Annotated in this window: 113 protein-coding genes, 1 tRNA gene and 1 pseudogene (2 of these 115 cut by a window edge); 76 read left to right on the plus strand and 39 right to left on the minus strand. The window is 67.9% G+C overall.

Features of this window, described 5'->3' with window-relative positions; all coding sequences use genetic code 11:
- Positions 1-832, plus strand: partial view of a RelA/SpoT family protein gene (locus tag DNK52_RS12390; protein ID WP_110241617.1) — the final stretch only. 1,400 nt of this gene lie to the left of the window's left edge; the window shows 832 of its 2,232 coding nt (coding positions 1,401-2,232); its start codon lies off the left edge, out of view; its stop codon occupies positions 830-832.
- A gap of 126 nt (positions 833-958) precedes the next feature.
- Here DNK52_RS12390 and DNK52_RS12395 read toward each other — a convergent pair whose 3' ends face one another.
- Positions 959-2,197, minus strand: a complete 1,239-nt coding sequence (locus DNK52_RS12395) for a DUF349 domain-containing protein (protein ID WP_110241331.1) — start codon at positions 2,195-2,197, stop codon at positions 959-961.
- A gap of 99 nt (positions 2,198-2,296) precedes the next feature.
- Between DNK52_RS12395 and DNK52_RS12400 the strand changes: the two genes are divergently transcribed.
- The 17 genes from DNK52_RS12400 (at position 2,297) to nusB (ending at position 18,707) form a co-directional block, all read left to right on the plus strand.
- Positions 2,297-3,019, plus strand: coding sequence for an MBL fold metallo-hydrolase (locus DNK52_RS12400; protein WP_110241618.1), 723 nt, complete (start codon positions 2,297-2,299; stop codon positions 3,017-3,019).
- Positions 3,020-4,375, plus strand: a complete 1,356-nt coding sequence (gene hisS / locus DNK52_RS12405) for a histidine--tRNA ligase (protein ID WP_110241332.1) — start codon at positions 3,020-3,022, stop codon at positions 4,373-4,375. It abuts the gene before it with no gap.
- Positions 4,372-6,165: an aspartate--tRNA ligase gene (aspS, locus tag DNK52_RS12410; RefSeq protein WP_110241333.1), complete on the plus strand. Its 1,794-nt coding sequence runs from the start codon at positions 4,372-4,374 to the stop codon at positions 6,163-6,165. The genes hisS and aspS overlap by 4 nt, the downstream gene beginning before the upstream one ends.
- An 18-nt stretch (positions 6,166-6,183) precedes the next feature.
- Positions 6,184-7,557: a replication-associated recombination protein A gene (locus DNK52_RS12415; RefSeq protein WP_239455612.1), complete on the plus strand. Its 1,374-nt coding sequence runs from the start codon at positions 6,184-6,186 to the stop codon at positions 7,555-7,557.
- Between the two features lie 10 nt (positions 7,558-7,567).
- Complete coding sequence (locus tag DNK52_RS12420; RefSeq protein ID WP_162598761.1) at positions 7,568-8,080, plus strand: hypothetical protein; 513 nt, start codon at positions 7,568-7,570, stop codon at positions 8,078-8,080.
- Positions 8,077-8,394 carry a DUF6167 family protein gene (locus DNK52_RS12425; RefSeq protein WP_110241335.1) on the plus strand — a complete coding sequence of 106 codons (318 nt, stop codon included), beginning with the start codon at positions 8,077-8,079 and terminating at the stop codon, positions 8,392-8,394. Before DNK52_RS12420 ends, DNK52_RS12425 begins: the two co-directional genes overlap by 4 nt.
- Complete coding sequence (alaS, locus tag DNK52_RS12430; RefSeq protein ID WP_110241336.1) at positions 8,394-11,111, plus strand: alanine--tRNA ligase; 2,718 nt, start codon at positions 8,394-8,396, stop codon at positions 11,109-11,111. The genes DNK52_RS12425 and alaS overlap by 1 nt, the downstream gene beginning before the upstream one ends.
- Positions 11,112-11,573 (plus strand): Holliday junction resolvase RuvX, encoded by a 462-nt coding sequence (gene ruvX, locus DNK52_RS12435; protein ID WP_110241337.1) that lies wholly within the window; start codon positions 11,112-11,114, stop codon positions 11,571-11,573.
- The gene (gene mltG / locus DNK52_RS12440; protein ID WP_110241338.1) at positions 11,566-12,723 is read left to right on the plus strand and encodes an endolytic transglycosylase MltG; all 1,158 of its coding nucleotides are present in this window, start codon (positions 11,566-11,568) and stop codon (positions 12,721-12,723) included. Before ruvX ends, mltG begins: the two co-directional genes overlap by 8 nt.
- 4 nt (positions 12,724-12,727) lie before the next feature.
- Positions 12,728-13,573: a shikimate dehydrogenase gene (locus DNK52_RS12445; protein WP_338036729.1), complete on the plus strand. Its 846-nt coding sequence runs from the start codon at positions 12,728-12,730 to the stop codon at positions 13,571-13,573.
- Positions 13,570-14,337, plus strand: a complete 768-nt coding sequence (locus DNK52_RS12450) for a prepilin peptidase (protein WP_110241339.1) — start codon at positions 13,570-13,572, stop codon at positions 14,335-14,337. The genes DNK52_RS12445 and DNK52_RS12450 overlap by 4 nt, the downstream gene beginning before the upstream one ends.
- 46 nt (positions 14,338-14,383) lie before the next feature.
- Entirely contained in the window at positions 14,384-15,562 is a 1,179-nt protein-coding gene (gene aroC, locus DNK52_RS12455; RefSeq protein WP_204163522.1) for a chorismate synthase, read from the plus strand.
- The gene (locus tag DNK52_RS12460) at positions 15,559-16,062 is read left to right on the plus strand and encodes a shikimate kinase (protein WP_110241341.1); all 504 of its coding nucleotides are present in this window, start codon (positions 15,559-15,561) and stop codon (positions 16,060-16,062) included. Before aroC ends, DNK52_RS12460 begins: the two co-directional genes overlap by 4 nt.
- Positions 16,059-17,174 carry a 3-dehydroquinate synthase gene (aroB, locus tag DNK52_RS12465; RefSeq protein WP_110241342.1) on the plus strand — a complete coding sequence of 372 codons (1,116 nt, stop codon included), beginning with the start codon at positions 16,059-16,061 and terminating at the stop codon, positions 17,172-17,174. The genes DNK52_RS12460 and aroB overlap by 4 nt, the downstream gene beginning before the upstream one ends.
- Positions 17,171-17,617: a type II 3-dehydroquinate dehydratase gene (locus tag DNK52_RS12470; protein WP_110241343.1), complete on the plus strand. Its 447-nt coding sequence runs from the start codon at positions 17,171-17,173 to the stop codon at positions 17,615-17,617. Before aroB ends, DNK52_RS12470 begins: the two co-directional genes overlap by 4 nt.
- 92 nt (positions 17,618-17,709) lie before the next feature.
- Positions 17,710-18,273 (plus strand): elongation factor P, encoded by a 564-nt coding sequence (efp, locus tag DNK52_RS12475; RefSeq protein WP_110241344.1) that lies wholly within the window; start codon positions 17,710-17,712, stop codon positions 18,271-18,273.
- A gap of 26 nt (positions 18,274-18,299) precedes the next feature.
- Positions 18,300-18,707: a transcription antitermination factor NusB gene (gene nusB / locus DNK52_RS12480; protein ID WP_110241345.1), complete on the plus strand. Its 408-nt coding sequence runs from the start codon at positions 18,300-18,302 to the stop codon at positions 18,705-18,707.
- Positions 18,708-18,777: 70 nt separating this feature from the next.
- Here nusB and DNK52_RS12485 read toward each other — a convergent pair whose 3' ends face one another.
- Positions 18,778-19,479: a TetR/AcrR family transcriptional regulator gene (locus tag DNK52_RS12485; RefSeq protein ID WP_110241346.1), complete on the minus strand. Its 702-nt coding sequence runs from the start codon at positions 19,477-19,479 to the stop codon at positions 18,778-18,780.
- A gap of 71 nt (positions 19,480-19,550) precedes the next feature.
- Between DNK52_RS12485 and DNK52_RS12490 the strand changes: the two genes are divergently transcribed.
- Positions 19,551-20,480, plus strand: a complete 930-nt coding sequence (locus tag DNK52_RS12490) for a DNA-3-methyladenine glycosylase family protein (RefSeq protein ID WP_110241347.1) — start codon at positions 19,551-19,553, stop codon at positions 20,478-20,480.
- A 14-nt stretch (positions 20,481-20,494) separates the two neighbouring features.
- Here DNK52_RS12490 and DNK52_RS12495 read toward each other — a convergent pair whose 3' ends face one another.
- The 6 genes from DNK52_RS12495 to DNK52_RS12520 form a co-directional block, all read right to left on the minus strand.
- On the minus strand, positions 20,495-21,754 hold the full coding sequence (locus DNK52_RS12495; RefSeq protein WP_239455551.1) for a phospholipase D-like domain-containing protein: 1,260 nt from the start codon (positions 21,752-21,754) through the stop codon (positions 20,495-20,497).
- Between the two features lie 80 nt (positions 21,755-21,834).
- Positions 21,835-22,218, minus strand: a complete 384-nt coding sequence (locus DNK52_RS12500) for a DUF742 domain-containing protein (protein ID WP_110241348.1) — start codon at positions 22,216-22,218, stop codon at positions 21,835-21,837.
- A 141-nt stretch (positions 22,219-22,359) separates the two neighbouring features.
- Positions 22,360-22,947, minus strand: a complete 588-nt coding sequence (locus DNK52_RS12505) for a GTP-binding protein (protein ID WP_110241349.1) — start codon at positions 22,945-22,947, stop codon at positions 22,360-22,362.
- Complete coding sequence (locus tag DNK52_RS12510; RefSeq protein WP_110241350.1) at positions 22,928-23,299, minus strand: DUF742 domain-containing protein; 372 nt, start codon at positions 23,297-23,299, stop codon at positions 22,928-22,930. Before DNK52_RS12510 ends, DNK52_RS12505 begins: the two co-directional genes overlap by 20 nt.
- 11 nt (positions 23,300-23,310) lie before the next feature.
- A complete protein-coding gene (locus DNK52_RS12515) occupies positions 23,311-23,730 on the minus strand; it encodes a roadblock/LC7 domain-containing protein (protein ID WP_110241351.1) in 420 nt (139 codons plus the stop codon).
- Positions 23,727-26,990 carry an ATP-binding protein gene (locus DNK52_RS12520; protein ID WP_110241352.1) on the minus strand — a complete coding sequence of 1,088 codons (3,264 nt, stop codon included), beginning with the start codon at positions 26,988-26,990 and terminating at the stop codon, positions 23,727-23,729. Before DNK52_RS12520 ends, DNK52_RS12515 begins: the two co-directional genes overlap by 4 nt.
- Before the next feature lie 221 nt (positions 26,991-27,211).
- On the opposite strand from DNK52_RS12520, the gene uvrB reads away from it, so the two are divergent.
- From uvrB to DNK52_RS12550, 6 genes are all read left to right on the plus strand, one after another.
- Positions 27,212-29,341, plus strand: coding sequence for an excinuclease ABC subunit UvrB (gene uvrB / locus DNK52_RS12525; RefSeq protein ID WP_110241353.1), 2,130 nt, complete (start codon positions 27,212-27,214; stop codon positions 29,339-29,341).
- Positions 29,338-29,778, plus strand: a complete 441-nt coding sequence (locus tag DNK52_RS12530; protein WP_110241354.1) for a VOC family protein — start codon at positions 29,338-29,340, stop codon at positions 29,776-29,778. The genes uvrB and DNK52_RS12530 overlap by 4 nt, the downstream gene beginning before the upstream one ends.
- 113 nt (positions 29,779-29,891) lie before the next feature.
- Positions 29,892-30,881 carry an NAD(P)/FAD-dependent oxidoreductase gene (locus tag DNK52_RS12535; protein ID WP_110241355.1) on the plus strand — a complete coding sequence of 330 codons (990 nt, stop codon included), beginning with the start codon at positions 29,892-29,894 and terminating at the stop codon, positions 30,879-30,881.
- A gap of 143 nt (positions 30,882-31,024) precedes the next feature.
- On the plus strand, positions 31,025-32,275 hold the full coding sequence (locus DNK52_RS12540) for a glycosyltransferase family 4 protein (protein ID WP_110241356.1): 1,251 nt from the start codon (positions 31,025-31,027) through the stop codon (positions 32,273-32,275).
- 1 nt (position 32,276) lies between these two features.
- Complete coding sequence (locus DNK52_RS12545) at positions 32,277-32,999, plus strand: class I SAM-dependent methyltransferase (RefSeq protein WP_110241357.1); 723 nt, start codon at positions 32,277-32,279, stop codon at positions 32,997-32,999.
- Entirely contained in the window at positions 32,999-34,102 is a 1,104-nt protein-coding gene (locus tag DNK52_RS12550; RefSeq protein ID WP_110241358.1) for a prenyltransferase/squalene oxidase repeat-containing protein, read from the plus strand. Before DNK52_RS12545 ends, DNK52_RS12550 begins: the two co-directional genes overlap by 1 nt.
- Here DNK52_RS12550 and DNK52_RS12555 read toward each other — a convergent pair.
- The 4 genes and pseudogenes from DNK52_RS12555 to trxA form a co-directional block, all read right to left on the minus strand.
- Positions 34,067-34,735, minus strand: coding sequence for a class I SAM-dependent methyltransferase (locus DNK52_RS12555; RefSeq protein WP_110241359.1), 669 nt, complete (start codon positions 34,733-34,735; stop codon positions 34,067-34,069). The two genes, DNK52_RS12550 and DNK52_RS12555, sit on opposite strands and share 36 nt — an antisense overlap.
- Entirely contained in the window at positions 34,732-35,985 is a 1,254-nt protein-coding gene (locus DNK52_RS12560; protein ID WP_110241360.1) for an alpha/beta hydrolase, read from the minus strand. The genes DNK52_RS12555 and DNK52_RS12560 overlap by 4 nt, the downstream gene beginning before the upstream one ends.
- A gap of 25 nt (positions 35,986-36,010) precedes the next feature.
- A complete protein-coding gene (locus DNK52_RS16170) occupies positions 36,011-36,295 on the minus strand; it encodes a rhodanese-like domain-containing protein (RefSeq protein WP_204163546.1) in 285 nt (94 codons plus the stop codon).
- 12 nt (positions 36,296-36,307) lie between these two features.
- Positions 36,308-36,667 (minus strand): annotated as a pseudogene (gene trxA / locus DNK52_RS16175) (thioredoxin); the annotation flags it as partial.
- Positions 36,668-36,991: 324 nt separating this feature from the next.
- On the opposite strand from trxA, the gene DNK52_RS12570 reads away from it, so the two are divergent.
- The gene (locus tag DNK52_RS12570; protein ID WP_110241362.1) at positions 36,992-37,804 is read left to right on the plus strand and encodes a hypothetical protein; all 813 of its coding nucleotides are present in this window, start codon (positions 36,992-36,994) and stop codon (positions 37,802-37,804) included.
- A 32-nt stretch (positions 37,805-37,836) separates the two neighbouring features.
- Here DNK52_RS12570 and DNK52_RS12575 read toward each other — a convergent pair whose 3' ends face one another.
- A complete protein-coding gene (locus tag DNK52_RS12575; RefSeq protein ID WP_110241363.1) occupies positions 37,837-38,511 on the minus strand; it encodes an MBL fold metallo-hydrolase in 675 nt (224 codons plus the stop codon).
- Between the two features lie 126 nt (positions 38,512-38,637).
- On the opposite strand from DNK52_RS12575, the gene uvrA reads away from it, so the two are divergent.
- From uvrA to DNK52_RS12635, 12 genes are all read left to right on the plus strand, one after another.
- The gene (uvrA, locus tag DNK52_RS12580; protein ID WP_110241364.1) at positions 38,638-41,538 is read left to right on the plus strand and encodes an excinuclease ABC subunit UvrA; all 2,901 of its coding nucleotides are present in this window, start codon (positions 38,638-38,640) and stop codon (positions 41,536-41,538) included.
- Positions 41,539-41,547: 9 nt separating this feature from the next.
- The gene (locus tag DNK52_RS12585; RefSeq protein ID WP_110241365.1) at positions 41,548-41,958 is read left to right on the plus strand and encodes a Rieske (2Fe-2S) protein; all 411 of its coding nucleotides are present in this window, start codon (positions 41,548-41,550) and stop codon (positions 41,956-41,958) included.
- A 72-nt stretch (positions 41,959-42,030) separates the two neighbouring features.
- Positions 42,031-42,447 carry a QcrA and Rieske domain-containing protein gene (locus DNK52_RS12590; RefSeq protein WP_110241366.1) on the plus strand — a complete coding sequence of 139 codons (417 nt, stop codon included), beginning with the start codon at positions 42,031-42,033 and terminating at the stop codon, positions 42,445-42,447.
- A 44-nt stretch (positions 42,448-42,491) separates the two neighbouring features.
- Positions 42,492-44,459 carry an excinuclease ABC subunit UvrC gene (uvrC, locus tag DNK52_RS12595; protein WP_110241367.1) on the plus strand — a complete coding sequence of 656 codons (1,968 nt, stop codon included), beginning with the start codon at positions 42,492-42,494 and terminating at the stop codon, positions 44,457-44,459.
- Positions 44,459-45,325: an RNase adapter RapZ gene (gene rapZ / locus DNK52_RS12600; protein WP_110241368.1), complete on the plus strand. Its 867-nt coding sequence runs from the start codon at positions 44,459-44,461 to the stop codon at positions 45,323-45,325. The genes uvrC and rapZ overlap by 1 nt, the downstream gene beginning before the upstream one ends.
- Position 45,326: 1 nt before the next feature.
- Complete coding sequence (locus DNK52_RS12605; protein WP_239455559.1) at positions 45,327-46,289, plus strand: gluconeogenesis factor YvcK family protein; 963 nt, start codon at positions 45,327-45,329, stop codon at positions 46,287-46,289.
- Positions 46,290-46,351: 62 nt separating this feature from the next.
- Positions 46,352-47,338: a DNA-binding protein WhiA gene (whiA, locus tag DNK52_RS12610; protein WP_110241369.1), complete on the plus strand. Its 987-nt coding sequence runs from the start codon at positions 46,352-46,354 to the stop codon at positions 47,336-47,338.
- Positions 47,339-47,450: 112 nt separating this feature from the next.
- Positions 47,451-48,446 carry a type I glyceraldehyde-3-phosphate dehydrogenase gene (gap, locus tag DNK52_RS12615; protein ID WP_110241370.1) on the plus strand — a complete coding sequence of 332 codons (996 nt, stop codon included), beginning with the start codon at positions 47,451-47,453 and terminating at the stop codon, positions 48,444-48,446.
- Between the two features lie 22 nt (positions 48,447-48,468).
- Entirely contained in the window at positions 48,469-49,668 is a 1,200-nt protein-coding gene (locus DNK52_RS12620; RefSeq protein WP_110241371.1) for a phosphoglycerate kinase, read from the plus strand.
- 41 nt (positions 49,669-49,709) lie between these two features.
- Positions 49,710-50,501, plus strand: coding sequence for a triose-phosphate isomerase (tpiA, locus tag DNK52_RS12625; RefSeq protein ID WP_110241372.1), 792 nt, complete (start codon positions 49,710-49,712; stop codon positions 50,499-50,501).
- 30 nt (positions 50,502-50,531) lie between these two features.
- Positions 50,532-50,765 (plus strand): preprotein translocase subunit SecG, encoded by a 234-nt coding sequence (secG, locus tag DNK52_RS12630; RefSeq protein ID WP_110241373.1) that lies wholly within the window; start codon positions 50,532-50,534, stop codon positions 50,763-50,765.
- Between the two features lie 36 nt (positions 50,766-50,801).
- Complete coding sequence (locus DNK52_RS12635) at positions 50,802-51,161, plus strand: RNA polymerase-binding protein RbpA (RefSeq protein WP_110241374.1); 360 nt, start codon at positions 50,802-50,804, stop codon at positions 51,159-51,161.
- Between the two features lie 14 nt (positions 51,162-51,175).
- Here DNK52_RS12635 and pgl read toward each other — a convergent pair whose 3' ends face one another.
- Genes pgl through tkt form a run of 6 tightly spaced genes read right to left on the minus strand, consistent with a single transcriptional unit; the run spans position 51,176 to position 59,307 of the window.
- Positions 51,176-51,925, minus strand: a complete 750-nt coding sequence (gene pgl / locus DNK52_RS12640; RefSeq protein ID WP_110241375.1) for a 6-phosphogluconolactonase — start codon at positions 51,923-51,925, stop codon at positions 51,176-51,178.
- A gap of 14 nt (positions 51,926-51,939) precedes the next feature.
- Positions 51,940-52,851: a glucose-6-phosphate dehydrogenase assembly protein OpcA gene (locus DNK52_RS12645; RefSeq protein WP_110241623.1), complete on the minus strand. Its 912-nt coding sequence runs from the start codon at positions 52,849-52,851 to the stop codon at positions 51,940-51,942.
- On the minus strand, positions 52,848-54,389 hold the full coding sequence (gene zwf, locus DNK52_RS12650) for a glucose-6-phosphate dehydrogenase (RefSeq protein ID WP_476703538.1): 1,542 nt from the start codon (positions 54,387-54,389) through the stop codon (positions 52,848-52,850). Before zwf ends, DNK52_RS12645 begins: the two co-directional genes overlap by 4 nt.
- On the minus strand, positions 54,386-56,023 hold the full coding sequence (locus DNK52_RS12655; RefSeq protein WP_204163523.1) for a glucose-6-phosphate isomerase: 1,638 nt from the start codon (positions 56,021-56,023) through the stop codon (positions 54,386-54,388). The genes zwf and DNK52_RS12655 overlap by 4 nt, the downstream gene beginning before the upstream one ends.
- Positions 56,020-57,126 (minus strand): transaldolase, encoded by a 1,107-nt coding sequence (tal, locus tag DNK52_RS12660; protein ID WP_110241376.1) that lies wholly within the window; start codon positions 57,124-57,126, stop codon positions 56,020-56,022. Before tal ends, DNK52_RS12655 begins: the two co-directional genes overlap by 4 nt.
- Before the next feature lie 60 nt (positions 57,127-57,186).
- Positions 57,187-59,307: a transketolase gene (gene tkt, locus DNK52_RS12665; protein ID WP_239455560.1), complete on the minus strand. Its 2,121-nt coding sequence runs from the start codon at positions 59,305-59,307 to the stop codon at positions 57,187-57,189.
- Between the two features lie 106 nt (positions 59,308-59,413).
- On the opposite strand from tkt, the gene DNK52_RS12670 reads away from it, so the two are divergent.
- On the plus strand, positions 59,414-60,376 hold the full coding sequence (locus DNK52_RS12670; protein ID WP_239455562.1) for a heme o synthase: 963 nt from the start codon (positions 59,414-59,416) through the stop codon (positions 60,374-60,376).
- A gap of 117 nt (positions 60,377-60,493) precedes the next feature.
- Here the strand turns inward: DNK52_RS12670 and DNK52_RS16360 are convergent, their stop codons facing one another.
- The 4 genes from DNK52_RS16360 to DNK52_RS12690 form a co-directional block, all read right to left on the minus strand.
- On the minus strand, positions 60,494-61,639 hold the full coding sequence (locus DNK52_RS16360; RefSeq protein ID WP_110241379.1) for a L,D-transpeptidase family protein: 1,146 nt from the start codon (positions 61,637-61,639) through the stop codon (positions 60,494-60,496).
- 137 nt (positions 61,640-61,776) lie between these two features.
- Positions 61,777-62,733 (minus strand): COX15/CtaA family protein, encoded by a 957-nt coding sequence (locus DNK52_RS12680; protein ID WP_110241626.1) that lies wholly within the window; start codon positions 62,731-62,733, stop codon positions 61,777-61,779.
- Positions 62,734-62,738: 5 nt separating this feature from the next.
- The gene (locus DNK52_RS12685) at positions 62,739-63,506 is read right to left on the minus strand and encodes an ABC transporter permease (protein ID WP_110241380.1); all 768 of its coding nucleotides are present in this window, start codon (positions 63,504-63,506) and stop codon (positions 62,739-62,741) included.
- Complete coding sequence (locus DNK52_RS12690; protein ID WP_204163549.1) at positions 63,503-64,396, minus strand: ABC transporter ATP-binding protein; 894 nt, start codon at positions 64,394-64,396, stop codon at positions 63,503-63,505. Before DNK52_RS12690 ends, DNK52_RS12685 begins: the two co-directional genes overlap by 4 nt.
- 170 nt (positions 64,397-64,566) lie before the next feature.
- Between DNK52_RS12690 and DNK52_RS12695 the strand changes: the two genes are divergently transcribed.
- From DNK52_RS12695 to DNK52_RS12740, 10 genes are read left to right on the plus strand one after another with little or no spacing between them, the layout of a single operon-like run.
- Positions 64,567-65,244 (plus strand): helix-turn-helix transcriptional regulator, encoded by a 678-nt coding sequence (locus DNK52_RS12695; RefSeq protein WP_110241382.1) that lies wholly within the window; start codon positions 64,567-64,569, stop codon positions 65,242-65,244.
- A gap of 3 nt (positions 65,245-65,247) precedes the next feature.
- Entirely contained in the window at positions 65,248-66,666 is a 1,419-nt protein-coding gene (gene sufB / locus DNK52_RS12700; protein ID WP_110241383.1) for a Fe-S cluster assembly protein SufB, read from the plus strand.
- A 48-nt stretch (positions 66,667-66,714) separates the two neighbouring features.
- Positions 66,715-67,908 carry a Fe-S cluster assembly protein SufD gene (sufD, locus tag DNK52_RS12705; protein WP_110241384.1) on the plus strand — a complete coding sequence of 398 codons (1,194 nt, stop codon included), beginning with the start codon at positions 66,715-66,717 and terminating at the stop codon, positions 67,906-67,908.
- Positions 67,908-68,243: a non-heme iron oxygenase ferredoxin subunit gene (locus DNK52_RS12710; RefSeq protein WP_110241385.1), complete on the plus strand. Its 336-nt coding sequence runs from the start codon at positions 67,908-67,910 to the stop codon at positions 68,241-68,243. Before sufD ends, DNK52_RS12710 begins: the two co-directional genes overlap by 1 nt.
- A gap of 32 nt (positions 68,244-68,275) precedes the next feature.
- Positions 68,276-69,034: a Fe-S cluster assembly ATPase SufC gene (gene sufC / locus DNK52_RS12715; RefSeq protein WP_110241386.1), complete on the plus strand. Its 759-nt coding sequence runs from the start codon at positions 68,276-68,278 to the stop codon at positions 69,032-69,034.
- 2 nt (positions 69,035-69,036) lie between these two features.
- Positions 69,037-70,296, plus strand: a complete 1,260-nt coding sequence (locus DNK52_RS12720) for a cysteine desulfurase (RefSeq protein WP_110241387.1) — start codon at positions 69,037-69,039, stop codon at positions 70,294-70,296.
- Positions 70,297-70,299: 3 nt separating this feature from the next.
- Positions 70,300-70,761: a Fe-S cluster assembly sulfur transfer protein SufU gene (sufU, locus tag DNK52_RS12725; protein WP_110241388.1), complete on the plus strand. Its 462-nt coding sequence runs from the start codon at positions 70,300-70,302 to the stop codon at positions 70,759-70,761.
- Positions 70,758-71,192 carry an iron-sulfur cluster assembly protein gene (locus DNK52_RS12730; RefSeq protein ID WP_110241389.1) on the plus strand — a complete coding sequence of 145 codons (435 nt, stop codon included), beginning with the start codon at positions 70,758-70,760 and terminating at the stop codon, positions 71,190-71,192. The genes sufU and DNK52_RS12730 overlap by 4 nt, the downstream gene beginning before the upstream one ends.
- A 48-nt stretch (positions 71,193-71,240) precedes the next feature.
- Positions 71,241-71,798, plus strand: coding sequence for an NYN domain-containing protein (locus DNK52_RS12735; RefSeq protein WP_110241390.1), 558 nt, complete (start codon positions 71,241-71,243; stop codon positions 71,796-71,798).
- A 35-nt stretch (positions 71,799-71,833) separates the two neighbouring features.
- Positions 71,834-72,442, plus strand: coding sequence for an acVLRF1 family peptidyl-tRNA hydrolase (locus DNK52_RS12740; RefSeq protein ID WP_110241391.1), 609 nt, complete (start codon positions 71,834-71,836; stop codon positions 72,440-72,442).
- A 27-nt stretch (positions 72,443-72,469) separates the two neighbouring features.
- Here DNK52_RS12740 and DNK52_RS12745 read toward each other — a convergent pair whose 3' ends face one another.
- Positions 72,470-73,117, minus strand: coding sequence for a GNAT family N-acetyltransferase (locus tag DNK52_RS12745; RefSeq protein ID WP_110241392.1), 648 nt, complete (start codon positions 73,115-73,117; stop codon positions 72,470-72,472).
- A 110-nt stretch (positions 73,118-73,227) separates the two neighbouring features.
- Here DNK52_RS12745 and DNK52_RS12750 point away from each other — a divergent pair, with 110 nt between their 5' ends.
- Entirely contained in the window at positions 73,228-74,130 is a 903-nt protein-coding gene (locus tag DNK52_RS12750) for a phosphotransferase (RefSeq protein ID WP_110241393.1), read from the plus strand.
- 6 nt (positions 74,131-74,136) lie between these two features.
- Here DNK52_RS12750 and ypfJ read toward each other — a convergent pair whose 3' ends face one another.
- Positions 74,137-75,093 (minus strand): KPN_02809 family neutral zinc metallopeptidase, encoded by a 957-nt coding sequence (ypfJ, locus tag DNK52_RS12755; RefSeq protein WP_110241394.1) that lies wholly within the window; start codon positions 75,091-75,093, stop codon positions 74,137-74,139.
- A gap of 69 nt (positions 75,094-75,162) precedes the next feature.
- On the opposite strand from ypfJ, the gene DNK52_RS12760 reads away from it, so the two are divergent.
- From DNK52_RS12760 to DNK52_RS12775, 4 genes are read left to right on the plus strand one after another with little or no spacing between them, the layout of a single operon-like run.
- Entirely contained in the window at positions 75,163-76,761 is a 1,599-nt protein-coding gene (locus DNK52_RS12760; protein WP_110241395.1) for an ABC-F family ATP-binding cassette domain-containing protein, read from the plus strand.
- Positions 76,762-76,813: 52 nt separating this feature from the next.
- Positions 76,814-77,605: an enoyl-CoA hydratase/isomerase family protein gene (locus tag DNK52_RS12765; protein ID WP_110241396.1), complete on the plus strand. Its 792-nt coding sequence runs from the start codon at positions 76,814-76,816 to the stop codon at positions 77,603-77,605.
- Between the two features lie 19 nt (positions 77,606-77,624).
- On the plus strand, positions 77,625-79,499 hold the full coding sequence (locus DNK52_RS12770) for an ABC transporter ATP-binding protein (RefSeq protein WP_239455617.1): 1,875 nt from the start codon (positions 77,625-77,627) through the stop codon (positions 79,497-79,499).
- Between the two features lie 27 nt (positions 79,500-79,526).
- Positions 79,527-80,285 (plus strand): SDR family oxidoreductase, encoded by a 759-nt coding sequence (locus DNK52_RS12775; protein WP_110241397.1) that lies wholly within the window; start codon positions 79,527-79,529, stop codon positions 80,283-80,285.
- Here the strand turns inward: DNK52_RS12775 and DNK52_RS12780 are convergent.
- Complete coding sequence (locus DNK52_RS12780; protein ID WP_110241398.1) at positions 80,229-81,029, minus strand: SURF1 family cytochrome oxidase biogenesis protein; 801 nt, start codon at positions 81,027-81,029, stop codon at positions 80,229-80,231. The genes DNK52_RS12775 and DNK52_RS12780 overlap by 57 nt on opposite strands.
- 54 nt (positions 81,030-81,083) lie before the next feature.
- Between DNK52_RS12780 and moaA the strand changes: the two genes are divergently transcribed.
- Positions 81,084-82,076: a GTP 3',8-cyclase MoaA gene (gene moaA, locus DNK52_RS12785; RefSeq protein WP_110241399.1), complete on the plus strand. Its 993-nt coding sequence runs from the start codon at positions 81,084-81,086 to the stop codon at positions 82,074-82,076.
- Between the two features lie 16 nt (positions 82,077-82,092).
- Here moaA and DNK52_RS12790 read toward each other — a convergent pair whose 3' ends face one another.
- Both DNK52_RS12790 and DNK52_RS12795 read right to left on the minus strand, forming a co-directional pair.
- The gene (locus tag DNK52_RS12790; RefSeq protein WP_110241400.1) at positions 82,093-82,305 is read right to left on the minus strand and encodes an acetone carboxylase; all 213 of its coding nucleotides are present in this window, start codon (positions 82,303-82,305) and stop codon (positions 82,093-82,095) included.
- Positions 82,302-82,646: a DUF3099 domain-containing protein gene (locus DNK52_RS12795; RefSeq protein WP_110241401.1), complete on the minus strand. Its 345-nt coding sequence runs from the start codon at positions 82,644-82,646 to the stop codon at positions 82,302-82,304. The genes DNK52_RS12790 and DNK52_RS12795 overlap by 4 nt, the downstream gene beginning before the upstream one ends.
- A gap of 109 nt (positions 82,647-82,755) precedes the next feature.
- Between DNK52_RS12795 and fabG the strand changes: the two genes are divergently transcribed.
- From fabG to DNK52_RS12810, 3 genes are read left to right on the plus strand one after another with little or no spacing between them, the layout of a single operon-like run.
- A complete protein-coding gene (gene fabG, locus DNK52_RS12800) occupies positions 82,756-83,481 on the plus strand; it encodes a 3-oxoacyl-ACP reductase FabG (RefSeq protein WP_110241402.1) in 726 nt (241 codons plus the stop codon).
- A gap of 11 nt (positions 83,482-83,492) precedes the next feature.
- Positions 83,493-84,263, plus strand: a complete 771-nt coding sequence (gene fabI / locus DNK52_RS12805; protein WP_110241403.1) for an enoyl-ACP reductase FabI — start codon at positions 83,493-83,495, stop codon at positions 84,261-84,263.
- Between the two features lie 37 nt (positions 84,264-84,300).
- Positions 84,301-84,816, plus strand: a complete 516-nt coding sequence (locus tag DNK52_RS12810; RefSeq protein ID WP_162598762.1) for a SixA phosphatase family protein — start codon at positions 84,301-84,303, stop codon at positions 84,814-84,816.
- Between the two features lie 2 nt (positions 84,817-84,818).
- On the opposite strand, the gene serB is transcribed toward DNK52_RS12810, so the two are convergent.
- Positions 84,819-86,030 (minus strand): phosphoserine phosphatase SerB, encoded by a 1,212-nt coding sequence (serB, locus tag DNK52_RS12815; RefSeq protein WP_110241405.1) that lies wholly within the window; start codon positions 86,028-86,030, stop codon positions 84,819-84,821.
- 46 nt (positions 86,031-86,076) lie between these two features.
- Positions 86,077-86,829, minus strand: coding sequence for a hypothetical protein (locus tag DNK52_RS12820; RefSeq protein WP_110241406.1), 753 nt, complete (start codon positions 86,827-86,829; stop codon positions 86,077-86,079).
- A gap of 47 nt (positions 86,830-86,876) precedes the next feature.
- Between DNK52_RS12820 and DNK52_RS12825 the strand changes: the two genes are divergently transcribed.
- The 4 genes from DNK52_RS12825 to DNK52_RS12840 are packed head-to-tail and all read left to right on the plus strand — an operon-like array spanning position 86,877 to position 90,109.
- Entirely contained in the window at positions 86,877-87,680 is an 804-nt protein-coding gene (locus DNK52_RS12825; RefSeq protein WP_110241407.1) for an ABC transporter ATP-binding protein, read from the plus strand.
- 54 nt (positions 87,681-87,734) lie between these two features.
- Positions 87,735-88,196 (plus strand): NfeD family protein, encoded by a 462-nt coding sequence (locus DNK52_RS12830; protein WP_110241408.1) that lies wholly within the window; start codon positions 87,735-87,737, stop codon positions 88,194-88,196.
- A 33-nt stretch (positions 88,197-88,229) separates the two neighbouring features.
- On the plus strand, positions 88,230-89,348 hold the full coding sequence (locus DNK52_RS12835) for an SPFH domain-containing protein (RefSeq protein ID WP_110241409.1): 1,119 nt from the start codon (positions 88,230-88,232) through the stop codon (positions 89,346-89,348).
- Complete coding sequence (locus DNK52_RS12840) at positions 89,345-90,109, plus strand: sulfite exporter TauE/SafE family protein (RefSeq protein ID WP_110241410.1); 765 nt, start codon at positions 89,345-89,347, stop codon at positions 90,107-90,109. Before DNK52_RS12835 ends, DNK52_RS12840 begins: the two co-directional genes overlap by 4 nt.
- Positions 90,110-90,111: 2 nt before the next feature.
- Here the strand turns inward: DNK52_RS12840 and DNK52_RS12845 are convergent, their stop codons facing one another.
- Complete coding sequence (locus tag DNK52_RS12845) at positions 90,112-91,092, minus strand: alpha/beta hydrolase (RefSeq protein ID WP_110241411.1); 981 nt, start codon at positions 91,090-91,092, stop codon at positions 90,112-90,114.
- 99 nt (positions 91,093-91,191) lie between these two features.
- On the opposite strand from DNK52_RS12845, the gene DNK52_RS12850 reads away from it, so the two are divergent.
- Together DNK52_RS12850 and DNK52_RS12855 are read left to right on the plus strand one after the other, a co-directional pair.
- Positions 91,192-91,641 carry a Fur family transcriptional regulator gene (locus DNK52_RS12850; protein WP_110241412.1) on the plus strand — a complete coding sequence of 150 codons (450 nt, stop codon included), beginning with the start codon at positions 91,192-91,194 and terminating at the stop codon, positions 91,639-91,641.
- Positions 91,638-93,152 (plus strand): catalase, encoded by a 1,515-nt coding sequence (locus DNK52_RS12855; protein ID WP_110241413.1) that lies wholly within the window; start codon positions 91,638-91,640, stop codon positions 93,150-93,152. The genes DNK52_RS12850 and DNK52_RS12855 overlap by 4 nt, the downstream gene beginning before the upstream one ends.
- Positions 93,153-93,177: 25 nt before the next feature.
- Here DNK52_RS12855 and DNK52_RS12860 read toward each other — a convergent pair whose 3' ends face one another.
- Positions 93,178-93,543 (minus strand): ankyrin repeat domain-containing protein, encoded by a 366-nt coding sequence (locus DNK52_RS12860; protein ID WP_110241414.1) that lies wholly within the window; start codon positions 93,541-93,543, stop codon positions 93,178-93,180.
- 124 nt (positions 93,544-93,667) lie between these two features.
- On the opposite strand from DNK52_RS12860, the gene DNK52_RS12865 reads away from it, so the two are divergent.
- From DNK52_RS12865 to DNK52_RS12880, 4 genes are read left to right on the plus strand one after another with little or no spacing between them, the layout of a single operon-like run.
- On the plus strand, positions 93,668-94,819 hold the full coding sequence (locus DNK52_RS12865) for an LLM class flavin-dependent oxidoreductase (protein WP_110241415.1): 1,152 nt from the start codon (positions 93,668-93,670) through the stop codon (positions 94,817-94,819).
- The gene (locus DNK52_RS12870; protein ID WP_110241416.1) at positions 94,816-95,442 is read left to right on the plus strand and encodes an FMN reductase; all 627 of its coding nucleotides are present in this window, start codon (positions 94,816-94,818) and stop codon (positions 95,440-95,442) included. Before DNK52_RS12865 ends, DNK52_RS12870 begins: the two co-directional genes overlap by 4 nt.
- Positions 95,443-95,501: 59 nt before the next feature.
- A complete protein-coding gene (gene cobA / locus DNK52_RS12875; RefSeq protein WP_110241417.1) occupies positions 95,502-96,728 on the plus strand; it encodes a uroporphyrinogen-III C-methyltransferase in 1,227 nt (408 codons plus the stop codon).
- Positions 96,729-96,731: 3 nt separating this feature from the next.
- The gene (locus DNK52_RS12880; RefSeq protein ID WP_110241418.1) at positions 96,732-97,535 is read left to right on the plus strand and encodes a TrmH family RNA methyltransferase; all 804 of its coding nucleotides are present in this window, start codon (positions 96,732-96,734) and stop codon (positions 97,533-97,535) included.
- Between the two features lie 43 nt (positions 97,536-97,578).
- Here DNK52_RS12880 and def read toward each other — a convergent pair whose 3' ends face one another.
- Positions 97,579-98,163 (minus strand): peptide deformylase, encoded by a 585-nt coding sequence (def, locus tag DNK52_RS12885; protein WP_110241419.1) that lies wholly within the window; start codon positions 98,161-98,163, stop codon positions 97,579-97,581.
- A 111-nt stretch (positions 98,164-98,274) separates the two neighbouring features.
- Between def and DNK52_RS12890 the strand changes: the two genes are divergently transcribed.
- Together DNK52_RS12890 and DNK52_RS12895 are read left to right on the plus strand one after the other, a co-directional pair.
- The gene (locus tag DNK52_RS12890) at positions 98,275-99,627 is read left to right on the plus strand and encodes an acyl-CoA dehydrogenase family protein (RefSeq protein ID WP_204163524.1); all 1,353 of its coding nucleotides are present in this window, start codon (positions 98,275-98,277) and stop codon (positions 99,625-99,627) included.
- 12 nt (positions 99,628-99,639) lie between these two features.
- Positions 99,640-100,869, plus strand: coding sequence for an acyl-CoA dehydrogenase family protein (locus tag DNK52_RS12895; RefSeq protein ID WP_110241420.1), 1,230 nt, complete (start codon positions 99,640-99,642; stop codon positions 100,867-100,869).
- Between the two features lie 32 nt (positions 100,870-100,901).
- On the opposite strand, the gene DNK52_RS12900 is transcribed toward DNK52_RS12895, so the two are convergent.
- A complete protein-coding gene (locus DNK52_RS12900) occupies positions 100,902-102,041 on the minus strand; it encodes a galactokinase (RefSeq protein WP_204163525.1) in 1,140 nt (379 codons plus the stop codon).
- A 63-nt stretch (positions 102,042-102,104) separates the two neighbouring features.
- Between DNK52_RS12900 and DNK52_RS12905 the strand changes: the two genes are divergently transcribed.
- Positions 102,105-102,674: a nucleosidase gene (locus DNK52_RS12905; RefSeq protein WP_239455564.1), complete on the plus strand. Its 570-nt coding sequence runs from the start codon at positions 102,105-102,107 to the stop codon at positions 102,672-102,674.
- A gap of 36 nt (positions 102,675-102,710) precedes the next feature.
- Here DNK52_RS12905 and DNK52_RS12910 read toward each other — a convergent pair whose 3' ends face one another.
- Positions 102,711-103,286, minus strand: coding sequence for a LysR family substrate-binding domain-containing protein (locus DNK52_RS12910; RefSeq protein WP_110241422.1), 576 nt, complete (start codon positions 103,284-103,286; stop codon positions 102,711-102,713).
- Positions 103,287-103,382: 96 nt separating this feature from the next.
- On the opposite strand from DNK52_RS12910, the gene DNK52_RS12915 reads away from it, so the two are divergent.
- The gene (locus DNK52_RS12915; RefSeq protein WP_110241630.1) at positions 103,383-105,047 is read left to right on the plus strand and encodes a GMC oxidoreductase; all 1,665 of its coding nucleotides are present in this window, start codon (positions 103,383-103,385) and stop codon (positions 105,045-105,047) included.
- Positions 105,044-105,502, plus strand: a complete 459-nt coding sequence (locus tag DNK52_RS12920) for a hypothetical protein (protein WP_110241423.1) — start codon at positions 105,044-105,046, stop codon at positions 105,500-105,502. Before DNK52_RS12915 ends, DNK52_RS12920 begins: the two co-directional genes overlap by 4 nt.
- A 13-nt stretch (positions 105,503-105,515) precedes the next feature.
- Here DNK52_RS12920 and DNK52_RS12925 read toward each other — a convergent pair whose 3' ends face one another.
- Together DNK52_RS12925 and DNK52_RS12930 are read right to left on the minus strand one after the other, a co-directional pair.
- Entirely contained in the window at positions 105,516-106,334 is an 819-nt protein-coding gene (locus tag DNK52_RS12925) for a hypothetical protein (protein ID WP_162598763.1), read from the minus strand.
- A 1,191-nt stretch (positions 106,335-107,525) separates the two neighbouring features.
- A tRNA-Leu gene (locus DNK52_RS12930) sits at positions 107,526-107,611 on the minus strand.
- 96 nt (positions 107,612-107,707) lie between these two features.
- Between DNK52_RS12930 and DNK52_RS12935 the strand changes: the two genes are divergently transcribed.
- Entirely contained in the window at positions 107,708-109,036 is a 1,329-nt protein-coding gene (locus DNK52_RS12935; protein WP_110241425.1) for a M20/M25/M40 family metallo-hydrolase, read from the plus strand.
- A gap of 4 nt (positions 109,037-109,040) precedes the next feature.
- Here the strand turns inward: DNK52_RS12935 and DNK52_RS12940 are convergent, their stop codons facing one another.
- Positions 109,041-109,988, minus strand: coding sequence for an aldo/keto reductase (locus DNK52_RS12940; RefSeq protein ID WP_110241426.1), 948 nt, complete (start codon positions 109,986-109,988; stop codon positions 109,041-109,043).
- A 102-nt stretch (positions 109,989-110,090) separates the two neighbouring features.
- Between DNK52_RS12940 and DNK52_RS12945 the strand changes: the two genes are divergently transcribed.
- Positions 110,091-110,918: an undecaprenyl-diphosphate phosphatase gene (locus DNK52_RS12945; protein WP_110241427.1), complete on the plus strand. Its 828-nt coding sequence runs from the start codon at positions 110,091-110,093 to the stop codon at positions 110,916-110,918.
- A 3-nt stretch (positions 110,919-110,921) separates the two neighbouring features.
- Here DNK52_RS12945 and DNK52_RS12950 read toward each other — a convergent pair whose 3' ends face one another.
- Positions 110,922-111,842: a magnesium and cobalt transport protein CorA gene (locus DNK52_RS12950; protein WP_162598764.1), complete on the minus strand. Its 921-nt coding sequence runs from the start codon at positions 111,840-111,842 to the stop codon at positions 110,922-110,924.
- Positions 111,843-111,876: 34 nt separating this feature from the next.
- On the opposite strand from DNK52_RS12950, the gene DNK52_RS12955 reads away from it, so the two are divergent.
- Positions 111,877-112,532: the 5' portion of a histidine phosphatase family protein gene (locus DNK52_RS12955; protein WP_110241429.1), read on the plus strand. Its footprint extends 55 nt past the window's final position; the window shows 656 of its 711 coding nt (coding positions 1-656); the start codon lies at positions 111,877-111,879; its stop codon lies off the right edge, out of view.

Here is a 112,532-nt window from a genome sequence, read left to right on the forward strand (position 1 = left end):
CGCCACCGCAGCCCCGTCGCGTGACTGGCTCAACTTCGTCAAGTCGCAGCGGGCCCGCTCCAAGATCCGGCAGTGGTTCACCAAGGAACGCCGCGAGGAGGCCATCGAGCGGGGCCGCGACGAGATCGCCAAGATGATGCGGAAGGAGGGCCTTCCCCTCAAGCGACTGCTCTCCCACGAGTCCCTGACCCAGGCGGCCGAGCACTTCAAGATCGCCGACGTGACCGCGTTGTACGCCGCTGTGGGGGAGCACAACCTCTCCGCGCAGGCCGTGGTCAAGCGGGTCCTGGAGATCCACGGCGGCTCCGACGGTGCCGCCGAGGACATGGCCGAAGCCGTCACGATCACCGGTCGACGCACGCGGCAGAAGCATGCCGGACCAGCCGAGAGCGGCGTCATCGTCCAGGGCAGCAGCGACCTGTGGGTCAAGTTGGCCAAGTGTTGTACGCCGGTGCCCCCGGACACCATCCTCGGGTTCGTCACCAAGGGCGGTGGGGTCTCGGTGCACCGCAAGGACTGCACGAACGCCGCCAGCCTGGAGTCCCAGCAGGAGCGACTCGTCGAGGTCGAGTGGGCGCCGACCCCGCAGAACACGTTCCTGGTCAACATCCAGGTCGAGGCGCTGGACCGGGCCCGTCTCCTCTCCGACATCACCATGGCTCTGGCGGACACTCAGGTGAACATCCTCAGCGCGACGCTGCAAACCACCCGCGACCGGGTCGCCAAGAGCCGGTTCTCGTTCGAGATGGCCGACGCCACGCACCTCGACAACGTGCTCAAGGGCGTACGCAGCGTCCCCGGTGTCTTCGACGCCTACAGGGTCACCCAGTAGTCACCCAGTAGTCCGGGTGGTCGCTGAGTGATTGCTGGGTGGTCGCTGGATCGGGACGAGCCCCGCCACGCACGCCGCCCACCGGCCGTGAGGCGCGATGGGCGGTGAGGGCGGACGTACGTCGGTTCAGCCGGAGAACTCCTGGGCGGCCTTGCGTGCCATGTCGAGGAAGGCCTGACGCGACTCCAGGTTCTCCTCGAGCTGCTTGACCTTCTTCTCGTTGCCCTTGTTGCGGGCCTCGTCCAGCTCGGCCCGGATCTCGTCGATCGCGGACTGCAACTTGCCGATCATGTCGTCGGCCCGGGCGGACTTCTCCGGGTCCGTACGACGCCACTGGTCGTCCTCGACACCGCGGATGGCCTGCTCGACCTTGCGCATGCGTCCCTCAAGATCGCGGATCCGGTCGCGCGGGACCTTGCCGGCCTCGTCCCAACGGTCTGCGAGGGCCCGGAAGGCGGTCTTCGCGGCGTCGAGGTCGGTGACCGGCAGGAGCGCCTCGGCCTCGGCCAGGATCGCCTCCTTGACCTCGGCGTTGCCCTCGAACTCAGCGTCGAGGGCGGCGTTGGCTGCGTCGCGGTTGCCGAAGAAGGTGTCCTGCGCTCCTCGGAAGCGCTTCCAGAGCTTGTCCTCCACGTCACGCGGCGCGGGGCCTGCGGCCTTCCAGTCGCGCATCAGGTCGCGGAACCGACCTGACGTACGCCCCCAGTCGGTGTCGTCGGCCAACGACTCGGCCTCCGTCGTGAGCCGCTCCTTGATCACGCGCGCGGCGTCACGCTTCTCGTGCTCCTCGGAGAAGTGGGCCTTGCGCTGACGGGTGTAGGCCGTGCGTGCGCTGGAGAAGCGACGCCAGAGCGCGTCGTCGGTGGCCTTGTCGAGACGCGGCAGGGCCTTCCAAGCCTCGAGCAGGTCACGCAGTCGATTGGCGCCGTCGCGCCAGTTGGAGCTCTGGGACAGTTTCTCGGCCTCGGTGACGATATGCTCCTTGGCCGCCTTGGACTCGGCGTTGCGCTCGGCACGCTCAGCCTTGCGGGCTTCGCGCTGCAACGCGATCACGGGCCCCAGGGCGTCCAGCTTCGCCACCAGCGAGTCGAGGTCACCCACCGCGTTGGCCGTGGAGACCTGCTGGCGCACGGTCTTCACCGCAGCCGCCGCCTCCTCGGGGGTGACCTTGTTCGCGTTCACCCGGGTGCAGAGGAGCTGCACCTCGAACTCGAGGGCCTTGAACCGTTCGGTGAAGAAGGCCAGCGCTTCCTCGGCGGTGCCTGCGGGGTACGACCCCACGGCCCTCTCCCCGGTTGCGGTCTTCACGAAAACGGTGCCGTCCTCGGCCACGTGGCCCCACTCGGACTGCTTATCAGCGCTCATGGTCGCCCATGCTAGTCACTCCGGGTGCATGTCTCGGTAGGCTGACTGTCAGCCAAACACATGCAGCTGCCATCCGCCGCCCGATCGAAGGTCGTTCTCGTGCTCATCGCCGGCTTCCCCGCAGGCCCCTGGGGAACCAATTGCTACGTCGTGTCCACCGGACCCGGCAACGAATGCGTTGTCATCGATCCGGGCAAGGACTCCGCCTCCGGTGTCGACCAGGTGGTCCGCGAACACCGGCTCAAGCCGGTCGCCGTCCTGGTGACCCACGGACACATCGACCACATGTGGTGTGTGGCGCCGGTGGCCGGCTCCTACGACGCCACGGCGTGGATCCACCCCAGCGACCGGCACCTGCTCACCGACCCGATGGCCGGCATGTCGCGCGAGTCGACCCAGATGTTGCTCGGCGGCAACTACGAGTGGGCAGAGCCCGACGACGTACGCGAGCTCTCCGACTCGCAGACGCTCGAGATCGCCGGCATCGACTTCGCGGTCGACCACACCCCCGGCCACACCGAGGGATCGGTCACCTTCCGTTCCCCGTACGGCGCGCTCGCCGGCCAGCCCGAGATCTCCGAGGTGATGTTCTCCGGTGACCTGCTCTTCGCCGGGTCGATCGGGCGCACCGACCTTCCGGGTGGCGACCACGCCAAGATGCTCCAGAGCCTCAGCCAGAAGGTCCTCCCACTCGCGGACGACATCGTCGTGCTCCCCGGACACGGCGAGCAGACGTCGATCGGTCGCGAGCGCGCCACGAACCCCTTCTTGGCGGACCTGGTCGACCAGGGCACTGCCGGACGCGTCACCCGAGGACTCTGAATGAGCAAGCCACGCCCGCTGAGCGGGTTCCCCGAATTCCTGCCTGCCCAGCGCAGCGTCGAGGTCGAGGTCGTGCAGACCTTGGCCCGTACGTTCGAGCTGCACGGCTTCTCGGGCATCGAGACCAGGGCAGTTGAGCCGATGGACCAGTTGCTGCGCAAGGGGGACACCTCCAAGGAGGTCTACGTCCTCAAGCGGCTCCAGGACGTGGAGGCGGGCGCCGACGCCGGCATGGGGCTGCACTTCGACCTCACCGTGCCGTTCGCCCGGTACGTCCTGGAGAACGCCGGCAAGTTGGAGTTCCCCTTCCGCCGCTACCAGATCCAGAAGGTGTGGCGCGGCGAACGTCCCCAGGAGGGGCGCTTCCGGGAGTTCACCCAGGCCGACATCGACATCGTCGGCCGTGACGTCCTGCCCTTCCACCACGACGTCGAGGTCACCCGGGTGATGCTCGAGGCGCTGTCGAAGCTGACCTTCCTGCCGGGTTTCCGGCTGCAGGTCAACAACCGCAAGCTGCTGCAGGGCTTCTACGCCGGGCTCGGGGTCACGGACGTCGACGAGGCCATGCGCCTGGTCGACAAGCTCGACAAGCTCCCCGCCGAGAAGGTGCGCGAACTCCTGCTCGACCAGGCCGGGCTGACCGAGGACCAGGCCGACAAGGTGCTGGGCCTGGCCGCCATCTGCACCGGCGACGACTCCTTTGTCGGGCAGGTCCGGGCCCTCGGCGTCGAGCACCCGCTGCTCGACGAAGGGCTGGGAGAGCTCGCCGACCTGGTGCGCGCCTGCCAGGACCTGGTGACCGAAAGCGTACGCATCGAGGCGGACCTCAAGATCGCTCGCGGCCTCGACTACTACACCGGCACGGTCTTCGAGACCCGCCTGGACGGCTTCGAGTCCCTGGGCTCCATCTGCTCGGGCGGTCGCTACGACGCCCTGGCCAGCGACGGGAAGTCCACGTACCCCGGCGTCGGCATCTCGCTCGGCGTCAGCAGGGTGCTCGTCCCGCTGCTCAACAAGGGCGTGCTCGACGCCGATCGCCAGGTGCCCAGCGCGGTGCTCGTGGCGTTGACCGACGAGGAGTCCCGGTCCTCGGCCACCGCCGTTGCCACCGCCCTGCGTGCCAACGGCATCCCGTGCGAGGTGGCCGCCACCGCGGCCAAGTTCGGCAAGCAGATCCGCTACGCCGAGCGTCGCGGGATCCCGTACGTCTGGTTCACCCAGGACGACGGCACCCACCAGGTCAAGGACATTCGTTCCGGAGAGCAGGTCACCGCAGATCCGGCGACCTGGATCCCACCCACCGAGGACCTGCGACCGCAGGTCATCTCGCACACCGCATCTGAGGAGACCCAGTGATCCGCACTCATGACGCCGGCGCCCTGCGCACCGAGCACGTCGGCCAGACCGTCATCCTTGCCGGTTGGGTGGCGCGTCGTCGGGACCACGGTGGCGTCGCCTTCCTGGACCTCCGCGAGTCGAGTGGCGTCGTGCAGGTCGTCGTGCGCGACGAGGAGGTCGCGCACAGCCTGCGCAACGAGTTCTGCCTCAAGATCACCGGCGAGGTGGTCGCGCGCACGTCGGACAACGTGAACCCGAACCTCGCCACCGGCGAGGTGGAGGTCGTGGCGAGTGAGATCGAGGTGCTGAACACCTCGGCGCCGCTGCCGTTCCCGATCGACGACGCCGCCGCGTCCAAGGGTGGCGAGGTCGGGGAGGAGACCCGACTCAAGTACCGCTACCTCGACCTGCGTCGCTCCGAGCCGCAGCGCCTGCTGCGTCTGCGCTCCAAGGTGAACAAGGCGATGCGCGACGTGCTGGACCGCCATGACTTCGTCGAGGTCGAGACCCCGACCCTGACCCGATCCACGCCTGAAGGTGCCCGGGACTTCCTGGTCCCGGCCCGTCTGCACCCCGGCAGCTGGTACGCCCTGCCGCAGAGCCCCCAGCTCTTCAAGCAGCTCCTCATGGTCGGCGGCATGGAGCGCTACTACCAGATCGCGCGCTGCTACCGGGACGAGGACTTCCGCGCCGACCGCCAGCCTGAATTCACCCAGCTCGACATCGAGATGTCCTTCATCGACCAGGACGACGTGATCGCCCTGATGGAGGAGTTGCTGGTCGAGGTGTGGGCCCAGGCCGGCCACCAGATCCAGACGCCGATCCCGCGCATCACCTACGCCGACGCGATGGCTCGTTTCGGCTCCGACAAGCCCGACCTGCGGATGGGCCAGGAGCTCGTCGACTGCACCGAGTACTTCGCCGACACCACCTTCCGGGTCTTCCAGGCGCCGTACGTCGGTGCCGTGGTGATGCCGGGTGGGGCCAGCCAGCCGCGCCGTCAGTTCGACGCCTGGCAGGAGTGGGCCAAGCAGCGCGGCGCGAAGGGCCTCGCCTACGTGACGGTCTCTCCCGAGGGCGAGCTCGGTGGTCCGGTCGCGAAGAACCTCTCCGACGCGGAGAAGGAGGGGTTGGCTGCCCACACCGGCGCCAACCCGGGCGACTGCATCTTCTTCTCCTCAGGCACGCCGAAGGCGAGCCGTGCCCTGCTGGGTGCCGCTCGTCTGGAGATCGGTCGTCGCGGCGGCCTGATCGACGAGTCGACCTTCGCCTTCACCTGGGTCGTCGACGCACCCCTCTTCGAGCCGGCCGACGACGCCGTGGCCTCGGGTGACGTGGCCGTCGGCGCCGGCGCGTGGACCGCGGTGCACCACGCCTTCACCAGCCCCAAGCCGGAGTTCCTCGACGACCTGGAGGCGAACCCCGGCGCGGCGCTGGCCTACGCGTACGACATCGTTTGCAACGGTTCCGAGCTCGGTGGCGGTTCGATCCGGATCCACCGCGAGGACGTCCAGAAGCGGGTCTTCGACATCATGGGCATCTCGCCCGCCGAGGCCGACGAGAAGTTCGGCTTCCTGCTCGAGGCGTTCAAGTTCGGCGCCCCGCCGCACGGCGGCATCGCGCTCGGCCTCGACCGCGTGGTGGCGATCCTGGGCGGTGCCGACTCGATCCGCGACGTCATCGCCTTCCCGAAGTCGGGTGGCGGCTTCGACCCGCTGACCTCGGCACCGGCCGCGATCACCGAGCAGCAGCGCAAGGAAGCCGGAGTCGATGCCGTGCCGACCGAGGCAGTCGACGTCGACGCCTAGGCTGCTCGAGTGAGCGACGTGGAAGGCCTCTTCGGCAACACACCGCAGCCGAGCGCGGGCTCGTTGGGGGTCAACACCCACTCCTCGGCACCCCTGGCGGTGCGGATGCGGCCGCGTACGTTGGACGAGCTGGTCGGTCAGCAGCAGCTGCGTGCGGGCGGGTCACCGCTGCGTCGACTCGTCGAGGGTGACCAGTCGATGTCCTTGCTGCTGTGGGGCCCGCCCGGCACCGGCAAGACGACGATCGCCGCCATCGTCAGCCAGCAGACCGACCGGCGTTTCGTCGAGGTGTCCGCAGTCTCGGCAGGGGTCAAGGAAGTCCGGGCCGCGATCGACTCCGCGCGTTCGGAGCTGGCTCGCGGTGGCAAGGAGACGGTGCTCTTCGTCGACGAGGTGCACCGCTTCAGCAAGGCGCAGCAGGATGCTCTGTTGCCTGGGGTGGAGAACCGCTGGGTCACCCTGGTGGCCGCCACCACCGAGAATCCCTTCTTCTCGGTGATCTCCCCGCTGCTCTCGCGCAGCCTCCTGCTCAAGTTGGAGTCACTCACCGACGCCGACGTGGACGACGTCATCGGCGGGGCCCTGGTCGACGAGCGTGGCTACGCCGGCGGTGCCCACCTCGAGACAGATGCCCGCGAGCACCTCGTACGCCTGGCTGGCGGCGACGCACGTCGTGCCCTCACCTACCTCGAGGCCGCCGTCGGTGCCGCGACGTCGGTGGGGGAGCGCGACGACGACGGACGGGTGGTGGTCACCCTCGAGCTCGCCGAGACCGCGGTCGACCAGGCAGCCGTGCGCTACGACCGTCAGGGGGACCAGCACTACGACGTGACCAGCGCGTTCATCAAGTCCATCCGTGGCTCCGACGTGGACGCGGCCCTGCACTACTTCGCCCGCATGGTCGAGGCCGGGGAGGATCCTCGCTTCATCGCCCGCCGACTGGTCGTCCTGGCGAGTGAGGACATCGGCCTGGCGGATCCCACGGCGCTGACCACCGCGGTGGCGGCTGCCCAGGCGGTCCAACTGATCGGGATGCCCGAGGCGCGGCTCAACCTGGCGCAGGCAGTGGTGGCGCTCGCTGTGGCTCCCAAGTCCAACGCCGTGTACATGGGCTACGAGGCCGCTGCCAAGGACGTGCGCGCCGGCAAGATCGGCACGGTGCCGCCTCACCTGCGTGACGCCCACTACGGAGGCGCCAAGAAGTTGGGCCACGGGGAGAAGTACCGCTACCCCCACGACGAGCCCCATGGTCTCTCCACCCAGCAGTACGCCCCCGACGTGGTCGGTGACGCCGCCTACTACGAGCCGACCAGTCGGGGCGCCGAGAACGCCGTCAGGGAGCGGTGGGAGCGGATTCGGAGCATCGTACGAGGGTCACGGAGCGGCAGGTAAGGTTCCGGCTGTGGATGACTGGAGCAGGGTGACGAGCGCTGACGCGACCGCGTCGGTGGCGGTGGCCGGCGTCCTCGTCCTCATGCTGGTACTCGTCTGGGTGCTGGTCGGCCAACGGCGTACGCGGCGTGAGCTGGCCCGATCACGCGAGATGCACGACGAGTTGTTGGCCCGCCTCGCGCTCCTCGAACGTCCTGCGATCACCCAGGCCCCCGCCAGCACCGTGGAGTTCGTGATCACCGACGTCGGTGAGACGCCTGATGCCGGGGAGACGGGCGCCCGACGCGCAACCCCTGCCACCAGGATCGAGGGCCGACTCTTCGCTGACATCGTCGCCCGCGAGACGGTGGTCAAGGCGGCGTCGTGGTCCCACGGACTCAGGCACGCCCTCTCCGCCGAGAACCGCAACCGACTCCGCTTCGAGATGACCCGTGAGACCAAGCGCTCCACCCGGCAGCGGAAGGCGGACGTGAAGGAAGCCCTGCGGCAGTACTACGCCCGGGAGCGAGGTGACGTCGCATGAGCCGTGGACTCTGGTTCGTCGCGGGCGCCGGCGCCGGTGTCTACGCGATGTCGAAGGCGCGACGTCTGACCGACTCGGTCACCACCGAGGGCCTGCGCGCCCGGTGGCACGGTCTGACGCACGCCGCCCGGCTGCTGGGCGAGGACGTCCGGTCGGCGCAGGCCACACGCGAGGTTGAGCTCCGCGAGTCGTTCGGTCTCGCCGCACTCTCCGACACCCCTCAGCTCCAGGGCCCTCAGGCCCCCCAGGCGCCCCAGGCGCAGCCCGGACCGACCCTGGTCCCCCCGCTCGAAGACAGGAAGAACGACCACTGATGGACACCGCCGAAATCCGCCGCCGCTTCATCGCGCACTTCGAGGCTGGTGGTCAGTGGGGTGCTCACACGCCCGTTCCTTCCGCGCCGTTGCTGCTCGACGACCCCAATCTCCTGTTCGTCAACGCCGGCATGGTGCCCTTCAAGCCCTTCTTCCTCGGCCAGGAGTCACCCGCCTACCCCCGAGCCACGAGCGTGCAGAAGTGCGTACGGACCCCGGACATCGAGGACGTCGGCAAGACGACGCGGCACGGCACGTTCTTCGAGATGTGCGGCAACTTCTCCTTCGGTGACTACTTCAAGGAGGGTGCCATCGACCTGGCCTGGTCGCTGCTGACCAAGTCGGTCGACGAGGGCGGTTTCGGGCTCGACGAGAGCCGCCTCTACCCGTCAGTGCTGGCGGGCGACGACGAGGCGGCCGAGCTCTGGATGAAGGTCACCGGTCTGCCCCGCGAGCGCATCATCGGGTTGGGCCGCAAGGAGAACTACTGGTCCATGGGCGTGCCCGGCCCCGGCGGACCCTGCTCGGAGATCCTCTACGACCGTGGACAGGACCACGGCCCGGACTTCGACCCGGCGACGCTCGGCCCGGACATGCCGTTCGAGCTCGAGGACCGGCTCCTGGAGATCTGGAACCTGGTCTTCATGCAGGACGAGCTCAGCGCGGTGCGGTCCAAGGAGGACTTCGACGTCGCCGGTTCGCTGCCCAAGCGCAACATCGACACCGGCATGGGCCTGGAGCGGGTGGCGTTCCTGCTGCAGGGCAAGCAGAACATGTACGAGATCGACGTGATGTACCCCGTGATCGAGCGGGCCGAGCAGCTCACCGGTCGCCGCTACGGCGCCGACCCGACCGACGACGTACGTTTCCGGGTCGTGGCCGACCACGTCCGCTCCTCGATGATGCTGATCGGCGACGGCGTCACACCCGGCAACGAGTCACGCGGGTACGTCCTGCGTCGCCTCCTGCGCCGGGCCGTCCGGTCGATGCGGCTGCTCGGTTTCGAGGACCGGGCGCTGCCCGAGCTGATGCCGATCAGCCGCGACAAGATGGGGGAGACCTACGACTACCTCCACTCCGACTGGGAGCGGATCTCCCGCGTCGCCTACGCGGAGGAGGACGCGTTCCGCAAGACGCTGCAGTCCGGTACCCAGATCTTCGACACTGCCGCGGCAGAGGTGAAGTCCTCGGGCCAGCGCAGACTGAGCGGGGAGCAGGCCTTCGCCCTGCACGACACCTACGGTTTCCCGATCGACCTCACGCTCGAGATGGCGGCTGAGCAGGGGCTCGAGGTGGACGAGGGCGGCTTCCGCGGGTTGATGACCGAGCAGCGTCAGCGTGCCAAGGACGACGCCCGGGCCAAGAAGGGTCAGCACGCCGACGTGTCGGTCTACCGGGCGATCCTCGACGCCAACGGGCCCACCGAATGGCTGGCGTACGAGACCCTCGAGACCGAGTCCCGGCCCCTCGGGCTGCTGCGTGAGGGTGTCCAGGTCCCCGTGCTCTCCGCTGGTGAGATCGGTGAGCTGGTGCTCGACCGCACACCGTTCTACGCGGAGTCCGGCGGGCAGGCGGCTGACGCCGGACGCATCGTCTTCGACGGTGGCGCCCTGGAGGTCCTGGATGTCCAGCGGCCGGTGCGAGGCCTCGTCTCCCACCAGGTGCGGGTGCTCGAGGGGGAGTTGCCCGCCGACCTCTCGACCCTGCATGCCCGGGTCGACCCGGAGTGGCGGATCGGTGCCCGGCAGGCGCACTCCGGCACCCACGTGATCCACGCCGCCCTGCGCGAGGTGCTCGGTCCCACCGCGCTCCAGGCAGGTTCCTACAACCGTCCCGGCTACCTGCGACTCGACTTCGGCTGGAGCGCGGCCCTGCACCCCGACCAGGTCAAGGAGATCGAGGCGGTCTCCAACCAGGCACTGCGCGCCGACCTGGCCGTGAGTGCCCAGTACATGACGTTGCCGCAGGCCAAGGAGTGGGGCGCGATCGCGCTCTTCGGGGAGACCTACGACGACTCCCAGGTCCGGGTGGTGGAGATCGGCGGTCCTTGGTCGCGTGAGCTGTGTGGCGGCACGCACGTCGACCACTCCTCGCAGATCGGCACTCTCGTCGTGACCGGAGAGGCCTCGGTCGGGTCCGGCAACCGTCGCATCGAAGCGTTCAGTGGCGTGGAGGGGTTCAACTACCTCGCCCGCGAGCGCGATGTGGTCGCCGAGCTGACCGGGATGCTCAAGGCCCGTCCCGACGACGTCGTGGGGCGTGTCCAGGACATGCTCGAGAGGCTGAAGGCGACCGAGAAGGAGCTCGAGAAGATCCGCCTGGCGCAACTCCTCGCCAACGCAGGTCAGTTGGCCCTCGCTGCGACCGACGTGTCCGGGGTGGCCGTGGTCGCACAACGTCTCGACGGCGCGGGCGGCGGGGACGTGCGTACTCTCGTCACCGACGTCCGGGCCCGACTCGACCCGGAACGACCCGGAGTGGTGGTGCTGCTCGGGGTCAGTGGTGGCAAGGTCAGCGTCGTCGCGGCGGCCAACGAGGCGGCCCGGGCAGCGGGTCTCTCGGCCAACGACCTGGTGCGCGCCACGGCGCCGCACATCGACGGCAAGGGCGGCGGCAAGCCCGACATGGCCCAGGGCGGCGGCACCGCCCCCCAAGGGGTCGACGCAGCCGTTGCGGCCGTGCTGGCCGACGTCGCCCGCGCGCGGGCCGGTGCCTGAGTGCGGAGCGGGGTGCGGGTAGGGATCGATCCGGGTGACGCCCGGATCGGTGTGGCTCGCAGCGATCCGACGGGTCTGCTCGCAACCCCGCTGGAGACCGTTCCCAGCGGGCGCGGCGACGTGCGAAGGATTGCCCGTCTGGTGCTCGAGCACGAGGCGGTGGAAGTGATCGTGGGTCTTCCCCGCTCACTCAAGGGGTCGGAGGGGCCGGCGGCAGCGAAGGTGCGCGACTTCGCCACCCGGTTGGCCCGGCGTGTCGCTCCGGTGCCCGTACGTCTGTGTGACGAAAGGTTGACGACGGTCAGCGCGGAGTCCATGCTTCGCGATCAAGGGCGAAATGGCGCGAAGCGCCGCGCCGTCGTGGACATGGTGGCGGCGACTGTCATCCTCCAGAACGCGTTGGACACCGAGCGGAACAGGGGTTCTGCTCCCGGAGAGCTCATCGAGGTTGAAGATGTCTGAGGACAGAGCCACCAGCACTGCAGAGCATCCGCCGGAGGGTGGCGCTCGACGGGCCCGCAAGAAGAGAGGGCCGCTCGGGGTGTTCGTCATCGTCGTCGTGGTGGCGCTCATCTGTGGGGGCCTGTACCTGGGCGTCTCCAAGGGAGTGGACTGGCTGGGCGACCAGTTCGGTGCACCCGACGACTTCAGCGGTCCCGGCACCGGCGAGGTCCTGGTGGAGGTCGAGTCCGGGGACACGTCCGCCGCGATCGGGCGCACGCTGAAGGAGGCCGGCGTGGTGGCTTCGGTCCAGGCCTTCATCGACGTCGCCAGTGCCGACTCGCGCTCGTCCGCGATCCAGGTCGGGTACTACAACATGCGCTCCGAGATGGCGGCTGCAGATGCCCTGGAACTGCTCGTGGAGCCCGCCAACCGGGTGACCAACACCATCACGGTCCCCGAAGGGCTACGGGTGGTCGACATCGTGGAGATCCTTGCCGACAAGACCGACTTCAGCGGTGCCGAGTACGAGAAGGCGCTCAAGAATCCCAAGGCGCTGGGTCTGCCCGACTACGCCGAGGGCAACCCGGAGGGCTACCTCTTCCCCGCGACCTATGAGATCGGGCCGAAGGACTCGGCTGCCGACATCCTGGCCAAGATGGTCAGCAGGTGGCGGCAGGCCGCGGACGACGCAGGGCTGGAGGAGCGAGCTTCGGCCCTGGGGCGATCTCCCGCCGAGCTGATGACCATCGCTTCGTTGATCGAGGCGGAAGGCCGCGGTGACGACATGCCCAAGATCTCCCGGGTGATCTACAACCGACTCGACGGTCCGGGCTCCAAGGGCGGGACGAACGGTTTGTTGCAGATCGACGCGTCGGTCAACTACGCGTTGGGCCGCAAGGGCGTCATCGCGGTCACCACAGCCGAGATCGACTCGGTCGCGGACTCCCCGTACAACCTCTACAAGGTCACAGGTCTGCCGCCGACGCCCATCGAGGCTCCCGGGGCCGACGCCATCGCTGCGGCGGGTGCGCCCGCCGACGGTCCTTGGTACTACTACGTGACCGTGGACCTGGCGACGGGCGAGACCAAGTTCGCCGAGACGTACGACGAGTTCCTGCAGTACAAGGCTGAGTACAAGGCCTACTGCGAGACCTCGGACGCGTGCTGACCCGGTGACGAGCGTGGTGAGCGGGAGTCGGTGCGGGGTGCTGGGGGACCCGATCGAACACTCCCTGTCGCCGGTTCTGCACCGCGCCGGATACCGCGCTGTCGGTCTCGACTGGTCCTATGACGCCCACCGCGTGACCTCCGGTGGGCTGCCGGACTTCCTGGCAGAGCGGGACGAGGCTCTGCGCGGTCTGTCACTGACCATGCCGCTGAAGCGCGAGGCGCTGGGGCTCGTCGATCGGGTCAGCTCCACGGCACGAGCGGCGGGCGCGGTCAACACCGTGCTGTTCGAACCGGACGGATCGATCTCCGGGGACAACACCGACCTGCCTGGTGCCGTGGCGGCTATCCGGGAGCGCTGGAGCGGACCCCTCCGCAGTGCGACGATCCTGGGCGGCGGAGCAACCGCCACCTCGGTCGGGCTGGCGCTCTGTGACATGGGCGTCACCGAGATCCGCGTCCTGGTGCGTACGCCTGAGCGTGCGACAGAGACCGTTGAGTCGTTGCAGGCGCACCCATCTGCGCCGCACGTGCAGGTCGGCCTCCTGGGTGAACCGGAGGGCGAGGTGGGGGACATCGTGGTCTCCACCATCCCCGCTGACGCCCAGACGTCGGCCCTGGTCGAGGCAGTGGCCTCAGCGCCCTGCCTCTTCGACGTGATCTACGATCCGTGGCCCACCCCGCTGGCCTCCGCGGCCAGCGGGACAGTGGTCTCGGGTCTCGACCTGCTGGTCCATCAGGCAGCCCTCCAGTTCACCCTCTTCACCGGACTGGGCGCGCCTCTGGAGCAGATGCGGGCCGCGGGGGAGCAGGCGTTGGCCGAGCGCCACCGGCCCGGAGCCACCGCATGATCAGCGCGTCGCTGGCCGCCGGGCTCCTCGCAGGTGCTGGCAGCCTGCTGGTGCCGGCGTTGATCCGAGCCGTCCCAGAGCCGGAGCCGGTGCCGCTGGCGGTGCCCGCGAGCGCCTCCGAGGACGCTGGACCTGCGGTTGCCGAAGACGCCCAGCCGGCCGAACCCGCCGAGCCCGCTGAACCGAAGATCCCGTACGCGCAGATCGGCGCAGCACGAGGCCTCGGGCTGCGTGCTGTGATCGTCGGTGCCCTTGCTGGTGCCCTCCTCGGCTGGCACCTGGGATGGGACCCTGCGCTGGTCTTCCTGCTGCCGCTGGTGCCGGTGCTGGTGGCGCTCTCGATCATCGACTGGCGGACCCAGTTGCTGCCCACCTGGGTCATCGCCCGGACGTACTTGGTGCTCGTGCCCGTGGTCGTCGCGGTCGCGGCCGTCTCGGGCGAGTGGGGGGACCTGGCCCGCGCGGGTTGGGGATGGCTGATCACCGGCGTCCTCTACTTCCTGCTGTGGTTCATCAACTCCTCAGGCCTCGGTTACGGCGACGTGCGGCTGTCAGGGATCATCGGCCTCGCCCTGGGGTATCTGGGATGGGGTGAGCTGTTCGCCGGCCTCTACTCGGCGTTCGTCCTCGGCGGCGTGCTCGGCGCGATCCTGGCGCTCGCCAAGATCGTCGACCGCAAGGGAGTGCCGTTCGGTCCCTTCATGGTCGCCGGCGCCCTCGTCGGGGTTCTGCTCGGGCCGTGGACCGCTTCCAATCTCGGATGAGGCAGAGGCTGCGCAGTCGCTGAGGGCCTCATGGGAGACTGTGCGCATGCTGCGTTGGCTCACTGCGGGCGAATCCCACGGCCCCTCTCTTGTCGCGATCCTCGAAGGGCTTCCGGCCCATGTCCTGGTGACCACGGACGACATCTCCGACTCCCTCGCCCGACGGCGTCTCGGCTACGGCCGCGGCGCGCGGATGAAGTTCGAGCAGGACGTCGTACGGATCATCGGGGGAGTGCGCCACGGTGAGACCCAGGGCGGTCCGGTGGCCATCGAGGTGGGCAACAGCGAGTGGCCCAAGTGGGAGAAGGTCATGTCGGCTGACCCCGTCGACCGGGCCGAGCTCGATGCGATGGCGCGCAACGCCCCGCTGACTCGCCCCCGCCCGGGGCACGCCGACCTGGTGGGCATGCAGAAGTACGACTTCGACGAGGCGCGTCCGATCCTTGAGCGGGCCTCAGCTCGTGAGACCGCAGCCCGCGTCGCCCTCGGTCGCGTCGCCTCCAACTTCCTGGAGCAGGCCGTCGGTGCCCGCATCGTCTCCCACGTCGTCGAGCTGGGCGGTGTCCCTGCGCCTGCCGGCTCGGTGCCGTCCGCGGACGACGTCGAGCGTCTGGACGCCGACCCGGTCCGCTGCCTCGACCCGGAGGCCTCGGCGGCCATGGTGGCCGTGATCGACCAGGCCCACAAGGACGGTGACACCCTGGGTGGCGTCGTCGAGGTCGTGGTGCACGACCTGCCACCGGGCCTGGGCTCCCACGTCCACTGGGACCGTCGCCTCGACGCGCGTCTGGCCGGTGCCCTGATGGGGATCCAGGCGATCAAGGGTGTCGAGGTCGGCGACGGCTTCGACCTCGCTGCCACCCCCGGCTCGCTGGCACACGACGAGATCGTCTCCACCCCTGACGGCCTGCGCCGTACGTCCGGTCGTGCCGGCGGCACCGAGGGCGGCATGTCGACGGGCGAGGCCCTGCGGGTCCGTGCGGCGATGAAGCCGATCGCCACCGTGCCGCGTGCGCTGCGCACGGTCGACGTCGCCACCGGCGAGGCCACGGTGGCCCACCACCAGCGCTCTGATGTCTGTGCCGTGCCAGCAGCCGGCATCGTGGCGGAGGCGATGGTCGCCCTGGTGCTTGCCGAGGCCGTCGTGGAGAAGTTCGGTGGAGACTCGGTCGGGGAGACCCGTCGCAACTTCGAGAGCTACATCGACACGCTGAAGTTCAAGTGAGCGGTCCGCGGGTTGTCCTGGTCGGCCCGATGGGGGCCGGCAAGTCGACCGTCGCGCGGGCCCTGGCACGAGAGTGGGGTGTCGCGGTGCGCGACACCGACGACGACATCGAGGCTGCCGAAGGGCGCCCCATCTCGGAGATCTTCGTGGATGACGGCGAGTCCCACTTCCGTGAGCTCGAGGTTGCCGCCGTTGCTTCGGCACTGGACTCCCACGACGGCGTGCTCTCCCTCGGCGGAGGCGCCGTTCTGGACGAACGCACCCGCGAGGCCCTGGGTGGTCACCCGGTGGTCTTTCTGCAGGTGGGGCTCTCCGAGGCAGTGAAGCGGGTCGGGCTCGGGGTCGGACGTCCGCTCCTGCTCGGCAACGTACGGAGCCGGATCAGGGCGCTGCTCGACGAGCGCACACCGGTCTACGAGTCGGTGGCGCAGTACACAGTCCAGACGGACAACCGCACGCCTCAACAGGTGGCTGAAGAGATCATGGAGGCACTCGGATGACCGGGATCGTCGGACACAGCGAGACCGTGCTCCACGTCAGCGGGGCCTCGCCCTACGACGTGGTCATCGGACACGGGCTCACCTCCCGGCTGGCCACTGTGCTGGGGCCGGACGTGCAGCGCGTCGCCCTGCTCTACGCCGGCGGGATCGGTGAGCTCGCGCAGCCGGTCGCCGACGCCCTCTCCGAGCACTACGACGTGCTGGCTCTGGGGTTACCGGACGGGGAGCAGGCCAAGACGGCCTCGGTGGCGAACGACTGCTGGGAGGCCCTCGGGGCCGCCGGTTTCACTCGCTCCGACGCGGTCGTGACGTTCGGTGGTGGCGCGACGACCGATCTCGGTGGCTTTGTGGCCGCCTCGTGGCTGCGCGGCGTACGGGTGGTCCACGTCCCCACCACGGTTCTCGCCATGGTCGATGCCGCCGTGGGTGGCAAGACCGGCATCAACACCGGCGCGGGAAAGAACCTGGTGGGTGCCTTCCACGAGCCCGCCGGTGTGCTCTGCGACCTGGGCCTGCTGGCGAGCCTGCCAGCCGCCGAGCTGTCGGCCGGTCTCGGCGAGGTCGTCAAGTGCGGCTTCATCGCTGACCCCGTCATCCTCGACATCGTGGAGCAGCACCCCCTCGCCGCGCTCACCCACGACTCCGACCTGCTGCGGGAACTCATCCAGCGCGCCATCCAGGTCAAGATCGACGTCGTCGTCGACGACCTCAAGGAGACGGGCGGGGTCGACGGCCACCCGGGCCGTGAGGTGCTGAACTACGGCCACACCATGGCCCACGCCGTGGAGCGCTTCACCGACTACCAACTCCGACACGGTGAGGCCGTGGCGATCGGCAGCGTCTTCGTCGCCGAGTTGGCCCGTCTCTCCGGCCGCATCGACGAGGCCCTGGTCGAGCGCCATGCAGCCGCCTTCGCCAAGGTGGGCCTGCCGGTCGGCTTCGCCGGGGCACCCTACGAGGACCTGCGCGCGGCGATGGCCGTCGACAAGAAGAGCCGCGGATCCCAGTTGCGGTTCCTGGTGCTGGAAGGCCTCGCTGTCCCGCGGATCCTGGCAGGGCCCGATGAGGAGCACCTGCGGGCGGCCTACGAGTGCATGGTGGCTCGGGCATGAGCGCCCCGCGCAGGGTCTGGGTGCTGAACGGACCGAACCTGGGCCGTTTGGGTCGTCGGCAGCCCGAGATCTACGGCAGCACCACCCACGCCGAGCTCGCGCACCAGTGCGTGACCTGGGGCAGCACGTACGGCCTCGACGTCGAGGTGCGGCAGACCAACCACGAGGGCACCCTCATCGACTGGCTCAACGAGGCGGCCGACGAGCGGATTGCGATCGTGCTCAATGCCGGCGCGTGGACGCACTACTCGCTCGCCCTGTACGACGCCTGCGCCCAGCTCGAGGCGCCCTTGGTCGAGGTGCACATCTCCGATCCCAAGCAGCGTCCGGAGGTCTTCCGCCACACCTCGTACGTCGAGCCGCACGCGGTCGCGACAGTGGCTGGGCTGGGCGTGGCGGGGTATCGCCGCGCGCTCGAACTGCTCCGCGAGCACCTGGACTGACGACTCGGTGGCGTCGATGACGCTGCTGCACCTCGAGCCGATAGAATCGGGGCAGTCCCTGACCCACGACGACGTAAGGCTGACACACGCGCATGGCATCGACCAACGACCTCAAGAACGGCATGGTTCTCAACCTGGAGGGCCAGCTCTGGGCCGTCGTGGAGTTCCAGCACGTGAAGCCGGGCAAGGGCCCCGCCTTCGTCCGCACCAAGCTGAAGAACGTCGAGTCCGGCAAGTCCGTCGACAAGACCTTCAACGCCGGCCTCAAGATCGAGACCGCCAACGTGGACAAGCGGACCATGCAGTACCTCTACAACGACGGCTCGTCCTACGTCTTCATGGACAACTCGACCTACGACCAAATCGAGATCACCCCTGAGATCGTCGGGGACGCCAAGAACTTTCTCCTGGAGAACCAGGAAGCCATCGTGGCGACGAACGAGGGCCGCGTCCTCTTCGTGGAGCTGCCGGCCTCGGTGGAGTTGCTGATCGCCGAGACGGAGCCGGGCCTGCAGGGCGACCGCTCCACCGGTGGCACCAAGCCCGCCACGCTCGAGACCGGTCACGTCATCCAGGTGCCCCTCTTCATCACCTCGGGTGAGAAGGTCAAGGTCGACACACGCGACTCCGGCTACCTCGGCCGGGTCAAGGGCTGAGCGAGAGACTGAGGACGGGTCCCCCCATGTCAGCCCGGAGCAAGGCGCGCAAACGCGCGCTCGACATCCTCTTCGCGACCGAGATGCGCTCGCAGAACCCCGTCGATGCCCTCGAGGACGCCATCGCTGCTGGTGACGGACCCACGAACGAGTACACCGCGGAGATCGTGCGGGGTGTCCACGACCACCGGCGTCGCATCGACGAGATCCTGGGCGACTACGCCCAGGGCTGGTCGCTGGGGCGCATGCCCGCAGTGGACCGCAACGTCTTGAGGATCGGTCTCTTCGAGATGCTCTTCTGTGAGGACGTGCCGGACGCCGTTGCCGTGAGCGAGGCGCTGGCGCTCGTCCAGGAACTCTCGACGGACGAGTCACCCACCTTCGTCAACGGTGTGCTCGGTGCCGTCCTCAAGCACAAGGACGACCTCGTCTGATCGAAGCTCACCGTGGCGCGAACTGCCCTCCCGGATGCGTCCGGGAGGGCAGTTCTGTGTCCGGGTGGACTCAGGCGACGGTGTACGTCGCGAGAGCGACAGCGGAGAGCACGAGGTAGTCCTTGGCCTGGTCGTGGTCGATCAGGTTGATCTCGGGGTTGCCCGGTGATGCCTCGTGGACCAACAGGCCCACACGTGCCAGTTGCAACGTGCCGAGCGCGGTCGCGTAGAGCAGGTTGGCCAGCGTCGGGGGTGAGTCGATACGGAACTCGCCGGTGGCATTGCCCGCGGAGAGCACCTGGGTGAGGAGTCCGAGACAGCCGGCCATCGATCGGCCGAGTCGCAGCGCTGCGTCCTCGCTGACCTCGTCGAGCAGTTCCGATCCTGTTCGGCGCATGAGGCTCTGGGCGCAGTCGACGAAGGCGGGGTACTGGATCCCGTACTCCGCGAAGGACCTGACGATGGCGCTCAACCGATTGGTGGGCGTGGCCGACGGATCGTCCTGCGCCGCCAGCACGCCACGCAACTCGTCCAGGTAGCCCACCAGGGTGAGCGCGAACAGTTCTTCCTTGCCGCTGAAGTGTCGGTAGACGATGGCCCGGTTGATGCCCACGGCACGAGCAATGTCCTCGATCTGGGCGTCGCCGACCCCACGCTCGTCGAAGAGCGTGCGTGTGGCCACCAGGATCTCCTGGGTGCGCTCCCGGCGCCGCGTCGCCGCCGGCTTGCGCGGAGCTCGAGGCTGCTCGTCGGGAGGGCTGGGCTGGTCCATGAGGGCAGTGTAGATCGTTGTGCAACTCTGTGTGACACGGGTGTCCGCCGACCGGGAGGTACCGTCGAGCCATGCCGGACTCCTCTCTCGACCTCGTCTGGCAACCGGCCTGGCCCGCTCCGGTGAGAACGATGCTGGCCCAGCACAGGCGCGGCCAGGGGGACCCGACCTGGGCGCTCGACGGGGAGACGGTGTGGCGGGCAGTGCGTACGCCGGAGGGCCCGGCGACCCTGCGAGTGGCGCCCTTGGATCCCGAGGGGGAAGTCCGCGCGGCCGCCTGGGGTCCCGGCGCCCGGTGGGCTCTCGACTCGGTGCCCGGGTTGCTCGGTGGCCTCGACGACCTGAGCGGCTTCGAACCGACGGGGGAGGCCCTGCTCGCTGCCGTACGCCGCCTTCCGCACTGGAGGCTGGGACGCAGCGGGGTGCTCTGGGAGGCCCTGGCCCCCTCGATCCTGGAGCAGAAGGTCACCTCCCAGGAGGCCTTCGGTGGGTTCCGGCGCATGGTTCAACGCTTTGGTGACCAAGCGCCCGGCCCGGGTGCAGAGCTCGGTCTGCGATTGCAGCCCTCGCCGGCGCGGGTCAGACGCATCGCTTCCTGGGAGTGGCTGCAGTGCGGGGTCGACGGTGCACGCTCCGCCACCATGGTGCGCGCCGCGACCGTCGCCGAGTCCCTGCAGCGAAGGCTGGAGGTCGACCCGGCGGAGTTGGATGCCGCGCTCCGCTCAGTCCCCGGGATCGGGGTCTGGACGAGCGCGGAGGTGCGGTCGCGAGCGGCCGGTGACGCCGATGCGGTGTCGTTCGGCGACTACCACCTGGCCTCCCAGGTGGGGTGGGCCGTGGCCCGTACCGACTTCACGGACGCGCAACTCGCTGAGCACCTCGAGCCGTGGCGGCCGCACCGCGGCCGGGTGGCCACCCTGCTGCGGATCGCTGGACCCCATCGCCCCCGGCACGGCCCCCGGATGGCCCCGCGCACCCACCTCCCCGTACGGGGACGTTGACACCAGGCCGTACTTCAGAGCAGACGCCCGAGAGGGCCGAGCACGAGTTCGGTGAACTTGCGGTGCAGGTCGCGGGCTTCCCACTCGTCACGAGTCAACTCGAGGCAATTGGTCAGGTCGACCTCGTAGATCTCCTCCATGGCGGCTGCCATGGCCTCGTCGATGATCTCGACGTTGATCTCGTAGTTGCCGGTGAGGCTGAGGCGGTCGATGTTGGCTGTCCCGATGGTGGTCCAGTTGCCGTCGATCGTCGAGGTCTTCGCGTGGACCATGGCGCCCTGGTAGCGGAAGATCCGGATCCCCGCGGCGAGGAACTGGGAGTAGTAGCCCCGGGAGATCCAGTCGGTCACGATGTGGTTCGACTTGTGGGGGAGCAGGATCCGTACGTCGACCCCGCGCTGCGCTGCGAGCACCAGGACGTCGACGAAGTCCTGGTCCGGGATGAAGTAGGCGTGCGTCATCCACACGTTCTTCGAGGCCCGGTTGATCGCCTCCATGTACATGGAGCGGATGGGGAACATCATCAGTCGCGGGTTATTGCGCGACAGTCGGATGTGCGCCTCCCACGTCGACGGCGCCTCGAGGAGCAGCGGTGGCAGGCTGGGCCGGAGACGGTTGCGACGGTGCAGGTTCCAGAAGTCGGCAAAGGTTCGCTTGAGGTCCCAGACCGCGGGGCCGGTCACGGAGATGTGCGTGTCACGCCAGTCGGTCGAGTACTCGGAACCGATGTTGTACCCGCCGACGAACGCCACCGTGTCGTCGACCACCAGGATCTTGCGGTGATTGCGGCCGTAGTGGCGGAAGTCCCAGAACTTCCACCCAGCGTTGTAGACGGGGAAGCGCATGACCGTCATCGAGGCCGGGAAGCGCTTGAACCGTCGCGACACGACGAGGTTCGCGAAGGCGTCGTAGATGCAGTAGACCTCGACACCACGCTCTGCAGCTGCCGCGAGGGCACGCTTGAAGGCCTCACCGACCTCGTCGCCCTTCCAGATGTAGGTCTCGAAGAAGATCTGGTGCTGGGCCGAGTCGATGGCTGCCAGCATGGCGTCGTACAGGTCCTGGCCATAGGTGTAGATGGTGAGGTCACGCTCCTCCACCGTGACCTTGCGCGGGGGAGTGCGGGGGAATGGTTTGGCCTTCTTCCCCCTACGGCGGTAGTTGTCGACCAGGGTCAGGCCGACGGCGACGGCGAAGGGGGTGACCACCAACGCGATCAGCAGGCGGCGCACCACGCGCAGGACTGTGCTCTCGGGATCCGGGGCGCTGCTCACCACGACACCTTATCCGCCGGGTGCGTCGCACCACGGCTCGGGAGCGACCCGGGCGTGCCCGACGGCAGGACCACCGGCGCTCAGCTGACGAGCAGACCCTGGAGGGTGCGCTGCAGCAGGTCGCGACGCTCGTCGATGCTGGAGTTGCGGGTGAGGGTCCGCTGCACCGTCACGTGACCTTCGGCCACGAGGTCGGCGAGCAGAACTCGCGCGACGCCGAGGGGCAGGTGGAGCGCCGCGGCAACTTCGGCGACCGACTTGCGGTCGCAGACCTCCAGCACCTGCGCTGCGGGACCCGTCGGCTCGGCACGGTGCCCCGAGGGGATGGACACGAGCAGGGTGGCCTCGAAGGGCAACTCGACCCGAGGGACCGTGCGACCTCGGGTGATGGTGAACCCACGCACCGCGGAGGGCGCGCTGGAGTCGCCGACGTGCTTGCCCGAAAGGTGTGCCTCGCGTTCCATACCGCAAAATTTACCCGGGAGTAGAGAAACGCGCCAGCGAATACGAATATATCTGCCCGAGACGCTGCCCAGTGGGCCGCAACCGACAGCGAGCGCCCCCACCTGGGTGGGAAGCGACCGCTGCCGGAGGTGCAGAGACGGTCAGCCGACCGGCACCTGGCTGGCCAACTGCTCGAGCGAGTACTCCGTGATCCGGATCAGTGCGGTCTTCGCAGACTCCCGGTCGCGCGCATCGATGCGAATCATGGGCACGTGACTCGGCAGTGCGAGGGCTTCGCGCACGGCATCGAGCTCGAACTGCGGTCCGTTGTCGAACTGGTTCAGCGCGACGATGAACGGCAGGCCCTTCTCCTCGAAGTAGTCGAGCGGGGAGAAGGCCTCGTCGAGGCGGTTCGTGTCCACCATGACGATGGCTCCGATGGCGCCAAGGCACAGGTCGTCCCACATGAACCAGAACCGCTTCTGGCCGGGCGTGCCGAACAGGTAGAGGATGAGGTCCTCGCCGAGCGTGATGCGGCCGAAGTCCATGGCCACCGTGGTCGTGTGCTTCGTGGGCACCTGGGAGATGTCGTCGATGCCCTCGGACTCGTCGGTGACGAGCGCCTCGGTGCGCAACGGGTCGATCTCGGAGACCGAGCCGACGAGCGTCGTCTTGCCCACACCGAAGCCTCCGGCGATCACGATCTTGGTCGAAGCTGGACCTTGCTTGTTAGAAGGCTCGGAGTCCACGGAGGGTCCTTTCGATCAGGTCGCGACGCTGGTCACTGGAGGTGTTGCTGGAAATGGTGGCCTGCACGGCGACGTGCCCAGCCTCAATCAGATCGGCGAGGAGCACGCGCACCACGCCGATGGGCATGGAGACGAGGGCGGAGACCTCTGCCACGGAACGCAGGTGGCACACGTCGACCACGTGGGCGACAGCGGCGTTGGGCCACGACCGCCCGTGAGCGTGTTCCTCGAGTCGAAGCGTGGCCTCCACGGGGAGGTCAACCTTCGGCTTGGTGCGACCTGCCGTGATCGTGAATGCGCGGACGACGCGTGGAGCGGGGGCGTCGTCCCAGTCGGGATCTTTGGGGCTCATCTGTGATCACCTCACACTGTGGTCTGGGGTACTCGTGCAGTGGCCTGGACGACCTGACCGACGCGCTCCACCAGGAGCGCCATCTCGTAACCGACCTGACCGATGTCAGCCGACTCCTGGGTCAGGACGGCAAGGTTGGAGCCGTCGCCGACGCTCATGAGGAGCAGGTAGCCCAGCTCCATCTCGATGACGGTCTGGAGCACCGGGCCGCCCTCGAAGAGTCGGGAAGCACCCACGGCCAGGGACGCGAGCCCCGAGGAGACGGCAGCGACCTGTTCGGCGCGGTCCGCCGGGAGGCGATCGCTGCACGCCATCAGAAGACCGTCGGCCGAGACCAGCACTGCGTGTGCGGTCCCCGGAACTTCAGCGATGAACTTGCTGACGATCCAGTTGAGTCCGGTGTCCTGTGAGGTTGCATCTGCGTTGGTCATGCCGGACCTTCCTTGTCGTTGTTGAGGGGAGTAGCGGTTGCGGACCTTCCGCGGGAGACTCCGGCTGCGTGTGCGGCCAGGCGCTTCTTGATCGCTTCCGGGTCTCGCGTGGGCGCCTTGGCCGTGGGGGCCACGCTGCCGGGAACGAGGCGACGCCCGGGTTGGCGCATCGGGAGCCCCGTGTTGCTCACCGGAGCCGCGGCATCGGCCGCTGTTGCTTCCCCGGCGGCCTTCCAACCCGCGTCCGCGTGGCTGCCCCAGGAAGCGGGTGCACCCTGGGCGGCGAGCCAGTTGGAAGCACTGCCGTCACCGGAGGCTGCGCGTGCTGCGCGCTTCGGCAAGGGCGTCGACGACTCCTGACTGGCCGGGGCCGGAGCCTTCGTGTCGACCGCAGCGGCGTGGGAGCCGCGGCGTACGGGCTCTGCCGGTGACTGCGGAGTCGGCGGAGTCTCGGGCGCCGAGAAGATGGCCGGAGTCTGCGGAGTCTCCGGTGCCAAGGAGATGGCGGGTGCTGTCACATACGTGACGGGCGCCTCCTCGGCAGCCTCTGCTTCCTCCGAACCGGTGTCAGGTTCGTCCGCTGCGGGCTCGTCCGCCGCAGGGACGGGCTCGTCGTTGACAGCGTCGGCGTCGGCGTCGGCGTCGGGGTCGGCCGCTCGGTCGACGGCCGGCTCCTCGGTCTTGAGGAGGTCGAGTCCGAGGGGGTCGGCCCCGGCTGCCGTGGCGGCTGCGATGCGTTCCTCGACCGAGATCTCGGCCACGGTGGACTCGGGCTCAGGCTCGGGCTCGGGCTCAGCTTCAGCAGCCGGCTCCTCGACCTCAGTCACCTGCGTAGCGGGCTCCGGCAGAGTGGACTCGGAGTCAGCCTCCTCGACGGGAACGGCTGGTGCGTCCGCCAACTCGTCGGAGGTGTCGAGCGGCGCGCTCTCCGGTTCCGGTTGGGCCTCGGCGAGGGCGTCGCGTCGGGAGAAGATCCCCAACGGCTTGAGCTCCGTCTTGGGCGCCGCCGGCGTCTCGTCGACCTCTGCCTCGTCAGCCACCGGTCGTTCGAACATGCTGACCGGCTCGGCGGGCGCGAAGAGGCTTCCTCCGGTGGGCTGGACCGCTGCTTCACGGCCGGGCACGGTGGCCCCGGGACGCCGTTGCGGGAGCCCGGTGACGGGAGCACTGGGAGCGTTGCCCTGGGCGGACTTGACGTCCTCGACAGGCGAAGGCTTGGCTTCGGCTGCCAGAGCAGCCGCGTCGAGAGGTGCCGTCAACGGGTCGTGGTCCACCGGAGCAGGACTCACCGGCTCGGGGTCGGCAGCGGCCGCCGGGATGACTGGAGCCGCGAACGACTCCTCCTGCGCAGGAACGGCAGGGGCCGGGGTCGGGGTGGCGGCAGCCGGCGCCATCGTGCCAGCGCCGCCGACGAGCAGTCGGTCCGACAACGTCACCGTGGCGGTCACGCCGCCGCGGCTGTTGCGGGTGAGCTCCACGTCGATCTGGTGACGCTGGGCCAGACGGCTGACCACGAAGAGACCCATGCGTCGTGCTGCGTCGGGGGTGATACCGACGTCGGAGCGCAGCATGCGGTTCAGCTGGCTCATGACGTCGTCGGGCATGCCCAGACCGCCGTCGGCGATGGCGATGATGGTCTGCCCCGGGGCCCCGGTGGTGCTGACGTGCACGGTCTCGGTGGGCGGCGAGAAGGAGAGGGCGTTGTCCATGAGCTCGGTGAGCAGGTGGACCACGTCGTTGGCTGCGGCGCCGACGATCTTGTCCGTCGAGGCACCGCGCATCTCGATGCGCTGGTACTCCTGGACGCCAGCGGTGGCTGCCTGGAGGGTGTCGTTGACGGTCAGGGCCTGGCCTTCGCGCTGACGCACGGGCGCATCGGACAGGATCACGAGGCTCTCGGCCGTACGACGCATGCGTGCGGCGAGGTGGTCGAGTCGGAAGAGGCTCTCGAGGCGACGCGGGTCCTGCTCGTCGCGCTCCAGCTCCTCGATCAGGCCGAGCTGCTGGTTGATCAGCGAGGTGTTGCGTCGCGACAGGGTCACGAACATCTCGCCCACCTGGCCACGCAGCTTGGCCTCACCGGACGCCAGGTTGACGGCCGTCTGGTGCAGCTCGTCCACGGCTCGCGCCAGCTGGCCCATCTCCTCGTTCGTGTGGACGTCGAGGGGCTCGATCTCACCGGGGTCCCCACCACCGCGGATGGTGGCCACTGCGCGGGGCAGCTTGTCGCTGGCCACCGCACGTGCACCGTCACGCAGACGCTGCAGGGGACGGAGGATGAGACGTGCGATCAGCCACGCCAGGATCAGTGTCGTGATCAGGACCACGGCCAGGATGACGATGTTGGAGGTGGCCTTGCTCTGGGCGTCCGCGGCGTTCGCCGAGAGGGCCTCGTTCGACTCGCTCACGACGGAGTCGGTGAGTTGTCCGTACAGGTCCAGGGTCTCGGTCGAGGCGAGCTCGCCCCGACCTGACTCGACGGTGTCGAAGCGGCTCGAGTTGCGGGCACGGAGGTCGAGGACCATCGGCTCGTCGTCACGGGCGCGGGCCAACTGGGCGATCGCGGCCTCCTCGACGCCGAGGAACGAGAAGACCTGCGGGCTGTTGGTGATGCGGTTGCCGGAGTAGGCGATCTGCAGCTGCTGCATGGTGAAGGCCAGCCGGCCCTCCATCACATGGGTGAGCTGGGCCAGGGCCGGTTCCTGCGTGGTCTGGCCGTTGATGATCGACTGGTAGAAGTCACTCACGCCGTTGTGCAGCTGGCGCACCTGGGAGAGGGACTGCAGGAGGGTGACGTAGGCACGACCGTCACGCAGCTCGCTGCTGAGAGCCAGGATGCCCTCCAGCTGCGCCTGCTGGTTGGCGGTCAGGTTCTCGTCGTCGAGTGACTTCTCGAGCTCCTCGGCCGAGGTGCGTACGGCTTCGACGGCGGCGAGCCGTGCGGGGGACTCCGCGTCCTTCTCCGTCCGGGCGATGACGGTCGCGTCCTGGGCGGCGTACAGGTACTCGATGGTCGGTTCGAGGACGCGCACCTGGCCGGCAGTCTCCTGCTGGTCCTGCTGGAGTGCGTACTCGTCGACCGACCTGTCCACGGCGAACCAGCTGGCTGCGATCATCGGGAAGGCGAGAGCCAGGGCGATCTTGTTCCGGAGCTTCCACCCGGACGGGCGCCACCAAGCACCGCGTGACTCGTCGTCCTGCGAGCCGAGCACGTGAGTGTTCGGCGAGGACGGCGACTGGTCCTTCTTCTTCGTGGCCATGAGCTCCCCGGCTGGTGTGACTGGTGCGGAGCGTCCGGTGGTCACCGGACGTCGGACCGTGAATGTGGTCCGAGGTCAACTTAAGGACTGGAACGGCGTCGTGTAGGTGGAATGCCAGTACTGGTGGGGCGAAATGTGGCTCGAGTGGCTCGAAACAGCGTCACGCGGCACGGAGACCTCCGTTTCGACGCACTGTCGGACGTACGACGTAGGCTCGCTGCATGCGCCCCGTGACCGACCTCGAACGCCGCGTGGCACCTTTCGCCGTCGTCTCCGACTACTCGCCGTCGGGAGACCAGCCCGCCGCGATCGCTGAGATCTCAAAGCGGATCCGTGGTGGCGAGAAGGACGTCGTCCTGCTGGGCGCCACCGGCACCGGAAAGACCGCCACCGTGGCCTGGGTGGCCGAACAGGTGCAACGACCTCTGCTCGTGCTCCAACCGAACAAGACGTTGGCGGCGCAGTTCGCCAACGAGTTGCGGCAACTCTTCCCGGACAATGCCGTCGAGTACTTCGTCTCGTACTACGACTACTACCAACCCGAGGCCTACGTCCCGCAGACGGACACCTACATCGAGAAGGACTCCTCCATCAACGAGGAGGTGGAACGGCTCCGTCACTCGGCGACGAACTCGTTGCTGACCCGGCGCGACGTCATCGTGGTCTCCACAGTCTCGTGCATCTACGGCCTCGGCACCCCGCAGGAGTACGTCGACCGGATGGTGCGGCTCAAGGTCGGTCAGGAGCGGGACCGGGACAAGTTGCTGCGCCAGCTCGTGGACAACCAGTACGTCCGCAACGACATGAGTTTCACGCGAGGCACGTTCCGGGTGCGCGGTGACACCGTGGAGGTGTTCCCTGTCTATGAGGAGATGGCCGTCCGGATCGAGTTCTTCGGCGACGAGATCGAGCGTCTGATGACCCTGCACCCGGTCACTGGGGACGTGCTCACCGAGGACCAGGAGATGTACATCTTCCCGGCCACGCACTACGTGGCCGGGCCAGAGCGCATGGAGCGCGCGATCACCACCATCGAGGCCGAGCTGGTCGAGCAGCTGGCCAACTTCGAGCGGCAGGGCAAGCTGCTCGAGGCCCAGCGCCTGCGGATGCGGACCACGTACGACGTCGAGATGATGCGTCAGGTCGGTTCGTGCTCGGGCATCGAGAACTACTCCCTGCACATGGACGGACGCCCGCGGGGCAGTGCCCCGAACACCCTCCTGGACTACTTCCCGGAGGACTTCCTGCTCGTCGTGGACGAGTCGCACGTCGCCGTCCCCCAGATCGGGGGAATGTACGAGGGCGACATGTCACGCAAGCGCAACCTGGTCGACCACGGCTTCCGACTACCCAGTGCCATGGACAACCGCCCGCTGCGGTGGGAGGAGTTCCTCGACCGCATCGGCCAGACGATCTACCTCTCCGCCACACCGGGCAACTACGAGTTGGACCGGGTCGGGGGCGCCGAGAACGCGGTCCAGCAGATCATCCGTCCCACGGGTCTCATCGACCCGGAGGTCATCGTCAAGCCCACCAAGGGTCAGATCGACGACCTCATCCACGAGATCAGGGAGCGCGTGGAGGTCAACGAACGGGTGCTGGTCACCACGTTGACGAAGAAGATGTCCGAGGACCTCACGAACTACCTTCTGGAGGCCGGGATCCGCACCCGCTACCTGCACTCCGAGGTCGACACCCTCAAACGCATCGAGCTGCTCCGTGACCTGAGGCTCGGCGAGTACGACGTCCTCGTGGGGATCAACCTCCTGCGGGAGGGACTCGACCTGCCCGAGGTCTCGTTGGTGGCCATCCTGGACGCGGACAAGGAAGGGTTCCTGCGCTCGGACAAGTCCTTGATCCAGACGATCGGTCGAGCTGCTCGCAACGTGTCGGGGCAGGTCCACATGTACGCGGACCGGATCACCCGCTCCATGGAGGCGGCCATCGACGAGACGAACCGTCGCCGCGCCATCCAGGTTGCCTACAACACCGAACACGGCATCGACCCCCAGCCTCTGCGCAAGAAGATCGCCGACATCACCGAGATGCTCGCGCGGGAGGACGAGACCACCCAGGAGCTTCTCCAGACCTGGGCCGACGTCGGCCAGAAGGGACGAGCAGGCGGCGTCAAGCCCAGGAAGGCTGCGGTGCCGTCGCTCTCCCGACTCCACCAGGACCTGCCCGACACGGCAGGTGTCCCCTCCAGCGACCTCGCTGAGTTGATCCAGCAGCTGACGGAGCAGATGAAGGGCGCGGCCGCGGAGTTGCAGTTCGAGGTCGCGGCCCGGTTGCGTGACGAGATCAGTGAGCTCAAGAAGGAGCTGCGCCAGATGATGGAGGCGACGCGGTGACATCTGTTGAATTCCAGGTGACGTTCGACGCGAGCGACCCGGGTGCGTTGGCTGAGTTCTGGGCCGCCGTACTGCGCTACCAGGTGCAGCCCCCGCCACCGGGGTTCGACACCTGGGTCGATGCCCTCGAGGCCATGGGTATGCCACCTGAGATGCACGACGCTCGCTCGGCGATCGTGCCTCTGGACGGCGCCACTGGCCCCAGGGTCTTCTTCCAGAAGGTTCCGGAGACGAAGGTCCTCAAGAACCGGGTCCATCTGGACCTCCGGGCAGCCCCTGGGTTGGAGGGGGAGGAGCGGATGGCCGCGCTCGAGTCCGAGTGCGCACGCCTGGTGGAGTTGGGTGCCGAGCGGATCCGTCGAGTCGAGCCGGACGGGCTCGACACGGGTTGGATCCTGATGACCGACCCGGAGGGCAACGAGTTCTGCCTCGACTGAGGCCAGCGCCTGCCTCAGGGGCCTCGTACGTCCTCGCCCCCGCTCCGCGAGTGCTATAGGTTCAGTCGACGAGGTCTTTCTCGTCCCTCATCCTCCGGAGCGCAGGAGCGGCCGTGACAGTTGTCGAGACCGACATTGCGATCGTCGGTGCAGGACCCATCGGTCTCTTCGCCACCTACTACGCGGGTTTCCGTGGTCTGCGCGTGGCGCTCATCGACTCGCTGCCGGAGCTGGGCGGACAGATCACCGCGATGTACCCCGAGAAGCAGCTCCACGACGTCGCCGGCTTTCCTTCGGTCAAGGGCCGGGCTCTCGTGGCAGGGTTGGTCGCCCAGGCGGAGAGCGCTCATCCGGTTCACCTACTGGGGCGCACCGCGACCGCCCTCGAGGAGTCGGTCGACGGGCTCTCGCTCCATCTCTCCGACGGCACCCTCGTCGAGACGCACACGCTGTTGGTGACGGCGGGCATCGGGAGGTTCAGTCCGCGCCCGCTCCCGGTCGGTGAGGAATGGGTGGGGCGCGGCATCGAGTACTTCGTGCCCGACTTCGAGCCCTACCGCGACAAGGACGTCGTGGTGGTCGGCGGAGGCGACAGCGCGTTCGACTGGGCAGAGCAGCTTGAACCGTTGGCCCGGACAGTGACGCTGGTGCACCGGCGGGACTCCTTCCGGGCGCACGCCCGCACGGTCGCCAAGGTGCTCGCCTCGAGCGTCCAGGTGCTGACCAACGCTCAATTGGTCGAGGTGCGTGGCACTGACCGGGTGGAGTCACTCGCGGTCCGGGTGACGGGTGAGGCCGAGACCAGGGTGCTCCCGTGCCAGTCGGTGGTGGCAGCCCTGGGCTTCGTGGCCGACCTGGGGCCTCTTCAGGAGTGGGGCCTGGAGACGGACAAACGGCATGTCGTGGTGGACCAGGCGATGCGTACCAGTCGCGCGCGGGTGTTCGCCGCGGGTGACGTGGCCGAGTACCCGGGGAAGGTCCGGTTGATCGCGGTCGGTTTCGGCGAGGCCGCCACAGCCGTGAACCACGCGGCGGTGGTGGTCGACCCCGGGCGCAGGGTCTTCCCCGGACACTCGAGCGAGGAGGACGAGTCCCTGCGCTGATGGTGACTGAGTGGCGTGTGAGCCATCGCACAGCCCGGGAAGGATGGGGGTTACCGCCGGGTCTGTTGAATGGCAGCGAGAAAAAAACCGCCGGGTGCCCCGTGATAGAAACGCGGTTCACCCTGTCCAGGAAGGCCCCTGCTTTGCGCGTTGCACTGCTGTCCTACCGAAGCAAGCCACATTGCGGGGGTCAGGGCATCTACATCCGCCACCTGAGCCGCGAACTTGTCGCGCTCGGTCACGAGGTGGAGGTCTTCTCGGGTCAGCCGTACCCGATCCTCGACGAGGGCGTGAAGCTCACGAAGGTCCCCTCCCTCGACCTCTACCGCGAGCCCGACCCCTTCCGGGTGCCCAGGCCCAAGGAGTTCCGGGACCTGGTGGACGTCGAGGAGTTCCTCACCATGTGCACCGCCGGCTTCCCCGAGCCGAAGACGTTCAGCACGCGGGTCGCCAAGCTGCTGAAGGACCGAGTCGCCGACTTCGACGTCGTGCACGACAACCAGGTCCTGGGCTACGGCATGCTCGACATCGAGAAGATGGGCCTGCCGTTGGTCACCACGCTCCACCACCCGATCACGTACGACCGCAAGGTCGACCTTGCCGCGGCGCCCACCTGGCGCAAGCGGATGTCGACCCGCCGGTGGTACGGCTTCCTGCGCATGCAGGGCAAGGTGGCCCGTCAGGCACGCCGGATCCTCACCCCGTCGGAGTCCTCGAAGCGCGACATCGCCCAGGACTTCGGGGTTGACCCGGAGCGGATGCAGGTGATCCTGCTCGGTGTCGAGGACACGTTCGTGCCCCCCACTGCCCCGCGCGTGAAGGGGCGAATCATGGCGATGGCGAGTGCGGACGCTCCGATGAAGGGCATCTCGACCCTTCTCGAGTCCTTCGCCAAGCTGAGGACCGAGCGCGACGTCGAACTCCTGCTCGTCACCAAGCCGGTGCCGGGGGGGCGCACCGAGCAGTTGATCGACTCCTTGGGCATCCGAGGGCACGTGAGCTTCGTGAGTGGCGTCTCCGACGAGGAGTTGGTGCAGATCATGGGTTCGGCCGAGGTGGCCTGTGTTCCCTCGCTGTACGAAGGTTTCTCGCTGCCCACCGCCGAGTTGATGGCCTGCGCCACCCCGCTGGTGGTCTCCAGGGCCGGCGCCATCCCCGAGGTGGTCGGCCCCGACGGCGAGTGTGCCGACCTGGTGACACCGGGCGATGTCGGCGAGTTGACCCACGCGCTCGCGGCCCTGCTGGACGACCCGGAGCGCCGGGAGCAGATGGGCCAGGCCGGACGGCGGCGTGTGCTGGAGATGTTCAGTTGGCGAGCGGTGGCCGAGAAGACCGCTGGAGCCTACGAAGATGTGATCAAGGACTACCGGGCCGAGAAGGCCAAGGGAGAATGACGTGCTGACAGTTGACTTCGACCGACTCGGTCTCCGCGCGGGTGACCGCGTCCTGGACATGGGCTGTGGCGCCGGACGCCATGCCTTCGAGATGTACCGCCGTGGCGGTGACGTCATCGCCTTCGACCAGGACGTCGCGGAGCTGGAGGGGGTCCGCGACCTGTTCGTCGCAATGAAGGAGGCCGGGGAGGCGCCCGTGGGTGCCGAGGCCCACGTCAAGGAGGGCGATGCGTTGGCGTTGCCGTTCGGCGACGGTGAGTTCGACCGCATCGTCGCGGCCGAGGTCCTCGAGCACATCCCGGCCGACATCCAGGCCATCCAGGAGCTCGTCCGGGTGCTGCGTCCCGGTGGCACCCTCGCGGTCTCCGTGCCGCGCTGGTTCCCCGAGGTCGTCAACTGGAAGCTCTCCGAGGAGTACCACAACGTCCCGGGTGGCCACATCCGGATCTACACCGACAAGGAGCTGGTCGACAAGATCAGCAAGGCCGGGATGAACTTCACCGGTAAGGACTACGCCCACGGTCTCCACGCGCCGTACTGGTGGATCAAGTGCGCTGTCGGCGTCCGCAACGACGATCACCCCTTGGCCAAGGCGTACCACAAGCTCCTGGTGTGGGAGATCATGAAGCAGCCCAAGACCCTCCAGCTCGCCGGAAGGATCCTGGACCCCCTGATCGGCAAGAGCATGGTGCTCTACTTCACCAAGCCGCTCACCGCTGCCTGATGACCGTCTCCGTTCCCTCGGTTCCCGGGGTGCTCACGGCAGCACAGATCGCCCAGACGGCCGCCAGCATCGCTGTGATGCAGGAGCCCAGCGGTGCGATCCCGTGGACCCCGGGCGACAAGGTCGACGTCTGGAACCACGTCGAGGCCGCGATGGCACTCCTCGTCGGCGGAGAGGTCGCAGCCGCCGAGCGCGCGTACGAGTGGGTGCTGGGGCAGCAACGCCCGGACGGTTCCTGGCCCATGAAGATCGTCGAGGGTCGCATCGAGGACCACAGCGGCGAGACCAACATGTCCGCCTACCTGGCGGTCGGCATCTGGCACCACTGGTTGGTGCGCGAGGACCGCGCCTTCGTCGAGCGCTTCTGGCCGGCGGTCCGCGCAGGTCTGGACTGGGTCGTCTCGATGCAGCTCCCGTTCGGTGGTATCGCCTGGTCTCGCGAGTGGGTCGGCGACGTGCCCGGCAAGGTCAACTCGGAAGCCCTGGTCGCCGGGTCCTCCTCGATCGTGCAGGCGCTGGCCGCGGGTCGCGCACTGGCCGAGTTGCTGGGGGAGCCCCAACCTGAGTGGGAGTTCGCCGGAGCCCGCCTGGCCCACGCGGTGCGTGCGCACCGCGACCTGTTCCTCGACAAGTCCGAGTTCTCGATGGACTGGTACTACCCGGTCCTGGGTGGGGCAGTACGCGGGCCCGAGGCCGAGGTCCTCTTCAAGGAGCGCTGGGACACCTTCGTCGAGGACGGACTGGGCATTCGGTGCGTCTCCCAGAACCCTTGGGTCACCGGGGCGGAGACCTGTGAGCTGGTGATGGCACTCGAAGCCAACGGGGACCGTGAGCGCGCGCTCAAGCTCTTCTCCGACATGCAGCACCTGCGTACCGACGACGGGTCCTACTGGACCGGATACGTCTTCCCCGACAAGGCCTTCTGGCCGGGCGAGCAGACGACCTACACGGCAGCCGCCGTGATCCTCGCGGCCGACCAGTTGAGCCGTACGACGCCGGGGTCGGACATCATGCGCGGCGAGACACTGCTGGACTTCCCGGACCTGGGCAAGCGCTGTGGCTGCGACTCAGCCGACGCCCTGGACGTCGCCGGCGTCTCCTGACGTACGGCGCAGGACCCGCATGGACCCCAGGTGCTCCATCTCGGTGAAGGCGCCCGAGGCGAGCGCGCGGCGGTAGACGTGGAAGGGCGGCTGGCCGCCGTCGGCAGGTTTCTCGAAGACGTCGTGGATCACCAGGATGCCGTCGGCCTGGATCCAGTTCGCCCATCCGCTGTAGTCGTTCTGGGCGTGCTCCTCGGAGTGGCCGCCGTCGATGAAGAGCAGTGACAGGGGCGTACGCCAGTGCTGCGCGACCGTGCGCGACTGACCGACCACCGCGATGACGTGTCCCTCCAGGCCCGCGTCCTCGATCGTGCGCCGGAAGAAGGGCAGGGTGTCCATGCGCCCGGTCCGCGGATCCACCAACTCGGTGTCGTGGTGCTCCCAACCGGCCTGGTTCTCCTCGCTGCCGTGGTGGTGGTCCACGGTGAAGACCGTGCCGTTGACCTCGAGCGCTGCGGCGCCGAGGTAGACCGCGGACTTCCCGCAGTAGGTCCCGACCTCCAGAGCCGGCCCGGTGGCGAGTTGGCGACGCGCCCAGCGGTGCAGCAGGAGCCCTTCGTCAGGCGGCATGAACCCCTTGGCCGCAAGAGCGTGGTCGAGCAGGGTCTGCGGCATGGCGGTCTCGGTCGTCATGCGCTGATTGTCCCCTGCGGCGGATTGTTGGCTGCCTCGGTGCTCCCCATGTGGCGAGCGCGGTGCCAGACCAAGTAGTTGGCGAGCGCTCGAACCATGTGTCCGGTCCGCGTCGTCACGAACATGTCGAATGCGTGCTGGGCGCCCGGCAACTCTGCGTAGACCACGTGGGCAGAGGACTGCTTGCGCAACTCCTCCACGAAGAGTCGGGACTGGTTCACGTCGACGAGTGAGTCGGTCGCGCCGTGCACGACGAAGAAGTCAGGGGCATCCTTGGTGATCCGCAGAATGGGGGAGGCCGCCTCGTAGACCTCGGGCGCCTCCGCATACGGCGCCTCCATCACCCGCTTGGCCAGGTAGTTGTCCCGCATCGCGATGGCGCTGCGCAGACCGGTGGCTCCTGCGAAGTCGTACACGCCGTAGATGGGCGCGGCGGCCTGCACACTGGTGTCGGCCTCCTCGAAGCCGGGCTGGTACTGGGGGTCGTTGGGGGTCAGGGCCGCCAGTGCGGCGAGGTGGCCGCCGGCTGACCCGCCGGTGATCACCACGTAGTCGGGGTCGCCGCCGTATTCGGCGATGTGTTCCTTGACCCAGGCGATCGCCTTCTTCACGTCGATGATCTGGGCGGGGAACGGGTTCCGTGGCGCGAGCCGGTAGTTGATGGCGACACACACCCAACCCAGGGCAGCCATGTGTTGCATCAACGGCACGCCCTGTGCCTCCTTGCTCCCCAGGGTCCATCCGCCGCCGTGGACCTGGATCAGGACTGGGGCAGGATCTCCCTCGCGTACGTCGGCGGGTCGGTAGATGTCGAGCATCCCGCGGCGCCCGGCGTCCTGGTAGGCGATGTTGCGCTCCACGGTGACGCGACGATCGGCCCGGGGGAGCGGATACAACTGACGCCGCCACTCGCCGGCCGGGGCGCGCAGTGAGAGCGGCTCCAGTCCCTCGAGCTCACCGAGCGAGCCGAGGGCGTCACGGAGGTGCCTGCCGGAACCGCGGCTGAGGAGGACCTCACGGCTCAGACCCACCACGGAGAACGCGGCCAGACCCAGGCCAAGGGCGCTCCTGCGACGACGGGTGACATGGAGCCCGGTGTCGGCGGCCGTGAGCGCGAGCAGGTGCGGAGCGAACTCCACGGTCGTCCATCCGAGGAGGAACGACAACGCCCCTCCACGGAATGTCTTGGAGGGGCGAAGCGCATTGGCGGTCAGTGCCGCGGTGATGATCTGACGACGGAGGTATCCCACGCGGCAGATCGTAGCGAAGGGGCCCTCACGACTCGAGCGGCCAACCGCGTTCCGCCCAGCCAAGGGTGCCGTCACTGACGTTGACCGCCTCGCGGCCCTGGGACTGGAGGAACTCGACCACCTGACGGCTTCGGCGGCCGCTGCGGCAGATCACCAGGATGCGCCCCTCGGGGAGCTCGTCGAGTCGGGTGCCGACCTCACCCATCGGGATGTGGACTGCGCCGGGGACGTGGCCTTCGGCGAACTCGTCGTCCTCACGGACGTCAAGGACGAAGGCGCCCATGGCGTGCTCCGCGGCAAAGGTGTCCATGTCGAGCTCGCCGGACTCCGTGGCAGCGATCTGACGACGGGCCTCGTCCATGTCGATCGCCCGGACTCCGGCGATCAACTCGTCCAGGGCTGCTGCAGGCAGGGCCCCAGGCTGGGAGAACACCAGGATGCCGTCACGGAAGGCCATGATCGTGGGGATCGAACTGATCTGGGCCATGGCGGCGAGCTCTTGCTCCGCCTCCGTGTCGACCTTGCCGAAGACGATGTCCGGGTGCTGCTCCGAGGCTGCCTGGTAGACCGGGGCGAACTGCTTGCAAGGACCGCACCACTCAGCCCAGAAGTCCACCAGCACGATGCCCTCGGCGGTCACGGTGGATTCAAAGTTGGCGACGGTCAGATCCTGGGTGGTCATGGGACAACGGTACAAGGAGTGACCCGCGGGTGACGCCCGTCACCGACGTTCGGACAGGTGGACTGACCCCTTTTGGCCATCCCCGCGGGGCCGAGAGGGCAATCAATGTGGCGGCGATCACCCTTATCGGTAAAAGGCCGTTCAAGGCCATACCTCAAATAGATGAACTAGCCGCCATTCCGCCGAGAATCGCCATTCCTGCGTCTGTACTGAGTATCGACAACCGCAGTTGTCAGGGCAGGGATTCAGCACCCAGGCCTTCGTCCATCGTTTCAGATGCAGATGGGTCACGCGCTGCCGTGGCGTGCCTGCAGAGGTCTCCCCATGTCTTCACCCACGCCCTCACGTCGCGGCCTCATCGCGGCCTCCGCCTGGACCGTTCCCGCCGTCGTGCTCGCCTCCAGTGCACCGGCGTTCGCCGGGTCCGGCAAGGTGTGTGGCCCCCTCACGTACGGCGTCACCTGGAAGTCCCCGAACTACGCCTTCACTCCGAACAGTGCGGGCGTGCCCAACGGCGCCGGGCAGGGGAGGGTGGTTGCCAATCCGCTGGGCGGTGTGGTGCCGGCCAACTTGGCTCGCGACCGTGAGGCCCTGTTGGTCACGGTGACCAACAAGTTGAACGGTGGGCGGGTGCGGGGCGCGAGTGCCTCCGACGGCGCTGCGAACATGCGTGTCTCCCCGTTCGGTGTGGGCGGCTTGGGTGTTTCCGGCCTGACGGTCATGCAGGACTTCGCGTCGAATGTCGCTCTGCCCACGCCCCGGTCCGCGCACGGTCAGACCCTGACGTTGCAGTTCTCCCGTCCCGTGAAGAACCTGAGATTCACCATCACGGACATCGACAGTTCAAGCGGCCAGTACCGCGACCGGGTGTGGGTTTCCCAGCCACCGAACGCTGTCCGCGCGGCGTCCGGAATTCGCGGGACGGGCACCCAGGGGGATCCGTGGCGCCAGCGCTACAACACGTCGTCGTTCGACCCGGACTCCGAGGGCGGCGGCAACGTCACGCTCACCTACGGAGACACGGCGATGTCCACCCTGCAGATCCACTTCTGGAACGACCAGCCCAACGCGCTGTCCGGCAATGGTCTCCAGGGAATCTTCCTGAGCAGCCTGGAGTTCACGGCCAGCACCTGCTGATCGTCTTTGGCTTGATTGCCAGACGTCGCTACTCACCAACCGCGCTCGCGCCACTCCGCAAGCTTGGGACGCTCTTCACCCAGGATGCCGTCATCGCCGTGACCCGGGTAGAACCACGTCTCGTCCGGCAGCGTGCCGAAAATCCGTTCTTCGACCTGGTCGATCAACTGCGCGAAGGCCGCCTTGTCGCCGAAGGTGTTGCCGACCCCGCCGGGGAAGAGGCTGTCGCCGGTGAAGAGGTGGGGGTGGCCCTCGGGGTCGTGGTGCAGCAGGCAGACCGACCCGGGGGTGTGACCCGCCACGGCGATCACGTCCAGGTGCGTCCGGCCCACGACGATGCGGTCCCCGTGCTCCAGCGGCCGATCCACCTTGACGCCGGTCTGCTCGGTCACGGCGGCAGCGTCCGCAGCGCCCGCGAGCACCTCGGCCCCGGTTGCCTCGACCACGGCGGCGAGGGCGCGGTGGTGGTCCCAGTGCTGGTGCGTGGTGACGACGGTGGTCAAGCCGTCAGAACCGATCAGGTCGAGCAACGTCTCGGGTGAGTCGGCCGCGTCGATGAGGAGCTGTTCACCGGTTTCGCGACACCGCAGCAGATAGCAGTTGTTCGACATCGTCTCGTCGACGGCGACCTTGGTGATCGTCAAGGCACTGAGTTCGCGTGACTGCGCAGGACCGCCGGGGGTGACCGAACCGCTGTAGGTGCTCATGACCCCATCCTGACGTATTGCTGGGCATGAGAAAGTGGAGTGTCGGCGTTGCTCCCTTGGCCCGCACACCTAGGATTGCGAACATGCGTTCGAACCCACGATCCGAACCACCCGCAGAGGACTCCCGTGATTGAGCAGTTGATCGTGCGAGGCGCACGCGAGCACAACCTCAAGGACGTGTCGATCGATCTGCCTCGCGATTCCCTGATCGTCTTCACCGGACTCTCCGGCTCCGGCAAGTCGTCCCTGGCGTTCGACACGATCTTCGCCGAGGGGCAGCGACGTTACGTGGAGTCTCTCTCCGCCTACGCGCGCCAGTTCCTGGGGCAGATGGACAAGCCCGACGTCGACTTCATCGAAGGTCTCTCGCCGGCGGTTTCGATCGATCAGAAGTCGACCTCGAAGAACCCCCGCTCCACGGTGGGGACGATCACCGAGGTCTACGACTACCTGCGCCTGCTGTACGCGCGCGCCGGACGCGCCCACTGCCCGACCTGCGGCGCCCCCATCGAGCGGCAGACCCCGCAGCAGATCGTCGACCGGATCCTGGCCCTCGAGGAGGGACGGCGCTTCCAGGTGCTCGCTCCCGTCATCCGGGGCCGCAAGGGCGAGTACGTCGAGCTCTTCTCCTCGCTCCAGGCCCAAGGCTTCAGTCGGGCCCGGGTGAACGGCGAGACCCACAGCCTCGATGCTCCGCCGACGCTCGACAAGCAGAAGAAGCACACCATCGAGGTCGTGGTCGACCGGCTGGCGGTGAAGAAGGCCTCCAAGCAGCGGCTCACCGACTCCGTCGAGACCGCTCTCGGCCTGGCTGATGGCCTCGTCGTCTTCGACTTCGTGGACGTCGAAGCAGGAGCACCCGATCGCGAGATGAGTTTCTCGGAGCGGATGGCTTGCCCGAACGACCACGTCATCGACACCGACGACCTCCAGCCGCGCTCCTTCTCCTTCAACTCGCCCTTCGGTGCCTGCACCACCTGCCACGGCATCGGTACTCGCCTGGAGATGGATCCCGAGCTCGTGGTCCCCAATCCTGAGGCGACGCTGGGTGAGGGTGCCGTCCAGCCGTGGAGCGGTGCCCACGTCGCCGACTACTTCCTGCGACTGATGGGCGCACTGGGGGAGGAGCTGGGCTTCGACCTCAACACTCCCTGGGCCAAGCTGCCGGCGAAGGCACGCAAGGCGATCCTCGACGGTCACTCCACCAAGGTGCACGTCGTCACGCGCAACCGGTACGGGCGCCAGCGCTCGTACTGGGCGGAGTTCGAAGGGGTCAGCCAGTACATCGAGCGGCGGCACGACGACGCGGAGTCCGACACCACCCGCGAACGGTTCGAAGGCTTCATGCGTGAAGTCCCGTGTCCCGCCTGCCTCGGCAGCCGCCTCAAGCCGGTCTCGATGTCAGTCACACTGGGCGGACTCTCGATCGCCGAGCTCTGTGCCCTGCCGCTGAACGAGACCGCCGACTTCCTCACCACCCTCGAGCTCACCGAGCGCGAGCGTCAGATCGCCGAGCGCGTCCTCAAGGAGATCCAGGAGCGACTGAGGTTCCTGCTCGACGTGGGTCTCGACTACCTCTCGCTCAACCGGCCATCGGGCTCCCTCTCCGGAGGTGAGGCCCAACGCATCCGGCTCGCCACCCAGATCGGCGCCGGTCTCGTCGGCGTCCTGTACGTGCTCGACGAGCCGTCCATCGGTCTGCACCAACGCGACAACGCACGTCTGATCGAGACCCTCGTCCGGCTCAAGGACCTGGGCAACACCCTGATCGTCGTCGAGCACGACGAGGACACGATCCGGGTGGCCGACTGGATCGTCGACATCGGCCCGGCTGCGGGAGAGCACGGGGGCCAGGTGGTGCACTCGGGGTCCGTCGCCGACCTGCTCACCCACCCCGACTCCCTGACGGGTCAGTACCTCTCCGGTCGGCGCGAGATTCCCGTCCCCAACGAGCGGCGCCCCCGCACGCCAGGGCGCGAGCTGGTGGTCAAGGGCGCCAAGGAGAACAACCTCCAGGACATCGACGTGGCCTTCCCTCTGGGCATGTTCGTCGCGGTCACTGGTGTCTCCGGCTCCGGGAAGTCCACGTTGGTCAACGACATTCTCTACACGTCGTTGGCGAAGCAGATCTACAACGCCCGGACCGTCCCGGGGCGTCACCGCACGATCACGGGCGTCGACAACGTGGACAAGGTGATCCACGTCGACCAGTCGCCCATCGGACGTACGCCCCGGAGCAACGCGGCCACCTACACCGGTGTCTTCGACCACGTGCGCAAGCTCTTCGCCCAGACGCCTGAGGCCAAGGTCCGCGGATACATGCCCGGGCGCTTCTCCTTCAACGTCAAGGGCGGTCGCTGCGAAGCGTGTCGCGGGGACGGCACGATCAAGATCGAGATGAACTTCCTGCCGGACGTCTACGTGCCGTGCGAGGTCTGCCACGGCGCGCGCTACAACCGCGAGACCCTCGAGGTGCACTACAAGGGCAAGACCATCGCCGAGGTCCTGGACATGCCGATCGAGGAGGCCATGGACTTCTTCGCCGCGGTTCCCGCGATCGCGCGGCACATGACGACCCTCAACGAGGTAGGTCTGGGCTACGTGCGACTCGGTCAGCCCGCCACGACGCTGTCCGGTGGTGAGGCACAGCGGGTCAAGCTGGCCAGTGAGCTGCAGAAGCGCTCCACCGGTCGCACCATGTACGTGCTCGACGAGCCCACCACAGGTCTTCACTTCGAAGACATCCGCAAACTGTTGCTCGTGCTGGGGCGCCTCGTTGACCAGGGCAATTCGGTGATCGTCATCGAGCACAACCTCGACGTCATCAAGACGGCCGACTGGGTCATCGACATGGGGCCCGAAGGTGGGTCACGTGGAGGGACGCTGGTCGCCGAGGGCACGCCCGAGCACGTCGCGAGCGTGCCGGAGAGCCACACCGGCCAGTTCCTGGCCCCCCTCCTCGAGGGTCGCGCCGCCATGGTGGCGAAGAGATCGACACCGCGCAAGCGGACCGCGAAGAAGAAGTAGGAGTTCGACATGTCTGTCCCCCTGTCGCGCCGCGGCGCACTCGCCACCGGCTCCGGGATCGTTGCCGCCCCCCTTCTGGCCGGGTGTGGGAACGAACCTGACGTCACCGTCGAGGCCCCTCAGGTCGCGACCGGTAGCCAACTGGCCAGCACCGCCGACATCCCCGTGGGTGGCTGCGCGGTGTTCCCCGACTCCAAGACCGTGGTGACCCAGCCGTCCGAGGGGAAGTTCAGGGCCTTCAGTGCCGCGTGCACCCACGAGGGCTGCCAGGTGTCGTCCTCGAGTGACGGCGAGATCCCGTGCCAGTGCCACGGCAGTGCCTTCTCCCTGGAGGACGGCAGCGTGCTCAAGGGCCCGGCCACGGAGCCCCTGCCCGAGGTGGAGATCACCGTCGAGGACGACAAGATCATGGCCGTTTGAACCAACAGGCCCAGTGCCAGCAGTGAAGGAACCGCCCCGGCGCCCGCAGCCGGGTCTCAACAGGAGGAACAAGTGACCCAGCCCCCCACCCGCCGCAGTGTTCTTGCGGTCGGTGCCAGCGTGGCCGCAGCCCCGGCCCTGGCTGCCTGCGGAGACCCCGGTGAGGATCCGCACTTCCAACAGATCGACCCGCCGGGCGCGGGCGCCCACCTCGCCCTGACCCGGGACATTCCGGTGGGAGGGTGCCAGGTCTTCGCACCCAAGGGCACCGTGATCACCCAGCCGAGGGAGGGCGAGTTCCACGCCTTCGGGGCCGAGTGCAGTCACAAGGGATGCTTCGTCTCGTCGTCGACCGAGGGCCACATTCCGTGCCGGTGCCACGGGAGTCAGTTCGACCTGACCAGTGGAGCAGTCCTGAACGGCCCCGCCCGTGATGCGTTGGAGGAGTTCTCGATCGACGTGGCCGACGGCAAGATCGTGATGGCGTGAGCACCTGCCCCGACGTCCGTCACCTGACTCCGTAGGCTGGATCCGTGGCCACTCCAGCGTCGTACCGTCCCGCGCCGGGGTCCATCCCGACCGAGCCGGGTGTGTATCGCTTTCGCGATGCCCAGGGCCGGGTCATCTATGTGGGCAAGGCCAAGAGCCTGCGCTCGCGGGTCTCCTCGTACTTCCAGGACATCGGCAACCTCCACCCGCGCACGGCGAGCATGGTCACCACCGGCGCCAGCATCGAGTGGACCGTGGTGCAGACGGAGGTCGAGGCGCTCCAGTTGGAGTACTCCTGGATCAAGGAGTTCGATCCGCGCTTCAACGTCAAGTACCGCGACGACAAGTCCTACCCGTGGCTGGCCGTGACCACGGGTGAGGAGTTCCCGAGGGTCATGGTCGGGCGGGGCGCCAAGAAGAAGGGCACCCGCTACTTCGGGCCGTACGGGCACGCCTGGGCGATCCGGGAGACCGTCGACCAGTTGTTGCGGGTCTTCCCGATGCGCTCGTGCTCGAAAGGAGTCTTCAACCGTTCGGCGCAGATCGGTAGGCCCTGCCTCCTCGGCTACATCGACAAGTGCGCCGCCCCGTGCGTGGGCAACATCGACGCCGCCGGCCACCGGGCGATCGTCGACGACTTCTGTGACTTCATGGCGGGCAACACGGCCGCCTTCGTCAAGCGTGTCGAGCGCGAGATGTACGCGGCCTCGGAAGCCCTCGACTTCGAGAAGGCCGCCCGATTGCGCGACGACCTCAACGCCTTGAACCGGGCCCTGGAGAAGCAGGCGGTCGTGCTCGGGGACGGCACCGACGCCGACATCATCGCCCTCGCGGAGGACCCCCTCGAGGTGGCAGTGCAGATCTTCTACGTCCGTGGCGGACGGATCAAGGGCCAGCGCGGCTGGGTCGCCGACCGGATGGACGGGGGAGACACGGCCCATCTGGTCGAGGAGTTCCTGCTGCAGCTGTACGGCGACGACGCCGAGTCGATCCCACGCGAGATCCTCGTGCCGAAGTTGCCGACGGACGTCGCCACGATGGAGGAACTGCTCACCCATCTCCGCGGATCGAAGGTCTCCGTACGCGTGCCCCAGCGGGGCGACAAGAAGGCGCTGCAGGAGACCGTCGCCCGCAACGCTGCCCAGGCCCTGGTCCTCCACCGGACCAAGCGCGCCAGCGACCTCACCACACGCAACCTGGCGCTCGAAGAGATCCAGCAGGCGCTCGGACTGGAGGAGATCCCCCTGCGCATCGAGTGCTACGACGTCTCGAACCTCCAGGGGACCGAGGTGGTGGCCTCGATGGTGGTCTTCGAGGACGGCCTGGCCCGCAAGTCCGAGTACCGCAGGTTCGTGATCCGCGACGTCGAGGGACAGAACGACGTCGCCTCGATGCACGAGGTCATCACCCGCCGCTTCCGCCGACTGCTGGACGAGCAGGCGAAGACGGCGATGCCAGGTGACGAGGCCGGTCCGATGCTGGTGGACCCGGACACCGGTCGGCCCCGGAAGTTTGCCTACGCCCCCTCCCTGGTGGTGGTCGACGGTGGTCCTCCGCAGGTCGCGGCGACCACCCGCGCGCTCACGGAGCTGGGCATCGTCGACATCCCGGTCTGTGGCCTGGCCAAACGGCTGGAGGAGGTGTGGGTCCCCGGCGACGAGGACCCGGTCATCCTCCCGCGCAGCAGTGAGGGGCTCTACCTGCTCCAGCGCATCCGCGACGAGGCCCACCGTTTCGCCATCGGCCACCACCGCAGCCGACGGTCCAAGACGATGGTGGAGAGCGTGCTGGACGACGTGCCGGGCCTCGGCGAAATTCGACGGAAAGCACTGCTCAAGCACTTCGGTTCGCTGAAGAAGTTGCGTCTCGCCACGGTCGAGGAGATCGCCCTGGTCCCCGGGATCGGGGCCCGCACTGCGGCCACCATCAAGGAAGCCGTCGCCAAGGACTCACCCAAGGCCCAGACTGGGCCCCGGATCAACACAGCCACCGGCGAGATCGAGGAAGACTGATGCCCACACAACCAGGTGAACTGGTGATCATCACCGGCATGACAGGTGCCGGTCGCAGTACGGCCTCCAAGGAGCTCGAGGACCTCGGCTACTTCGTCGTCGACAACCTGCCCCCGACCCTGGTGCCGGACGTGGTCCGGATGGTCGACGAGGCACATGGGGTCACGCGTCCGATCGCAGTGGTGGCCGACGTGCGCTCCGGGACCTTCTTCGACTCCCTCGCTGCGCAGCGCTACGAGATGTCCACCGGACGGCCCAGCACGATCGTCTACCTGGACGCGAGCGACGACGAGCTCGTACGTCGTCAGGAGGCCGTGCGCCGACCCCACCCGTTGCAGGGGGCCGGGAGGCTCCTCGACGGTCTCGAGCGCGAACGTGTGGTGCTCGAGCAGATCCGCGGGATCGCTGACCTGGTCATCGACACGACCGGTCTCAACGTCCACCAGCTGACCGACCGGATCGCCACCCATTTCGGGTCCCGCGAAGCGCGCAAGCTGAAGATCACCGTCATCAGCTTCGGGTTCAAGTACGGCATCCCCGTCGACGCCGACTACGTGGCGGACATGCGTTTCCTCCCGAACCCGCACTGGGTGCCCGAGCTCAAGCCGAAGACCGGCCAGGACGTGGACGTCGCGAAGTACGTGAAGTCCCAACCCGCCGCCGAGACGTTCCTCGACGGGTACCTGCCGGTCCTGCAGCTCGTGGCGGGCGGCTACCTCAACGAGGGCAAGCGCTTCATGACGGTCGCCGTCGGTTGCACGGGAGGCAAGCACCGCAGCGTGGCGATGAGCGAGGAGATCGCGCGCCGGCTGGCGGCCACCGGCCAGGACGTACGCACGACGCACCGAGACCTTGGGCGGGAGTGACGTGGGAGGCGTTCTGCCCGCCGGGTCCCCATCGGTGGTGGCGCTGGGCGGGGGTCACGGCCTGCACGCCTCGCTGACTGCGCTGCGGACCCTGCGCGACGAGCTCAGCGTGGGTGACCTCACGGCAGTGGTCACCGTGGCCGACAACGGCGGCTCGTCGGGTCGGTTGCGCCAGGAGTTCGGCGTGCTCCCGCCGGGTGACCTGCGGATGGCACTCGCCGCGCTCTGCGGCGACGACGAGTGGGGCCAGACCTGGGCGCAACTCTTCCAGCATCGATTCGCCGGCGAAGGGCCCATGCAGGGGCACGCCATCGGCAACCTGGTCATCGTCGGTCTGTGGGAGTTGATGGGGGACCACGTCCGTGCCCTGGACTGGGCGGGCACCCTGCTGGGCGCCCGCGGCCGGGTGCTGCCGATGGCCACGTCTCCCATCGACATCACCGCGGTCGTGCGTTCCACCCCTGACAGCGCCACGACCACGGTGCACGGGCAGGTGCAGATCGCGACGGCGCCCGGCGAGATCGTGCAGGTGGCCCTGGACCCCGCCGAACCCGAGGCCTGTCCCGAGGCCGTCCAGGCGATCCTCGACGCCGAGTGGGTGGTCCTGGGGCCCGGTTCGTGGTTCACCTCGGTGATCCCGCACCTCATGGTGCCGGGGTTGCGGATCGCCCTGGAAGAGACGAAGGCCAAGGTGCTGCTCCTGCTCAACCTGTCCGACCAGGAGGGGGAGACGGCCGGATACGGCCCTGAGCAGCATCTCGACGCGCTCTTCGACCATGCCCCCGGTCTGCAGGTCCACGCGGTGGTGGCCGACTCCACGGCGGTCCTCGACGTCGACCGCCTGCGTGCCGTCGTGGAAGCACGCGGCGCGTCCTTGGTCCTCGGCGACCTGGCCGTCCCGGGAGAGCCTCGTCACGACCCCGCACGGTTGGCCAGCTGCCTGAAGGCGGTCATCGAGGACTGAGCGAGCGCCCACCTGTGGCACTTGGGCAGCGCAGTCTTGTGAGGCGTGGCAGGATCCCCCTCATGGCAATGACGGCACAGGTGAAGGCGGAACTCGCCAACACCCAGATCACCAAGACCTGCTGCCGGAAGGCCGAAGTAGCAACCCTGCTGCGCTTCGCCGGGGGGCTCCACATCGTCTCGGGACGGATCGTGGTCGAGGCCGAGGTCGACACCGGCGCAGCGGCGCGCCGACTGCGCAAGGACATCGCCGAGGTCTACGGGCACCAGTCCGAAGTGGCGATGGTGCAGGGCAACGGCATCCGGCGGGGTACTCGCTACATCGTGCGCATCGTGCGCGACGGCGAGGCGCTGGCCCGCCAGACCGGACTGCTCGACGGGCGCGGACGTCCCGTACGGGGCCTGCCGCCCGCGGTGGTCTCGGGTGGCGGTTGCGACGCGGTCGCCGCGTGGCGCGGTGCCTTCCTGGCGCACGGCTCCCTGACCGAGCCCGGCCGCTCCTCCTCGCTCGAGGTGACCTGTCCCGGACCCGAGGCGGCCCTGGCCCTGGTGGGCGTGGCCCGTCGGTTGGGGATCCAGGCCAAGGCTCGTGAGGTCCGTGGGGTCGACCGGGTGGTCATCCGTGACGGCGACGCGATCGGTGCGTTGCTGACGAGGCTCGGCGCGCAGGAGACCCTCCTGGCGTGGGAGGAACGTCGGATGCGCCGCGAGGTGCGTGCCTCGGCCAACCGCCTCGCCAACTTCGACGACGCCAACCTGCGCCGTTCCGCCCGGGCAGCAGTGGCTGCGGGCGCCCGGGTCGAGCGCGCCCTGGAGATCCTCGCCGAGGAGGTCCCGGACCACCTGAAGCTGGCGGGTGACCTGCGTCTGCAGCACAAGGAGGCGTCGCTGGAGGAGCTCGGGCAACTGCACGATCCGCCGCTGACCAAGGACGCGATCGCCGGCCGTATCCGTCGACTTCTCGCGATGGCTGACAAGCGCGCCGAGGAGTTGGGGATCCCCGACACCGAGGCGTCGTTGACTCCGGAGATGCTGGCCGAGGAGAGCTGAGCGTTCCACACCACTGGAGCGGATCCCATTGGGCGACGGCGGATGAGCGCCGCCCGGTGGGGCGCGATAAAGTCGACTCTGCTGTTCGATCTTCGCCAATCCAGGAGTGACTGTGACTGTTCGTGTTGGAATCAACGGCTTCGGCCGCATTGGCCGCAACTTTTTCCGCGCCGTCGAGGCGTCGGGTGCCGACATCGAGGTCGTGGCCGTCAACGACCTGAGCGACAACAAGGTCCTGGCCCACCTGCTGAAGTACGACTCGATCCTCGGTCGCCTCGACGCAGACGTGTCCGCGACCGAGACCTCCATCATGGTGGGGGACCGCGAGATCGCCGCGTTCGCCGAGCGCAACCCTGCCGACCTCAAGTGGGGCGAGCACGGTGTGGACGTCGTCGTCGAGTCGACCGGCTTCTTCACCGACGCCACCAAGGCGAAGGCGCACATCGACGCCGGCGCCAAGAAGGTCATCATCTCCGCCCCCGCCTCCAACGAGGACATCACCATCGTGATGGGCGTCAACCACGAGCTGTACGACCCGGCGCAGCACCACGTGATCTCCAACGCGTCGTGCACCACCAACTGCCTCGCCCCCATGGCCAAGGCGCTCAACGACGAGTTCGGCATCGTCAAGGGTCTGATGACCACGATCCACGCCTACACCGCTGACCAGAACCTCCAGGACAACATCCACAGCGACCTGCGCCGCGCCCGTGCCGCTGCGCTCAACATCATCCCCACCTCGACGGGTGCCGCCAAGGCGATCGCGCTGGTCCTCCCCGAGCTCAAGGGCAAGCTCGACGGGTACGCGCTGCGTGTCCCGACGCCGACCGGCTCGGTCACCGACCTCACCTTCGAGGCCGGTCGCGAGACCACCGTCGAAGAGGTCAACGCAGTGATCGAGAAGGCGGCTGATGGCCGCTTCCTGAAGTACTCGACCGACCCGATCGTCTCCACCGACATCACCACCGACCCGGCATCGTGCATCTTCGACGCTCCGTTGACCAAGGTCATCGGCAACCAGGTCAAGGTCGTCGGTTGGTACGACAACGAGTGGGGCTACTCCAACCGTCTGGTCGACCTGATCGACCTCGTCGGCTCCTCACTCTGAGTCGCGAAGGACAACTGAATTCATGAGCAGCATCGAGTCGCTCGGCGACCTGCGCGGCAAGCGTGTCCTGGTCCGTTCGGACCTCAACGTCCCGCTGGACGGCGCCACCATCACCGACGACGGACGGATCCGGGCCTCACTGCCCACGATCCAGAAGTTGTCCGCGGCCGGCGCGCGGGTGGTCGTGACCGCCCACCTGGGACGCCCCAAGGGTGTGCCCGAGGACCGCTACAGCCTCGCTCCGGTCGCCGAGCGCCTCGCTGACCTGCTCGGACGTCCAGTCGCCTTCGCAGGCGACACGGTGGGCCCTTCTGCCGCCCAGGTGGTCGCGGGCCTCGGAGACGGCGACGTCGCGCTCCTGGAGAACGTCCGTTTCAACGAGGGTGAGACCAGCAAGGACGACGCCGTGCGCTCAGCCTTCGCCGACCAGTTGGCCAATCTTGCGGATGCCTTCGTCTCAGACGGCTTCGGAGTGGTGCACCGCAAGCAGAGCAGCGTCTACGACGTGGCCCTGCGCCTTCCCAGTGCCATGGGAGGACTGGTGCAGACCGAGATCGACGTGCTGCGTCGCCTCACCGTCGACCCGGAGCGTCCCTACGTCGTGGTCCTCGGGGGCTCCAAGGTCTCGGACAAGCTGGGCGTCATCGACAACCTCCTCGAGAAGGCCGACAAGATCCTCATCGGCGGAGGAATGGTGTTCACCTTCCTCAAGGCCCAGGGCCATGAAGTGGGCAAGAGCCTGCTGGAGGAGGATCAGCTCGAGGTCTGCCGCACCTACCTGGCGCGCGCAGCGGAGAAGGGCGTGGAGCTGCTCCTGCCGACTGACATCGTGGTGGACACCGCGTTCCCGGCCGGTGACGTGGTGCCCCACCCCTCCGTGGTCCCTGCTTCCGCAATCCCGAGCGACGCCCTGGGTCTGGACATCGGTCCCGAATCCGGCGCCGCGTTCGCGGCAGCCCTGGACGGTGCCCGCACCGTCTTCTGGAACGGCCCCATGGGTGTCTTCGAGGTGCCCGCGTTCGCTGAGGGCACCCGCGCTGTCGCCGATGCCCTCACCCGCATCGACGGTCTCTCCGTGGTCGGCGGGGGAGACTCCGCCGCTGCTGTGCGTGCCCTCGGCTTCGACGAGTCGGCCTTCGGTCACATCTCGACCGGCGGCGGTGCCAGCCTCGAGTACCTCGAGGGCAAGGAACTCCCGGGCATCGCAGTCCTCGAACGCTGATCATCCCTTCACCACGCTGAGACCGAGAAGAGGAATCCCTGATGGGTGCCCGTACGCCGCTGATGGCCGGCAACTGGAAGATGAACCTGAACCACCAGGAGGCCGTCGTCCTGGTGCAGAAGCTTGCCTGGACGCTCGACGACAAGAAGCACGACCACGCGGCTGTCGAGGTCGTCGTCGTGCCTCCGTTCACTGATCTGCGGTCGGTGCAGACGCTGGTCGACGGCGACCGGCTGAAGATCAAGTACGGCGCCCAGGACGTCTCCGTGCACGACAACGGCGCCTACACCGGCGAGATCTCGGCGGCCATGCTGAGCAAGCTGGGGTGCTCGTACGTGGTGGTCGGTCACTCCGAGCGCCGCGAGCACCACGCCGAGAGTGACGCGCTGGTCAACGCCAAGGCACACAAGGTCCTCGCTGCGGCGATGGTGCCGATCGTGTGCGTGGGTGAAGGTCTCGACATCCGCAAGGCCGGCGAGCAGGTGGCGTACACCCTCGGGCAGGTCGAAGGTTCACTCGCCGGTTTCACCGCCGAGCAGGTCGCCGGCCTGGTGATCGCCTACGAGCCCGTCTGGGCCATCGGCACCGGCGAGGTGGCCACGCCTGAGGACGCCCAGGAGGTGTGTGGGGCGATCCGTGAGCGGATCCGGGAGGTGCACGGAGACGCGGCGGCCGACGGCGTACGGGTGCTGTACGGCGGTTCGGTGAAGGCCTCCAACGTCGCGGGGATCATGGAGAAGCCTGACGTCGACGGCGCCCTGGTCGGCGGAGCGAGCCTCCAGGCCGACGAATTTGGGGGAATCTGTCGGTTCCCTGACCTGCCGGCGCTCTGATTTCGACATGACTGACGTAAGGTTCCTGCCGTGGTGACACTTCTTCAAGTTCTGCTCGTGACGACAAGCCTTCTGCTGATCGCTCTGGTCCTGCTCCACAAGGGGCGGGGGGGTGGTCTCTCCGACATGTTCGGAGGAGGCACCACCAGTTCGCTGGGAGGTTCGTCGGTCGCCGAGAAGAACCTGGATCGCTTCACTGTTGCAGTGGGCGTGATGTGGTTCGCCACCGTCATCGGACTCGGATTGCTGATGGCGTACAGCTGATCTCAACTTTGCATTTCACTCTGGGGAGGGACTGAGATGGCAGGTGCAGGAAATGCGATTCGGGGAAGTCGAGTCGGCGCGGGGCCAATGGGAGAGGCCGAGCGGGGTGCTGTGGCGCCACGACAGACTGTGACGTTCCACTGCTCGCAAGATCACCGATCGGAGTTCGCCTTCGCCAAGGCTGCTGTCGTGCCGGACTTCTGGGACTGCCCGAAGTGTGGCTTGCCAGCCAGCCTGGACCAGGAGAACCCGCCCCCGGCGCCGAAGAACGAGCCCTACAAGACCCACCTGGCCTACGTGAAGGAGCGTCGCTCCGATGCGGAGGCCGACGACATCCTCAAGGAGGCCGTGGCGCTGCTGCGGTCACGCCGCAAGTCGGGCGAGATCATCTTCTGACCCAGCCCGGCATGTCATGGAGCCGCTGTCTCCTTCGGTGAGGTGGCGGCTCTGTCCATGTACCACTTCACCTGTGCGCCCCCGTGCAGCAACGCGCGCAACGGCGCCTCGCTGACCGGACCGGGCGTACGGCTCCGTACCACCGCTTCGGCCTTCTCCGCTCCAGTCGCCATGAGCCACAGTTCGGACGTGCGGGCGAGGGCAGCAAGGCTCAGACTGACGCGTTGCGGGGGCGGCTTCGGTGAGTCCGTCACTGCCACGGTCCACTCGCTCTCGTCTGCGTCGAGGGCGTCGTGGCCGGGGAAGAGCGATGCAATGTGTCCGTCCGGTCCGAGGCTCAGCATCACCAGGTCGAACGTCCGGGGCGCCTGAGCCTCCAGCTCCTCGGCGTACTGCCGCGCGGCGGTGGCGGCGTCGGGCGCCGTGTCGGAGGCAGGCGCGCGGTGCACGAATCGCGGAGTGACCCCGAGTCGGCCCAGCAGGGCGGCCTGGGCCTGGACGGCGTTGCGCTCCGTGTCGTCGGCAGGGACGAAGCGTTCATCGCCCCACCAGAAGTGCACCCGGCCCCAGTCGACACCCGTGTCGGGGGCGAGCTCAGCGATCCGGGCGTGGACGAGGCCCGCCATGGAGCCCCCGGTCAGGACGACGTGAGGATCGCGCCCCTCGGCCTGGACCCGGACGAGCAGGTCGAGGAACGCCTGCGCGACCGCGTCGGCCAGCGCGGTGCTGTCGTCGTGGACGTGGTCAACGTGCGTCGCGTTCATGGTTCGGCGCTCCTTCAGTCCTGGCCTGCCAAGGTCAACAGCGTGGCCGCAGCTTCGGCGTAGGGCTCGTCCTCGTCGAGGTGGCGCAGTTCTTCGGCGAGCAACTCCGCCACCGGGCGCCGGGGCAGGGCGACGTGACGATCGGGTGCCCCGGTGACCGAGAGCACCGCGGTCTTGCCGTCGGCGCGGGCGAGGGAGATCGTCTCGTGCTTGCCCTCCAGGGTGACCTCGGTGATGCCCGGGCCGTCGGAGGTGCTGCGCTCCACCTCCACCCCCAGACGGTCGGTGAGCCAGGCGACCATGAGATCGGCTGAAGGGCTGACACGTTCGCCCACGACGTGTGCCCGCGTGACACGGAAGGGACGTTGGTCCACGGCCGCGGCGAGCATCGCGCGCCACGGGGTCAACCGCGTCCAGGCCAGGTCCGTGTTGCCCGGGGCGTACGCACTGCACTGGTGCCGCAGCGCCACCGTCCTGCCCTTGGTCACGGCTGCCGAGTCGGTGATGCGCCTCTGGGCGAGCGAGCCCAACGGGTCGGCCGCGGGCTCCTGCGGGGGGTCGACCGGCCACCACACGGCCACGGGGGAGTCGGGGAGCAGGAGTGGGAGCACGACCGAGGAGGCATGGCGCACCACCTCACCCTTGAGGCGGATCAGTGCGGTCTCGCCGCTGCGACCGTCGCCGATGCCCACCTGGGCACTGATCTGACCATGGCCGCGGCCGTCGCCCAGGATCACTCCCAGCACTCGGGCTGGGTGCTCCTGGGAGGCCAGACGGGCAGAGTCGAAGGCGACCAGCGCGTGGTCCTCGGGCACGACGATGATCAGTGTCATCACCATCCCCATCGCCGGGCTGCCGGAGCCACGGCGGGCGCGGACGAATTCGGCCGCGATCTGGGAGGCGTTGGTGTCGTGCAGTTCGATCATGGTCGCCTCCACTTTCGGCCGTCGCGCGCGAGCATCGCGTCGGCACTCAACGGTCCCCAGGTCCCGGAGTCGTACGGTTCGGGTTCGCCGTCGGCCGCCCAGGCCTCGAGGATCGGGTCCAGGATCTGCCACGAGAGCTCGACCTCCTCGTGCCGGGGGAAGAGTGGCGGATCGCCGAGCAGGACGTCGAGGATGAGTCGCTCGTAGGCCTCGGGGGACGACTCCGTGAAGGTGCCACCGTAGGCGAAGTCCATGGAGACGTCCCGGATCTCCATCGCGGTGCCCGGGACCTTGGAGCCGAACCGCACCGTCATCCCCTCGTCGGGTTGGACCCGCATCACGAGCGCGTTCTGGGTGAGGTCCTCGGTGGCGAGCTCCGAGAAGGGCACGTGGGGCGCCTGCCGGAAGACCACGGCGACCTCGGTCACCCGTCGTCCTAGCCTCTTGCCGGCGCGCAGGTAGAACGGGACACCTGCCCATCGCCGGTTGTCGACCTCCAGGGTGATCGCTGCGTAGGTCTCGGTGCGGGAGTCCGCTGCGATGCCGTCCTCCTCCAGGTAGCCGGCGACCTTGTCTCCTCCGGCCCACCCGGCGACGTACTGACCGCGGGCAGTGGTCTGGGAGAAGGGCTCCTTGCTCGTCACCGCGGAGAGGAACTTGCGCTTCTCCTGTCGCAACGACTCGGCGTCGAACGAGTGCGGCTCCTCCATGGCAACCAGGGCCATCAACTGGAGGAGATGGTTCTGGATCACGTCCCGGGCCGCGCCGATGCCGTCGTAGTAGCCGGCGCGCCCACCGATGCCGATGTCCTCGGCCATCGTGATCTGGATGTGGTCGACGTAGTGGGAGTTCCACAGAGGCTCGAAGAGGGTGTTGGCGAACCTGAAGGCCAGGAAGTTCTGGACGGTCTCCTTGCCCAGGTAGTGGTCGATGCGGAAGACCGAACCGGACGGGAAGACATCGGCCAGCACTGCATTCAACTCGCGTGCCGACTCGAGGTCGTGGCCGAACGGCTTCTCGACGACCACACGACGCCAGGCGTCTCCGCCGTCGACCAGTCCGTGCTCCTTGAGTTGGGAGACCACGGAACCGAAGAACCCGGGCGGGATCGCCAGGTAGAAGGCGTGGTTGCCTCCCGTGCCGCGTTGCACGTCCAACTCCCGCAGCGTCTGCCCGAGGGTCTCGAACGCCACGTCGTCGTCGAAGTCACCGGGCACGAATCGGAACCCCTCACTGAGCTGCGTCCACACCTCCTCCCGGAACTCCGTACGTGCGTGCGTACGGACGGCCTCCTCGACGATCTGGGCGAAGTCCTGCTCCTCCCAGTCACGGCGGGCGAAGCCGACCAGGCTGAACCCCGGTGGCAGCAGACCACGGTTGGCGAGGTCGTAGATGGCCGGCATGACCTTCTTGCGGGCCAGGTCACCGGTGACTCCGAAGATGACCATGCTGCAGGGACCAGCGATCCTGGGCAGCCTTCGATCACGAGGATCACGCAGTGGATTGCTCTCTGCAGGGCTGTCCAGGACCGGGGTCACGTCAATGCCTCCGTCAGTGTGCTCAACAAATCTGGCTGGCTGAGGTGAAGACGCAGCACCGGGCGGCGACGTTGACCCAGGACCTGCCCGTCACCGTGCGCCTGTGCCGCGATGAACTCCCCGAACGTGAACGGCCGCTCCGGCACGGAGAGGTCGGCCGCCGGTTGCCCGGTGATCTGCAGGAAGACGCCCGTCGCCGGACCACCCTTGTGGTACTGACCGGTGGAGTGGAGGAAGCGAGGGCCCCATCCGAACGAGACGGGGCGTGAGGTGCGGATCGCGAGCTGGTCCCGTACGGACTCCAGGTCAGAGTCCCGGTGGCGGTCGAGGTAGGCCTGGATCGCGAGGTACCCCTGGTCCGGGTCGATGTGGGAGAGCAACGCCGAGACCGCCTCGGCGACGCTGCTGACCGACTCCGGCAGCCAGTCTCCGGAGGCGAACACCGCGATGCCCCCCTCGGAGAAGACGGGCGCTGGGGAGTCATCGGTGCCTTCCAGCATGCCGCGGGCGGCAGCCTTGGCGCTCTCCACGTCCGGTTGGTCGAACGGGTTGATGCCGAGCAGGCGCCCGCAGACTGCCGTCGCCACCTCCCACAGGAGCATCTGCGCGCCCATGGGGGCCTCGACGTGCGCGGACCATCGCTGGGCATCGTTGCTGAGGCCGGTGTCGGGGCCGTAGCTCACCAGCACGCTGTCGGGTGTGCTCGGATCGAAGTTCGGTGACCGGGTGGTGCCGACGTTGATCGGCAGGACACCTGTGCCGTTCTTGCCCGTCGACTCGGCGACCAACTGCTCCACCCAGGCACCGAAGCCGGAATCGCCCGGTCGCGCGTCACCGAGGATGAGCTTGTCGACCTGGTGCTCTGCCGCAGCTCCCAGGAACGCACCCAGCTCGAGGCCGGGGTTGGACAGGTCGTCGGCGGCGAGGGCAGGCTGGATCTGCGCCGCTTCGTCCAGCAACTGGGCGAGATCGACGCCGGCCAGCCCGCACGGCACCAGACCGAAGGCTGTCAGCGCCGAATACCGTCCGCCGACGTCGGGGTCGGCCTCGAAGACGCGGCAGCCGGCCGCGGACGCCTCGTGGTGCAGCGGTGAACCGGGATCGGTGACGACCACGATGCGCTCGGCGGGACTGATCCCCGCCTCGGTGAAGGCCAACTCGTACGCGCGACGCTGGCTGTCGGTCTCGACGGTCCCACCGGACTTCGACGACACGACCACGACGGTACGCGCGATCTCCTCGTCGACCACGGTGCGCACGAAGTCAGGGTGTGAGGAGTCGAGCACGACGAGCTCGACGCCCGCTGCCCCACAGATCACCTCGGGAGCCAGGGACGAGCCCCCCATGCCGCACAGCACGACCCGGTCCAGGCCCGCGGCCAGGAATTCCGTACGGAGACGCGTGATCTGCTCCACCAGCGGGCGCGAACTCTCTGCCAGATGCACCCAGGCCAGGCGCTTGGCGGCTTCCGCCTCGGCCTCTGGGCCCCACAACGTCGGGTCCTGGTCGAAGAGTCGACTGGCCACCCGATCGTCGACGAGGCTGCGCAGGGCTGCATCGAACGCGGCTGGTGCGGGGCTGCGGAAGGAGATCTTCCAGGGCAGGGGCGTCGTGTGGTCCGAGCCCGGTGTCATGCCTGCCGCGCCTTCTCCAGCTGACCACGGACCGTCTCGACCAGCTCGTCCCACGAGACGACGAACTTGTCGACACCCTCGACTTCCAGTTGGGCGATCACGTCGTCGTAGTCGATGCCGGCGTCCGCAAGGGCGTCCATGGTGGCTCGGGCGCTCGCGTGGTTCGGACTGATCTGGTCCCCCTCGACCTCACCGTGGTCCGCGAAGGCCTGCATGGTCGCCTCGGGCATGGTGTTGACCGTTCCCGGCGCAACGAGGTCGGTCACGTACATCGTGTCGCGGTAGTCAGGGTTCTTCACTCCGGTGGAGGCCCAGAGGGGGCGCTGGACCCGGGCTCCCCGTGCGGCCAACGACTCCCAGCGCGGACCACTGAAGAACTCTTCGTACGCCGCGTGTGCGAGGCGGGCGTTCGCGACCCCGGCCCGTCCGAAGAGGGACTGGTCCGCGCCGCTCTCCTTGAGCCGGGAGTCGATCTCGGAGTCGACCCGGGAGACGAAGAAGGAAGCGACGGAGTGGATGGTCGAGAGGTCGTGGCCCCGTGAATCGGCCAGCTCCAGGCCGGCCGTGTAGGCCTCCATGACCTCGCTGTAGCGCTGGAGGCCGAAGATCAGAGTGACATTGACACTGATGCCGTGTCCCAGGATCTCGGTGATCGCGCCCAGTCCCTCGGGGGTCGCGGGGACCTTGATCAGCACGTTGGGCGAGTCCACGGCCGCCACGAGCTCGCGGGCCTGTGCCACGGTCCCTTCGGCATCGGCGGAGAGCGCGGGGGAGACCTCGATGGAGACTCGTCCGTCCACGCCGTCGGTCGCCTCGAAGACGGGGAGGAACAGTTGGCAGGCCTGTCGTACGTCGGTGGTGGTCAGCGCGAAGACCGCCTCTTCCACCTCCACCGACTGCGCAGCCAACTCGGCCACCTGCGCGTCGTAGCGCTCGCCCTTGGCCAGGGCCGAGGCGAAGATGGACGGGTTGGTGGTGACACCCACGACCGAGTTCTCCTCGATCAACCTTGCCAGGTTGCCGGTCTCGAGCCGCTCTCGTGAGAGATCGTCGAGCCAGATCGACACCCCGGCCCGGGCCAGGGACTTCAAACGTTCGGACATCTTGTGCCTCCCATGTGATGTGTTGCCCGTGCCTGGGTGTCGCAGGGTGGTGCGAGGGGCTCAGGCCCCCGCAGCAGCGATGCTGTCGAGTGCGGCGGTGGTGACTGCCTCAGCCGTCATGCCGTACTCGGTGAAGATGCGGGCGAAGTCTGCACTTGCCCCGTACTGCTCGATCGAAACGATTCGTCCGGCATCCCCGACGATTTCGCGCCACCCCTGCGCGATTCCGGCCTCGACACTGACCCGGGCCTTCACGTACGGCGGGATGACCTCGTCGCGGTACGACTGGGTCTGGGCGTTGAACCACTCGAGGCAAGGCATGGAGACGACTCGCGCCTGCACTCCCTGCTCAGCGAGCGTCGTACGCGCCTGCACGGCGAGCTGGACCTCGGAGCCGGTGGCCACGAGGACCACGTCGGGCTGAGCGCCGTCGGCGTCGAGGAGGACGTAGCCACCCTTGGCGACACCCTCGGTCGAGGCGAAGCCCTCCTCACCACGCGGGAAGGTCGGGACGTTCTGGCGGGTCAGGCAGAGACCGGCGGGGCGACCGGTGTTCTCGATGACCGCCTTCCAGGCAGCCGCGGTCTCGTTGCCGTCGGCCGGCCGGACCACGTCCAGGCCCGGGATGGCGCGCAGGGCAGCGAGGTGCTCGATGGGCTGGTGGGTGGGGCCGTCCTCGCCCAGACCGATGGAGTCGTGGGTCCACACGTAGGTGACCGGAATCTGCATGAGGGCAGCGAGCCGGACCGCGGGGCGCATGTAGTCGGCGAACTGCAGGAACGTGCCACCGAAGACGCGGGTGCCGCCGTGCATGGTGATGCCGTTCATGATCGCGCCCATGGCGTGCTCACGGATACCGAAGTGGAGGACCCGGCCGTAGGGGTTCGCGGTCCAGGTCGAGGTGGAGCGCTCGGCCGGGACGAACGAGTCGGCGCCCTTGATCGTGGTGTTGTTGGACTCGGCCAGGTCGGCGGAACCACCCCACAGCTCGGGGAGCTGGGCGGCGAGGGCGTTGATGACCTCGCCCGAGGCCTTGCGGGTCGCGACGCCCTTGGCATCGGCCGGGTAGGTGGGGAGGGTCTCGTCCCATCCCGCGGGGAGTTCGTTCTTCTCCGTCCGGGCGAGGAAGGCAGCCCGCTCGGGGTTGGCCTCGGCCCAGCGGGTGAACTGCCCGTCCCACTCGGCGCGCAGCGCCTTGCCGCGGGCCAGGGCCTGGCGAGTGTGCTCGATCACGTCGTCGCGGACCTCGAAGTTGAGCTCGGGGTCGAACCCGAGCAGCTTCTTGGTGGCGCGCACCTCGTCCTCACCGAGCGCGGATCCGTGGGAGGCACCGGTGCCCTGGGCGGAGGGTGCGGGCCAGGCGATGATCGTCTTGAGCACGATGATCGAGGGCTTGTCGGTGACCGCGCGAGCGGACTCGAGGGCAGCGAAGAGCTCCGGGACGTCCTCGACGTAGGCGGAGCCGCCGCTGCGGTCACCTGCCCAGTCGACGACCTGGACGTGCCAGCCGTACGCCTCGTAGCGCTTCGCGACGTCCTCGGTGAAGGCGATGTCGGTGTCGTCCTCGATCGAGATCTTGTTGTCGTCGTAGATCAGGGTGAGGTTGCCGAGCTGCTGGTGACCTGCGATCGAGGATGCCTCCGCGGAGACGCCCTCCTGCATGTCACCGTCGGAGGCGATGCAGTAGATGTGGTGGTCGAAGAGCGACTCGCCCACGGGCGTCTCCGGGTCCAGCAGGCCGCGCTGGCGACGGGCGGCCATGGCCATGCCCACGGCGTTGGCGATGCCTTGGCCCAGAGGGCCGGTGGTGGTCTCGACGCCGGCTGTGTGGCGGTACTCCGGGTGGCCCGGGGTCTTCGAGCCCCAGGTGCGCAGGGCCTTGAGGTCGTCGAGCTCCAGGCCGAAACCGGCCAGGTAGAGCTGGTTGTAGAGGGTGATGCTGGTGTGACCGCAGGAGAGGATGAATCGGTCTCGTGCCATCCAGTGGGCGTCGGCCGGGTTGTGCTTCATCACCTTCTGGAAGAGGAGGTAGGCGACGGGAGCGAGGCTCATGGCGGTCCCGGGGTGACCGTTTCCGACCTTCTGCACCGCATCCAGTGCCAGGATGCGAGCGGTGTCGACGGCTTGGTCGTCGAGCTCGGTCCACTCAAGTACGGGGGAGGACTTGCTGGAGTCGGTCACGAGCATCCTTACGGGGGGGAGCGGTGCATCAGGGCGATCCCAAGCCTACTTACTCGGCGGGCTAGACTCGACTCCGGATCACTCCCAATGCTCAGAGGTTCAGCCCGTGACGTATGTCGGCCCCTCGGCCTCATCCGCCGAGATGTCCATTCCACCCTCCGTGGAGGACGGTTCCGGCAGGGCGACGGTGAAGGACGTGATCACCGCCTACGTCGGGCTCACGAAGCCCCGGGTGATCGAGCTGCTGCTCCTCACCACCGTGCCGGTGATGTTCTACGCGGCGCGGGGGATCCCTGACCTGGGACTCGTCCTGTGGACCGTGCTCGGCGGTGCGATGAGCGCCGGTGCTGCGTCGGCGTACAACTGCGTCTACGACCGTGACATCGACGAGCAGATGCGGCGTACGAAGCGTCGGGCGCTCCCCAGGCACGTGGTCACGCCGGTGTCGGCCCTCGTGTTCGCGACCACCTTGGCCGTGCTCTCCACCGCGGCTCTCTGGTACGGGACGAACGGTCTCTCCGCCGGTCTCTCCGTCGGCGCCATTGCCTTCTACGTCTTCATCTACACGATGCTGTTGAAGCGGCGTACGACCCAGAACATCGTCTGGGGCGGTATCGCCGGGTGCTTCCCGACACTCATCGGCTGGACCGCGGTCACCGGCTCACTGTCGTGGGAGCCCGTGGTGCTCTTCATGGTCGTCTTCTTCTGGACGCCGCCGCACACCTGGGCGTTGGCCATGCACTACCGCGAGGACTACGCGAACGTCGACGTCCCGATGCTCCCGGTGGTGGCGACTCCCCGCGTGGTGGCCACCCGCATCGTGGTCTACAGCTGGGTGATGGTGGTGACCTCGTTGCTGCTGTGGCCCGTTGCGTCCACCAGCTGGTTCTACCCAGTCGTGGCAGCCGTGCTCGGAGCGGTCTTCCTCCTCGAGGCGCACCGTCTGCTGGCCCGCACGAAGAAGTACGAGTCACTCAAGGACATCTCTCCGATGCGGCTCTTCCACAACTCCAACCTCTACCTCTCGCTGCTCTTCGTGGCGGTGGCAATCGACCCGCTGATCGGCTGATCGCACCACCACCTCACACAGCAGGAACGCCCCTCCCGCATCTCTGGACGGAGATGACGAGAGGGGCGTTCTTCGTGGTGGGTGGGTCCTGGACTCTGACGACGTGGACCCGGTGACTCAGGAGCGGTAGACGACAACCTTGTCGCGGATCTTCACCTTGTCGAAGAGTCGCTCGATCGCGCGGCGGTCACGGATGTTCACGCAACCGTGGGACGCGCCGTTGTAGCCGGTCTGGGCGAAGTCGGGCGAGTAGTGCACGGCCTGGCCCCCCGAGAAGAACATGGCAAACGGCATGGAGGAGCCGTAGATGCTGGAGACGTGGTCACGCGACTTGCGGAAGACGCTGAACTGACCTTCGCGGGTCGGGTACTTCGCCCCACCGAAACGCGCATCCAGGCGGGTCTTCACCACACCGTTGACGACCCATCGCAGCGTGCGCGAGGTCTTGTCGATGCACATGACGCGGCCTGTCTTGCAGCGCTCGTCCAACTTGGCGCCCTTGACCGGGAGGTTGTACATCTCGGTGCGGTTGGGGGCGCGGGTGATGGCGTTGAGGCGGTCACGGGTGCGCACGTCGACCTTGCCCGTCACCGGGATCTTGGTGGCCTTCTGGAAGCGTCGGACGGCGAGCCTGGTCTTCCGGTCGTACTTTGCGCCGACCTTGCCCTTGAAGTGCCGAAGCTGCTTGAGGCGGGCCTCGAGTCGGCGCACCTTCTTGCCCTTGGAACCCGTCCGCATCAGCGGCTTGCCCGGTTTGTAGACGTTGTTGAGCGCGTTCTTCGAAGGCTCCTTGGTCAAGGAGACGAGCTTCGTCCACGTCCGCGTGCCCACGACGCCGCGTCGGCCCTTGACCTTGTACTTGTTCTGGAACGCCACCACGCCGTTGTGCGTCTCCGTCTCGAACGTCCAGGTGATGACCTCGGAGTGCAGACCCAGCTGGTGCAGGCGGCTCTCGAGCTTGCGCACCCGGTTCGACCGGTCGCCCATCTTCATCTTCTTGAAGGGCTTCGCCTTCGGCGCCGGGACAGGCGTCGGCGTCGGGTCGGGTGTGGGGGTGGCAGTGGGTGCCGGGGTCGGCGTGACCGCGGGCGAAGTGGTCATGGAGTCCGTGGGTGACGGGACCGGCGGCTGGCTGGGGCCGGAGGCGTTCGCTACCGGCACGGAGAGCATGCCTACGGCGAGGAAGGTGGCGCTGAGGGCCACCGTCGTCCGGGCCATCTGGGCGCGCAGGGCCCGTGGACGAGTGATACGGGTGGTGTTCATTGCTGTGCCCCCGAGGGTGGGTCGTGGTGACGATGTGATGGAAGTGATACGCACTCTACGTAAAACCCGGGGTCTCCATGGCTTCTCCGGCACGTGCCGCAAGGAGTGGTTCGCCCTGCAGAGGACGGGGGGCATGCCTAGAAGGTTGCATCGATGCGGTCAGGGTCGCTCGGCTTCGTGCCGCTCGCCCAGGCCAGGAGGTGTCCGGTGGGCTGTTCACCTGCCACGTGCGCGCGGGTGGCCAGCCAGACTCGGGCGAACCCAGCGGCGAGGAGACTCGCCCCCAACATGTGGAGCGCGACGAGAAGTTCGTTCAGGTCGAGGAGGTACTGGGTCCAGCCGACGACGCCCTGAAACAGCTCCAGGGCGAGCAGGGCCGCGGCCACGACGGTGAGCCACCGATCGCCCATGCGAAGGGCCACCACGAGCAGGGTCACGGTCAGGGCCACCAGGACGTAGACGGAGGCCGCATGGATCTGTGACAAGAACGCCGGGTCCAGGCCGTTGCGCTTGGCCTCGGCGTCCCCGGCGTGCGGCCCGGCGCCGGTGACCACGGTGCCCAGGTAGAGCACGATCCAGCCGTTCACGAGAATCGCCAGGGCCAGCCACCGCGCGCTCGCCGGCGCCTCGGGCCTGGTGGGGCTGCGCAGGTGGTCCAACAGGGCCAGGCAGACCATGATCATCGCCATCGAGGCGAGGAAGTGCAGGGAGACGATCCACGGGTTGAGGTCGGTGAGCACCGTGATTCCACCGATCACCGCCTGGAGCGGGATCCCCAGCGCCACGACGAGCGAGTACTTCACTGCCCGACGATCGCGGGAGCCGAGGGCGGCGACGAAGCAGAGGACGGCGATGACCAGGAGGACGTAGGTCAGCATCCTGTTGCCGAACTCGATGGCTCCGTGGATGCCCATGCTCGGGTGCGTGACGTAGGAGTCGTCCGTGCATCGGGGCCACGTCGGACAGCCCAGGCCGGAGCCGGTCAGGCGAACGGCTGCCCCGGTCACCACGATCCCGATGTTGGCCACGATGTTGGCCACGGCCAAGGGCCACAGACGCACCGAGAGACGCTCGGCGAACCGGGTGAACGACATGCTGATCACTCCCAGCGGAAGGTGCGTGCGGTCAGGGCGGCGCCGACGGCGGCCCACCCGACCAGGACGAGCAGGGGGATCCAGGCCGGGGAGCCATGGATGAGTGCCTCGCGCATGGACTCTCCGAGGGCCCCACTGGGGAGCCAGCGTACGACTTGGCCCAGCGCACCGTACTCGTCGACGGGGATGACCACCGCGCCGCCGACCATGAGCAACAGGTAGACGAGGTTGGCGAAGGCCAGTGTCGCCTCGGCGCGGAGGAGGCCCGCGACCAGGAGTCCGAGCGCGCCGAAGGCGGCTGTGCCGAGCACGGACGCCAGCAGTACGCCGAGGATCGAGACCGAGGGGTCCCAGCCCAGGGAGAGAGCCAGGGCTGCCACCACGACGATCTGGAAGGCCTCGACCACCAGCAGGGCAAGCACCTTGCCCAGGAGCAACCCGTGCCGGGGGAGTGGGCTGGCCCCCAGCCGCTTGATGACGCCGTAGCGACGCTCGAACCCGGTGGCGATGGCAGTGGAGGTGAAGGCGGTGGACATGATCGCGAGCGCCAGGACTCCGGGCGCCAGCAGGTCGATAGGACGCTCGGAGAGATTGAGATCGATCCTCTTCGAGGCCACGATGCCGCCGAGAAGCACCACGACCGGAATGACCACGGCCAGCAGGAGCTGCTCGCCGTTGCGCAGGATGAGTCGGGCCTCCATGCCGGCCTGCGCCATCACCTGGCGCCCCAGAGGCGCGCCCCCGGGATCCGGGGTGAAAGTGCCGGTGCTCATGCTTCCATCTCTCGGCCGGTGAGCTCGAGGAAGACGTCCTCGAGCGTGCGCTGTCCCAGGGTGAGGGAGAAGGGGAGGACCTCGTGGTGTTCGTACCACCGTGCGACCGCCGCCAGGGTTCCGCTGTCGGCGGGACCGAGGGCCTGGACTCTCGCGTCGTCGATCGGGGAGACCTCGAGGTCCGGACCGAGGATCGCGGAGAGTCCCTGCAGAGCCCCGTCCGGGAGGAGCGGGAGGACCATGCGCAAGGTGGCCTTGTGGTTGCTGCTCGTCAGGGCCTCGGGCGTACCTGAGGCGATGACGCGGCCGTGGTCGATGATGTGGACCATGTCCGAGAGTCGCTCGGCCTCGTCCATGTGGTGGGTGGTGAGGACGACGGTGACGCCGTCGGCGCGCATCTCCTGCAGGAGGTCCCAGGTGGTGCGACGGGCGTGGGGGTCCATTCCGGCCGTCGGCTCGTCGACGAAGACCACTTCGGGGCGTCCCACCAGTGCCATGGCGAGCCCGAGCCGTTGCTGCTGGCCTCCGCTGAGGCGGCGGTAGGGCGTGCGACCGCAGTCCGCGAGACCGAGCCGTTCGCTGAGCATCCCCGTGTCCAGCGGATTCGCGTGCAGCTTGGCGATGTGGTCAAGCATCTCCATGGCACGCACCCCACTCCACGCGCCGCCGCTCTGGAGCATCACACCGATGCGGGGGAGCAACGCACGGCGGTCCTTCTGGGGGTCGAGGCCCAGGACGCGCACCGAACCCGACATGGGGCGCCGGTATCCCTCGCAGGTCTCGAGAGTCGTCGTCTTGCCGGCTCCGTTGGGTCCGAGTACGGAAGTGATGGTCCCGCGGTCCACCTGGAGGGACAGCGAGTTGACGGCCAATTTGTCGCCGTACTTCATCACGAGCCGGTCGACGACGACCGCGGGTTCTGCAAGGGGCACCGGGTCAGTCTAGGGAGCGCCACGTCGTCCGCGGCATCGCGGTGTCCCGGGTGACGCTCGTCACGGCGCGGCGGCGAGTAAGGGAGGCCTTACTTGAAGCGTTCCAGCATTAAAGCAACACTTACGTTGTGGAATTCGACCGGACGACTGCTGCGCCTGCGGGCGACGCCTCCACGCGCGAGCGTGTGGTGCGGTCGATCCTGGAAAACGGCCCCTCGACCGCAGTGGAGCTCGCCGCACTCCTCCACCTCACCCCCGCCGCGGTCCGCCGCCATCTCGACCTCCTGGTCGCTGACGGCATGGTGGTGGGTCGGGAGCAGAAGGTCTACGGCCACCGTGGCCGCGGTCGCCCGGCGAAGGTGTTCGTCCTCACGGACGGCGGGCGTCACCGCTTCGACCAGGGGTACGACACCTTGGCGGCGGACGCGCTGCGTTACCTGCGCGAGACCGGGGGCGAGGAAGCCGTCCTGGCGTTCGCCCGACGTCGCGCCTCGTTCATCGAGCGGGACTACGCCGTGATCACGGCCCGGGAGCCAGACCTGAGCCCGGCCGAGGCGTTGGCGAAGGTGTTCTCGGCGGAGGGCTACGCCGCGAGCGTGCGGCAACTCCCCGTGGTCAGCGCAGCGGACCAGCTGTGCCAGCAGCACTGCCCCGTCTCCCACGTGGCAGGCGAATTCCCGCAGTTGTGTGAAGCCGAGACCGAGGCGATCAGCCAGGTGCTCGGTACCCATGTCCAGAGGCTTGCGACCATCGCTCTCGGCGACGGCGTCTGCACCACGTGCATCCCGAAGAAGAAGGAAGGCTGAACCATGACCTCCATCGAGGAACTGAATCCGGAGCTGAAGGGCATCGGCAACTACGACTTCGGCTGGTCCGACAGTGACGACGCCGGATCGACGGCCAAGCGCGGGCTCAACGAGGAAGTCGTGCGCGACATCTCCAGCAAGAAGAACGAGCCACAGTGGATGCTCGACATGCGTCTGAAGGGCCTCAAGCTCTTCGACCGCAAGCCGCTTCCCACCTGGGGCTCGGACCTCAGCACCATCGACTTCGACAACATCAAGTACTTCGTGCGTTCCTCGGAGAAGCAGGCCCAGACCTGGGACGACCTGCCCGAGGACATCAAGAACACCTACGACCGACTCGGCATCCCGGAGGCGGAGAAGCAGCGCCTCGTGTCGGGTGTCGCGGCCCAGTACGAGTCCGAGGTCGTCTACCACTCGATCCGCGAGGACCTCGAGGAGCAGGGTGTCATCTTCGTCGACACCGACACCGCGCTGCGCGAGCACGAGGAGCTCTTCCGCGAGTACTTCGGCACGATCATCCCCACGGGTGACAACAAGTTCTCCGCGCTGAACACGTCCGTGTGGTCGGGTGGCTCGTTCGTCTACGTCCCCAAGGGCGTCAAGGTGGACATCCCGCTGCAGGCCTACTTCCGGATCAACACCGAGAACATGGGCCAGTTCGAGCGCACGCTGATCATCGTGGACGAGGACGCCTACGTTCACTACGTGGAGGGTTGCACCGCGCCCATCTACTCGTCCGACTCGCTGCACTCGGCGGTCGTCGAGATCATCGTCAAGAAGGGTGGCCGTTGCCGATACACGACCATCCAGAACTGGTCGAACAACGTCTACAACCTCGTCACCAAGCGTGCGGTCTGCGAGGCCGGCGCGACGATGGAGTGGGTTGACGGCAACATCGGGTCCAAGGTCACCATGAAGTACCCGGCCGTCTACCTGATGGGCGAGCACGCCAAGGGCGAGACCCTGTCGATCGCCTTCGCCGGTGAGGGACAGCACCAGGACGCGGGCGCCAAGATGGTGCACGCTGCCCCTAACACCTCTTCCTCGATCCTCAGCAAGTCGGTCGCGCGTGGCGGTGGGCGGACTTCCTACCGTGGCCTGATCCAGGTCAACGAGGGTGCGCACGGCTCCAAGTCGAACGTGCTCTGCGACGCGCTGCTGGTCGACCAGATCAGCCGCTCCGACACCTACCCGTACGTCGACATCCGTGAGGACGACGTCTCGATGGGCCACGAGGCCAGTGTCTCCAAGGTCTCCGAGGACCAGCTCTTCTACCTGATGTCGCGGGGCATGGAGCAGGACGAGGCGATGGCGATGATCGTGCGCGGCTTCGTCGAGCCCATCGCCAAGGAGCTCCCGATGGAGTACGCCCTGGAGCTCAACCGCCTCATCGAGCTGCAGATGGAGGGTGCGGTCGGCTGAGCCGACGCCCCTCACTGCTGCTCACATCTCGAACCAGAAAGAAGTCACGTGACTGTTACTGACATTGCCCGGGACTCCGTCGCCTCGGCGCTGGAGCAGGGCAAGGTGGAGTCCCACCTGCACCCGAGCGGCTCGTACGACGTCGCAGACCACACCGCGCCCACGGGTCGCGAGGAGGTCTGGCGCTTCACTCCGCTGAAGCGACTCAAGGGCCTGGCCTCCGACGCCGTGTTCAACGCGAGCACCACCGAGATCACCTGGAACACCCCTGACGGTGTCCGGGTCGAGACTGTCGTCGGCGAGGAGGCCCGCGGCCTGCGCGGCCTCTCCGGCTACAAGCCGAGCACGCTCTTCGGTGCGCGCATCCTGGCCGACGTCCCCGAGACGTTGCTGGTGGACGTGCCGGACGAGGCCGAGGTGGCTGAGCCGGTCATCGTGAACCTGGTCGGCTCCGACGCGGACAACACCGAGGCCGGCCACGTGGTCCTGCGTTTCGGGAAGTTCTCGAAGGCCGTCGTCGTCCTGCGCCACACCGGATCGGCTGCACTCGCCCAGGTGGTTGAGATCAGCGTCGGTGACGGGGCACAGATCTCGGTCGTCTCGCTCCAGGACTGGGCGGACGACGCCACCCACCTGACGCAGACCGAAGCGCTCGTGGGCCGCGACGCCTCGTACAAGCACACTGCCATCTCCTTCGGCGGTGACCTGGTCCGGATGGACGCCAATGTGCGCTACGCCGCGCCGGGCGGCTCGGCAGAGATGCTCGGCCTCTACTTCGCCGACGCCGGTCAGCACATCGAGCACCGTCTCTTCGTCGACCACAACGAGCCCAAGACGAAGTCGAACGCGGTCTACAAGGGCGCTCTGCAGGGCAAGGGTGCCCACACCGTGTGGATCGGCAACGTCCTGATCCGCAAGGCGGCCGAGGGGATCACCACCTTCGAGGAGAACCGCAACCTCATCCTCACCGACGGCACGCTCTGCGAATCGGTGCCCAACCTCGAGATCGAGACCGGTGAGATCGAGGGGGCCGGACACGCCTCGGCGACCGCCCGCTTCGACGACGAGCAGCTCTTCTACCTGCGTTCGCGCGGGATCAGCGAGAAGGAGGCCCAGCGCCTCGTCGTGCACGGCTTCTTCAACGACCTGATCCGCAAGATCGACGTTCCGGCGATCGAGGAGCAGCTCGTGAAGACGGTCGAGGACGAGTTGGCGAAGAACGTCATCGGGAAGAACATCTGATGGCTTTCCAGCGTGCCTGCGACATCTCGGAATTCCGTGACGGTCAGGCCGTGGCGGTCAACCTGGACGGCATCGACGTCGCGGTGGCTCGCCACGAGGACGAGTTCTTCGCGGTCCAGGACCTTTGCACGCACGGGCACGTCGCACTCTCCGAGGGCGAGGTGGAGGACTGCATGATCGAGTGCTGGCTGCACGGCTCGCGCTTCGACCTCCGGTCGGGCAAACCGACCACCCTTCCCGCCACGGAGCCGGTCGCCACCTTTGCGGTCCAGGTGAACGGCGACGAGATCCTCGTCGACGTGAGCCAGACCCTCAACGGCGTCACGCCCGACTGACACCCAGACTTAGAGAAAGAAGAGAGACACCAATGAGCATTCTCCAGATCACCGACCTGCACGTCACGGTCGACACCGACGACGGCACCAAGCAGATCCTCAAGGGCGTCACGCTGACCATCAAGGACGGCGAGACCCACGCGATCATGGGGCCGAACGGTTCCGGCAAGTCCACCTTGGCCTACACGATCGCCGGACACCCCAAGTACACAGTGACCGGCGGCACCATCACCCTCGATGGCGTCGACGTCCTCGAGATGTCGGTCGACGAGCGGGCTCGCGCCGGTCTCTTCCTCGCGATGCAGTACCCGGTCGAGATTCCCGGCGTCTCGGTGGCCAACTTCCTGCGTACGGCCAAGACGGCCATCGACGGCGAGGCCCCCAAGCTGCGTACGTGGGTCAAGGACGTCAACGCTGCTCTCGGCGCCGCAGATCTCGACCCCACGTTCAGCCAGCGCTCGGTGAACGAGGGTTTCTCCGGTGGTGAGAAGAAGCGTCACGAGATCGCCCAGCTCGGCCTGCTCAACCCGAAGGTTGCCGTCCTCGACGAGACCGACTCCGGCCTCGACATCGACGCGCTCAAGGTGGTCTCCGAGGGCGTGAACCGCTTCGCCGCGAACGGCGACAAGGCCGTCCTGCTGATCACCCACTACACGCGGATCCTGCGCTACATCAAGCCGGACTTCGTCCACGTCTTCGTCAACGGCAGGATCGCCGAGCAGGGCGGCGCCGAGCTGGCCGACCAGCTCGAGGCCACCGGTTACGACAAGTACGTCAAGGCTGCGGTCTGAGTATGGGGCTGGAAGGACTGCTCCCGGAGCTCGAGATCATCAGGAAGGACTTCCCGATCCTCGAGCGTACGGTCGCGGGTGGAAAGCGTCTGGTCTACCTCGACAGCGCCAACACCTCGCAGAAGCCACAGGTCGTCATCGACACGATGGTCGACCACCTCGAGAACCACAACGCCAACATCGCCCGCGCCATGCATGCCTTGGGCGCGGAGTCGACGGAGGCCTTCGAGGGCGCTCGCGACCGGGTGGCAGCCTTCCTGAACGCGCCGTCACGTGACGAGGTGATCTTCACGAAGAACGCCTCGGAGGCGTTGAACCTCGTGGCGAGCACGTTGGCCTTCCGAGGGCCGCTGCAGCTGGGTGAAGGGGACGAGATCCTCATCACCGAGATGGAGCACCACTCCAACATCGTCCCGTGGCAGATGCTGGCGCAGCGCACCGGCGCCACGTTGCGGTGGATCGGGTTGACCGATGACGGTCGCCTCGATCTCTCGAACCTCGGCGAGCTGCTCAACGAGCGCACCAAGGTGGTGGCCTTCACCTGGGTCTCCAACATGCTCGGGACGATCAACCCGGTCAGCGACCTGGCGGCGCGTGCCAAGGAGGTCGGTGCCCTGGTCGTGGTGGATGCCTCACAGGCGGCCCCGCAGTTGCCCGTGGACGTCGTTGCCTCCGGCGCCGACTTCGTGGTCTTCACCGGTCACAAGGTGGTTGGTCCGACCGGCATCGGGGTCCTCTGGGGGCACCGAGAGGTGCTCGATGCATTGCCGCCATTCCTGGGCGGCGGCGAGATGATCGCCACCGTGACGATGGCCGAGTCGACGTACGCCCCCATCCCGCACAAGTTCGAGGCTGGCACGCCGCCGATCGTCGAGGCGGTCGGACTGGGTGCTGCGGTGGACTACCTCTCGGCCGTCGGCATGGATGCGATTCACCGTCACGAACAGACGATCACGCGCTACGCCCTGGAGGGTCTGGCGTCGGTCCCCGGCACGACGGTGCTGGGGCCCCTCGACGCCGAGTCCCGGGGCGGCGCGATCTCGTTCGAGATGCAGGGTGTGCACCCGCACGACATCGCCCAGGTGCTGGACACCCAGGGCATCGCGGTCCGGGCCGGGCACCACTGCGCCAAGCCGGCGCACGCACGATTCGGTGTGCAGAGTTCGACCCGGATGTCGTCCTACCTCTACACCCGCCCCGACGAGATCGACGCTCTCGTCGAAGCCCTCAACTACACTCGCGCCTACTTCAAGGTGGGATGACCCATGTCTGCTGAGCTCGACTCGCTCTACCAGGAGATCATCCTGGATCACTACAAGAAGCCCCTGCACGCCGGTCTGCGTGACCCCTTCGAGGCGGAGGTGCACCACGTCAACCCGACCTGCGGGGACGAGGTCACGCTGCGCGTGCACCTGGAGGGCGACAAGGTCGCCGACGTCTCCTACCACTCGGAGGGCTGCTCGATCTCCCAGGCATCCACGTCAGTGATGGCGGACCTGGTGATCGGCAAGACCGTCGATGAAGCAATGGCGATCCACGCGGACTTCCTTGCCCTGATGCAGGGCAAGGGGACGGTGGAGCCGGATGAGGACGTCCTCGAGGACGGCATCGCATTCGCCGGCGTCGCCAAGTTCCCCGCCCGCGTCAAGTGCGCGCTGCTCTCGTGGATGGCATGGAAGGACGCCACCGCGAAGGTGCTCGCCGACAACACTTTGGAGAAGGCATGAACGATCACGACCACGACCACGGGCATGACCACGACCACGGGCACGACCACGGGCATGGGCACGGTCACGCCCATGACGACCTCCCGAAGGTCGACCTGATCGGGGCGTCGACGACCCTGTCGTCCGTCGCCATCGAGGACGTCACCGAAGCAATGAAGGACGTCGTCGACCCCGAGCTCGGCATCAACGTCGTCGACCTGGGGTTGGTCTACGGCGTCCACATCGACGAGTCGTCCAACGCCGTCATCGACATGACCCTGACCTCGGCTGCCTGCCCGCTGACCGACGTGATCGCGGACCAGACCGAGATGGCTCTGGAGGGCCTGGTCAACGACGTGGCGATCAACTGGGTGTGGATGCCGCCGTGGGGTCCGGACAAGATCACCGACGACGGTCGCGAACAGTTGCGGGCCCTCGGCTTCAACGTCTGACCCGCTGCACTGCTGCCAACCTCGCCCCTCGCCACAGCAAGGACTGACGTGACCGATCACGACCAGGAACGCTTCACCTACGTGCTGGTCGACGGCGAGAACATCGACGCCACCCTCGGCAACTCGATCCTCGGACGTCGGCCTCGCCCGGAGGAACGTCCTCGGTGGGACCGCCTGTTGGAGTGGGCCGAGCAGCAGATGCAGCAGGAGGTCAAGGGTCTCTTCTTCCTGGCCGTCAACGAAGAGATGCCCCTGACCTTCATCCAGGCGCTGACCGCCATCGGGTTCCGACCCGTGCCCCTGCGGGGTGAGGGCAAGATCGTCGACATCGCCATCCAGCGCACGGCCGAGGCCTTGGCCCAACGCAACGCTGACGTGGTGCTGGCGAGCCACGACGGTGACTTCATGCCGCAGATCCGTCAGCTGTGCGACGGCACGCGTCAGGTGGCTCTCGTCGGTTTCACCGAGTTCATGAACTCAGGGTTCCGGGGGCTGCCAGGTCTGCGCACCTTCGACCTCGAGAACGACGTCCGTGCGTTCAACACGTCCCTGCCGAGGATCAAGGTCATCGACATCGACTCGTTCGACCCGTTCGACTTCCTGTGACCGGCCGACCACGCTCGTCGCGATAGTCTCAGCGCGTGCCAGTCGTCCACGTGCCCGGGACACGGCTCAGCCGGTGGGTGGAGAACTTCATCGCTCGTCACGGTGAGAGTGTCCTGGTCGTCCACGACGGGCAACTGCAGGGTCGCGCACGGGACGGGTCCCACTTCAGCGTCGCTCTGCCCTTCGGGTGTCGTCACGACGGCGGCCCGAGCGTGGAGGCCCTGCTCGAGGCAGTCACGCTGCCGGAGCGCTGGGGTGTTCTGCTGGTGCGCAAGGGTGGTTTCGCAGTGGCCCGGCTGGAGGGTGACCGGGTGGTCGGTTCGAAGGTGGGCCAGCGACACGTCCAGGGACGCAGCAAGGCAGGCGGTCAGAGTCAGCAGCGATTCGCGCGTCGTCGGGACAATCAGGCTCGGCAGGCCTATGAAGCAGCGGCCGAGCACGCAGCCCGACTGCTGGCAGGACTCGCCGGGCCGGTGGTCATCGGGGGCGACCGTGCAGCGTTGGCCGAGGTGCTCGCACACCCATCGCTGCGCGACCTGGCGACACGCGACCTCCACGGAGAGGTTCCCGAGCCTCGCCGCGCTGCTCTCGAGGCGGCGATCGACCAGGCTCAACAACTCGTCGTCACCGTGCACAACGCCTGAGGCGCCGCAACGTCGCTGCCGTCTGCCTCAGCGACGGGGGAGGACGAGGTGCGAGTGATCCGCGCCTGCGTCCACCACCCCGAAGCCCCGACGCTGGAAGAACTCACCGGTCGTGGTCTGGGTGCCCAGGAGATCGACCCTCACCCTGCGTGCGGCGAGGCGTGAGACTTCGTGCAGCACCACCGAGCCGACGCCCCTGCCCCGCCAGTCGGGAGTCAACTCCAGCCGTTCGATTGCCACGTCCCCGTCTGAAACAGACAGGTCGAGTACGCCGACCTCCTGACCGTCCACGCTCACCGCCTGCGCCCCGTCCTCGATCGACGGGTTGCTCACGCGTCCCCACCACAGGGGGTCGTGTCCCCAGTTGCGCAGCGAGTAGGTCCAGCGACGCAACCCCAGATCGCCTGAGGGCCACTGCGCCCGGTGACGGCGGACGAACCCGATGGTGCGGCGTACGTGTGCCCAGTCCGACTCTGTCCACTCCGTCGAAGGTGTCTGCAACACGTCCACGGTCCGCATCCCGGCGAGTTGACCGACGGAGTGGATGGCGCCCGGGGCCCGGCTGCCCACCGAGGCCGACTCGGGTGTGGTGAGCCATTCCTCGAGCCGCTCCGGCTCTGCATTGACCGCGCTGCGCCAGCGACGGAGTACCTCGGCAGGAGCGGGCGTGACCATGGGGATGATCCTAGGAACGCCCCCGGGCGGCACCCGCCATGGCCCGGCCGACACTCCGACGGAACCTCGGCCACACCGAGTCTGGGCGCCGGGTCTGCCACGATGTCGACATGTGGCAACCAGCGCCCGGTTGGCAACGACTTCCCGGTTCGGGGCCTTCGAGCCTCGGTGTGTGGACCGCACAGGAGGACGGACGGCGCGTGGTGATCAAGCGTCTGGTGGCGCCGACGCCTCATGACGACGCACTGCGCTCCCACCTCCGCCACCCTGCCTACTGGCGCCGCGCAGCCGACGTCGCCTGCTCCGGAGTCGTCGCTCGGACGCCCGGACTGCGTGAACCGGGGGTCGTGCGGGTCACCGAGGATGCCCAGGGCATCACCCTCGTGCACGAGTGGGTCGAGCCGCACCCGCGCTCCGCGCGGTCCTTGGCGCACTGCCTGGGGCGGTTTGCAGCCGCTGACCTGCCCGAACAACCGTGGTTCGTGCGCGGACAGCTCGACGCCCGGCTCCAACAGGTGGAGCGACGGGGAGGCTGGAGAACGCTGGCCCGCACCCCGGTTGCCGACCTGAGCAACGCCCTGTGGCAACGCAGGGGCTCCTACCTGGCCCGTCTCGCGGCGATGCCGCAGGTGCCTCAGCACGGCGATCCGGTGCCCGGCAACCTGTGGGGCGCCGACGACGAGGACGTCATCGCCCTCGACTGGGCCACGCTGGGGTACGGGCCGCACGGTGCGGATCTCGGCTACCTGGCACTCTCCGTGCCAGAGGAGCTGGACACGCTGCTGGAGGCGTACGTGACCGGAGCTGCAGCCATCTTCGACCCTCAGGCCGTACGGCTTGCAGCCAGGTGCACGGCGGTCTTCACCGTCCTGACCCGCGCGGACTGGGCGCTGTCGAGAGTCGCGCCGGGGGAGGGTGCCCTGGCCGGCAAGTTCACCCATCCCAGCATCGCTCCCTACATCAGGGCGATGCAGCGCCAACTTCCGATGATGAAGTCGCTGCTGGAGGTCTGAGGCGGATCAGAGTCGGCGGGCCGCAAAGGTGTCGCACGCCCGCAGGTCCCCGGAGTCGCGACCGACCTCGAACCAGCGCACCCGCTGCTCCGACGATCCGTGCGTCCACCCCTCCGGGTCCACCCGTCCACCGCTGCGCTTCTGGATCCGGTCATCGCCCACCGCCTTGGCGGAGTCGATGGCCTCCTGGACGTCACCCTCGTCGAGGTCGGCGATGAGCGGGACACCCTCGACGTCGCCCACTCCTTCGGCGGCTCGGGTCCACATGCCTGCATAGCAGTCGGCCTGCAGCTCGAGACGTACGGCGTCACTTGTCGGACCCTGCTGGGTCCGCACCTTGCCCATGGTGCCGAGGAGATTCTGGATGTGATGCCCGTACTCGTGGGCCAGCACGTAGGGCTCCACGAAGTCACCGCCACGCCCACCCAACTGCTTCTCGAGGACGTCGGCGAAGAAGGTGGTGTCGAGGTAGATGCCCTGGTCCGCAGGGCAGTAGAAGGGGCCCATCTGACTGGAGGCCTGGCCACAGTCGGTCGTCACGCCACCACTGAAGGTCGACAGCGTGGCGGGGCGGAAGGCCTGCTCGGAGAGTGTGGCGCGCCAGTAGGAGTACAGCGAGTTCTCGACCGCGACGCGTGCGCAGTCGACGTCCTGGTTGGCATCCTCGCCGGTCGTGCAGTTCGCGTAACGCTCGGTGTCAGCCATCCGGGAGCTGTCGGTGCCTGCGGCGCCTCCCAGCACGGAGTCGAGAGGCGAGCCACCGCCGTTGCCCCCACCACCTCCGAAGAAGTTGATCGCGACCACCACGAGGATCATGATCACGACTCCCAGGCCGCCGCCGGCCTTGGCGCCGCCGGGGATCGGGAGTCGCATCGAGGGGCCGCCACGGGAGCCGCCGCCACCTGAACCGGCCCGATCGCTGACTCGGGAGGTGTCGAGCCTGGCTTTGGGACTGAAGCGCATCGGGACGTCCTTCCTGGGGCTGTCGCCGATGGGGCTGGATCGACGAACTTACGTAGGCTAGTCCCCGAGATGATCACTGCCCAACAGCTTGAGGTTCGCGCCGGCGCGCGACTGCTCATGGAAAACGTCAGCTTCCGCGTCGCAGCCGGGGACAAGGTGGGCCTCGTGGGCCGCAACGGCGCTGGCAAGACGACGATGACCAAGATCCTGGCCGGAGAAGCACTGCCGGCCGCCGGCTCGGTGCAGCGGAGCGGCGAGATCGGCTACCTGCCCCAGGACCCGCGGATCGGGGACCCCGAGGTCCTGGCCCGCGACCGGATCCTCTCGGCCCGCGGCCTGGACGACGTCGTACGGCGTCTGCGCGAGGCCGAGGACGAGATGGGCAGCGACGACCCGGCGGTCAGCGAGCGGGCAATGAAGCGGTACACCCGCGCCGACTCGGAGCTGCACGCCGGGGGCGGGTACGCGGCCGAGTCCGAGGCCGCGACGATCGCCAGCAGTCTCGGGATCGAGGAGCGCATCCTTGCCCAGCCGCTGAAGACCCTCAGCGGTGGTCAGCGTCGCCGCGTCGAACTGGCGCGCATCCTCTTCTCGGGGGCCGAGACCCTCCTGCTCGACGAGCCCACCAACCACCTCGATGCAGACTCCATCGTGTGGCTGCGCAACTTCCTGCAGGCCCACCGTGGCGGCCTGATCGTGATCAGCCACGACAACGACCTGCTCTCGGCGACCGTCAACAAGGTCCTGCACCTTGACGCCAACCGGGCAACCATCGACGTCTACAACATGGGGTGGCGTGCCTACCTCACCCAGCGCGAGACCGACGAGCGGCGCCGCAAGCGTGAGCGGGCCAACGCCGAGTCGAAGGCGAAGACGCTGACCGACCAGGCCAACCGCATGCGGGCCAAGGCGAGCAAGGCCACCGCTGCCCAGTCGATGCTCAAGCGCGCCGAGAAGATGGTGTCCGGGCTGGACGCCGAGCGCGCCCAGGACAAGGTGGCCCGGATCAAGTTCCCTGCTCCCGCGGCCTGCGGGAAGACGCCGCTGATGGCGGAGGGGCTCTCCAAGTCGTACGGCTCGCTCGAGGTGTTCACCGACGTCAACCTGGCCATCGACAAGGGATCGCGCGTCGTGATCCTGGGGCTCAACGGCGCGGGCAAGACCACCATGATGAGGATCCTCGCGGGGGTCGACCAGGCCGACACCGGCGACATCATCCCCGGGCACGGGTTGAAGATCGGGTACTACGCCCAGGAGCACGAGACCCTCGACACCTCGCGCACGGTGCTGGAGAACATGCAGTCCGCAGCCCCCCAGCTGACGGACACCGATGCCCGTTCGGTGCTGGGCTCCTTCCTCTTCTCCGGCGACGACGCGCACAAGCCGGCCGGGGTGCTCTCGGGCGGCGAGAAGACGCGACTGGCCCTGGCCAGCCTCGTCGTCTCCAGCGCCAACGTGCTGCTCCTCGACGAGCCCACCAACAACCTGGATCCTGCTTCGCGCGAAGAGGTGCTCGCCGCGATCCGGACCTACGAGGGCGCGATCATCCTGATCACCCACGACGAGGGCGCGGTGCGGGCGCTCGAGCCGGATCGGGTGCTGCTGCTGCCCGACGGTGACGAGGACCTGTGGAACGACGACTACGCGGATCTGGTCTCACTGGCCTGACGGTTCGGTGCCGGTGCTACCAGCCGGTAAGTTCCCTGCCTAGGATTGCGGCATGACTACTGAGGAACTGCTGGCCCTGGGCCTACGTGTCGACGTCGACGGCGCAGTCGCCACCATCACACTGGACCGTCCCGAGGTGCGCAACGCCCAGACGCCTCAGATGTGGCGCGCCTTGGCGTCGGTGGGGGAGACCCTGCCCGAGGACGTCCAGGTGGTCGTCGTGCAGGGGGCGGGGGACACCTTCTCCAGCGGGCTGGACCGTCGGATGCTCGACCCGCGTGGCACGGGCGACGACCAGGAGACCGTCGTGGGACTGCTCCAGCGCAGCGACGAGGTGATCTCGGCCACGATCGACGACTACCAGAAGGGCTTCACCTTCCTGCGCGACCCGCGTTTCGTCTCCATCGCCAAGGTGCGGGGCCACGCCGTGGGGGCGGGCTTCCAGCTCGCGCTCTCCTGTGACATCCGCATCGTGGCCGACGACGTGAAGTTCTCCATGAAGGAGTCCGCGCTCGGGCTCGTGCCCGACCTGACGGGAACAAAGCCGCTGGTCGAAGCGGTTGGCTACTCCAGGGCACTCGAGATCTGTGCCACGGCACGCACGGTCGGGGCCGAGGAGTCCGTACGCATCGGCCTCGCTCTCTCGGCCCACCCGGGCGACGAGCTCGACGACGTGGTGAAGACTCTGGTCGAGTCCCTGACCGCACCGATGCCCGGTGTGGTCTCCGAGACCAAGAAACTGCTCCAGGGCGCGAACGACCGTGACCTGGACGAGCAACGCCGCCTCGAGCGGGAGGCCCAGACGCGTAGGTTCCGCGCCGTGGCCGCCGCCCTGGGGGGATGACGAAGGGAAACCCGTGTCGATGATGGGTCCCGGTGGGCGAGCCCTCCGGCAACTGCACTCCGATCGGTCCGTCGTCGACGCCCACGTGGAGCGCCGCACCCTGTGGCGGGTGCTCTCGTTCGCGCGACCACACAGCCGATTGATCGCCGGCTTCCTGGCGGTCACGGTGGTGGACGCGGCCCTCGTCGCCGTTCCCCCGTTGCTCCTGCAACGGATCATCGATGACGGGGTGGCGAACCAGGACGTCTCACTGGTGGCGTGGCTGGCCGGCGGTGTCGGGCTGGTGGCCGTGCTGGGGGCAGTCTTCACCGTGGTCAACGGCTGGTTCTCCAGCCGGATCGGCGAAGGGCTCATCTTCGACTTGCGCACCCAGGTCTTCGCTCACGTCCAACGCCAGTCGCTGGCCTTCTTCACCCGGACCCAGACCGGGGCCTTGGTGAGCCGGTTGAACAACGACGTGATCGGGGCCCAGCGGGCCTTCACCTCGACACTGCAGGGGACCGTCTCCAACATCATCGGGGCCCTGGTCGTCGGGGTCACGATGCTCTTCCTGAGTTGGCAGGTCACCCTGCTCTGCCTCCTCCTCTTCCCCGTCCTCCTGGTCGCCTCCCGCATGGTCGGCACGCGCCTCTCCGGCTTGACCCGGGAACAGATGGATGGCAACGCGGCACTCGGCAACGCCATGACCGAGCGGTTCAACGTCGGTGGCGCCATGCTGCTCAAGCTCTTCGGTCGCAGGAGCGAGGAGGACACCCAGTACGCGGAGAAGGCCGCCGTCGTGCGCGACCTCGGGATCCGGATCTCGCTGCTGACCAGGTGCTTCATGGCGGTGATGAGCCTGGTCCCCGCGCTGGCGACTGCTCTGGTCTACGGCGTCGGTGGCGCGATGGCCATCCGGGGTGATCTCTCTGTCGGGACCGTGGTGGCACTGGGCATCCTGCTCACCCGGTTGCTGGGGCCGCTGCAGGCCCTGTCCAACGTGCGCATCGACATCATGACCGCCCTCGTCAGTTTCGACCGTGTCTTCGAGCTCCTCGACCTCCCGTCCCCGATCGTGGAGAAGGAGGGTGCGCCGCGACTACCGCCCGACGCTGCCCGGGTGGAGTTCCGCGACGTCCACTTCAGCTATCCGCGCGCCGACGAGGTCTCCCTGGCCTCCCTGGAGGGCGTGGCTCGCAAGGAGAGCCGCGACGGTGGACCCGTCCTGCGCGGAATCTCCTTCGTGGCCGAACCCGGTCAGATGGTGGCCCTCGTCGGCCCGTCCGGGGCAGGCAAGACCACCGTCACGCACCTGGTCGCCCGTCTGTACGACGCCCGCGAGGGTGCGGTGCTCGTCGGTGGCCAGGATGTACGCGAAGTCGACCTGGAGTCATTGGAGGGCGTGGTCGGGTACGTCACCCAGGACGCGCACATGTTCCACGACACCATCCTCGCCAACCTCCTGTACGCCCGTCCCGGGGCCACGCACGAAGAGGTCTGGGCGGCACTGGAGGCCGCGCAGGTGGGCGACCTCGTCCGTGCCCTGCCTGACGGGTTGGAGACCGTGGTCGGCGACCGCGGGTACCGCCTCTCCGGAGGGGAGAGGCAGCGCCTGGCGATCGCACGCCTCCTGCTCAAGGCGCCTCCCGTGGTCGTGCTGGACGAGGCGACCGCCCACCTCGACAGTGAGTCCGAGGCAGCCGTGCAGCGGGCGCTCGATGCGGCGCTCGAAGGACGTACGTCCCTGGTCATCGCGCACCGACTCTCGACGGTGCGCAACGCTGACCTGATCCTTGTGCTGGACCACGGGCGGATCGTCCAGCGCGGCACCCATGACGAGTTGTTGGCGCTGGGTGGTCTCTACGCCGACCTGCACCGCACCCAGTTCGTCGGCGGGGGTGCACCCACCGCTTGAGCACCGGTGCTCGGTTAGGTTGCGGTCATGGATCTCCAACTCACCGACCGGGTCTACATCATCACTGGCGGAAGCCGTGGCCTCGGCCTGGCCGCCGCTCGAGCGCTGTTGCAGGACGGTGCCCGAGTCGTCCTGGCCGCACGTGACGAGCAGGCGCTGCGGACTGCGGCCCTCGAATGGGGAGCCGACCGGGTGGTCACCGTGGTGGCGGACAACGCCGACACCGACACGCCCGGGCGGCTCATCGCAGCCGCGCGAGACGCCTGGGGACGTCTCGACGGCGCCCTGATCAGCGTGGGTGGCCCCTCGGCCGGAGGTTCCACGCAGGCGACGGACGAGCAGTGGCGGGCAGCGTTCGAGTCCGTCTTCCTGGGCTCGGTGCGACTGGCCCGCGAGATCGGGGCTGAGCTGGGTGAAGGCGGTTCGCTGGCCTTCGTCCTCTCCACCAGCGTGCGGGCGCCGGTGAGCGGTCTCGGGATCTCCAACGGGCTGCGCCCGGGTCTGGCGATGGTGGCCAAGGAGATGGCGGACGAGTTCGGGCCCCGCGGGGTGCGCGTGAACACCTTGCTGCCGGGCCGCATCGACACCGATCGGGTCCGCAGCCTGGATGCGCAGAGCGGTGACGCCGAGGCGTCCCGTGAGCGTTGGAGCCGGACGATCCCCTTGGGTCGTTACGGTCGTCCCGAGGAGTTCGGCGCGGTGGCGGCCTTCGTGCTCTCGCCCGGCGCATCATTCGTGAACGGCGTGGCGCTCCCCGTCGACGGTGGGATCCTGCGCTCCCTCTGAGTCTGCGGTGGGCTCGTCGCGACGATCGCGCCACTCGTCGTACAAGAGGTAGAAGAAGCCGAAGACGGCCAGCGCACCGAAGAACCACCACTGGATCCCGTAGAAGAAGTGCGGACCCTCGTCGACCTCTGGCTCGTCGATGGGCTTGAGGGACACCTCGGGATCGGGCGTCTCCTCGACCAGTTCCACGAACCCACCGAGCAGGGGGCGATCGATCGCCTCCGAGATCTGCACGCTCGAGATGGCCCGCGTGCTCTGCTCAGTGACCTTCGTGGCGTCGCCGGTGGCGTCGATGCGTACCCGCCCCACGATCTCGACCTCACCGCCCGGGGGAGCCGGAACGTCAGTGGGCACCTCACCCCGGTTCTGGGTGGCCCACCACCCGCGGTCGACCAACAACGAGGTGCCGTTGCCCAGGTCGAGGGGGACGGTCACCTGCACGCCTGATCGCCCCTTGTGGGTCCGGTAGCGGACGTAGACCGAGTCCTCGACGACATAGGTGCCGCGCGCCTTGACGATCGACCACTGCTCGTCGTCGGAGACCGCCTCCCCGACGGCCATGATCGTCTCGACCGGGACCGGGTCCATCGCCTCGTTGCGCAGGATGATCTCGTTGCGCTCCCGCCGGTCCTCCAGGCGGTCGAACTGCCACTGGCCCAACCACACCGCCAGCCAGGTCAGGAGGATCACGATGAGGAAGAAGAGTCCCCACCGGCGGCTGAGGAGGAATGCGAGGCGTTGCACGCTCTGAGGCTATCGCTCGGCAACAAGCCATCATCCCCCACCTATGCTGGGTTCATGACGGGCAGACTGAACGACAGTTTCGGGCGCACTGCGACCGACTTGCGGGTCTCCCTGACGGATCGTTGCAACCTGCGCTGCTCGTACTGCATGCCGGCGGAAGGCCTCGAGTGGCTGCCCGGGCAGGACCAGCTCACCGATGACGAGTTGATCCGCCTGATCGGGATCGGCGTGCACCACCTCGGGATCGAGGAGGTGCGTCTGACCGGGGGAGAGCCGCTGCTGCGTCGCGGTCTCGTAGCACTGGTCGGCCGGATCCGCGCCCTGGGTGACATCGACATCTCGATGACGACCAACGGCATCGGTCTGGCGCGCAGCGCCGCGGCCTTGGCCGAGGCCGGGCTCGACCGGGTCAACGTGAGCCTGGACACCGTACGGCCCGAGACCTTCGCGCAGATCACCCGCCGCAACCGGCTCGAGGACGTCGTGGCCGGCCTCGCCGCAGCCCAGTCCGCTGGGCTCGGACCCGTCAAGATCAACGCCGTCCTGTTGCGGGGCGTCAACGACGACCAGGCCGGCGAACTGCTGCACTGGTGCCTCGAACGCGGGTACGAGCTGCGGTTCATCGAGCAGATGCCTCTCGACGCACAGCACAGTTGGAGTCGTACGGACATGGTCACCGCGGCCGAGATCCGGGGGTGGCTGGGGGCGCGGTACACCCTGTCGCCGGCCCCTGTGCGGCGTGGGAGTGCCCCTGCTGACCTCTTCTCGGTCGACGGGGGGCCGGGCACCGTCGGCATCATCGCGTCCGTCACCGAACCCTTCTGCGGGGACTGCGACCGCGTACGCCTCACCTCCGACGGTCAGCTCCGCAACTGCCTCTTCAGCCGCGACGAGTCCGACCTCAAGACAGCGATGCGTGCCGGGATCTCGGACGAGGAGTTGGCCCAACGTTGGGTGGTTGCCCTGGGGGCGAAGAAGGCCGGACACGGCATCAACGACCCCACCTTCCTGCAACCGCCGCGGCCCATGTCTGCCATCGGTGGCTGAGGCGGGTCAGTGGCCCTCAGCCGGGTTCGGCTGACTCCGAGGGCTGATGCGGTACGACGTCCTTGAGGAACGCGCGAGCCGCAAGGAAGGACGAGAGCGACTCCCGGTGCGCCTCGCAGGCCAACCAGGTCTTCCGGCGTTCCGGTGTGTGGAGCTTGGGGTTGTTCCACAGCAGGGCGTGGACCGCCGCGACGTTGCATCCCTTGGCGGAGCAGGTGTCAGGCTTCACGTCTCACTCCTGGGCGAGTCAGTGGTGGGCGCCTCGACGGAGAGCGTCGTTGAGCCACCCTCGAGCTGGCGAGCGGTGACTCCGGTGAGCAGGGGCTCCTCGTGGCTGCTGCGTGCGGCGTTGGCCATCACCACTGCCACGTAGGGCAGGAAGACCGCGCCTGCCATGAGGACCCACCGCAGCCAGCCGGGCCCCACGGCGACCGCTCCCACGAAGCAGAGAACACGAAGGCCCATGGAGATGAGGTAGCCACGGACGCGGCCGTCCATCTCTTCGCGACGACTCGTCGCCGCGGTCGTGATGCGCACCGGCTCGGAGTCCTCGCGCTTGCCGATGGCCATGCAGCCAGCCTACGTCGGTCCGCCTGAGGCCTTGCTGCTTGCCCGGTGTCCGGCAGCGTACGAGAGCGCCTTTTCATGTACTCCACGGTAATCATTAGCGTCATCGTCCGTGACTGAAGAGAGACCCACCGCAGCCCGCTCGGTGCTCGTGACCGGCGGCAACCGCGGCATCGGCCGTGCCATCGCAATGGCGTTCATCGCCCAGGGCGACAAGGTCGCTGTGACCACCCGCAACGGGGGCGCTCCCGAGGGAGCGCTGGACGTACGGTGCGACGTCACCGACCCCGAGGCCGTCGACGCTGCCTTCGCCACCGTCGAGGAGGCCCACGGCCCGGTGGAGGTGCTGGTGGCCAGTGCAGGTGTCACCGACGACACCCTGATCCTGCGCATGAGTGAAGAGGCGTGGGGCAACGTCATCGAGACCAACCTCACCGGCTCCTTCAGGCTGGCCAAGAGAGCAGCCAAGGGAATGCTGCGCCTGCGTCGTGGGCGGATCATCTTCATCTCCTCGGTGGTCGGTCTCCTCGGCTCCGCTGGACAGGTCAACTACGCCGCCTCCAAGGCCGGTCTGGTCGGGATGGCCCGCTCGCTCTCCCGTGAGCTCGGCAGCCGCAGCATCACCACCAACGTGGTGGCCCCCGGCTTCATCGACACCGACATGACGGCCGTCCTGAGCGACGAGCAGAGGCAGGGCATCAAGGCCCAGGTGCCACTCGGTCGCTACGGCGACCCGACGGAAATCGCGTCCGCGGTCACCTGGCTCGCCTCCGAAGGCGCCGCCTACGTCACCGGGGCCGTGATCCCGGTCGACGGTGGTCTCGGCATGGGACATTGAGGAGCAACGACATGGGAATTCTCGACGGCAAGACGATCCTGGTGGCCGGCGTCACCATGGACAGTTCCATCGGCTTCGCGACCGCCAAGGTGGCGCAGGAGCAGGGTGCGACGGTCCTCATCTCCAACTTCGGCCGGGCGCTCGGCATCACCCGACGCATCGCCAAGCGGCTACCGGTCGAGCCGCCGGTGCTGGAGCTCGACGTCACCGACCCGGACCACCTCGAGGGGCTGGCCGAGCAGGTCCGGGAGCACACCGACCACCTGGACGGAGTCGTGCACTCGATCGCGTACGGCAATCCCGAGACCGTCCTGGGGGGAAAGTTCCTGCAGGGCCCGTGGGACGACGTCTCCCAGGCCGTCCAGGTCTCTGCCTTCTCCTTGAAGTCACTGGCCGTCGCCACGCGACCGATGATGTCGTCCGGCGGTTCCATCGTCGGACTGACCTTCGATGCCACCACTGCCTGGCCTGCCTACGACTGGATGGGAGTCGCCAAGGCGGCACTCGAGTCCACGTCTCGCTACCTCGCCCGGGATCTCGGTCCTGAGGGCATCCGCTGCAACCTGGTGGCAGCCGGACCGCTGAAGACTCTGGCCGCGAAGGCGATCCCGGGATTCGAGGACCTCGAAGCGTCCTGGAAGGACCGTGCCCCCCTCGGCTGGGACGAGTCCGACCACACGCCCACGGCCAAGGCCGTCGTGGCACTGCTCTCGGACTTCTTCCCGGCCACCACTGGCGAGATCGTCCACGTGGACGGTGGCTTCCACGCCATGGGGCTGTGAGCGAGAGCTTCTTGCCGGGGGTGGGAGAGTGGTCCTCGTGAACGATCCTTCGCGCCGTCTGGTGATCATGCGGCACGCCCAGGCTGAGACGGTCGCCTCGTCCGACCACGACCGAGCGCTCACTGCCCGGGGGATCACCGCTGCCACGGAGACCGGTCGCTGGTTGGCCGAACACGGGGTGGTCCCGGACCATGCCCTCGTCTCTGCGGCGCGGCGGACACGACAGACCTGGGACGCGGTCGCGCAGGGAGCTGGATGGGAGTTGGAACCGGACATCGAACCGGCGCTCTACTCCGCTGGCTCCGAGAGTGTCATGGACCTGCTGCGGCTCACGCCCGACGGCGCAAAGTGCGTGGTGGTACTCGGGCACAACCCGACGGTGAGCTACCTGGCACAACTGATCTCCGACGGACGGGGTCTGGCTGCCCTGCACGAGGAGATGGCACGGGGCTTTCCGCCCACTGCCTCAGCGGTCTTCGACGTGACCGAGACCTGGTCGTCCTTCGCCCTCGGCGACGGTCGGCTGGTCGGCTTCCACGTCGGGGTGCACTGACCTCAGCCGAGCGACGAGGGAGTGAAACCCGCCTCCGCGTCGGCTTCCTCGATGAGTTCGCGCGAGATCCCCAACAGGTAGAGGATCGTGTCGAGGTAGGGCACGTTGACCGCGGTGTCGGCTGCGTCGCGTACGAGAGGCTTCGCGTTGTAGGCGATCCCGAGACCGGCAGCGTTGAGCATGTCGAGGTCGTTGGCGCCGTCCCCGATGGCGATCACCGACTCCTCGGCGACTCCCAGCGCTGAGGCGAACTCGCGCAGGGCCGCGGCCTTGCCCGCACGATCCACGACCTCACCGACGATCCCTCCGGTCAGCTTCCCGTCGACGATCTCCAACTCGTTGGCCCGGGCGAAGTCGATGTGCAGGTCCTCGGCCAGGCGGTCGGTGATCTGGCTGAACCCACCTGACACGATCGCGAAGCGGTACCCCAACCGGCGCAGGGTGCGCACCATCGTGCGGGCCCCGGGGTTGAGCTGGAGGTCCTGGAAGACCGCGTCGAGGGCTGAGGCGTCGAGGCCCGCCAGCAGCGAGACCCGGTGGCGCAGGGACTGCTCGAAGTCCAGCTCACCGCGCATCGCGGCTTCGGTCACCCGGCGCACCTCTGCCTCGACCCCGGCGTGGGCGGCCAGCATCTCGATGACCTCTCCCTGGACCAGCGTGGAGTCCACATCCATGACGATCAACCGCATGCCGTGGCGCAGGAGATTCGCCGGCTGGACAGCGATGTCGACCCCTTGCGCGGCGGCCTCGGGGGCCAGCAGGGCGCGCAGCTTGTCGGGACGGACCCCGGAGACGTGGAGATCGATCGCCGTCACGGGGTAGCGGGCCATGCGGATGATGCGGTCGATGTTGGCGCCGCAGTCGGCGATCCGTCCCGTGATGGCGGCGAGCGCCGCGGCCTTGAGCGGGGCACCGATCACTGTGACGTGGCTGCGGCCCACGGCCCGCACCTTGTTGTCGCCCTGGCCCTGGGCCACCTCGACCTGCATGCCGAGCGCTTCGCCCTGCGACTCGAGAGCCTGGCCCAGGCGCTTCCAGTCATGGGGTGCCGACACCAGGATCCCCAGGACCAGGCGCCCCCGCAGGACGACCTGCTCGATGTCGACCACCTCGACACCGGCGGACGCCAGTGAGTCGAGGACCGACGTGGTGACCCCGGGTCGGTCCTTGCCGGTCAGCGTGATCAGCAGTGTCTTCGCAGCATCTGGTTCCATGGCAGTGCGAAGGCTACCCGCGCGGGGCGGCCTTCGCCGCGCAGGATCACGCAGAGGGCCACACATCGGGAGAGCAGGCTGCCACCAGAGCGCGTCGGGCAGCACGTTCGAGCCCGGAGAGAACCTCCTGACGACGGGCCACCTCGGTGGCCGAGAGAGCACCTCCGTGGTCGCGCAGGGCGACTTCCACGATGCGCCAGGCCTGGGCAGCCCGAGCCGCCAGGGCCAGATGGGCGGGGTCGATGCCCGGGACGCCGGGCAACCGGGGCACACGACGCAGGTCCATCAACTCGTCAGCAGTGGTGGGGCTCCAGGCGCCCACGTCGAGTTCCGCCAGGGAGTCTGTCGCGCGCAGCATCGTCTGCCGCAGTCCCCGGTCCGCCTCGCCGACGTCGGGGACTGAACGGCGCGCCGTGGAGTGGACCAGCCACGTGACGGCGTCGCTGCCCTCGTGCGGCACCGCACCCACACCCACCTGGGTCGCCACCAGGCCCTGGCCCGCCATCAAGGCGTCGGCGTTGAAGGCTGCAGGTCCTCCCAGACCCAAGGGATCACCGTCGACCGGCAGGGTGATGGAGACGTGGGTGGCCCCACGACGGCGCAGAGCAGCCAGGAAGGGCAGGGCCGTCTGCCCTTCGCAGTCGGTCAGGTCCTTGTTCGTCGCCGACGCCGCACGGAACAGGTGCAAGCTGCCCAGTTCAGCCAGTGCGTCGAGCAGGTCGTCGGTGACCACGTGGCCCTGCAACCAGGCCGTGCTCCACCACGCCACGGCACAGACCTGGGGGAGTGCGACGTCCATCCGGGGAGACTAACCCCGGCGTGACGCGGCTCGCTAAGGTACGCGCCATGACCACTGTCCTTGAATTCGCCGGCGTGACGGTTCGACGCGGAGGCACCACCCTCCTGGACGACGTGACGTGGACGGTGGAGGAGGACGAACGCTGGGTGGTCCTCGGTCCCAACGGTGCGGGCAAGACCACGCTGCTCCAGGTCGCCGCCGCCCAGATCCATCCGAGCGCCGGGGTCGCGGGCATCCTCGACGAGGTGATGGGCGCCGTCGACGTCTTCGAGTTGCGCACTCGCATCGGCTTGACGAGTGCGTCGCTCGCGGACCGCATTCCGCGGGACGAGCTGGTGCGCGACGTCGTGGTCTCGGCCTCGTACGCGGTGGTGGGTCGGTGGCGGGAGACGTACGAGGAGCTCGACCACCGGCGGGCCGAGGACCTGCTCGCGGAGGTGGGCGCGCTCGGTCTCGCCGACCGTGCGTTCGGCACCCTCAGCGAGGGGGAGCGCAAGCGGGTGCAGATCGCCCGAGCACTGATGTCTGACCCTGAGCTGTTGCTCCTCGACGAGCCCGCTGCGGGCCTCGACCTGGGTGGCCGGGAGGACTTGGTCTCCACGTTGGCCTCGATCGCGCTGGACGCCGACTCCCCGGCCACGGTGATGGTCTCCCACCACGTCGAGGAGATCCCGCCGGGATTCACCCATGCATTGATGCTGCGGCAGGGCAAGGTGATGGCGCAGGGACCCCTGGAGCGGGTGGTGACCCAGGAGGCTCTCTCGGAAACCTTCGGGATGGCGCTCGTGCTCACCCAGAGTGGCGGCAGGTACGCCGCACGCCGGCGGGCTCCCATGCGCGCCGCACTCTGACCACAGCGCACGCTGCCCGGCCCGGAGCGTGGACGGCGCAGATAGGGTTCAAGCATGGAATGGTTCCGAGAGCACATGTGGGAGACCTGGCTCGGCATCTCCGCGATCCTCCTGGTCGCAGAGATGTTCAGCCTCGACCTCGTTCTTGCCATGTTCGCGATCGGCGCCCTGGTCGGCATGGTCGCAGCTCTGGTCGGGTTGCCGGTCTCCGTGCAGCTGGGGGCAGCCGGGGTCACAGCCCTGGCTGCAGTCTGGTTGTTGCGCCCCTCCATGGCCAAGCGGCTCCACGGTGGTCCGGAGCTCAGCCTCGGTCACGGCAAGCTCGTCGGCCGGGAGGCCGAGGTCACGGCCGACATCTCGCCCACCACCGTGGGCCGGGTGATGTTGGCGGGGGAGACCTGGAGCGCCGTTCCCTATGACGAGACCGCGACCATCTTGGCGGGTGAACACGTCGAGGTGATGGAGATCCGAGGTGCCACCGTGGTGGTCTATCCGGTTGCCCGGCTGGACCCCTGACCTGTCCGACCCACCCACAGAACGGAGAACCTGTTGCTGCCTTTCATTCTGGTGGGACTGCTCCTCGCCTTTCTCGCAGTGCTGCTGAGCAAGACGGTACGGATCATCCCCCAGGCCCGCGCCGGCATCGTCGAACGCTTCGGAAAGTACAAGCAGACGCTGCCCGCCGGCCTCAACATCGTCGTCCCCTTCGTCGACCGTGTGCGGTACATGATCGACCTGCGCGAGCAGGTCGTGAGCTTCCCGCCGCAGCCCGTCATCACCGAGGACAACCTGGTGGTGTCGATCGACACGGTCATCTACTTCCAGGTGACCGACCCGATCGCGGCCACCTACGAGATCGCCAACTACATCCAGGCCGTGGAGCAGCTCACCATGACCACCCTGCGCAACATCGTGGGTGGGATGGACCTCGAGGACACCTTGACCAGCCGTGAGGAGATCAACAACGGCTTGCGTGGCGTCCTCGACGAGGCGACCGGCAAGTGGGGGATCCGGGTCAATCGCGTCGAGATCAAGGGCATCGACCCGCCCCCCTCCATCAAGGACGCGATGGAGAAGCAGATGCGGGCCGACCGGGACAAGCGTGCGCTGGTCCTGCAGGCCGAGGGTCAGCGCCAGTCGGCGATCCTCACCGCAGAGGGCAACAAGCAGTCCTCCATCCTGAACGCCGAGGGTGAGCGGGAGTCTGCGATCCTGCGGGCCCAGGCGGACCGTGAAGCCTCCATCCTCCGCGCCCAGGGAGAGGGACAGGCGATCCAGACCGTCTTCCAGGCGATCCACGACGGCCAGCCGGACCAGTCGCTGCTGGCCTACCAGTACCTGCAGATGATGCCCAAGATCGCCGAGGGCAGCGCCAACAAGGTCTGGATCGTGCCCTCCGAGATCGGGCGGGCTCTTGAAGGGCTCGGGTCGACCATGACCGAGATGGCCGGGATTCCCCAGGACGCCACTCCGACCAAGCGGGTCGACATGGGTCCGACGGAGCCGCAGGGCACCCTGGGATCCTCCGGGGCCTCCGATGCAGCGCAGAAGGCTGCCGCAGAGGCCATTGCGGCTGCGCAGCAGATCGCCATGCCCGCCGGTGGGAAGACATCGACACCGGGTCGTGCGGGAGCCGAGCAGTCCGGCCAGGAGCCGCCGCCGCAGTGAGCGCGTTGGAAGGTGTCGTGATCCTGATCGCCGGGATCGCTGCTGGCACCATCAACACCATCGTGGGGTCGGGAACGCTGATCACGTTCCCGACCTTGCTGGCGTTCGGGGTGCCTCCGATCACTGCCAACGCCTCCAACACCATCGGACTGGTGCCGGGTGCGATCTCGGGTGCCGTCGGGTACCGGCGTGAGTTGGTCGGCCAACGCGATCGCGTCGTGCGACTGCTCAGCGCGTCGGTGCTCGGCGGCGCCGCGGGGGCCGTCCTCCTGCTCGCGTTGCCGGAATCGGCCTTCGCCACCATCGTCCCGGCCCTGATCCTGCTCGGCATCGTGCTCGTGGTCACGGGACCCAGGATTTCACGCCTGGTGGCTGCCCGCCACGAGGCGACAGGTGGCGTACCTGCGCACGGGGCCTGGTGGGTGTGGCCCGCCATCGGGCTCGCCGGCGTGTACGGGGGCTACTTCGGGGCCGCCCAGGGGGTGCTCCTGATGGCCATCCTCGGGATCGGCGTCCAGGAGTCGCTGCAGCGGCTCAACGGGGTGAAGAACATCTTGGGAGCGGCCGTCAACGGCGTCTCCGGCCTGATCTTCGTCTTCGTGGCGGAGGTCGACTGGCGGGTGGTGGCGCTGATCGCAGTTGGCTCCGTGATCGGGGGTCAGATCGGGGCAGGCGTCGGCCGTCGACTGCCGGACCTCTGGCTCCGTACCGCGATCGTGGTCGTCGGTGTCTCCGCGCTGGTCTTCTTCCTGCGCAGTTGAGCTCAGGCCTCGACGTATGCCTTCAGCCACCGGTCGAGCTGGTCGTACGCCTTCTCCCGCGCCGGCGGGCGCGAGAGCACGACGTCGTGCCTCGCTCCCTCGATCGTCACGTTGGTGACGTGGCGACCCAGCGCCGGGCTGTGACGACGGATCTGGTCGACGTCGAGCACGATGTCCGAGGTGTGCACGTCCTCACCCATCTGCGCGGGCAGCGTGGTCCGGTCCGAGGCCATGACCAGGATGGGCACCTCCAGGTCAAGGCCGCGCTGGATCCTGGCGTGTCCCTCACGGATCGCGTTGAACCAGCCGGCCCGGACGGGACGGGAGTTCAGGGGCTTCCAGTCGAGGTCGAAGTCCCACTCGCCCTCGTGGTCCCGGTGCAGGGATCGTACGTAGAAGCCGTTGATGGGCCTCGGGAGGACTCGTTCCGGGGAGCGGGCGGCCACCCGCCGGATCACTCCGGTGCCCAGGGAACGCATCAACCACGGTCCTCGTAGATCCAGCCAGGGTGCGTTGAGGACGATCGCTGCCAGAGGTGCAGGCTGCCTGTCGTGTGCCCACAGCGGGACGACCAGCCCGCCCGTGGAGTGGGCGCTGGCGACGACGACGTCGTGACCGTCACGCTCCGAGATGAGGGCGAGTGCGGCGTCGAGCTCTTCGTAGTACTCCGAGAGGTCAGCGACGTAGTTCGGGGTCTGGTGCTCCCTGATGGAGCGCCCGAACTTGCGTAGGTCGAGCGCGTAGAAGGTGTATCCGCGATCGGTCCACCACTCGGCGTACTCGGTGTGGAAGAAGTAGTCGGCGAAGCCGTGGACGTGCAGGACAGCACAGTTGGTCTCACCGTGGGTGGGACGCTTGACGAGGGTGGCGACGACCGGGCCCTCGGCGTCGTCGCGCATGGTGAGCGTCTCGCTGGTGTACGGCGATCCCAGGACGTCGCCCACGGATTTCGTGGCGACGGGACGCGCGGACGATTCGGACATACCGGCAGTCTGCCCCACCGGCGGTGGCCGCGTGGGGGGACGGGGACACACCACGGTCTTTTTTTGACTGATTCCAGAATGGATGACATGGTGCAACGCATGTCCTCCACCGCAACCAGCACGCTCCTGCGCGACGCTGCGCTGCGTGTGACCCGTCCGCGGGTGGCAGTGCTGGAGGCGTTGGAGCATCACCCCCACGCCGACACCGATGCCGTGGTCCGGCTCGTGCGTGAGCAGATCGGGACGGTGTCGACCCAGGCGGTCTACGACGTGCTGCGCGCCCTCACCGCAGCCGGACTCGTGCGTCGGATCGAGCCCGCTGGTTCCCCCGCGCGCTTCGAGCGTCGGGTGGGCGACAACCACCACCACGTCGTCTGTCGCGGCTGCGGAGCGTTGGCCGACGTCGACTGCGCCGTGGGCGAGGCGCCCTGCCTGAGCGCCTCCAACGCCCGAGGCTTCGTCATCGACGAGGCCGAGGTCACCTACTGGGGCACATGCCCCACCTGCACTTCCCGAGAATCCACCACCCAAGGAGATGCCCTTACATGACCGAGAAGCCCACGAACTCCGCGCCGCTGACGACAGCGGCCGGCGCCCCGGTGGCGAACAACGAGAACAGCATGACGGCCGGTCCCCGCGGCCCGATGCTGCTGCAGGACCTGTGGTTCCTGGAGAAGCTCGCCCACTTCGACCGCGAGGTCATTCCGGAGCGCCGGATGCACGCCAAGGGTTCGGGCGCCTTCGGTACGTTCCGCGTGACCCACGACATCAGCCAGTACACCAAGGCCAAGCTCTTCAGCCAGGTGGGCAACGAGGCCGAGATGTTCGCCCGGTTCTCGACCGTCGCCGGTGAGCGTGGCGCAGCCGACGCCGAGCGTGACATCCGTGGCTTCGCGCTGCGCTTCTACACCGAGGAGGGCAACTGGGACGTGGTCGGCAACAACACCCCGGTCTTCTTCTTCCGCGACCCGCTGCGCTTCCCCGACCTCAACCGCGCCGTGAAGCGCGACCCCCGCACGAACCTGCGCGACGCCGAGAACAATTGGGCGTTCTGGACGGGTCTGCCCGAGGCGCTCCACCAGGTCACGATCGTCATGTCCGACCGTGGCATCCCGGCGAGCTACCGCCACATGCACGGCTTCGGCTCGCACACCTTCTCGTTCATCAACCACGGAGGCGAGCGTTCCTGGGTGAAGTTCCACTTCCGCACCCAGCAGGGCATCGAGAACCTCTCCGACGCCGAGGCAGCCAAGCTCGTCGGTGAGGACCGTGAGTCGAGCCAACGCGATCTCTTCGACGCCATCGAGCGCGGCGACTTCCCGAAGTGGAAGTTCTTCGTCCAGATCATGCCGGAGGCGGACGCCAAGTCGTACCGTTTCCACCCGTTCGACCTGACCAAGGTGTGGAGCAAGAAGGACTACCCGCTCATCGAGGTCGGCGAGTTCGAACTCAACCGCAACGCGGAGAACTACTTCGCCGACGTCGAGCAGGCTGCCTTCACCCCGGCCAACCTGATCCCGGGCATCTCCTTCTCCCCGGACAGGATGCTCCAGGGGCGCCTCTTCTCCTACGGAGACGCCCAGCGCTACCGCCTGGGGATCAACCACCACCAGATTCCCGTGAACTTCCCCCGGGCCGCCGCTCACACGGTCAACACCTACCACCGTGACGGCGCCATGCGCATCGACGGCAACCAGGGTGGCGTGCCCGGCATCTGGCCCAACAACGAGGGCAACTGGCCCGACTCGAAGCAGCACCAGAACCCGGCCCAGGAGATCGGCGGGGTCGCGGACCACTTCGATTTCCGTGAGGACGACGACAACTACTTCGAGCAGCCGGGCAACCTCTTCCGTCTCATGACTCCGGAGAAGCAGCAGTTGCTGTTCGAAAACACCGCGCGCAACATCGCGGGTGCGTCGCAGACCTCGATCGAACGTCACATCGAGCACTGCACCCTGGCTGACCCGGCCTACGGCGAGGGTGTGGCCAAGGCACTTGCGGCCGTGCGCGCAGGCGAAGCGTCCGACGCGGACGTGAACTCGCAGAACGAGCCTGTCTGAAGCACTGCAGGACTGAGCTGAGGGCTCAGAGCGGGCGGCCGAACATCTCGGCGGCCTGACGAGCACTGGGGGTGCCGGCGTCAAGATCTGCGCCGGCACCCTTCAGCACTTCCACCACGTCGTCCGCGCCCTTGAAGAGGGCCCCTGCGACGGGGGACTGGTCCCGGGCGTTGCGCAGGTCGACGTCGGCCCCGCGTCGGATCAACATCGCGACGGTCTCGGTCTGTGAGTGGTAAGCGGCCAGCATGAGCAAGGAGTTGCCGTCCTCGTCGACGAGGTCCGCCGGGACTCCGTGGTCAAGGAAGTCGGCGAGCTCAGCTGTCTGCCCGGTACGCGCGAGATCCAGGGCCAACTCCACGACGCGGGACTCTTCTTCGGGGGTGAGGCTCATGCGCCCACTGTGCCACCTGCGGGGTCGTGCTGGCCGCGGGCACAGCTCGGCTGACGGGTGCTGGAATAGATGCGCAGGGCACGTCGTTCGGACTCTAGTTGGGCATTCAATCAAGGAGTTGGCCATGCAGTTCGGAATCTTCACGGTCGGTGACGTCACCACCGACCCGACCACGGGGCACACCCCCACCGAGCACGAACGCATCAAGGCGACGGTCGCGATCGCCCAGAAGGCCGAAGAGGTCGGTCTGGACGTGATCGCGTTCGGCCAGCACCACAACCCTCCGTTCACGGCCTCGTCGCCGACCACGACGATGGCCTACGTGGCCGCGCTGACCGAGCGGATCCTCCTCTCGACCTCCACCACCCTGATCACCACGACGGACCCAGTGCGCATCGCTGAGGACTACGCCCAGCTGCAGCACCTCGCCGACGGGCGCATGGACCTCATGCTCGGTCGGGGCAACACCGGACCGGTCTACCCGTGGTTCGGCAAGGACATCCGTCAGGGCATCGAACTGGCCGTGGAGAACTACGCCCTGCTACACCAGTTGTGGCGCGACGACGTCGTGAACTGGCAGGGCAAGCACCGCACCCCGCTGCAGGGCTTCACCGCGACCCCACGCCCGCTCGACGGCGTGCCTCCCTTCGTCTGGCACGGCTCGATCCGCAGTCCTGAGATCGCCGAGCAGGCGGCCTACTACGGTGACGGCTTCTTCTCCAACCACATCTTCTGGCCCTCCAGCCACACCGCACAGATGGTGGGTCTGTACCGCCGTCGGTTCGAGCACTACGGGCACGGCAAGGCTCACCAGGCCATCGTCGGGCTGGGTGGACAGGCGTTCATCGCGAAGAACAGCCAGGACGCCGTCAACCAGTTCCGCCCGTACTTCGACAACGCCCCCGTCTACGGCCACGGACCTTCGCTCGAGGAGTTCGTGGAGGCCACGCCGCTGAACGTCGGGTCGCCCCAGCAGGTCATCGAGAAGACCCTGGGCTTCCGTGAGTACGCGGGTGACTACCAGCGCCAGTTGTGGCTGATGGACCACGCCGGGCTCCCGCTCAAGACCGTGCTCGAGCAGTTGGACCTGCTGGGCGAGGAAGTCGTGCCGGTCCTGCGCAAGGAGTTCGCGGCCCTCCGCCCCGCGGACGTCCCCGACGCCCCCACCCACCAGTCCCTCGTCGCTGCCGCCGGCGGCGGACGGGACAGCACGGTGCCCGCCCCGGCCGACGCCGTGACCGGCCAGTCGCCCGTCCCCGAAGGAGCCCGAGCATGAGTCTGCGGATCGCCGTCGTCACGGCAGGCCTCAGCAACCCGTCGTCGACCCGTCTCCTGGCCGACCAACTGGCGGCGTCCGCTGTCTCTGCGCTCGCCGACGTCGGCGCGTCGGCCGAGCTGGACGTGGTCGAGCTGCGTCCGCTGGCCCACGCGCTGGCCGACCGTCTGCTGACGGGTTTCCCGACCGGTGACCTGTCCACGGCCATCGCGAAGGTGGTCACCGCCGATGCCCTGATCGTCGTGTCGCCGATCTTCTCCGCGTCCTACTCCGGGCTCTTCAAGATGTTCTTCGACGTACTGGAACCCGAAGCCCTTGCAGGTGTTCCGGTGGTGCTGGCGGCCACGGCGGGCAGCGCGCGGCACTCCCTGGTCCTTGAGCACGCCATGCGTCCGCTCTTCTCCTACCTGAAGACCACCCCCACTCCGACGGCCGTGTTCGCCGCCAGTGAGGACTTCGGCGACACCGACGGTGGAGCACTGACCGTGCGGATCGAGCGAGCTGCCCGCGAGCTGGCTGCACTCGTCTCGGGAGTCGGTGGCCGGGCGACGCCGCGTGGGCGCAGCCTCGAGGAGCAGTTCGCGGACCCCACGCCGTTCGCCGAGCTGCTCGGGCGCACCTGAGCCGCCCACGTACGAGGACACCGGAGCCGGTACCCCTGCGCAACAGGGAGAATGGGGTCATGAGCAGTTCAGCCCCGTATCCCGCTGGTCTTCGTCTTGAGGGACGGCGCGTCGTGGTCGTCGGTGGAGGACACGTCGCGCAGCGCCGGATCCCTCCGCTCATCGACGCCGGCGCGGTCGTTGTGGTGGTCTCTCCCGAGGTCACCCCTGCGATCGAGGGCATGGGATCGGAACTGACGCTCACGATGCGGGGTTTCACGGCCTCCGACCTCGACGATGCCTGGTACGTCATCGCAGCCACCGACGACAGCGTGGTCAATGCAGAGGTCTCGAGGGCTGCGGAGGAACGCCGCATCTTCTGTGTACGCAGCGACGACGCAACCCAGGCGTCGGCCTGGACACCGGCTGTCGGTCGCCACGGATCAGTCACCGTCGCCGTGCTGGGGGACCGAGAGCCTCGTCAGTCCGCGGCACTGCGCGACGACATCATCACCGCACTGCGAGACGGGCAGCTGACTGCTTCGGGGGCATTGGATCGAACCCCCGGTGTGGTGATCGTGGGTGGTGGCCCCGGCGACCCGGAGATGGTGACCGTCGCCGCGCGCCATGCCCTGGCTTCAGCGGACGTGGTGGTGGCGGACCGGCTGGCGCCCCGGGCGCTGCTGGACCAGCTCGGCCCGGACGTGGAACTCATCGACGTCGCCAAGCTCCCGCGGGGGCGCAGCGCCCGGCAGGAGTTCATCAACGAGGTCATTGTGGAGCGCGCCCTGGCCGGCAAGCGGGTCATCCGGTTCAAGGGCGGTGACAACTTCGTGTTCGGCCGTGGCTTCGAGGAGATCGAGGCCTGTCGCGCAGCGGGCGTGCCGACCACGGTGATCCCTGGGCTGTCCTCCTCGATCTCGGTGCCGGGGATCGCTCAGATCCCGGTGACCCACCGTGGGGTCGCGCACGAGTTCACCGTGATCTCCGGCCACCTTCCGCCGGGCCATCCGGACTCCTTGCTGAACTGGTCGGCGTTGGCAGGGCTACGGGGCACGCTCGTCATGCTGATGGCTGTCGAGAATGCTCCGGCGATCGCGTCGGTCCTCCTCGCCGAGGGGCGTGGCGCGGGCACTCCCGTCGCCGTGGTCGTCGATGGCACCATGCCTGCGGAACGCACCGTCCTCTCCACCCTGGGGGAGTTGGCGACCGATCTGGTGGCCCACGACGTACGTCCCCCCGCCATCATCGTGGTGGGTGAAGTCGTCCGGGTGGCCCATCCGGAGCGCTACCGGGCGGTCGGCTGATCCGTGGCCGAGATCATTGAGATCACTTCCGCTGACGACCCGAGGCTCAGTGACTACCGCGACCTGCGCGACGTGCAGCTGCGCAAGAGCATGGAGGCCGAGCACGGTCTCTTCCTGGCCGAGGGTGAGAAGGTGGTGCGTCGCGCGGTCGAGGGTGGTTTTGCGCCACGCTCCTTCCTGATGGCTCCGCGTTGGGTGGATGACCTCCAGGACGTGCTGGCCACCACCGACGCGCCGTGCTTCGTGGTGAGTGAGCAGTTGGCCGAGGAGGTCACGGGCTTCCACGTGCACCGGGGAGCGCTGGCCTCGTTGGCGAGACGGCCGTTGCCGAGCGTCTCCGAGGTGCTGGCTGGTGCACGCTCCGTGCTGGTGCTCGAGGACCTGGTCGACCACACCAACGTGGGGGCTGCCTTCCGCTCCGGTGCGGCGCTGGGCTTCGACGCTGTGCTGCTGTCACCGCGGTGCGCCGATCCGCTCTATCGCCGGGCTGTGAAGGTTGCGATGGGCGCTGTCTTCTCGATGCCGTGGACGCGCCTGCCCGAGTGGCACGGAGCCATGGGGGCGTTGCGGGAGGCAGGTTTCACCACGGTGGCCCTCACACTGGCCCCCGATGCAGTGCCCGTCGAGGAAGCCGTCGCAGGCGTCGACCGACTGGCGTTGGTCCTGGGGTCGGAGGGACCCGGCCTCTCGGAGCACTGGCAGTCGTCGGCCGACCGGCGAGCAATCATCCCGATGCGGGAAGGGATCGACTCCCTCAACGTTGCAGCCGCCTCAGCCGTCGCCTGCTACATCGCGGGCCGGCGCTGACCAACCCCGACGCTCGCTCAGGCGCGCCGAGAGATTGCTGCGGTCACTCCACGGGCCAGTCGGCCGCATATTTGCGACGCGCCTTCTCGTGCGCCTTGGTGAGCTTCTTGCGGACCTTGTCCGACAACCGGTCGCCGAAGACCGTGCCGAGGGTGTGGTCGGTCTCGTGCTGCAGGCAGCGGGCCAACAGCCCGTCCCCCTCGTAGGAGACCGGTTCCCCGGTGAGGCCGCTGCCGTCGACCCTCGCCCAGTCGGGACGGGCACAGTCGACGAAGGCTCCGGGGTAGGAGAGACAGCCCTCTTCGTCCTCGTCCAGTTGGCGCTCGGGGCCCTGGGGCAGGGTGAGGACGGGGTTGCAGACGACACCAGCCGTGTGCTCCCCGCTCTCGTCGGGGCAGTCGAAGACGAACATCGCCACGTCAGCGCCGATCTGGCAGGCGGCCAACCCCACGCCATCGGCTGCTCGCATGGTGGCCACCATGTCCGCGGCCAGCGCAGCGAGGGCTTCGTCGAAGACCGTCACCGGCTGCTGTGGCCGGTGCATGACGGGGGTTCCCCACCGGGTGATGGGTCGGATCGTGCCCCCGGTCGGCAGGGGGCCGTGGGGCTCACGGGCGGCGGTGCTCATGGCGCGGATCCTACGCGGGGCACAGATCGGACATCAGGGGTGGACATGAGGGATGGACATGGGGATGGACAGGGTGTGGCGCAGTGTGTAACTGACAGTTACATTGTGCCCATGTTGTTCTCATCACACCGGAGCACCGGAAGCAGCCACGGCCTGGCCTCCACCGAGACCAGAGCGCCCATCGGTTTCGCCGTCGCGGCCTTGAACAGGCTTGCCCAGAGTGACCTGCTCGACCGGGCGCGAATGCGCCGGCCGGCCGAGCAACTGGTCTTCACCGCGACCCGCGGGGGGTTCCGTACGGCAGCCGCCGCCGGGCGTGCCTTCGCCCGACGCGGCGGTCCGGGCCCCGGCGTGCGTCAGGAGGCCAGCTCGAACAGTGGCGTCTTCGACCTCAATCCCACCGAGGACGAGCAGATGCTCGTCGACGTCGTGACGGACTTCGCCACCGAGGTGCTCCGACCCAGCGCGGCCGAGGCCGACGACGCCTGTGCTGCCTCGGAGGCAGTGCTCAAGGGCGCCAACGAGATCGGCCTGCCGATCCTGGGCGTCCCCGAGGCCCTCGGCGGGATCAGCGAGCACCGTTCCGCCATGGCGGGGACCCTGGTGGCCGAGGCCCTGTCCCGTGGGGACATGGGACTGGCGGTCGCCACGTTGGCACCCGGATCGGTGGCCACCGCGATCTCCCTGTGGGGGACCGACGAGCAGCAGCAGAGCTACCTGCCGGCCTTCACCGGTGACGACGTACCGGCCGCGGCGCTGGCCCTGGCCGAGCCGACCGTGCTCTTCGACGTGTTACGTCCCGCCACCCGCGCGACCCGTACCGCTGACGGCTACACCCTCACGGGCGTCAAGTCCGCCGTGGCCCGCGGAGCCGCTGCGGAACTCTTCGTGGTCGGTGCACTGCTCGACGGCAAGCCCGCGCTCTTCCTCGTTCCATCCAGCACCGATGGCCTGGAGATCGAGGCTGACCCCTCGATGGGCGTACGGGCGGCCGGTCTGACACGTCTCACGCTGACGGAGGCACGCGCGGAGTTGCTCGGTGACGCCGACGGTGCGGCCTACACCGAGTGCGTCCGGCTCTCACGTCTGGCCTGGTGCGCGCTCGCCGTCGGGACCGCGCAGGCGGTGCTCGACTACGTGAAGGTCTACGTCAAGGAGCGCGAGGCGTTCGGTGAACCGATCGCGCACCGTCAGTCGGTCGCGTTCATGGTCGCCGACATCGCCATCGAGCTCCAGGCGATGCGTCTCGTCACCTGGCGGGCCGCCTCGCGCGCCTCGCAGGGCAAGGAGTTCGCCCGCGAGGTCGCACTCGCCCGCAAGCTGTGCGCCGACAAGGGCATGAAGATCGGTCTGGACGGGGTGCAACTCCTCGGCGGGCACGGTTTCGTCAAGGAGCACCCGGTCGAACGGTGGTACCGCGACCTGCGTGCCATCGGTCTGATGGAAGGAGCCGTCCTCGTCTGAGGGCACCACACCATGATCAATCTCGAAACTCCGCGCAAGCACCGGATGCTGGTCGACCAGGCCCATCAGGTCGCGATGAACATGCTCCGCCCCATCTCCCGCAAGTACGACCGTGCCGAGCACTCCTACCCCAAGGAGCTCGACATGCTGGCCGCGATGATCGACGGCCTCTCCGAGTCGGGGACGTCCGAGGGCGCCGGTGCCACCAGCTCGTCCGCCCCGGAGCCCGTCTCCAGCAAGGGCCCGGTCGATCCGAACAAGGTGCGCAACGGCGCCAACCTCGCCTCGATCCTCTCGGTGGCCGAGATGTGCTGGGGTGACACCGCCCTGCTGCTGTCGATGCCTCGCCAGGGCCTCGGCAACGCCGCCATCGCGTCGGTGGCCAACGACGAGCAGAAGGAGCGGTTCAAGTCCGTCTGGGCCTCGATGGCGATCACCGAGCCGTCCATGGGCTCCGACTCGGCGGCCCTGACGACCACCTCGGTCAAGGACGGTGACCACTACGTCATCAACGGTGAGAAGATCTACGTCACCTCCGGCGAGCGCTCCGACGCCGTCGTGGTGTGGGCCACCCTGGACAAGGCTGCCGGACGCGCGGCGATCAAGTCCTTCGTGGTGGAGAAGGGCACGCCGGGGATGAAGGTCGAGCGCCTCGAGCACAAGCTCGGGATTCGCGCCTCCGACACGGCCGTGATCACCTTCACCGACTGCCGCGTACCTGCCGAGAACCTGCTCGGTACCCCGGAGATCGACGTCAAGGCCGGCTTCGGCGGGGCGATGGCCACCTTCGACAACACCCGGCCGCTGGTGGCCGCCATGGCGATCGGCTGTGCCCGGGCATCGTTGGACCTGACCCGCGACCTGCTGGAGCAGGCCGGGGTCTCGATCGACTACGACCGTCCTGCTCAGGTGCAGAGCGCAGCTGCAGCTGCGTTCCTGGCTCTCGAGGCCGACTGGGAGGGGGCCAAGCTGCTCACCATGCAGGCCGCGTGGATGGCCGACAACAAGATCCCCAACTCCCTCGAGGCCTCGATGTCGAAGGCGAAGGCGGGACGAGTCGGCTCGGCGGTGACGCTCGGGTGTGTCGAACTCGCCGGCACCATCGGCTACAGCGAGAACGAGTTGTTGGAGAAGTGGTCACGCGACTCCAAGATCCTCGACATCTTCGAGGGGACCCAGCAGATCCAACAGCTGATCGTGGCGCGTCGGGTGCTCGGACTCTCCAGCGCCGAGTTGAAGTGATCTGAGCAGAGGAGCCCTGGGCTCCTTCGCCGTCACGGCCCAGTGATGGACGGCCCTGTCACCCGTACGCGGGCGGCAGGGCCGCTGGCGTCCCCGCGCAGGAACGCGGGCGACGGGTGTCCGGCGCCAGCGGCTGCGGTGCGTACTGCCCCGACGACCTGGGTGCGCAACGCGATGGGGGAGAGCACGATGACGCACCCGCCGAACCCTCCGCCGGTCATCCGGGCGCCCAGAGCCCCTGCCGAGACCGCTGCTGACACTGCGGTGTCCAGCTCCGGACAACTGACCTCGTGGTCGTTGCGAAGACTCGTGTGCGAGTCGAGGAGAAGGCGCCCGCAGGTGTCCCAGTCATTGACGTGGGTGGCGTCGACCAGGTCCCGCACCCGCTGGTTCTCCGAGTCGACGTGACGCCGGCGTCGTTGGAGTGCTGCCGGGGCGAGACCCAGCTCAGAGGCCGCGAGCCGCAGCGCAGCTTCACCTTCACTGCGACGCTGGGCGAACGCGCCGTCAGCGTGGGAGTGGCGGGTGCCGGTGTCGACGACCAGCAACTCCAGCCCCGCTGACCCTGGCCGCCAGGGATGCAGATGGGTGGTCGGCGCTCCGGCCGTGGAGAAGTCCAGCTCCAGGACATGACCAGAGGCAGCCAGCAGGGAGACCGATTGATCCATCCCTCCGGTGGGGGCGCCGACCGAGACCTGCTCGGCCCAGATGCTCGGTCCGACGAGTTCTGCGGGCGTACGGGTCGTGACTGCAGTCGTCACGGCGCAGATCAGTGCGGCCGAGCTCGACAGCCCTGCCCCCACCGGCACACTGGACTCCACGTGCAGGTCGAGGCCGTCACGGTGCCCGACGGCTCTCAGCGCTCCGACCACGTACGCCGCCCACCCCGCGGGCCGTTCCGGGGTAGGGCCCAGGTACCGCCCCGCCTCGCCCTGCCACGGCTCACCCGCCGAGCTCGTCAGGCGTAGCAGTCCGTCCGTACGCGGAGCAGCGGCCACCCACGTCGCGTAGGGCAACGCCAGAGGGAGGCAGAGCCCACCGAGGTAGTCGGTGTGGTCACCGATGACGTTGACCCGACCGGGAGAGCTTGCGCACCAGGCAGGGGCGCTGCCGTGCAGGTGCCGGAAACCGGTCAGGACGCGGTCCAACAGGTCGGGGGCGGGCTCCAGCACGACACCACCCTAGGCTGACGGCGGCCGAATCCACCGGCCCCCGTCTCGTGCCGAGGAGTGTCAGTGACATCAGATCCACGTCCGCCCGTGCTGGTGGTTTCGGCCACCGCAGCGGAGGCCGCATACGTCCCGGAGGGTCTTCCGGTCGTCATCACCGGTGTCGGCAAGACCGCCGCCGCCGCGAGGACCGCCCGCGCGCTGGCCGAGTTCAGTGACCTCGAAGACCTGGTCGTGGTGAACATCGGGACGGCCGGCGCTCTGCGTGACGGCCTGAGCGGCCTCTTCGAACCCGGCGTGGTCGTCAACCATGACATCAGCGCTGAGGCGATCCGGGCGCTCGGCATCGACCCGGAGGAGCGGCTCGTGGTCGGGCCCGAGGCGATCACGCTTGCTTCTGGCGACGTCTTCGTGACCGATGCCGATGTCAGGAGCAGCCTGGCGAGCCACGCGCACCTCGTCGACATGGAGGGGTACGCCGTGGCCTGGGTCGCGCGTGACTTCGGGCGGCAGGTGCGGCTGGTCAAGCACGTCTCCGACAACGCGGACGACAGCGCCTGGGACTGGGTGGCCGCGGTCGACCGCAGCGCCAAGGTGTTGGGGGAGTGGCTGGCGGAGTTCACCGCGTCGAGCTGAGGCTCCGCCCCTTCCCGTCCTCGGCCAGCGCCGGAGTCAGCTGCGGGAGCTGCGAGCTGTGCGCCCCCGCACCACGGCGACGAACGCCTGCGTCCGGTCGTCGTCGGTCTCCTTGCGCCACGCCAGGGCCATCCGGGTGGTGGGAAGGTCGGAGACCACCGCGTACGTGACGTCCTTGCGTTGGTGCAGGCGGGCCACCGACATCGGGACCACGACCACTCCCGTGCCGCTGGCGACGACCTCGAACGCGTCCTTCATCCCCATCGGGGGAAAGTCCAGCTGCTCCACTGCCGGGGCGATCCCGTCGGGTACGCCCAGCACGAACTGCTCGTCGGCCAGGTCAGCGGCCGGGAGCTCGTCGTAGGCGGCCGCAGCGTGGTCGATACCCACGACCACCACCGGCAACTCCTCGTACAGGGGGATGCAGAAGAGTCCCTCCTGGTCGATGGGAAGTCGAGCCAGCACCATGTCCGCCATGCCGTCGTCGAGTGCGGCGCGTTGCTCGGACTCCCGGATCGGAATCAGCTTGATGCCCTCGCGGAACTGTTCGCGCCATGCTCTGACCCACTTGTCGGGAGTTGCACCGGGGACGAAGGCGATCCGCAGGGTCATGGCGCATAGGCTACTGCCGGCCCCGGTCAGCCCCGCACCACGCGCCGACATCCCCGTTGTCGCGTGGAGTGCGCCACGGTGGCCTACGCTGCGTCGGTGACTGATGTGAGGGGCGCCACGTTCGACGCCGATGTGATCGTGGTGGGCAGTGGCTTCGGAGGTGCCGTCGCCGCGCTGCGCCTCACCGAGGCGGGTCACCGGGTGCTGGTCCTGGAGAAGGGGCGCCGACTCTCCGACGATGACCTCCTCCGGGCACGTACGGATCCTCGTGCCTACCTGTGGGGGCCCGCCGCAGGGATGCGGGGGTTCTTCTGGCAGCGCATCTTCCGACACATGGCCATCATCGGGGGCACCGGCGTGGGGGGTGGCTCGATCGTCTGGGCCGGGGTGCTCCTGCAACCGGGCGCCGACTTCTACGACGCCCCTGCCATGCGCCGCTTGGGCCGTGACTGGAAGCAGGAGCTCGCGCCTCATCTCGAGGTGGCCGCCGGCATGCTCGGACGAGCCACCGCGCCCCACTGCGGCGCGGCCGACGACCACCTCCGTGCAGCTGCCCGATCTCTGGGCGCCGAGGAGACGTACGGCCCGGTCCCGGTCGCGATCCACTTCGGTCGTCCGGGCGAGACGGTGCCTGACCCCTTCTTCGGGGGTGAGGGGCCCGAGCGAACGGGGTGCCGCCTCTGCGGGGAGTGTCTGCTCGGGTGTCCCTACGGGGCCAAGAACCAGCTGACGCGCAACTACCTGCACCTCGCCGAGAAGTACGGCGCGACCATTCGTGCGGAGCACGAGGTGCGGAGCGTACGTCCCCTGCCCAGTGGCGGGTACGCCGTGGAGGCGGGACATCCGTGGCGACGTGGTGCCACCACCACCCTCCGGGCTCGTCGGGTGGTGCTGGCCGGGGGAGTGCTGGGCACCCTCGACCTCCTGTACCGCTGCCGCGACGAGCAGGAGACGTTGCCGGGCGTCTCCCGCCGGCTGGGTGACGGGGTCCGCACCAACTCCGAGGCGCTCACCGCGGTGCTGCAGCCCCCGGGCGACGACTTCTCCCACGGACCGACGATCTCGAGCGACTTCCACCCCGACGCCCGCACGCACACCACCCAGAACAGGTACATGGGCGGCTGGCACATGCGGGCCCAGCTCGGGCCGATGGTCGACGACGACGTGCCGGCCCGTCGCGCCCGCCGGGTGCTGGGGCAGCTTCTCGCCCGTCCGCTCACCCAGGCGCGGGTGATCGGTGCCAAGGACTTCCTGCGCCGCCTGACCGTGCTGACCACGATGCAGCAGCACGACAGTTCGCTGGCGCTGGACTTCCGGCGTTCTCCCTGGCGTCCGTGGCGCAGGGCGCTCAGGTCCCGGCTCGTCGACGGCACCCGTCCGCCCAGCAACCTGCCGATCGCCAACGCGGTGACGCAAGCCTTCGCGGACTCCTCCGGGGGCCGCCCGTTGAACCTGCTCGGCGAGTCGGTGGGTGGGTTGTCGGTGACCGCGCACATCCTCGGCGGCGCGGTGATGGGCAGCTCTGCCGACGACGGTGTGGTCGACGCGTCGCACGAGGTGTTCGGACACCCCGGCCTCTACGTCGCCGACGCGAGCGTCATCCCGGCCAACCTGGGGGTCAACCCGTCCCTGACGATCACCGCCCTGGCAGAGCGCTTCTGCACGCTCTTCCCCGCGCCCGAGCCATCCGGCGGCGCTGGACGCACCACTGGACGCACCCCCGTGACCGGGCAACCGGTCGTCCCTGAGGAGATCCGATGACATCTGCCGTCCCCACCACGTTGCTCGGACTCAGACGGGTCTGGTCGAGCCTCGAGGTGCCGCTCCTTGGCGACCTCGAAGGCGACCACGAGGCATCCTTCGTCGCACCGCTCCGGGCGGTGGCACCAGCAGGTCTGGGACTGATCGGGCTCCCGAAGTGGTTCGGCAAGCGCATCCGAGCGGCCGGGCACCCCGAGGCAGGCATCAACCTGCTGCGGACTCCGTCCGGACTGGTGGAGACGATGCCGATGGAGCTGCGCCTCGGTCCCTCCCTGGCAGACGGTCAGACCTGCGTCGTGGTCACCTATCCGGCGAAGACCCGTAAGCCCTGGCCGTGGGTGCGTGACGAACTCCGTACGCTCCCGGACGGACGTCTCCTCGGGATGACGTACGTCGACCTCCCGCTGCTGCGGGCCGCAGGAGGCACGCCGTTCATCCTGACCCGCGTGGGGTGATTGGTTGGCGCACTCACCCCACGTGCTGGCGCTCGTAGCCGGCGAGCGGCTCATCGGGAGACCAGCCGAGCTTCTCGGCATCGCGACGCACCGACGCCCATGCGTCCTGCGCCTGCTTGATCTGCGTGGCGTGATCACGCTCGAACTGCTGGTGGGCAGCGTCGATGGCATTTTGTACTTCTGCCAGGTAAGGCTCAGCACACTCGCGGAATGCGCCGGTGATGGCCGAGTCCCATTCACCGAATTTGGCCACGGTCTCTTTGGGCGAGAGCTTTTCGGCCTCGATCTCGCGCTTCACCTCGTCAGCCAGGTGAGCGAGTTCGTCGCCCGAACGTCCACGCATCTCGGGCAACTTCTCCTCGTCGAAGCACGACTTGAATTCGTCCGCCTTGACGACTCTGGACTCAGCGTCAGTCACGGTCTCCTGCCACAGCCCGCGGAGCTCGGCGACGGCCGGCGGGAGCTTCATGGCATCGAGCTCGTCATCGCTTACATCGCTCTTCCGTGACTCTTTCAAACAAGCGTCCTCCGCGGCAATCTCCTTCTCGCTGCGTTCAGGGGGTGAGTTGAGGAACGTCTCGATGTCGTCGGTCTCCAGGCTTCGTGCGTAGTCATCAGCGAACAACATGGAGTCAAAAACACCAAGAACACCGCCCACGGCAAACTCCTGGCTGCTACTGACCGGAAAAATCGATGCTCGCCAATCAAATCTCGGATATCCACGCTGCTCCAGGCATGAATCAGTGATTCCGTTCAAACTGTACGACGCGAGAACTTGGCCGGCCTCTGCATCCGCCGTTGACCCCCACCATGTGCTGATCTTCTCGGTCAATTCCGTCGTGAACCCACGGTCTGCAGCCGGGGACGAAGCCTCCGTGCCACACCCAGAAAGAAATAACAACGCTGCAATGGGCGTGGCGATCTTCGAGCTAAATCTCATCTCTGATCTATTCCTTCAATTGCAGTTGTTGTAAACAATAATATTGATATCGCCCTTGCCGTAGCAGCGCTCTGGCGTCTTGTTGCACTAACGGTGCCCCTACTTGTGTCCTGATACAACGTCCGTACCCGGGACCAGTAGTCCTTGTTCTCACTGGTCCTCGGTGACTTTCCATTGGAGCTCCCGTAGATCTCCCCCGAAGGTGTCTGAGGAGCACGAATTTCACCGAGCTGCTGGAGAGTGCTGTCAGAGATGCGCGATCCTGTCGCCGCTCTGATTCCAACGACCGTGCGGCGGTCCCAGTTGCCGGGCTCCTGCCAGCATCCATCCCCACCGGGATCGGTCTCCTCCGTTGCCCCTGGGCGACAGACTCGTACCACCCGAACGTCGTAGTGGCCGCTTGTCGTTCTCCAGTCCACGGCCCCTTCAATACAGGTGCTCGTGTTGAGTGATGAGGCGGCCTTCACCTTGATCTTGATGCGCCGGGTGTTCAAGTTCCACCGCATCTCCTGATAACTGTTACCTGGGCCGGCATAGGTTGTTGCGCCCCCCTGCACAGTGTTTCCGTCAGACTGAGTGGCGCTTGCTGCATTGACCGGAACTAGGCAAGCAACTACTGCTCCAATCAGTCCGCCCATGACGCATCGAAAATTCATGTCACCGCTACATGCATGTGGATTTGACCGAAATCTAGTCGAGTTCACCCTTCTGGGCATACCGGGTATCGGTGATCCGATCCTTGGCTGTGATCGCCCTCCGGTTCACGCCATGCCACCGAGGTGGCTCACATATTGAGCATCTTGAAGGCGTGGCGTGGTGGAGGCCCGTAGGCCGCGGTTCAGACCCAAGCGCCGTCCGGGGGCGAGGTCCCCAGCACCGGGATGGGTGGACAAGGGGCTTGGAGCGGGCGGTGTGACGCCCCGCTTCCGTCGGTCACTGCCGCGGCAGTGGTGAGTCCCCAGGGGTCGCACGGGAAACTGCGGCGCGTGGTGACGGCGTGGGCCTGTGCAGGGGCAGAGGCGCATACCTCCCACGCACGCAGAAGCGCCGCCGGCCAGAGGCCGACGGCGCCTTGTGCAACTGTGTCCGAGGGGGGACTTGAACCCCCACGCCCGTTAAAGGGCACTAGCACCTCAAGCTAGCGCGTCTACCAATTCCGCCACCCGGACGAGCAACGAGAGGAACAGTAGCAACAGCACTGGGCAATCAGAAAATGGGGGGTGACCCCGGTTCACAAGCGCCCACCTGCCAGTCAGGATGGGCACATGTCACCCACCACGCTCGGACCTGTCGAGCCCCATTCCCACGACCCCGCAGCAGAGGTGGTGGACCTCTGCCGGGACCTCATCCGGATGGACACGTCGAACTACGGTGACGACTCCGGCCCTGGCGAGAGGAAGGCTGCGGAGTACGTCGCCACGCTCCTGGACGAGGTCGGGATCAGCTCCGAGATGATCGAGACCACGCCGGGCCGCACCTCGGTGGTGGCGCGCTGGGGTGGGTCGACGGGCGATGGTCTCCTGATCCACGGACACCTCGACGTGGTGCCAGCCGAGGCCTCCGACTGGACCTACGACCCGTTCGCCGCGGAGATCGCCGACGGGTACCTGTGGGGTCGGGGTGCGGTCGACATGAAGGACTTCGACGCGATGCTGCTCTCCGTCGTACGCGCCCGGGCCAGGGCAGGCCGGGTGCCCGAACGTCCCATCGCGCTCTGCTTCACCGCGGACGAGGAGGCGGGCGGACACAAGGGTGCCGAGGTCGTCGTGCGCGACCGACCCGACCTCCTGGACGACTGCACCGAGGCGATCGGGGAGGTGGGTGGCTTCACCACGACGGTCCGTGGCAAGCGGATCTACCTGATCGAGGCCGCCGAGAAGGGCATGGCCTGGATGCGGCTGACGGCGCGGGGCACCGCAGGACACGGCTCCATGATCAACCGGGACAACGCGGTCACCGAGCTGGCCGCGGCGGTGGCCCGGATCGGGCAGTACACCTGGCCGGTACGCCTCACTCCGGCGATGGAGGTGCTGCTCGCCTCCGTCGGGGAGATCGCAGGACAACCCGTCACCCCGGAGAACGCCGAGTCCTTGGTCGAGGAGTTCGAGTCGTCCACCCGGATGTTGGGTGCCGTCATCCGCAACACGGCCAACCCGACGATGCTCGGGGCCGGCTACAAGGTGAACGTCATCCCCACCGACGCCACCGCCCACGTGGACGGGCGGTTCCTCCCGGGCTACGAGGACGAGTTCTTCGCCACCCTCGACCAACTCCTGGGGCCGCACGTGCAACGCGAGTTCATCAGTCACCAGCAGCCCTGGGAGTCCCCGACATCGGGGGACCTGATGTCTGCGATCTTCCGGTCGATCCTCGCCGAGGACCCGGACGCGATCGTGGCGCCCTACCTGATGAGCGGCGGTACGGACGCGAAGCACTTCGGAAAGCTGGGGATGACCGCGTACGGCTTCGCGCCGTTGCGTCTGCCCGCCGACCTGGACTTCGGGGCCCTCTTCCACGGGGTGGACGAAAGGGTTCCGGTCGACGCCCTGGAGTTCGGCGCTCGGGTGTTCGACCGGTTCCTCGACGAGATCTGAGGAGTCAGTCCCCGGAGACGTCGTCGAGGGCCGCGATGATCTCGGGTGGTAGCGCCCGGCCTTCCACGGCCAGAGCAGCCTTGAGCTGGGCAGCGGTACGAGCCCCCACGATCGGAGCGGTCACCCCCACGCGGTCGCGCACCCAGACCAGGGCGACCTCCAGAGGTGTCCAGCCCAGCCCTTCGGCCGCGCGGGAGACAGCCTCGACGATGCCGCGTCCACGCTCGTCGAGGTAGGGATTGACGAAGGCGCTGAAGTGGTTGGAGGCGCCACGGGAGTCCGTCGGCGTGCCGGTGCGGTACTTGCCGGTCAACACTCCGCGCCCCAGCGGGGACCAGGGGAACAGTCCCATTCCCATCGCCCGCAGCGCCGGGATGACCTCTTGCTCGCACGTCCGCTTGAGCAGCGAGTACTCCACCTGGGTCGACGCCAATGGCGTACGTCCGGGGATGGCCCGCTGCCACGTGGCCGCCTGCGCCGTCTGCCACCCGGTGTAGTTGGAGATTCCCACGTAGGAGACGCGGCCTGAGGTCACGGCATGGTCCAACGCCGCCAAGGTCTCCTCGAGGGGAGTGTCGTCGGTCCACACGTGCACCTGCCAGAGGTCGACGTGGTCGACGCGCAGACGCCGTAGCGACGTGTCGAGGTTGGCCAGGAGCGTGGCTCGGGAGGTGTCCGGCACCCGCTCACTGCCGCGACGCCCGACGCCTGCCTTGGTGGCGATGACGACGTCCTCGCGTTGCAGCACGTCCCCGATCAGGGAGCCGATCAGCGACTCCGAGGCACCGTCGCCATAGCTGGCGGCGGTGTCGACCAAGGTGCCCCCGGCCTCGTGGAAGGCGATCAGCTGGTCACGAGCCTCGTGCTCATCGGTGTCGCGGCCCCACGTCATGGTGCCGAGTCCGAGGCGGGAGACTTTCAGGCCGGTACGTCCGACGGCGCGCTGCTGCATGGCCACACGTTAGCCAGCGCCCCGGGCCTCAGCGCGTACGGCTCGCCGTCACAGGTGGGCAGGGTCCGGCGCTGCACGGTTCAGCCCTTAGTGTTTCTCCCCATGTGGGATCTGCTGAAGGCCGTCGTCCTGGGAACCATTCAGGGACTCACCGAGTTCCTGCCCATCTCCAGCAGCGCACACCTGCGGATCTTCCCCGAGCTCTTCGGGTGGGGTGACCCCGGTGCAGCCTTCACGGCGGTGGTGCAGATCGGCACGGAGCTGGCCGTGCTGATCTACTTCCGCAAGGACATCTGGAACATCGGGTCGACCTGGACCCGTTCGCTCTTCCGGGCCGAGCTGCGAGGTCTCCACGAGGCCCGCATGGGTTGGTACATCATCATCGGCTCGCTGCCCATCGTGCTGCTGGGGGTGACCCTCAAGGACATCATCGAGAACGACTTCCGCAACCTCTGGATCGTGGCCACGATGCTCGTGGTGATGGGCGTCGTCCTCGGCATCGCCGACCGACTGAGCGCGAACCGCCGGACCACCAAGGACATCGGCCTGCGTGAAGCCGTGCTGATGGGGCTCGCACAGGCCATGGCCTTGATCCCGGGTGTCTCCCGCTCGGGTGCCACCATCTCCATGGGGCGTGCACTCGGCTTCGAGCGTGAGGCAGCGACGCGGTTCGCGTTCCTGCTCGCTATCCCGGCCGTCGTCGGTGCTGGCCTCTTCACGCTGCCCGACATCCCCAACGGGGACAACGCGTACGGCTGGGGACCGACGATCGTCGCCACGGTCGTCTCGTTCGTCGTCGGTTACGCGGCCATCGCATGGCTCCTGCGCTACGTGTCGACCAAGTCGTACACCCCGTTCGTCATCTACCGGATCGCGCTCGGTCTGGCCACGATGGGGCTGCTGTACTACGGCGTCCTGACCGGGAACTGAGCCTCAGAACCATCCTGAGCGGCGGAAGGCGAGCCACATGCTCAGGACGGTCAGTCCCATCGCTGCAAGGACCAGTGGGTACCCGTAGGTCCACCCGAGCTCGGGCATGTGGTCGAAGTTCATGCCGTAGATGCCGGCGATCAGCGTGGGGACCACGATCAGGGCGGCGCCGGCGGAGATCTTTCGCATGTCCTCGTTCTGTTGAATGGAGATCTTCGCCACGTGGGCATCGAAGACCGCGGTGAGCATGTGGTCGAGTGATTCGACCTGTTCGACGACGCGTTGCACCCGCGACGTCACGGTCCGCAGGGCCACCAGGGTGACGTCCTCTCCACCGTCGGCGGCACGCTGGGTGAGTGCTGCCAAGGGACCGAGCAGTGGTTGGGCGGCGCGCCGTGCCTCGGCCACCTCCCGCTTGAGCAGGTAGATCCGCTCGGCGTCCGACGTGCGCCCGGGGCTGAAGATCGAGACCTCGATCTCCTCGACGTCCACGGCCAGCTCCTCCATCACGAACTCGTGCCCCTGGACGACGGCATCGAGCACACGCACCAGGACCACCGAGCTGTCGGCAAGGTCCGGATACGGGCCGGGCGTGGGGAGACGTACGTCCCTCGTCCTGCCGGGGGTGAGGGACGACCCCGCGGCAGGCTGGTGGATGACCACCAGTCGCGACTCCCGAGTGATGACGTCCACCTGCCCGCTCTCGACGGCATCACTGTCGTCGTCGTAGCTCAAGGTGCGCAGCGTGAGGTGCATCGCCCGGGCGTCGACCACGAGGCCTGGCCGGCGGTTGTGCCCGAGGTCCAGGTGCAGTTGCGGCACCCTGAGGTCCAGCATTTGCGCGGCTCGTTGGAGGTCCGAGGTCGTCGGAGACTCGATGCCGAGCCACCGCAGCGGGGAGGCGGTCGTGTCGAAGAGGATCACGGACGTGACGCTAGCGGCACTAGAGTCTCGCGACATGGCAACAGTGATCCTCGTGCGGCACGGACGCAGCACCGCCAACACAGCAGGCGTGCTGGCCGGGCGACTCCCCGACGTGCTTCTGGACGCGACGGGTGAGGTGCAGGCGAAGGCCGTCGGTGAGAGGCTGAGCGCAGTACGTCTGGCGGCGGTCTACTCGAGTCCACTCGAACGGTGTCGCCAGACAGCCGCTGCCGTGCTGGCAACCCGGAGCGAGGGACCGGCGCTCCAGGTCGAGGAGCGACTGACCGAGTGCGGGTACGGTGCATGGCAGGGCCGACCGATCAAGGAACTCGCTGGCGAACCTCTCTGGTCCACCGTGCAGTCGCATCCCTCTGCCGTGACCTTCCCGGAGGGCGAAGCCATGCAGGCGATGGCCTCGCGTGCGGTGGCCGCGATCCGAGAGTTGGATGCTGCGGTCGAGGAAGCCCACGGACCCTCTGCGGTCTGGGTGGCCGTCAGTCACGGCGACGTCATCAAGGCGATCCTCGCCGACGCGATGGGAACCCACCTCGACAACTTCCAGAGGATCGTGGTGGACCCCGCCTCTGTGAGCCTGGTCCGCTTCACCCAGGCTCGTCCCTTCGTGATGGCCTCGAACACCCACGGCGGCGACCTCGCCTGGCTGAATGTCCAACCCCCGGCCGCGGCGAC

Source organism: Nocardioides gilvus (genome assembly GCF_003194605.1).
Lineage (GTDB): Bacteria > Actinomycetota > Actinomycetes > Propionibacteriales > Nocardioidaceae > Nocardioides > Nocardioides gilvus.

What these genes read in the sequence shown, in the direction of transcription:
- DNK52_RS12395 (WP_110241331.1), bottom strand. Translation starts at nt 2,197, where the DNA reads ATGAGCGCTGATAAGCAGTCCGAGTGGGGCCACGTGGCCGAGGACGGC.
- hisS (WP_110241332.1), top strand. Translation starts at nt 3,020, where the DNA reads ATGAGCAAGCCACGCCCGCTGAGCGGGTTCCCCGAATTCCTGCCTGCC.
- DNK52_RS12425 (WP_110241335.1), top strand. Translation starts at nt 8,077, where the DNA reads ATGAGCCGTGGACTCTGGTTCGTCGCGGGCGCCGGCGCCGGTGTCTAC.
- alaS (WP_110241336.1), top strand. Translation starts at nt 8,394, where the DNA reads ATGGACACCGCCGAAATCCGCCGCCGCTTCATCGCGCACTTCGAGGCT.
- mltG (WP_110241338.1), top strand. Translation starts at nt 11,566, where the DNA reads ATGTCTGAGGACAGAGCCACCAGCACTGCAGAGCATCCGCCGGAGGGT.
- DNK52_RS12450 (WP_110241339.1), top strand. Translation starts at nt 13,570, where the DNA reads ATGATCAGCGCGTCGCTGGCCGCCGGGCTCCTCGCAGGTGCTGGCAGC.
- aroC (WP_204163522.1), top strand. Translation starts at nt 14,384, where the DNA reads ATGCTGCGTTGGCTCACTGCGGGCGAATCCCACGGCCCCTCTCTTGTC.
- aroB (WP_110241342.1), top strand. Translation starts at nt 16,059, where the DNA reads ATGACCGGGATCGTCGGACACAGCGAGACCGTGCTCCACGTCAGCGGG.
- DNK52_RS12470 (WP_110241343.1), top strand. Translation starts at nt 17,171, where the DNA reads ATGAGCGCCCCGCGCAGGGTCTGGGTGCTGAACGGACCGAACCTGGGC.
- efp (WP_110241344.1), top strand. Translation starts at nt 17,710, where the DNA reads ATGGCATCGACCAACGACCTCAAGAACGGCATGGTTCTCAACCTGGAG.
- nusB (WP_110241345.1), top strand. Translation starts at nt 18,300, where the DNA reads ATGTCAGCCCGGAGCAAGGCGCGCAAACGCGCGCTCGACATCCTCTTC.
- DNK52_RS12485 (WP_110241346.1), bottom strand. Translation starts at nt 19,479, where the DNA reads ATGGACCAGCCCAGCCCTCCCGACGAGCAGCCTCGAGCTCCGCGCAAG.
- DNK52_RS12490 (WP_110241347.1), top strand. Translation starts at nt 19,551, where the DNA reads ATGCCGGACTCCTCTCTCGACCTCGTCTGGCAACCGGCCTGGCCCGCT.
- DNK52_RS12500 (WP_110241348.1), bottom strand. Translation starts at nt 22,218, where the DNA reads ATGGAACGCGAGGCACACCTTTCGGGCAAGCACGTCGGCGACTCCAGC.
- DNK52_RS12510 (WP_110241350.1), bottom strand. Translation starts at nt 23,299, where the DNA reads ATGAGCCCCAAAGATCCCGACTGGGACGACGCCCCCGCTCCACGCGTC.
- DNK52_RS12515 (WP_110241351.1), bottom strand. Translation starts at nt 23,730, where the DNA reads ATGACCAACGCAGATGCAACCTCACAGGACACCGGACTCAACTGGATC.
- DNK52_RS12520 (WP_110241352.1), bottom strand. Translation starts at nt 26,990, where the DNA reads ATGGCCACGAAGAAGAAGGACCAGTCGCCGTCCTCGCCGAACACTCAC.
- uvrB (WP_110241353.1), top strand. Translation starts at nt 27,212, where the DNA reads ATGCGCCCCGTGACCGACCTCGAACGCCGCGTGGCACCTTTCGCCGTC.
- DNK52_RS12550 (WP_110241358.1), top strand. Translation starts at nt 32,999, where the DNA reads ATGACCGTCTCCGTTCCCTCGGTTCCCGGGGTGCTCACGGCAGCACAG.
- DNK52_RS12555 (WP_110241359.1), bottom strand. Translation starts at nt 34,735, where the DNA reads ATGACGACCGAGACCGCCATGCCGCAGACCCTGCTCGACCACGCTCTT.
- DNK52_RS16170 (WP_204163546.1), bottom strand. Translation starts at nt 36,295, where the DNA reads ATGGACACCTTTGCCGCGGAGCACGCCATGGGCGCCTTCGTCCTTGAC.
- DNK52_RS12570 (WP_110241362.1), top strand. Translation starts at nt 36,992, where the DNA reads ATGTCTTCACCCACGCCCTCACGTCGCGGCCTCATCGCGGCCTCCGCC.
- DNK52_RS12575 (WP_110241363.1), bottom strand. Translation starts at nt 38,511, where the DNA reads ATGAGCACCTACAGCGGTTCGGTCACCCCCGGCGGTCCTGCGCAGTCA.
- DNK52_RS12585 (WP_110241365.1), top strand. Translation starts at nt 41,548, where the DNA reads ATGTCTGTCCCCCTGTCGCGCCGCGGCGCACTCGCCACCGGCTCCGGG.
- rapZ (WP_110241368.1), top strand. Translation starts at nt 44,459, where the DNA reads ATGCCCACACAACCAGGTGAACTGGTGATCATCACCGGCATGACAGGT.
- whiA (WP_110241369.1), top strand. Translation starts at nt 46,352, where the DNA reads ATGGCAATGACGGCACAGGTGAAGGCGGAACTCGCCAACACCCAGATC.
- DNK52_RS12620 (WP_110241371.1), top strand. Translation starts at nt 48,469, where the DNA reads ATGAGCAGCATCGAGTCGCTCGGCGACCTGCGCGGCAAGCGTGTCCTG.
- tpiA (WP_110241372.1), top strand. Translation starts at nt 49,710, where the DNA reads ATGGGTGCCCGTACGCCGCTGATGGCCGGCAACTGGAAGATGAACCTG.
- DNK52_RS12635 (WP_110241374.1), top strand. Translation starts at nt 50,802, where the DNA reads ATGGCAGGTGCAGGAAATGCGATTCGGGGAAGTCGAGTCGGCGCGGGG.
- pgl (WP_110241375.1), bottom strand. Translation starts at nt 51,925, where the DNA reads ATGAACGCGACGCACGTTGACCACGTCCACGACGACAGCACCGCGCTG.
- DNK52_RS12645 (WP_110241623.1), bottom strand. Translation starts at nt 52,851, where the DNA reads ATGATCGAACTGCACGACACCAACGCCTCCCAGATCGCGGCCGAATTC.
- DNK52_RS12655 (WP_204163523.1), bottom strand. Translation starts at nt 56,023, where the DNA reads ATGACACCGGGCTCGGACCACACGACGCCCCTGCCCTGGAAGATCTCC.
- tal (WP_110241376.1), bottom strand. Translation starts at nt 57,126, where the DNA reads ATGTCCGAACGTTTGAAGTCCCTGGCCCGGGCCGGGGTGTCGATCTGG.
- DNK52_RS16360 (WP_110241379.1), bottom strand. Translation starts at nt 61,639, where the DNA reads ATGAACACCACCCGTATCACTCGTCCACGGGCCCTGCGCGCCCAGATG.
- DNK52_RS12680 (WP_110241626.1), bottom strand. Translation starts at nt 62,733, where the DNA reads ATGTCGTTCACCCGGTTCGCCGAGCGTCTCTCGGTGCGTCTGTGGCCC.
- DNK52_RS12685 (WP_110241380.1), bottom strand. Translation starts at nt 63,506, where the DNA reads ATGAGCACCGGCACTTTCACCCCGGATCCCGGGGGCGCGCCTCTGGGG.
- DNK52_RS12690 (WP_204163549.1), bottom strand. Translation starts at nt 64,396, where the DNA reads ATGAAGTACGGCGACAAATTGGCCGTCAACTCGCTGTCCCTCCAGGTG.
- sufB (WP_110241383.1), top strand. Translation starts at nt 65,248, where the DNA reads ATGACCTCCATCGAGGAACTGAATCCGGAGCTGAAGGGCATCGGCAAC.
- DNK52_RS12710 (WP_110241385.1), top strand. Translation starts at nt 67,908, where the DNA reads ATGGCTTTCCAGCGTGCCTGCGACATCTCGGAATTCCGTGACGGTCAG.
- sufC (WP_110241386.1), top strand. Translation starts at nt 68,276, where the DNA reads ATGAGCATTCTCCAGATCACCGACCTGCACGTCACGGTCGACACCGAC.
- DNK52_RS12720 (WP_110241387.1), top strand. Translation starts at nt 69,037, where the DNA reads ATGGGGCTGGAAGGACTGCTCCCGGAGCTCGAGATCATCAGGAAGGAC.
- sufU (WP_110241388.1), top strand. Translation starts at nt 70,300, where the DNA reads ATGTCTGCTGAGCTCGACTCGCTCTACCAGGAGATCATCCTGGATCAC.
- DNK52_RS12730 (WP_110241389.1), top strand. Translation starts at nt 70,758, where the DNA reads ATGAACGATCACGACCACGACCACGGGCATGACCACGACCACGGGCAC.
- DNK52_RS12745 (WP_110241392.1), bottom strand. Translation starts at nt 73,117, where the DNA reads ATGGTCACGCCCGCTCCTGCCGAGGTACTCCGTCGCTGGCGCAGCGCG.
- DNK52_RS12750 (WP_110241393.1), top strand. Translation starts at nt 73,228, where the DNA reads ATGTGGCAACCAGCGCCCGGTTGGCAACGACTTCCCGGTTCGGGGCCT.
- ypfJ (WP_110241394.1), bottom strand. Translation starts at nt 75,093, where the DNA reads ATGCGCTTCAGTCCCAAAGCCAGGCTCGACACCTCCCGAGTCAGCGAT.
- DNK52_RS12760 (WP_110241395.1), top strand. Translation starts at nt 75,163, where the DNA reads ATGATCACTGCCCAACAGCTTGAGGTTCGCGCCGGCGCGCGACTGCTC.
- DNK52_RS12765 (WP_110241396.1), top strand. Translation starts at nt 76,814, where the DNA reads ATGACTACTGAGGAACTGCTGGCCCTGGGCCTACGTGTCGACGTCGAC.
- DNK52_RS12770 (WP_239455617.1), top strand. Translation starts at nt 77,625, where the DNA reads ATGATGGGTCCCGGTGGGCGAGCCCTCCGGCAACTGCACTCCGATCGG.
- DNK52_RS12775 (WP_110241397.1), top strand. Translation starts at nt 79,527, where the DNA reads ATGGATCTCCAACTCACCGACCGGGTCTACATCATCACTGGCGGAAGC.
- moaA (WP_110241399.1), top strand. Translation starts at nt 81,084, where the DNA reads ATGACGGGCAGACTGAACGACAGTTTCGGGCGCACTGCGACCGACTTG.
- DNK52_RS12795 (WP_110241401.1), bottom strand. Translation starts at nt 82,646, where the DNA reads ATGGCCATCGGCAAGCGCGAGGACTCCGAGCCGGTGCGCATCACGACC.
- fabI (WP_110241403.1), top strand. Translation starts at nt 83,493, where the DNA reads ATGGGAATTCTCGACGGCAAGACGATCCTGGTGGCCGGCGTCACCATG.
- serB (WP_110241405.1), bottom strand. Translation starts at nt 86,030, where the DNA reads ATGGAACCAGATGCTGCGAAGACACTGCTGATCACGCTGACCGGCAAG.
- DNK52_RS12820 (WP_110241406.1), bottom strand. Translation starts at nt 86,829, where the DNA reads ATGGACGTCGCACTCCCCCAGGTCTGTGCCGTGGCGTGGTGGAGCACG.
- DNK52_RS12825 (WP_110241407.1), top strand. Translation starts at nt 86,877, where the DNA reads ATGACCACTGTCCTTGAATTCGCCGGCGTGACGGTTCGACGCGGAGGC.
- DNK52_RS12830 (WP_110241408.1), top strand. Translation starts at nt 87,735, where the DNA reads ATGGAATGGTTCCGAGAGCACATGTGGGAGACCTGGCTCGGCATCTCC.
- DNK52_RS12845 (WP_110241411.1), bottom strand. Translation starts at nt 91,092, where the DNA reads ATGTCCGAATCGTCCGCGCGTCCCGTCGCCACGAAATCCGTGGGCGAC.
- DNK52_RS12850 (WP_110241412.1), top strand. Translation starts at nt 91,192, where the DNA reads ATGTCCTCCACCGCAACCAGCACGCTCCTGCGCGACGCTGCGCTGCGT.
- DNK52_RS12855 (WP_110241413.1), top strand. Translation starts at nt 91,638, where the DNA reads ATGACCGAGAAGCCCACGAACTCCGCGCCGCTGACGACAGCGGCCGGC.
- DNK52_RS12860 (WP_110241414.1), bottom strand. Translation starts at nt 93,543, where the DNA reads ATGAGCCTCACCCCCGAAGAAGAGTCCCGCGTCGTGGAGTTGGCCCTG.
- DNK52_RS12865 (WP_110241415.1), top strand. Translation starts at nt 93,668, where the DNA reads ATGCAGTTCGGAATCTTCACGGTCGGTGACGTCACCACCGACCCGACC.
- DNK52_RS12870 (WP_110241416.1), top strand. Translation starts at nt 94,816, where the DNA reads ATGAGTCTGCGGATCGCCGTCGTCACGGCAGGCCTCAGCAACCCGTCG.
- cobA (WP_110241417.1), top strand. Translation starts at nt 95,502, where the DNA reads ATGAGCAGTTCAGCCCCGTATCCCGCTGGTCTTCGTCTTGAGGGACGG.
- def (WP_110241419.1), bottom strand. Translation starts at nt 98,163, where the DNA reads ATGAGCACCGCCGCCCGTGAGCCCCACGGCCCCCTGCCGACCGGGGGC.
- DNK52_RS12890 (WP_204163524.1), top strand. Translation starts at nt 98,275, where the DNA reads ATGTTGTTCTCATCACACCGGAGCACCGGAAGCAGCCACGGCCTGGCC.
- DNK52_RS12895 (WP_110241420.1), top strand. Translation starts at nt 99,640, where the DNA reads ATGATCAATCTCGAAACTCCGCGCAAGCACCGGATGCTGGTCGACCAG.
- DNK52_RS12910 (WP_110241422.1), bottom strand. Translation starts at nt 103,286, where the DNA reads ATGACCCTGCGGATCGCCTTCGTCCCCGGTGCAACTCCCGACAAGTGG.
- DNK52_RS12920 (WP_110241423.1), top strand. Translation starts at nt 105,044, where the DNA reads ATGACATCTGCCGTCCCCACCACGTTGCTCGGACTCAGACGGGTCTGG.
- DNK52_RS12935 (WP_110241425.1), top strand. Translation starts at nt 107,708, where the DNA reads ATGTCACCCACCACGCTCGGACCTGTCGAGCCCCATTCCCACGACCCC.
- DNK52_RS12940 (WP_110241426.1), bottom strand. Translation starts at nt 109,988, where the DNA reads ATGCAGCAGCGCGCCGTCGGACGTACCGGCCTGAAAGTCTCCCGCCTC.
- DNK52_RS12945 (WP_110241427.1), top strand. Translation starts at nt 110,091, where the DNA reads ATGTGGGATCTGCTGAAGGCCGTCGTCCTGGGAACCATTCAGGGACTC.